The sequence below is a fragment of the Vreelandella aquamarina genome (assembly GCF_900110265.1).
GTDB classification, from domain to species: Bacteria; Pseudomonadota; Gammaproteobacteria; order Pseudomonadales; family Halomonadaceae; genus Vreelandella; species Vreelandella aquamarina.
In genome coordinates this window covers 56520-140381 of record NZ_FODB01000001.1, presented here as the reverse complement: position 1 = coordinate 140381, position 83862 = coordinate 56520, and the positions used below count along the sequence as shown (strand labels likewise).

Here is an 83862-nt window from a genome sequence, read left to right as displayed (position 1 = left end):
ACCGTGCGCACCACCGCGTTCGATGCGGTGGGCCAGGGCGGCAGCGCAGCCGTGGAAGCGGTAGCGTTCGCCGCTGACAACAGTCAATCCAGCTTTGTCAAAGAAGAGCTGGCCCAGAGCGACCGCCCGGAACTCGGCGGTGCCAAGGTCGTCATCTCCGGTGGCCGTGGCATGGGTAACGGCGAGAACTTCAAGCTGCTGGACGGCATTGCCGACAAGCTGGGCGCGGCCATTGGCGCTTCGCGTGCGGCGGTCGATGCGGGCTTTGTTCCTAACGACATGCAGGTGGGCCAGACCGGTAAGATCGTCGCGCCTGAGCTTTATATTGCGGTGGGTATTTCAGGTGCGATTCAGCACTTGGCGGGCATGAAAGACTCCAAGGTGATCGTCGCCATCAACAAAGACGACGAAGCGCCGATCTTCCAGGTGGCCGACTACGGCCTGGTAGGGGATCTGTTTGAGATTCTTCCTGAGCTGGAAAGCAAGCTGTAAGTTTAGGAGGCTGTCCGGAATAGCCCTAGGCGGGGGCGCTGTAAACCCGTCCATGGGCGCTACTTTCGCCATCCCTGGCGAAAGACCCCCGCTACGGGCTGTTCCGGCCATGCCAGCTATTTTGGCCATGCTTTAAAACCCCTTTTTTTGGGGTTTTACGCTGATGGGCTTACAAACAATGATAATGAGCCACGTATGCTAACCCAACTGACTGCCTCCATGACGCTGCCGGTTATCGGCTCTCCCATGTTTATCGTTTCTGGCCCTGAGCTGGTGATTGCCCAGTGTAAGGCGGGGATTATTGGCGCGTTTCCGGCGCTGAACGCCAGGCCTGCGGAAGTGCTTCGGGAGTGGCTGCAGCAGATTACCGATACCTTAGACGACTATAACGCTCAGAATCCGCAGCAGCCCGCCGCGCCGTTTGCGGTGAATCAGATCGTGCACCCCACCAATGACCGTCTGGATCACGATGTGGCGCTATGCGCTGAGTTCAAGGTGCCGCTGATCATTACCAGCCTGCATGCGCCCAATCGGGTGGTCGAGCAAGTGCACGCTTATGGCGGCATGGTATTTCACGACGTGACCACACTCAGGCACGCTAAAAAAGCCATCGATGCCGGGGTGGATGGGCTAATTTTGGTCTGCCATGGGGCAGGCGGCCATGCGGGGCGGCTTAACCCCTTCGCCTTTGTGGCGGAGGTCAGGCAGTTTTACGATGGCCCGCTGGTGCTGGCAGGGGCGATTACCAAAGGTGAGCAGATCGCTGCCGCTCAGGCGCTGGGCGTGGACATGGTGTATATGGGCACGCGCTTTATTGCCACCCAGCAAGCCAATGCTCAGCCCGCGTACAAGCAGATGGTATTGGAAGCCGCTGCGGGGGATATCGTCTATACCAATCTATTTACTGGCGTGCACGGTAACTACCTGCGCCAAAGCATCGAGCAGGCAGGGATGGACCCAGAGGCACTGCCTGAGGGTGACAAAAGCGCCATGCGCTATGGGTCAGGCGGCAGCAGTAAGGCAAAAGCGTGGCGGGATATTTGGGGTGCAGGGCAAGGGGTGGGGGGTATTACCACACTGAACAGCGTGGCCGATGAAATAGCCACGCTGCGTGCGGATTATCAGCAAGCACTGGATCAGTTACGACGGCGCTGACGAAAAGCAGCCACGCGAGCATGAAAATCATCGGTGGCTTTACACTCATCCTGCAGTGCGCCTTCAAGCGTTAGCGTGTCGTCAAGCGACAGGTTCGCTGACTGTCGCATGGCCCGTTTCGTTGCTCCCAGCGCTTGAGGTGACTGAGCCACCAGGGCCTGTGCCATCGCTCGTGCTTCCGCTAACACCTGATCATCTTCCACTGCCCGGTTGGCCAAGCCCAGCGCCACACAGCGCTCGGCATCCATTGGGGTAGCCAGTGCCGCCATCTCAAAAGCTTGGGCGTGGCCAAGCTTGCGTACCAAATGCCAGCAAGCGCCGCCGTCGGGAATCAAGCCAATATTGATAAAGGCCAGTTTTAGGTAAGCCGAGCGGCCCATCACCACCATATCGCTGGCCAGCACGTAGGACACACCAATCCCCGCGGCAGCGCCGCTCACCGCGGCGATCACGGGCTTTTCCATCGTCATCATGCTGCGCAGCGCAGGCAGAAAAAGCGTTGCCAGACGTTGGCTTGCGGGCTGGGTGGAGGCCTTTTCGAATTCCGCTAAATCAGCACCGGCGCAAAAAGCGCTACCTTCACCGCTGAGGATCACGCAGCGTACCTGCGGGTCAGCCGCCACGGTGGCTAATGTGTCATTGAGCGCCAGGGCCGTAGGCTCGTTGAGGGCATTGCGCACCGCAGGGCGCGCAATGGTCACTTCGGCGATACCGCCCTCGGTAGTCTCAACGCGTACAAGTGACGTTTCTTCACTGTGCATGAGCTTCTCCTTAGGCGGCGTCGAGCTTTTCGCTCACCGTCTCAAGGTGATAGTCGCTGTCGCCCAGGTAGTGATCAAACATCACCAGATGTTTGGCGTAGTGGGCCACGTAGCACTCTTCGGTCATACCCATGCCGCCATGAAGCTGAATGGCTTGTTCCGCAATAAAGCGCGCGGACTCGCCGCAGTAGGCCTTGGCAGCGGCGATTTTATAGTCCCGCTCGTCAGCAGGCAGCGAGAGGCTGGTGGCGGCGAGAATTGCCATGGAGCGCGACTGCTCCAGGTGGAGGTGCATATCCACCATGCGGTGCTGCAGTGACTGGAACGTGGCCAGCGGCAGGCCAAACTGCTTGCGCTCTTTTAAGTAGGCGAGGGTTTGGTCGCAGGCAGTTTCCATTGCACCAATGGCTTCTGCGCAAAGTGCGGCGCGGCCCAGGGCCAGCACCTCTGCCAATGCGTCACCTGCGTCTTCGCTTAGGCAGTTCTCTAGCGGCAGAGTCACGCTGTTCAACGTTAGGTCACCTGCGGGCTGGTTATCCATCGTGCGGTAGGTATGTGAGGTGACGCCTTGAGTATTGGCAGTGACGATAAACGCGCCTAGCTTGCCGTTAGGCAGTTGGGCGGTCACCAGCGTGGCGGCGGCATTGCCGAGGTTCATTACGACATCTTTGCGGCCATTAAGCTGCCACTGGCCATCGTGTTGGCTCGCTTGGGTCAAAATGTCGAACGCGTCATAGCGGGCGGTGTGTTCTTGCCAAGCCAAGGCGAGCTGGTGTTCACCTTCTAACAGCGGAGCCAGCCAGCGCTCCTGCTGTGCGGGGTTGGCGCATAGCGCAAGCAGCTGCCCGGGCATGACTAACCCAAACAGGTACGCTTCCGGCACCAAGCAGCGCCCCAACGCTTGCATAATAATCATTACATCGGTGCCGTCGCCGCCTAGCCCGCCTACGTCTTCGCTAAACGGCATATGCAGCAGACCTAATTCTGCGAACGTTCTCCAGAGTGGGCTGGCACCTTGTGCTGGCGCTTCCAGCATAGCGCGGCGCTGCTCGGGCGTTACCTGGTCGGCCACCAAGCGTGTCAGTGTCTCTTCGAGCATGCGCTGCTCATCGGTGAGTGCAAAATCCATGGTGACTCCCTTACATACCTAAAATGGTTTTAGCGACGATGCTTTTTTGAATTTCGTTGGCACCGCCATAAATCGACAGCTTGCGACGATTAAAATACTGGGCGCTGGCGGCAGCGCCTTGGGCGTATTCGTCATCTAGCGACGCATCACCATGGAGAAACTCGGGGAAGAATGGCAGGGCAGCAGGCCCAAGCGCACGGCGGGTAAGCTCACTGATCTCTTGGCGCAGCTCAGAGCCGCGTACTTTTAGCAGCGAGCTCTCTGCACCCGGCACGCCGCCATCCCGCGCTGCGGCAATCACGCGCAGGTTGGTCACTTCCAGCGCCATCAGCTCAAGCTCGGCTTTGACCACACGCTGGCGAAAGCTGGGGAGCGATAAGAGCGGATTGCCGCGATGCTGCATACGGGAGGCGAGGGACTTCAAATGTCGCAGTGCCTGCTTGGCGTGGCCAAGCCCGGCAATGCCGGTGCGCTCGTGGGTTAGCAGGAATTTGGCGCAGGTCCAGCCTTGGCCCTCTTCACCCACACGGTTTTCTACCGGCACGCGCACATTATCGAGGAACACTTCGTTGACTTCATGAGCGCCGTCGAGGGTGATAATCGGCCGTACGGTAATGCCGGGGGTCTGCATATCGATCAGCAAGAAGCTGATACCCGCCTGTTTTTTCGCGTGTGGGTCGGTGCGCACCAAACAGAACATCATGTTGGCGTGCTGGCCTAGGGTGGTCCAGGTTTTCTGCCCGTTGACGATGTAGTGGTCGCCATCGAGCACGGCGCGGGTAGATAAGCCCGCCAAATCCGAGCCAGCACCCGGCTCGGAGTAGCCCTGGCACCACCAGTCCTGGTTATTAAGAATCCGCGGCAGGTAGTGCTGTTGCTGCTCCACACTGCCAAATTTCATGATCACTGGCGCGACCATATTGACGCCAAAGGGCACCACCGTAGGGGCGTGGGCGGCGGCACACTCTTCATCGAAGATATGTCGCTGCACCGGGCCCCAGCCTGGACCGCCGTGCTCAACAGGCCAGTTGGCGGCAAGCCACCCTTGTTCGCTGAGAATATTCTGCCAGCGGATGTGGTCATCGGCGCGCAGATGCCGCCCAAGGCGCACGCGCTCACGGATGTCGCTCGGCAGTGCATCGGCTAAAAATCGGCGGACTTCCTCGCGGAATGCCTGCTCTTCGGGGCTAAACGTCAGGTTCATGAGTGTGCATCCTTGGAAGGCGTCGATAAAGTGGATTGCAGAGTGGCATGGCGATGCGGCCCGCCTAAATGGCGTGGGTAGCCCAACGCTTCCACCGCCAACAGATCAATATCGCTCTCGCGGTAGCAGGCGCCTTGCTGCACTAGCGTCAGGCTCGCCTGCTCCATGGCTGACTGGGCGTTGTGGTCGGGCGCTTGCTTTGCGGCGTTATAAAGCGTGCTCAGTAAGCTAGGCGACTTGCTCACCACCACGTTGGCCCGCAGCGCTTTGAGTGTTAAAGCCACCCGCTGCTGGTCGGTCGCGCTGGCACTGTGGTTGACCAGCTCATGGAATGGGCCGCGCTCGGTAAGTACTAGGCTTAGGAGTGTGTCTGAGGCGCTGTCGGTGAGTGGCTGCAGTGCTACGGTGACCGCTTGAGAAGGGCAGGCGCTTGCGTCTTCGCCAGGGGCGAGCAGGCACAGCTCAGTGCTATCGTTTGGGGTATCGGTTAGCACTATGTTGGCGCGCTGGGCAGCGCTTTGAAACGTCTCAAAGAGCGGGTGTTTACCGATAAGGGCGATCTGCGCAAAGGGCTCAGCATTGTCTACGCCAGGGACGACATGGGGATTTCTAGCGGCAAAAAAGAGGTGAATCAGCCCTGCGCGCTGCGGGGAATCCATACAGGCAAGAAACAGCTCACGCTCGCGGCGCAAACCCTCTTCCAGAGATGTGGCTTTGGTGCAGGCGTCAACGGCTTCCACAATGCGAAACGGAGAGAACAGTGCCGGTGCGCTGGTTTCAAGCTGTTCGCGCATGGCGATAATGGCCTGTGAGTTGGCCTCTGGGGCGGGTAACTGACCGGTGATGCGCGCCTGCTGTTGTCCCGCTAATACCTCTTTTGCCGCTGCCAAACCCGCTTCCAGCGGTGTTTGGGCATCGCTGATGGCATCGATAATGCCGATATCCTGCGCTTCAGCGGCGTCTACAAAGCGCCCGCTGGTGATGATGTCTAGGGATCTTTCCACACCTACCAAGCGGGGCAGCCGTTGGGTACCGCCTGCGCCGGGCAGTAAGCCAAGCTTCACTTCTGGTAAGCCTACGCGTGTGCCTGCCAGCGCAACACGATAGTGGCAACCCAGCGCAACTTCCAAGCCGCCGCCTAGCGCAGTGCCGTGTAGCGATGCGATAAGCGGTTTAGGGCAGGCTTCTAGCTGGGTAATGACATCCGGTAGCAGCGGTGCTTGGGGCGGCTTACCAAATTCACGTATATCGGCCCCGGCGATAAAGGTGCGCCCCTCTGCTATCACCACCAGTGCTTGGGCCTGCTGGTCGGCCAACCCCTCTTCAAGGGCGCTGAGCAAACCGCTACGCACCGCTTGGCTCAATGCGTTGACGGGCGGGTTAGCGATACTAATGACGCCGACCTCGCCATGTCGCTGGTAGTGAACACTCATAGTGGCTCCCGTATTTCGCTATATGAAATTTAAAGTTGTTATTCGGAATGAGGTGATCATGGCGAAAGACGCCGTTGGAGTCAATAATGCAAAACAACGTTCTGCATTGCGGAACGTAGTTGGCTAAACAAAAGGCCGCGCAGAGGCGGCCTTAGGTAATGATTTCCGTCGTGATTGAAGCAACATCAAAAAACGGGGTTTAACCCAGCTTCTTGTAAGGCAGCCCGCCGGGTTTCCATCCAGCCGTCGATAAACGCCGCTTCGTCTTCGGGCGCATCGGCTTGATAGGCTTCCCAGGTGTCCATTAGCAGCTGTTGCCGCTCCACCAAAGCGTTCTGGTGGGCGTCCATTTCATCGGTCCATACACCGCTTTCCTGGTAGTACGCCACCACGGCATCGTGGAAAGGCACCACCCAGGTCATGTTTTGATTCTCAAGGGCATAGCCGCTAGCCCCTGGGGCGTTATCTTTATAGTCGTCGAAGGACTCCACTAGCGTGGTGATCAAGCCGGTGACGGTTTCTGGCGCTAAATCCGCGTTGCTCACTAGAATGGGGTAAGGGTAGCTGGCGCTGGCCAGCGGCTGTTCAGCGTTAATACCCGCGCCTGACGTCACATCGTGGGGCTGGAAGTAGGGCGCCAGTTCCAGCATCTGTGCCCAGCCTGCTTCATCGTCAGTGGGCAGTTCTGGCCACTGTAAGCCACGAGGGCTAGCCGCTAACCGCTGCGCCGCCGGTGTCACGGTGGTGGTAATAGCGGCATCGGCACGGCCGCTGATAATGCCGTCGAAGGCGGCGTTGTAGCCGGGGAAGTCAACGCGCTCGACGTCATCCCAGGTCAAACCCGCGAAAGCTAGGTAGGCTTCAGCAGCTTTGTTCAGCGCGTCGTCGCCGCGCAGGTAGGCTAGACGTTTACCTTCCAGATCGGCGATGGAATCCATCTCTACGTCGCCTGCCACGGCCATACCTAACCCAAAGCTGGCCATGGAGGTAGAAATCACCCGAATGGGCTGCGGGCCCCAGTCCGGCCCGGCGAACATCATCACGCCTTCAGAGCCGTAGTAGCTGGCAATGCCGCAGGCGCACAGATCCACGCGTCCCGTTTTCAGCGGCGTCATGCGCATGGTGTCGTTTTCACCCGGAATAACCCGGGACTGAGTGCCGTGCTCCTCCTGTAGTAGCTGGCTGATGGCCATAATCTGCGCATGGCCACTGGTGCCGGTGCCATAAGCGGTCCAATTCAGCGTGCTAGGCATGGCGCTGGCACTGCCAGCCGTCAGCAGGCCCGCCGTTAAACTACCGAGTACGAGGGTGAGGGTTGTTTTTGTGCTCATAAGGCTCCTCGAGAGTGTCATTAAGCGTTTGCAGTGAGCGAACGCTGGTGATGGCGCTGGCTAAGGCGGGCAAGCACCACGGCGGGTAGCAGCGCCACGGCGGCTAAACCAATCAAATCCCACTGGCTTAGCGGTACCATGCCGCCGCCCGGTAGGGCGAGCAGTAGCCCCGCGATCAGTACCAGCGCACGAATCACGATTTCCTGCAGCGCGCCGTAACCCAAACGACCCACGCCCATCAGGTAGCCTTGCATCGCGGAGGCAAACAGGATGATGCCGATGACCGCTTGGATAAACACGGCAATGACCATCCATGGTTCGCCCTGCATGATCAGCGCGGGATTCAGTACGAACAGGAAGGGTATAAAGTAAATCACGCTGCCTAGACGCATGGCCTGCAGGCCGGTTTCCATAGGACGGGCACCGGCCACGGTGGCGGCGGCAAAGGCACCCAGTGCCACGGGCGGCGTGATAAAGCTGAGCATGCCCCAGTAGAGGATGAACATGTGCACCGCCATGGGGTCTAGACCGCCGCCTTGAATCAGCGCAGGGGCGAGCGCCACCGCCAGGAAGATATAGGCCGCGGTAACGGTCATGCCAATGCCCAACACAAAGCTGGTGACCGCGCCCATAATTAGCAGCAATGGCACGCTGCCGCCGGCGATATTGATAAAGTCGTTGGCAATGGTGCCCGATAGGCCGGTCATAGAGAGCGCGCCAACTAGCATACCCACGCCCGCCAGAATGGCGATAAGTTCGGCAAATAACTTGGCCGCCGACGAGAGCGTCTCGGTGACATCCTTCCAACCCCAGCGATTCTGCTTAGAGAGCTGGTTGAGCACTAACAGCAGGGCGGTCGCATAGAATGGGGCAACCGCTTCGCGTTGCATGATCAGCAGCATCCACACCAGCAGGCCGAAGACGAAGATAAAGTACCAGCCCTCTTTCAGCGTTTGCTTAATCGACGGCAGCTCGATGGCGGGCAGGCCTTTGATGTCATTGCGCGCGGCATAGGCATCAATTTGAATGAACAGACCAAGGAAATAGAGAATCGAGGGGATGACCGCTGCCAGCGCCACTGCTGAGTAGGGAATATCCAGGAACATGGCCATCACGAAGGCGGTGGCGCCCATCACTGGGGGCATCAATACGCCACCGGTTGAGGCGCAGGCTTCCACACCGCCCGCAAACGAGCGGCTCATGCCAATGCGGCGCATGGCCGGAATCGAGAGTACCCCGGTGGTCAGCACGTTACTGATCACGCTGCCGCTCATGGAGCCCATCAGTCCGCTGGAAAAAATCGACACCTTAGCCGGGCCGCCGCGTACATGGCCTAAAAGCGCAAAGGCTAAATTAATGAAGAATTTGCCGCCGCCGCTTTTCTGCAGCACCACGCCAAACACCAGAAAGCCAATCACCAGGCCTGCAAACGCCTGTAGCGGAACCCCCATGATGCTTTCGGTGCTCATGGTGTGGTACATCGCCGTTTCAGGCAGGCTAGAGGGGAATGCCTGGATGGGGCCAGGAACGATATCGGCTACTAAGGGGTAAAGCGAGAACACCCCGGCAATGATGGCAATCGGCAAACCGCCGGCTCGGCGGGCGGCTTCGATAATCAATAACCAGTAGGCATAGCTGAAATAAATGGCGATATCCGGAGCTGCAAACGCCCAGCCGCGCTCCAGAATGGGAACAGCGTTATACACAAAGTAGCCGCCCACAATTAGCGTGACAGCGCTAAGCAGGTAGTCATACCAGGGAATCGATTGCTCCTGCTGGCTGCTGCGCATGGGCCATAGCAGAAACACGAGCGGCAGAAGCAGTGCCACCACTGCATAGTAAAACTGAGTTTCCAGCCCGGTCACGAACGTGAGCAAGCCCCAGTTAAACAGGTAGTCCAGCGTCATCATCATCAGTAATACGGTGACGGTGGCAGGCACCCAACGAAGCGCCAGAGGCAGCTCGCGGATTTGGCTGATCTTTTCTTTAACCTGCGGCGTGCTGGCAGGTGCGGTATCGGTGGTCATAGGGCGTTCCATCAATCAGCAGGGGCGGCGAGCGCCGCCCCGTGGCGAGTTACTCGAAGATCGGCTCGAACCCAGCATCGGTGAGCGCCGTAGCGCGGGCGGCCATCCAGTCAGTAGTAAACGTATCGGCATCGCTGGGTGCGTCTTGCATAAACTGCTCCCAGGCCTGCATTAATACGTTTTGACGCTCAACGAGTTGGTCTTGGTGGGCCTGCATCTCATCGGTCCACACGTCGATCTCTTTGTAGTACTCCACCACTGCGTCGTGGAATGGGATTACCCACTGTAAATCCTGGTACTCCAGCGCGTAGCCCACTGCACCCGGCGCGTTATCTTTGTAGCCGTCGTAGTTTTCCTGCATCGCTTTGATTAAACCGTAAGCGACATTGTCTTCAAGGTCTTGATTCGCCACCACAATGGGGTAGGGATAGCTGGCGCTGGGTACCGGGTTGTCGGCGCTAATGCCGCCTGCACCGGCGGTGACTTCATGGGGGCGGAAGTAGGGTGCCACCGCCGCCATGCGTTCCCAGCCAGCTTCATCGTTAGGGTCAAGCACCGGCCAGCTAACGCCCCGTGGGCTGCTCGCGAGCTGCTGAGCGGGCGGTGTAACGGTGGTAGTGAACGAGGCGTCCACATCGCCAGCAATAATGCCGTCGAAAGAGCGGGCATAGCCGGGGTAGTCAACGCGTTCAACGTCATCCCAGGTTAGGCCGCCGAAGGCAAGGTACGCCTCAGTGCCTTTGTTCAGGGCATCATCACCGCGAATATAAGCAATGCGTTTGCCTGCTAAATCGGCGGGGGTTTCAACGTCCAAATCACCCGCCACAGCCAGCGACAGACCAAACGACGCGGTAGAGGTGGTAATCACGCGCAGCGGCTGCGGACCCCAATCGCGGTCGGCAAACATCATGACCCCTTCAGCGCCGTAGTAGCTGGCGATACCGCAAGCGCACAGGTCAACGCGACCCTGTTTAAGGGGCGTCATACGGGAAACATCGTTATCACCAGGCAGAATGCGCACAGAAGAGTCGTACTTATTCTGCAGCATATTGCCAATCGCAACGGCTTGGGCGTAACCGCTAGAGTTGGTGCCGTAGGCCGTCCAGGCCATAGTGCCAGGGAGTTCTACCTCGCTGGCATGGCTGATTGATGCACTCAATAAAGAAAGGGGAAGTGCGGCGATGAGTAGGCGGTGAGCAAACGGACGCATTGAGATGCTCCTTTATTGTGGTTGCTTCTATTGTGATTGTTACTTTTAGGTTCGTTACGTTTAGTTACTTTGTGTTTTGCTATGCGGTATTTGGTTTTGCTAAGTGGTCGAGTGATAGTAGGTAAGGCTAGAGAGGCTGTCAACGCTGTTCTGGTGGGCAGTCAAAAATAGTCCTTAGGCTCACAAAAAAGCCAGGCGGTTGCCTGGCTTTTCAGTGGTTTATGCGTTCCTAAGCTAAGAGAATTGCCGCCATGCCGCGTAGGTGCTTAAAAATACCCGCCCGGTTAACGCATCCAGGAAGTCGCTTTTTTTCAACTGGTCCATCACCGGGCCTTTCACCTCTGATAAGTGCAGTTTGACGTCGGAATCTTTCAAGCGAGCATTGATGGCATCCAGACTCTCCAAGGCCGAGGCGTCAATCAGGTTGACTGCTGAACAGATCAGCACGACATGCTCAAGCTCTGGGCGGCTGGCCACCAAGTTGTAGACGGTGTCTTCGAGATAACGGGCATTGGCGAAGTAGAGGCTCTCATCGATGCGCAGTAGGGCTGCGTTGCTCACCGTCTCCACATCATGCCGCTCTACATTACGAAAGTGCTCGGTATCCGGCACTCGGCCCACTAACGCACTGTGAGGGCGGCTGGTGCGGTATAAAAAGAGCGCAATAGAGAGCGTCACCCCGCCAATAATGCCCGCTTCAATGCCTTCCACCAGCGTTAATAGAGTCGTGACCGCCATGGCGGCAAAGTCGCTGCGCGAATAGCGCCAGGTTTGGCGCAGCATGGGGATATCCACCAGCGTTAAAATAGACACTGTGATGGTGGCCGCTAGAGTGGCAATGGGCAGATAGTAGAGCCAGCCGGTAAATGCCATGGTCACAAGTGCAATGCCGAGTGCGGCAAAGGCCCCAGCAGCAGGCGTTTGTGCGCCCGCATCGTAGTTGATGACGGTGCGAGATAAGCCGCCGGTGACAGGCATGCCACTGGTAAACCCTGCCGCTAAGTTGGCGGCCCCTAAGCCAATCAGCTCCTGGTTGGGGGAGATACGCTGGCGCCGTTTTGCTGCCAGCATTTGCCCCATAGAAACCGACTCGACAAACCCCACTAGGCTAATCAACATGGCGGGTATTAATAGTGCTCGCCATAACGGCGCATCCCCCCAGGGAAAGCTAAGTGCGGGCAGACCGCTGGGAATAGTGCCGACCACGGCTACCCCATGCTCGTAAGCCAACTGCCAGTGCCACGCCGCCACCGTAGTGACCACCACGGCAAAGACGGGCCCTGCTTTGGCCATTAAATCAGCGAGTGCTGCGGGAAGGCCTACCTTTATCAAGCTTTGTTTGCCATAGCGGCGCATTAGCACCAGAAACAGCAGCGTTCCACCGCCAATGGCAACTGTATAAGGGTTAAACGTAGGCAGGTTAGGCAGTAGCGTCATCAGGCGCTCTACCAGAGTGAAACCGCTGCTTGAAACGCCCAACAGGCTGCCTAACTGGCTAACGGCAATCAAAATTCCCGAAGCGGTCAAAAAGCCCGAAATAACCGGGTGGCTTAAAAAATTGCTGAAAAAGCCCATCTTTAGCGCGCCCATGGCCACCAAAATGGCACCTGAGAGCAGCGAGAGCACCAGCGCAGCCTGCAGGTACTCGGGGGTACCAGGCGCGGCCACCGAGGATAGCGCGGCCCCAGTCATCAGCGCGATGATGGCGACTGGCCCTACCGCCAGAGTGCGGCTGGTGCCAAGAAAGGTATACAGCAGTTGCGGCAGAATACTCGCATAGAGGCCTACCACGGCTGGCAATCCCGCAAGCAGGGCATAAGCTAGCGATTGAGGTATGACCATAACGGTCACAATCAAGCCCGCTAGAAGGTCGGCTCCAAGCAAACGCTTATGGTAGTGGGGCAGCCAGGTAAAAATAGGCAAATAGCGCTTAAACATAAGCTCCTATGGCTTAGACCGAGTGTGCATAAGGGCAGCATTGAAAATAAAGGCAATAGTTTAGCGCGTTATAACGATAATTACGGCATTTGCCGTTTCCTTGCCAGCAATACAGATCGCTCTTCCCCCAAAGTGCTACTTCTTTCATTAGCATAACCCGTTAAGATTACTGAGAAAGAGGGGTCTCCTACATCCCAGCGTTTTCCAACTCAACAACGTCAACTAAAAAAGAGTGCCTCACATGCGACTACTTCGTTGGCTGGTGCCATTGCTACTACTGATAGCCTCTATCGGGCTGGTGTCTCAACCAGGTGCTTGGAAATACCTCGCTGTGTTGTGCGCTTCATTGGGTGGTATGGGGGTGATGGCTGTCGGGTTATATAGTGTTTATAGCGCTGATCAGCACCGGTTGAAGCAATCGGTGCGCGGGCTAAAACCCCTGAGAGACTATGGCTCGCTGCGCGCTATGGCTTACCGGTTAATGAATCGTGCCAGTAGCACGGCCATTGCCTCGGCGGAAGTGTCCCATTACGCTGACTTGATGGCTCAGCGGCTGGGCAAACAGGAGACTATGGCTAGCGAAGCATCCTCCAGTATGAGCGCTATCAATGCTGCCATTATGCAGGTCAGTGCCAGTGCTACCCAGGTGGCTGCCCTTGCCGATAATGCTCAGCAAGCTAGCCATCATAATCACGATGAACTAACTGCTATCATCCATGATATGACCGATGTGGCTGAGCGCTCTAACCAAGCGCTGGATATGCTGACTGCACTCAACGATAAAATTGAGCGTGTGCGCAGCGTCACCTCAATGATTGAAGGCATTGCCGAACAGACCCATCTGCTTTCACTGAATGCCTCCATTGAAGCCGCTCGAGCAGGTGAGCATGGCAGGGGCTTTGCTGTGGTCGCAGGAGAAGTGCGTAACCTCGCTTTGAAGACTTCGACGGCGACGCAAAGCGTTGATGAGCTGGTCAAAGATATGCATCAGAGCGGTCAGAGCGTGGTGGCCACCATGGGGGATTTGATGACGCGGGTTCGCGAACGCTCCCAGGGGATGCAACGAGTAGGCAGCAGCTTAGCCACGATGACCGAAGAGTTTGATCAAGTCCAGCAGGAGATCACCAGCGTTGCCGATGCTATGGCCAGTACTAAAGAACATAGCCAAACGGTGGCCGACAGCCTGAGCCAGTTGGAGGACGATGTAGATGAAGGCAACCGCAACATGCACGAGTTGGCCCTTCAGGCGCGTGCGCTCATGGATGCCGCAGAAGGTGTTGACGGCGAACTGGCGCAGCAGCGTCTACAGGGGCGGCATCAAACCGTCTTTCTGGTTGCCCGCCAAACCGCTGACCGCATCGGTAAACTGTTTGAGAAAGCCATTGCCCGAGGGGAGCTATCAGAAAGAGCGCTGTTCCAACCAGATTATGCGGCCATTAACGGCACTCGCCCCCCGCTTTACCATACCGGGTTCGATTCTTTCACGGATCAGCAGTTGCCCAGCCTTCAGGAGCCGTTACTCAACGAATATGGCTTGAGCTACGCCATTGCTTGTGACCGTAACGGCTACGTGCCTACCCACAATGCTGCTGTAAGCCGCGCGCCAACCGGCGATTATGACCACGATCTAAAGTACTGCCGCAGTAAGCGTATTTTTGATGATCCCACCGGTAGCCGTTGCGGTGCACACGAGAAACCGCTGCTACTGCAAACCTACAAGCGTGATACTGGCGAGATCATGCACGACCTCTCAGTGCCGATTTATATTAATGGCAAGCACTGGGGCGGTTTCCGTGTTGGCTACCCGCCGGAAAAAAACACCGCAACCAGTGTGGCTCATAAAGAGCAGCCAGCGTTACCGACTGCTTCGTCAAACCGCCGCTTGACGCGGGCGTGATTGCCATGAGGACCAGGAGTAGAGCGCAAGACCGGTCCAGATCATCAAGAACGTAGCGAGTTGGATCATGCCCAGGGGCTCACCGAAAATCGTCAAGGCAATTAGGAACTGAATGCTGGGGTTGATATACATTAAGAACCCCAGCGTGGCCAAGCGTAAGCGACGCGCCGCGCCTGCAAAGGCCATCAACGGCAGGGCAGTTAAGACTCCGCTCACGACTAACAGCGCGGACATGGGCGCATCGTGGAGGAAATGTGACTCGCCCTGCCAGCTCATCCAGGTAAGCGCCATTAGCGCCAGCGGGAATAGCAGCAGCGTTTCCACGAAGAGACCTGACAGTCCATCCAGTGGCACTTGCTTACGAAACAGCCCATAGCTGCCGAAGCTAAGAGCAAGCAGCAAGCTAAGCCACGGTAATTCACCCAGCATGATAAATTGAATCGCAATGGCAAGGCTGGCGAGGCCCAGCGCCACAAGCTGTAGCTTCGCCATGACTTCCCGAAGTACTAGCATGCCCAGTGCTACATTCACCAACGGGGTGAGAAAGTAGCCTAAACTGGCTTGCAGCACCTGTTTGCTCTCCACCGCATAGATATAGATGCCCCAGTTAAAGGCGATCAGCAGCGCGCAGGCTAACACTCGGCCCAAGCGCTTAGGCTGCACCAATGCAGCCACGACCGGTGACCAGCGGCCCAACACGCTAATCAGCCCCACCAGGAATAGGCACGACCACAAAATGCGGTGAATCAAGATCTCAAAGGCCGGAACCCCGTCAAAGAGGGCAAAAAACAGCGGGAAACACCCCCACATGGTGTAGGCGGTTAAGCCAAACATGACGCCTTTGACCGCTTCAGGGTCCCGAGGAGCTGATGGAAGCATAGCAGCCTCATTAAGTAAAAATGCTAATCTAGCACACAATTGATAAAGACACCGATGCAAAGGAGACGTGGCATGAGTCAATTAAAAACTAGCCTGGTGCAGTGCGACTTACGCTGGGAAGATCCCCAAGCCAACCACGCGCATTTAGAAGCACTGCTGGGTGATTTAGATAGTCGCGACACTGACCTGATTGTACTGCCAGAGATGTTTGCCACCGGTTTCACGATGAGTTCCCGGGAAATGGCGCAGCCCATGAAAGAGAGCCAAAGCGTTGCCTGGCTGCAAACCCAGGCGAAGGCAAGGGGCTGCGTGGTGACCGGCAGCGTCGCCATTGTTGACGACGGCCAGTACTACAACCGTATGGTGTGGGCAACGCCAACGGGAGAAGTGAGCTACTACGACAAACGCCACCTGTTTCGCATGGCCGGGGAGCATGAACGCTATGGCATGGGGAAGCAGCGCCACATCGTAGAACTCAACGGTTTTAAGCTGCAGCTTAGTGTGTGTTACGACCTGCGTTTCCCCGTATGGATGCGCCAGCAGCCAGCAGAGGGCGAGCATTTCGAGTATGATGCCATCCTGTGCGTGGCTAATTGGCCCGCTCCTCGGCGGCATCCGTGGCGTACCTTGCTACAGGCGCGCGCGGTGGAAAACCTCGCCTACGTGGTGGGTGTTAACCGCGTGGGTGAAGATGCCAAGGGGCTGGCCTATAGTGGCGACTCCATGCTGGTCGATTTTAAAGGCGAACCGCTGATCGACCATCCTGCCCATACTCCGTTTATTGAAACGGGGACGCTAGATAAAACGGACCTAGATGCCTTTCGTGAAAAATTTCCTGCCTGGCAAGATGCCGACCGCTTTTCGTTGCTGCCAGGAGTGGGGCAATAATGCGCCTTGATCGTTTTTTAAGTGAGACCACACCACTAACCCGCAGCCTCGCAAAACGGGCGCTCAAAAACGGTGAAGTGACGCTCAACGGCGAGCCGATCAAGCAGGCGGCCACCCAGGTAGATACTGAAAATGACGAAGTGAAGCTCAACGGCGAACGGCTCGCCCTAGTGGGGCTTCGCTACGTGATGATGCATAAACCGGTGGATGTGGAGTGTACCGCTCGCCGGGGTCTCTACCCGCGGGTAATCGACATTATCGACTTACCTAAAGTGGAGCGGCTGCAGCCAGTAGGGCGGCTAGATGTGGATACCACGGGCCTACTGTTACTGACCGATGATGGTCAATGGTCGCACCGAGTGACCTCGCCACGCCACCGCTGTGCCAAAGTCTATATAGCGGAGTTGGCTGAGCCGATGGAAGGCGAGGCCGCCCAGCAGGCGATAGAACAGGTGGCTGAGGGTATCTTACTGGAAGGTGAGGAAACGCCTACCCAGCCCGCCACGCTGCGTTTTATCACCTCGCAACAAGCGGAACTCACCATTACCGAAGGGCGTTACCATCAGGTGAAGCGCATGTTTGCCGCTTTAGGCAACCACGTTAACGCGCTACATCGCCGCTCGATTGGTGATGTATTGCTGCCCGATGACCTTGCTCCTGGCGAATGGCGGGAGCTTACTCCGGAAGAGATCGCCAGCTTTTAAGCGACCTTTTTCCGTTGAGATACCGCAATGGACTAGATGTCCATTGCGGTATCTTGTTTTGACTAAAGGCTGCAGAACATCCGGAAAATTGCTTAAACAAAAAGTTAAGCAGGCACTAGTGCAAGTGCGCAGCTTCGATGAGTGCTTTGGTATAGGCGTGTTGAGGGGTAGCAAGTACGTCCAAGCAGTTGCCTTGTTCGACCACTTCGCCATCTTTTAGCACCATGACCCGATGCGCCATCGCCCGTACCACGGCAAGGTCGTGGCTGATAAACAGATAGCTAAGCTGGCGGCGGGCTTGCAGTTCGCGCAGCAGCACAACCAGCTGCTTTTGCACGGTGCGGTCAAGCGCTGACGTGGGTTCATCTAGCACCAGCAGTTCCGGCTCTAAAATAATCACTCGGGCTACGGCAATGCGTTGGCGCTGTCCGCCGGAAAACTCGTGAGGGTAGCGGGCCGCACAGCTTTCCGGTAAGCCGACTTCCCACAAGGTGCGGTGTACCCGTTCGGCCACTTCCGCATCGCTAAGCTTTGGATAGTGAAAGCGCAAGCCTTCACTGACAATATCGAATACCGGCATCCGCGGTGAAAGGGCGCCGTAGGGGTCTTGAAACACCATCTGCAGCCGGTGGCGTTGGCGGCGGAGCGCATCCCCCGAGAGCTGGCTGAGCGGTGTATCGCCAAGCTGCACCTCACCCTGGCTGGCGACCAAACGCATAATCGCCGAGGCGAGTGTCGTTTTACCGGACCCCGACTCTCCAACAATGCCCAGGGTTTCACCGGGGGCAATAGTCAGGTTGGTGGCCTTTAACGCCTCAAAGGCGGGAGGCTGGCGCTGAAACAGCCCCGTTTTAGGCCGCTTAAAGCTTACCCGCAGTTGCTGTGTTGTCAGCAGAGGCGTTGTGTTTGTGGGTTCTGCAGGGCGGCCTTCGGGTTCGGCGGCAATCAGTGCTTTGGTGTAATCGCTTTGTGGGTTGCTAAACACCTCGGTAACGCTGCCGGTTTCCTGCACCTTGCCCTGATACATCACGCAGACGCGGTCGGCGTGGCGGCGTACCAGGTTTAAGTCATGGCTAATCAGCAGTACGCCCATGCCGTGCTGGTCGCGCAGCTCTTTAAGCAGCGCGAGAATCTCCTGCTGCACGGTGACATCAAGTGCGGTGGTGGGCTCATCGGCAATCAGTAGGGCTGGGTTGTTGGCAATGGCCATGGCAATCATCACCCGCTGGCGCTGCCCGCCGGAGAGTTGGTGGGGCCAGGCATCCAGTAGCTCTTCAGGACGGGGTAGTTTGACTTGTTCAAGCAGTGTTTTTGCCCGGCGGCGGGCTGCTTGGCCGCTCAAGCCTTGGTGTAGCCGCAGCGTTTCGCTAATCTGTTTGCCAATGCGGTGCAGCGGGTTAAGCGAGGTCATCGGCTCCTGAAAAATGAACCCAACACGATTGCCACGAATGCCGTTCCAGTCGCGCTTGTTTAGCCGCGTCAGGTCGGTCTCTTCCAGCCAGCGCTGACCGCGCACTTCCGCATTGCTTGGCAGTAGGTCGATGGCCCCTAGTGCGGAAACCGACTTACCCGAGCCGGACTCCCCGACAATGGCCAGTGTTTCGCCAGCGTTAACCGTTAGCGAAAGAGCGTCCACGACCACATTGCCATCAAAAGATACCGTTAACTCTTTAAGACGCAGTAACGGTTTGGTAGTGGGTTCAGACATGGGGCGTTTCCTGAGCAGAATTTTCCTGGACAGAGATAGGGCGCTGTTTAACATGGCGTGGGTCGAAGGCGTCGCGTAGGCCTTCGCCAATAAATACCAGCAGGGAAAGCATGATCGCCAGGGTCATAAAGGCGGTGATCCCTAACCAAGGGGCGTGCAGGTTATTTTTGCCCTGAGCGGCTAGCTCGCCCAGCGATGGAGCGCCCGGTGGCAACCCAAAGCCGAGGAAGTCCAGTGCGGTTAACGTGCCGATGGCACCAGTGAACAGAAAGGGAATAAACGTCAGCGTGGCGACCATGGCATTAGGCAGTACGTGTCGCCACATAATCAGCCGTGAAGGAAGCCCCATGGCTTTGGCGGCGCGAACGTACTCCAGGTTGCGGGCCCGCAAAAACTCGGCACGAACAATATCCACAAGCCCCAGCCAGGAGAAAAGCAGCATGATACCCAGCAGCCACCAGAAGCCAGGCTGTACAAAGCTGGCCAAAATAATCAATAAAAACAACACCGGCAGGCCTGACCAAATCTCGGTGACTCGCTGGCCAATGAGGTCCACCTTGCCGCCGAAGTAGCCCTGTACCCCGCCAGCAAAAACGCCAATCACCAATGACCCAGCGGTGAGCACTAGCGCAAATGCTACGGATAGCCTGAACCCATAAATCACCCGCGCCAGTACGTCGCGGCCCTGGTCGTCGGTGCCCAGCCAGTGGCGGCTATCCGGCGGCGCAGGCGAGGGTTGCGTCATCTGCATATCCAGGGTTTGATAGGAGAACGGAATGATCGGCCAGAGCGCCCAGCCGTGGTCGCTGATCTGCTGCTGGATAAACGGGTCCAGGTAATCGGCACGGGTAGGGAGGAAACCTCCGAACTCGGTTTCTGGATAATCCACCAGCAGCGGCACGTACCACTGGCCGTCATACTGCATCACAATCGGTTTGTCGTTGGCGACCAGCTCGGCAAACAGGCTGATGATAAACAGGATGCCAAAGAGCCACAGCGAGATACGTGCACGGCGGTTAGCTTTAAACGCCGCCAGTCGGCGCAAGGTAATAGGCGAGAGGCGTGAGGTAAGAACGTGCATATTAAGACTCCCTCGACGCGAAATCGATACGCGGATCAACCCACACATAGGTTAAGTCCGAGATCAGTTTGAGCAGCAGCCCGATGACGGTATAGAGAAACAGCGTACCGAAGATTACCGGATAGTCACGCTGCATGACCGCTTCAAAGCCCAGCAGGCCCAGCCCATCCAGGGAGAAAATCACCTCGATCAGCAGCGCGCCGGTAAAGAAAATACCGATCATTGCCGAGGGCAGGCCCGCGATAATAATTAGCATGGCATTGCGAAAGACGTGCCCATACAGCACGCGCTGCTCATCGGCGCCTTTGGCTCGGGCAGTGAGTACATACTGCTTATGGATTTCATCCAGAAAGCTATTTTTTGTTAGCATGGTGAGGGTGGCGAAGCTGCCAATGGCCGCCGAGATAACCGGCAGGGTGATGTGCCAGAAGTAGTCTTTCACTTTGCCCCAAGCGGATAGCTCGTCAAAATCCGGCGAGGTCAGCCCGCGTAGCGGGAACCAGTCCAGGTAGGTGCCGCCAGCAAATAGTACTATTAGTAGAATGGCGAACAGAAAACCAGGAATCGCATACCCGACAATGACCAGCCCCGATGTCCATACGTCGAAGCGTGAACCGTGGCGCAGGGCTTTACGAATGCCTAACGGAATGGAAATCACATAGACCAGCAGGGTGGTCCATAAACCGAGGGAGATCGACACCGGCAGCCGCTCGATCATCAGGTCAATCACCGGCCTGTCTCTAAAAAAGCTGGTGCCGAAATCGAAGGTGAGATAGTCCGCCATCATGCCGATGAAGCGTTCATGGGCAGGCTTATCAAAGCCAAACTGCTGCTCCAACTGTTCGATAAAGCGCGGGTCGATACCGCGCGCGCCGCGGGAGTCATCGTTGACCTGTACATCGGCACCGCCCATATCTAGCCGTGTGCTGGCCATGGCGTTAGCGCCTTCAAAACGCGCCAGCATTTGGTCAATCGGCCCACCGGGGGCGGCTTGCACAATCATGAAGTTAAGCAGCATGATCCCGAACAGAGTCGGGATCATTAGTAGCAGTCGGCGTAGGGTATAACGTGCCACAGTGCACTCCACGAAATGATGTAAACAGGCTATTGTTGTGAGCGATTGTGATAAACGAAGGTCAGCCGCAACGACAAACGCTAGCGGCGACGATTACGTCGCTGCAGCGCTGCTTCACGTTCGCTATCTACCCACCAGGCATCTAAATCCATGGCGTAGGCGGGAAATGGTTCTGGGTAACCAAACTTATCCCATACTGCAATGCGTGTCTCGCCGGAGTGGTAGTGGGGGATCACATAAAAGCCCCAGCGCAGCACCCTATCAAGGGCGCGGGTAGCGGTATCCAGCGACTCGCGGTCTTCTGCCCGAATGATCTCTTCCACCAGGGCATCAACGGCGGGGTGGGCCAGTGCCATGCGGTTACGGCTTTGCGGCGCTTCGGCGGCGGCGCTGGTCCAGTAGTCCCGCTGTTCGTTACCGGGGTTATTGGATTGCGGGAAGTGGCTGATCACTATGTCGTAGTCATAATCCCGTACGCGGTTAAGGTACTGGTTGATATCGACAATGCGTAGGGAAGTCTGGATACCCAAGCGCGCCATGTTCCGCAGCATGGGCTGCACAACGCGCTCTAAGCCTGAGTCGTAAAGCAGTACCTCCAGCGAGAGTGGGCGGCCTTCGGCATTAACCAGTACGCCATCATCGACGCGGTAACCCGCTTCACGCAGAAGCTCAAGCGCTAGCCTTAAGCGTTCACGAAGCTCCACCGGATGCTCAATGGGGAGTGGATCAGTGAAAAGTCGCTCTGACTGATGAGATGCCAGCAGCTCATCACGAAACGGTTCGAGCAACGCCAGTTCAGCCTCGGAGGGTTCGCCGATGGCTTCCATTTCCGAGTTTTGGAAGAAGCTCTCCGTGCGAGCGTAGGTGTTATAGAAAATATTGGTGTTTAACCAGGGGAAGTCGAACGTCAGGCTCAAGGCTTCACGCACCCGTGGGTCTTGAAATTTCTCTTCGCGGAGGTTGAAGACAAACGCCTGCATCATCGACGGGTTTACATCAGGAACGGTGATGCGCTTAATCAGGCCATCTTGGTAGGCGGGAAAGTTGTAGCCAATGGCCCAGGTGGCTGCGCGGGCATCGATACGAAAATCTGTTAACCCGGCTTTGAACGCTTCCCAGGCGATATCCCGGTCCCGATAGTATTCGTATACCACGCGGTCGATGTTGTAACGCCCAACATTGACCGGCAGATCTTTTCCCCAATAGTTGTCGTCGCGCTCATATACAATGCGGCGTCCAGGGTCTACCTCGCTAATTCGGTAAGGGCCAGAGCCAGGATGTGCAGCAAGAGTGGGCGCGCTAAAGTCGCGGGGCTCCCAGTAGTGGCGGGGCAGAATGGGTAGCTGTGCCACAATCAGCGGCAGTTCTCGTGACTCGGTATCGTTAAATTCGAAACGTACTTGGTGTTCGTTGAGGGCGATGACTTGCTCTACACCTGCGTAATAGCTGGCATAGAAAGGGTTACCCTGTTCACGTAGCAAATCAAATGAGAACACCACATCGTAAGCGGTGACCGGTTCACCATCCTGAAAGCGGGCTTCTTCACGCAGGTCGAATTCAATCCAGCGGCGCTCAGGATCTAGGCGCACGCCTTTCGCTAGTAAGCCATAAAGGCTAAACGGCTCATTGGGGTTGCTGGCCATCAGCGTGTCATAAATTTGAGAAATGCCGGTGGCGGGCGTTCCGCGAATAATAAAAGGATTGGTGGAATCGAAGCTACCGCCTACGGCGGTGTGTGTAATGGAGCCGCCTTTGGGAGCTTGCGGATTAACGTGGGGAAAGTAGGCGAAATCTTCCGGCAATTCCGGGCTATCGTAAAGCGATAGCCCATGCACCGTTTCAACAGCAGTAGTGGTGGTGTCAACGGTCTCATCTGAAGCAGATAGCGACAAACTCAGCAGCAAGCCGCTTATTAGCAAAAGCGTTTTAGTGAACATCACACCACGTGGCATTGGCAACTTCCTGTAGTAACAAAACCTAGGTGAACACCTTGCAAAGCCTTAATTCTAAACTATTGATCTGATGCGTTAGTAGCCAGAGAGTGTTAACGACCAGAGAGCGACAGCAGCTGTCCTGGCTGCAGTGCTTCCGGGCGATCTATAGCATTCCACCTGATTAAGTCTTGCTGATCAAGATTATACTGCGCGGCGATAGCAGAAAGATTATCGCCTCTTTCAACGCGATGCACGGAAGGCGTGCTGGCTGAGGCCAGCGCAGTATCGTCTGACTGCGAAAGCTGAGCTAATACCTGAGTATCAACTTCTTCAGGCACTAGAAGCGTCTGTGCACTGCGTGGGTCGAGGCTGCCATTCAGCAGGCCAGGATTTAGCTCGGCCAGCGCGGATTGGCTGACATCTAATAGCTGGGAGGCTTGGGCTAAGCTCACCGGCTGTTCCAGTTGAACTTTCGCAAACGCGGGGTCTGGATGGATATCCGGCAGGCTGACACCGTACTTCTCGGGATCATTAATAATCGTCGCAATTGCCTTGAGCTTAGGTACGTACTGCATGGTTTCGTGGGGGAGGGAAAGATCCCAGTATTTGCCATCCAACCCTTGGCTCTGTGCTTGGCGCTGAGCCCGGTTCACGGTGCCAGCGCCAGCATTGTAAGCCGCCAGTGATAGCATCAGGTCGCCTTCGTACCACTGATCTGCCTGCATCTCTAGATAATCTAGCGCGGCTTCTGTCGAAGTCACAACATCCAAACGGCCATCATAGTTGCCGTTACGCACCAGCCCTAAGGCATCGCCGGTGCCTGGCATAAACTGCCACAGGCCAGCAGCACCTAAGTGACTGCGCGCACTGGGGTCGAACGAGCTTTCAACGAAAGGAATCAGGGCAATTTCGCCGGGCAGACCGCGGTCGCTGACCTGCTGCGCAATCCAGGCAAGCCAAGGGGTGGCGCGCTCGGTAATAGCCGCGATGTTATGCGGGCTGGAGCGGTAGTACTCAATCCACTCATCGACTCTAGCCTGAGCATCGGCAGGCAATTTTTTTTCCTGCCATTGGAAGCTTGAGCGTAGTGAACTCCAGGCATCCTGGGGTTCAAGAACAAGGGCTTCCCAGAAGTGGTGATGCAACGCAGTAGGCTGAAAACGATTGGCATTTTTCTGGTTGCCGTCGTCCATCGATGCGTCATTAGCAGTGGTATAGGTGCGGTTTGTGTCAGTGGCAGAGGCTTGAGAGTTTGCCGCTGCGGCCAGAAAAAGGCCCATTATTACGGTACTGCCAGCGCTTAACAGTAAGCGCTGGCGAATCGTTCGATAGGTCATAGTTTGGTTCGTTTCTATTCGATAGCGTTCTTAAAAACGGTTCTTCCACTCCCGTAGAGTGGTGAACGTGGCGAGGTCATCATCGTTTGCCCCCTGAGAGCCTGCCGCTTGGCGCACGCTATCGGTGCCCACGCGCAGGTAGGGGTTGATTTTCAGCTCGCGTCCTATCGTGCTGGGTAAAGTAGGCCGGTCTAACATCCGTGCCTTCTCACACTCCTGCAGTGCATGCGTAACAGCATCATTATCAGGGTCGGCAGCACGTGCAAACGTCAGGTTCGCCTGCGTGTATTCATGTGCTGCAAAGACCAGGGTATCTTCAGGTAGTTCCGCAAAGCGGTTCAATGAAGTAAACATCTGCTCTGGGGTGCCTTCAAACAAGCGTCCGCAACCGGCGCAAAATAGCGTGTCGCCGCAGAAAAGCAGGCCAGGAATACCCGGCGTAAAGTAGCTAATGTGATCAAGCGTATGGCCAGGAGTGGCCATAACTTCAAACAGGCGCCCCATAATGCGTACTTGGTCCCCTTCGCCCACTCGCTCATCAATTCCTTTGATGCTGGGGTTGTCAGGACCAATCACACGGGGTGAATAGCGCTTGGCTAGCGCATCTAGTCCGCCAGTGTGGTCCTGATGATGATGAGTAATCAGAATGGTATCCAGAGTGAGCGATTCACGCTCGAGGAACTCGATGACAGGCGCGGCTTCACCGGGGTCCACCACGCAAACACTTTGACTGGTATCCTGTCTTAATAGCCAAATATAGTTATCGCTTAGGGCAGGAATCGGTGTCACGCTCATCATGGGCGAGATCCTTTGAAATTCAAAATAAGTAATCGGTGAAATAAAGTAATAGTAGTGACCGTAACTGGATAAGTGGACACTAAAATTCAATATTTAACTGGGCGCGAGTGTACTGGCGCCAACGTCGCTAAAAGTCAGTTACTTTGGAGGGAAGCGCTGTTCATGTCAAATTCGTCGATGGCACCGATGCTCGCTCAGCGGATGGCTCAGAGCCAGGCGTACTGGCAAACAGAGGCGGGCCGAGCTTTGTGGGAAACTCAACGAGCTTGTTTAGGGCCGCTGGTAGAGGGGCGCAAAGGCGGGCATAGCTTAGAGATGAGCATGGGACCTGCGTTAATGACGATGTCAGCCATTCCTCACATGATTCGCTGGGCACCCACTCGCGCCCTTGCTGTATCTTCATCAAGCCTAGTGTGCCCGCCAGGCCAGCTGGCACTGCCAGACCGCTGCATCGACACCATGGTGTTACACCACTGGCTAGAGCATGTCCCTGATGCCCACTATACCCTTCAGGAGGCTGCGCGGGTGACGGCAGATAACGGCGTTTTGGTGCTGTTTGGCTTTAATCCTATCAGCGTTAGTGGGATTACACAGCGCTGGCGTAAGAAACAGGCTCAGTTTCCATGGAACGGGCGATGGCGAAGCGCTAACCGGCTGCGCGATTGGCTGGCGTTTGTCGACTTTGAGGTGGAGCGCGTAGACTATTACTGTTTTCGTGGCCTAGTGAACGCTAAGTGTGGCGAACCTTGGGAAGCTTGGGGGAGAAGGCACAACCTCCCTCTTGGTGAAGGCTACATGATCCAGGCGCAGCGGCGTCAACGTCACGCCCCCATTCAACGCGTTAAATTTGGCTTACGTGCGCCTGTGTCATCATCAACCCTAGGTGCGACTCGAACCGGCGCTTCGGCGCGCTACCAGTTATCAGAGCAATGTCGTCAAAAAAAGGACAGCGAGCGTGAGTAAGCAAGAAGCCGAGGGGCTGCCTCAGGTTACGGTATATACCGACGGGGCGTGTCGAGGCAATCCTGGCCCAGGTGGCTGGGGGGTAGTGTTAGAAAGCGGCCCCCATCAAAAAACGTTGAAAGGCTATGAAGCCGAGACAACCAACAATCGCATGGAGTTAATGGCGGCGATCATGGCGCTGCGCACCTTGAACAAGCCATGTTGTGTCGCGCTATGGACCGATTCGCAATATGTACGCCAGGGCATTACCCAGTGGATTCATAACTGGATTAAACGCGGTTGGAAAACGGCGGCCAAACAGCCCGTCAAAAATGCTGAGCTGTGGAAGACCCTTCACGAAGAAACCCAGCGCCACCAGGTTGAGTGGCACTGGGTAAAAGGGCACAACGGCCATCCCGGTAATGAGCGCGCAGATGAATTGGCTAACGAAGCCATCGATGAACATCAGAGGAGAGCGGCATGCGCCAAGTCATCCTAGATACGGAAACCACCGGCATTGACCCCAAAGATGGTCACCGGCTGGTAGAGATCGGTGCCGTAGAGATGATCAATCGACGGTTTACCGGGCGCACCTATCACCAATACATCAACCCAGAGCGCCACATCGACGCGGAAGTGGTCGCGGTACATGGCATTGACGATGCCAAAGTGGCTAATGAACCGGTCTTTGCCGAGATCGCAGATGATTTCTGGGCGTTTATTGAAGGGGCCGAGCTGGTTATCCATAACGCGCCTTTTGATGTCGGCTTTATTGACCATGAGCTAGGCATGCTCAATAAGCGCCGCCAGGCACCCGCGTTAGGCCCGGTGCGAGATCACTGCCGTATTCTGGATACGCTAGTCATGGCACGGGAGATGCACCCAGGCCAGCGTAATAGCCTGGATGCGCTGTGTAAGCGGTACGATATTGATAATGGTCACCGGGTACTTCACGGAGCACTGTTAGACGCCGAAATCCTGGCTGATGTCTACCTAGCAATGACGGGGGGACAAACGGCGCTTACGCTAGATGCCGACAGCGGTGGCGAAAAAAATCAGCAAAACCAGGCTAATGAAGGACTGTCGGTGCAGCGACTGTCGTTAACACCCGGCCAGTTACGGGTAGTGCGCCCAAGCGATGAAGAGCGTGCTGCCCATCAAGCTAAGTGCGAAGCGCACCAGTTGCGCTGGTTTCAAGAATCGTTAGACGGTACAGCTGCCGATGCTTAAACGTGAGATTCCCCATCATGCTAGAGAAGGGCGGGTGATCCGCGTTTCTCGTAGCCATATTGCGCCAGCGCCATTAACCGGAGAGCTAAGCCCGCTCCAGCCGTTTCAGCCCTGGAACGAACACATGCAGCCGCTGTGCTACTGGCACGATGAGCCCGTGGCGCTGCTGGTGGAGAATAAGCCGGGCGATGACTGGATTGACGGACGCCAGTGGCTAGGGGAACTGCCTGCCTCCTGGTTTGGTCTGCTCTCGACTGCATTACAGGTCGGTGCTTGGCTAGAGAACCACCGGTTTTGTGGCCGCTGTGGTGAAAAGGCCACCAAGCTTGAAGCAGAGTTTGCGATGCACTGTTATGCCTGCGGACATCGCAACTACCCGCGTATTTCGCCCTGTATCATCACCCTGGTAACCAGTGGTGAAGCAATGCTGCTTGCCCGTAGTCCGCGTTTTCCACCCGGGCGTTACTCTACGTTGGCTGGATTTATTGAGCCTGGAGAGTCAGCGGAGGAGGCCGTGCATCGCGAGATATTTGAAGAAGTAGGAGTGCACGTCGACCAGTTGCGTTACCACCACAGTCAGGCGTGGCCTTTTCCGCATTCGCTGATGTTTGGCTTTTTTGCCGAAGCCACCACGCGGCGCATCAGAATTGATGGCGTGGAAATTAGCGACGCCGCGTGGTTTTCGCCGCGGCAGTTACCGTCGCTGCCGCCGCCTTACTCTATTTCGCGAGACTTGATCGAAACTCACTTGGCCAAGTGGCGCTAATGCTGGGCTTACTGGCTGGGAAACAGGCTAGTAAGCTTGGTTGCCAGCATCACGTTACCGGTGGCTTTCAGCTTGCCGGTCATAAAGGCTGTCATGCCGTTAATGTCACCGTTCATAATCCCTTTTAGTGTGTCGGTGCTCATGCTTAGACTGACCGACGGATCATCGTGTTCGCCTTCGTGTACCCCGAGTGTGCCGTCCTGAATATCCAGATAGTGGCTACCGGCGTCAGAAAAATGAAACTGGAAAACCTCGTTCATACCTTTTGCAGCCTCTGGGTTAAAGCGGGACTGCAACTTTTCAAGCGTAGTGGATGACATAGGTAAGTTCCTAAGCGTTAATGGGAAACATCAGGTAATGCCTAAGACGAGACTATTTCAAACATTTGTTTTAATCAAGCCTCGTGTGCAACGTATGTAGAGTATGCGTGCCAGATAGTAAAAAAAGGTAATTGTTTTAAACGTTTAAACACCGTAATAGGAGAGTGACAATGGCTGAATGGCTCGCAGAAATGGGCACATTCTTACTGCAAACAACCCTGGTAATGTTGGCGGCTGGCCTGCTGGTTTTACTGGTGCCGCGTGGTAAAGAGAGCAACGAACATGGCCTAAAACTGCATGTTGAATCTCTGAATGATCAGCGCCGAGCGCGTAACCGGCGGTTACGTGTCACCACAACTGCCCAGGGGGCGCGTAAAAAACTGGTTAAAGCGTTTCGCCACGAAGAGAAAGCTCGGCAAAAGGCGGCCAAGAAAGACAAGAGCGAGGCCCAAAACGCCCAACAAAAAGTATGGGTGCTGGATTTCCATGGCGATATTAAAGCCTCGCAAGCCGAGCAATTCGCCCAAGAGGTATCGGCGGTGATTGAGGTGGCCAGCACTGATAATGAAGTCATTGTGCGTTTGGAATCAGCAGGTGGTCTGGTACACGCCTATGGCTTAGCCGCTGCTCAATTGGACCGGCTGCGAGAGGCGGGGCTCACCACCACGGTATGCATCGACAAAGTGGCCGCCAGCGGTGGATACATGATGGCCTGTACCGCCAGCCACATTAAAGCCGCCCCGTTTGCGGTGATTGGCTCTATTGGCGTGGTCGCCCAGGTGCCCAATATTCATCGCCTTCTCAAACGCAACGATATCGATGTTGAGCTACTTACTGCCGGTAAATATAAGCGCACGTTGACCGTACTTGGGGAAAACACCCAAGAAGGGCGTGAGAAATTTATCGATGACCTAGAAAACACCCACCACCTATTTAAAACTTACGTGGCTAAGCACCGGCCCGACATGGATATTGAAAAACTTGCCACCGGAGAGATTTGGTACGGCAGTGAAGCGTTAGAGCAGAAGCTGGTGGATAGCGTGGGAACCAGCGAGGCCTATTTAGTAGAGCGTATCGCCCAAGCCCAGGTGTATCGTGTGAAGCTAGAGCCGCCGAAAACCATTAGCCGCAAAGTCGGGCTAGCGATATCGGCGGGCGTGGAGCATGCCATGGTGAAGGCTCTGGGCGTGATCGACGCGGCGGGCTGGCAACGTCGTTAGATTCGCTTGAACAGCGAGTGCTAAGTAGCCAAGACTGAGTGCCCAATACTAGGCAGCATAGTGTTGCGCCAGGGTGTTAATAATTGCCTTGGCGCTTTCGCTGCTGAGTGAATAATAGATGGTTTGAGACTCCCGCCGCGTATTGACCAACTGGTCGCGACGCAAAATCGCCAAGTGCTGAGAAAGCGCCGACTGGCTCAATGAAAGCTGCTGATTAATTTGCGTTACCGACAGCTCTTTTTCTGCCAACAAACACAGGATCTGTAGGCGTTTTTCATTCGCCAACGCTTTGAGCAGGTTAGCGCCTGCCTCAATGGCATGACAGTTATGTTCCAGAAGACGTGCAGCGGCGCTAGTAGAAGCAGACATGAGGATCTCCTTGCCTACACTGTAGTGACAGCGTTGTTATAGATTATGTAGCCATCGTCGCGTCGCGAGGATTGGGTTGTTTAATGATCAGTAATTTAGCGGTTTTTGTCCAAATATGGGTTTAACGCTCTATCAATGGTAGTGAGGGCTTTTTTGTCGACAATGTCTGCGTTTGGCTACGGCTTTGGTCGCGTTTTATCCCATAGTATGAGGGTGAAATTGATGGTTACTTTATAAAGTGTCAACAATTCATCTTTGCTTCGAAGATGCTTATCAACCGACACAATAATCACAAGGTCACCATGAGCCTCTATCAGCGCACCTACCAGCACTCTATTGAGCATCCTGAGACTTTCTGGGCCGAGCAGGCCAAAAAGCTGCCTTGGTACACGCCGCCTAGCACCATCCTTACCTATGACGACCAGCAGCACGCTCGCTGGTTTGGCGATGGCGAACTGAATATTTGCTATGCCGCCATTGACTACCACGTTGAGCAAGGGCGCGGTGATCAACCCGCCATTTATTGGGACTCACCGGTTACTCAATCCAAGCAAACCATTAACTACCTTGAGCTACGCGACCGGGTGGCGCGGTTTGCTGGCGGTCTTGCCAAGCTGGGGGTAACCAAAGGCGACCGTGTCATTATTTATATGCCCATGGTGCCTGAGGCATTGATTGCCATGTACGCCTGCGCCCGTTTAGGCGCGGTGCACTCGGTAGTGTTTGGCGGCTTTGCGCCCCACGAGCTGGCAGCTCGCATTGAAGATGCCGAACCGAAAGTAGTGATTGCTGCTTCCTGTGGAGTCGAAGTTGATAAAGTGCTGCCCTATAAGCCCATTGTCGAAAAAGCTATCTCGCTGAGCAGCTTCAAGCCAGATGCTTGCGTGGTATTTCAGCGCGCAGCGCATCGTGCAGAGTTACAACCCAGCGATGTGGACTGGCACGAGCTGGTGGCGGATGCTCCCTTTGTGGATTGCGTACCCGTGAAAGCCACCGACCCGCTGTATGTGCTCTATACCTCCGGCACTACTGGCAAGCCCAAAGGCGTGGTGCGAGACACTGGCGGCTATGCGGTCGCCTTGGCCTATTCGATGGAAGTGATTTACGACCTTAATCCAGGCGATGTGATGTTTACCGCCTCGGATGTGGGTTGGGTCGTGGGGCACTCGTATATTGTTTACGCACCGCTACTGCGTGGCTGTACCACCGTGGTATACGAAGGTAAGCCCGTGAAAACACCAGACGCGGGTGCATTTTGGCGCTTGATTGAAGAGTACAAAGTGAAGAGCTTCTTTACAGCTCCCACAGCGTTCCGGGCGATGAAAAAAGAGGACCCTGACGCCAAGCAGTTGGAAAAGTACGATATCAGCAGCCTGCAGCACTTATATGTTGCTGGTGAGCGCTTAGATCCACCGACTTTTCATTGGTTGGATGACCTGCTCGATGTGCCGGTCATCGACCACTGGTGGCAAACTGAAACCGGCTGGCCGATTGCCGCCAACTTGCCGGGCATTGAAGCAGCGGCCACTAAGGCGGGCTCTGCCACTTACCCGGTGCCCGGCTTCAACGTGCAGATTCTTGACCGCGACGGCGAACAGGCGCCCGCCATGCAACAGGGCAGCGTCGTCATCAAGCAGCCGATGCCGCCGGGGTGTTTGGTGGGTGTATGGCGTGATCCGCAGCGCTTTCACAGTGCCTACATGGCCGCTTACCCTGGCTATTACCTAACCGGCGACGGCGGCTACTTTGATGAGGAGGGCTACCTGTTCATCATGGGGCGCACCGATGATGTGATTAACGTAGCGGGTCATCGCCTTTCTACCGGTGAGATGGAAGAAGTAGTGGGCGCGCATCCGGCAGTGGCGGAATGTGCGGTAATCGGTATTCATGATGAACTAAAAGGGCAGCTACCAGTGGGGCTAGTGATTCCCAAAGATGGCTTTAATGGCGACGAAGCAACCTTGGAAGCAGAACTGATTGAGCGCATGCGTGAACATATCGGCCCCATCGCCTGTTTTAAGCAGGTGCTGATAGTGAACCGGTTGCCCAAAACCCGCTCGGGCAAGATACTGCGCAAACTGCTGCGCAATATCGCCGATGGAAAATCCTTCGGCATTCCCTCTACCATTGATGACCCCACCAGTTTGGAAGATGTGCATGCAGCGATGCGTGAACGCAAGGTGGGTGCTGCCGATCAAGCAACCTCCACCGATAGCTAAGCATCTTCTCTGCCACGCTCAAACCACGCACAAAGCCGCCCAACCCCATGGGCGGCTTTGTGCGTTCAATTTTATGCTTTTTTTTATTACCGTGAGGAACGCGTATAATGCGCGCCCCAGTGGCGCTCAACGCGCTTTTTCGAGGGTTCCCTAACCCCTCTATCAACCAAAAAAAGGCCAATCTGTATGTTTGCTTTAACCGACGCTCAGCATCGCCGTTGTCTCATGGTAATGGTCGCCTTCCATATCGCCATCATTGCTGCCAGTAACTATCTGGTGCAGCTACCGTTTACGCTGTTTGGGTTTCATACCACCTGGGGCGCGTTCAGCTTTCCGTTTATCTTTCTAGCCACCGACTTAACGGTGCGCCTATTTGGTAAAGGGCCAGCCCGCACGATTATCCTACGCGTGATGTTTCCGGCGCTGTTGGTGTCTTACGTGGTGTCAGTGATCTTCCCACGCGGCAGCTTTGCCGGCATTGAGGCACTCGGCGAGTGGAACCTGTTTGTTGCCCGCATTGCAGTTGCCAGCTTCCTTGCTTACGTATTGGGGCAACTGCTCGATGTGCAGGTGTTTGACCGCCTGCGCCAGTGGGCGTGGTGGGTCGCACCTGTGTGCTCGACCATTCTGGGCAATCTTGCCGATACGTTTGCCTTCTTTGCCACCGCCTTCTATAACAGTCCTGACCCCTTTATGGCTCAGCACTGGGTAGAAATTGCTGCCGTTGACTACGCCATTAAGCTGGGCATTAGCCTGCTGTTCTTCCTGCCCCTCTATGGCCTGCTGCTCGCATGGCTAACGCGTCGTTTGGTGGTATGGACAGGGCAGGACGATGCTGCGCCGCGAACCGCTTAACCGATAAGGAAATAGCATGACCGACAATGTCCCCGTGGATCTTTACGCGATTGACCTGCCTGCTGACGCCGACACGGATAGACAGCCGCTGGTCGTGATTCATGGCTTGCTCGGCAGTGCCGATAATTGGCGCTCGCATTTGAAAGTATGGCAGCGCAAGCGCCGGGTAGTGGCGGTGGACCTGCGTAATCACGGACGCTCCCCGCACGCAGAAGGCATGAGCTATAGCGCCATGAGCCAGGATGTGCTGGCAGCGTTAGATAAGCTGGGTATTGAGCAAGCGCATATTTTAGGCCACTCCATGGGCGGCAAGGTAGCCATTACGCTGGCGCGCCAAGCGCCGCAGCGTTGCCTATCGCTCATGGTGGCTGATATTGCCCCGGTGGCCTATCAGCACGGCCATGACGATGTGTTTGCTGCCCTGGAGCAAGTACGAAAAGGCAAGCCAACCAATCGCCGCGAAGCAGACGCTTTGCTGGCAGAACACGTCGATTCTCGCCCCACACGGCTATTCTTGGCGACTAACTTGGTGCGTGACGAGAATGGCGTGATGGGCGTGCGGGTTGGTCTGGATGAAATCCAACGCGGCTACGAGGCCATTATCGGTGAGCCCGATGGTGATTCCCCGTTTGAAGGCGCGACGCTGGTACTGCGCGGTGCCAATTCCCACTACGTGAGCGACGATATGCTGCCAGCGCTGCGTGAAGTGCTGCCTCGGGCGCGGCTGGTCACCCTCAAAAACGCTGGCCACTGGCTGCATGCCGACCAGCCTGATGCGTTTCAGCAAGCGATCGACGCCTTTATAGCGGCGCAATCGTAATTACGGCGTGCGGGTTAGCGCTCCATCAGTAAGTGGGGGTTCACCGCCAGCCGCGTGACGGGAATTGAATTTTCTGTGACGCCCGCACTCTGCAAGTAGCTTTCAAACGCCGCATAGCGCCGCTCGTCTAGTGCCGCAGGGCTTAACGCAACGCGGCGGAGCAGGTCATCCCACGCCTCTTGATTGATGGGGTTATCCAGTACGGGGTGTGTTGTGACCAGCAGCGTCCAGGCTTCTTCAGGGTGCTCAATCATCCAGTTGCTGGCCTCTTCCAGAGCGATTAGCACCCGCGACCAGGTGGTGGCCTGACGAGCAACGGAGTCGCTATTGGCTAATAGAATCAGCCCATCGTGGCGCGGGATATCGATGTCGCTGTAGCGCACGGTATGAGTGACGATGCCATCGGAGGCGAGCTGCTGGGGTAGCGTATGAAAAAAACCATCCGCCACGGCGTCGACTCTGCTCGAACGTAGTGCATCGGCGGCATCAAAATGGACGCTTTCAGGCGCAACGAAGTCATCGACTTGGCGCACTGAACGGGGCAGAAGTTGTTCCACTAACACATCACGCCCCTCGCGGGTGGAATAACCGTAGTGTAAATCGGCTAGGGCGTCGGCAACCGCTGCGGGTGCTGGCGCTTCACCTGCCACGATCACTGCATTTAACGGCGTTTCTATCAGCGTGGCGATGCGTGTAATTGGCGCGCCATCGTGGGCATGTAAATGTAGCAGCGGCTGGCGGGTGAGCGCTAAATCAACTTCTCCGGCCGCCAGCAGCTTAATCGCAATGGATGGGTCGGCTGGGGTTAATAGCTCGATTTCAAGCCCTTGGGCAGCAAACAGGGCCCGCTCTTTCGCCACGATGAGGGCGGCATGCTGGGGGCTTAAGTACCAATCTAGCATCAGCGTTAGCTGTTTCAGTGGCGGCGGATCGAGAGGGGGCGGGGGAATCACCGCCATACTGGGCGCTTCTTCAGGTACTTCAGCTGCGCTGTTATCGCCTGCGGGCCACAGCCCTTCAGGAAGCGCTACATCGCTTTCTAAAGAAAGAGGGGCGTCGAGGTTTCCTGAATCACGCTCTTCGTTTGCGTAAGTTGCTGAAAATGAAAATAATAAAAAAAAGAACAATGACAGTGCTAGAAATGAACGTTCACGCCAAAAAGCGTTCAACATAACCTCAACTCCCGATGGTAGGACGGCGGAGTTTAGCTGTCAGGCAAAGCATCTGGCTAGTCCCTTGCATAAACCTAGCGAACACGCTCAGTAAATTCAGCAACGATATGCAATAATAGAACGGCATTAATGTAGAGATGGAGAGACATGGACGCAATTTATACGTTCTTCCTAGTGGGTGGTTCCCTAATGGCGCTCAGCATCCTCGCGAGTCGTCTCTCTTCCATGGTGGGCGTACCGATACTGCTGATTTTCTTGGGCCTCGGGATGTTGGCCGGAGAGGAAGGCCTGCTAGGCGTCGAGTTCGATGACTATTCCATGGCCTTTACGATCGGCCATCTAGCGCTCGCCATGATTCTGCTCGATGGTGGGTTGCGCACGCGTCTCAAAACATTCCGAGTCGGGTTTCGTCCTGCGCTCTCTCTGGCGACGTTCGGTGTCTTCATTACCAGCGCCATCGTCGGTGTCATTGCCATGTGGGTATTTGATCTCTCCTTGGTGCAAGGGCTGCTGGTAGGTGCCATCGTCGGGTCTACCGATGCTGCGGCGGTCTTCTCCATGTTAAGCGGACGGGGAGTGAACCTTAACGAACGGGTAGGGGCGACGCTGGAAATCGAATCGGGTACCAACGACCCGATGGCGATCTTTCTAACACTGATGCTGGTAGAGCTGCTGGTCGGTGACATCGGCGCTGTCAGCGAAACGTTGCTGTTCTTCGTTTCTCAGTTTGGTATTGGGTTGGCCGTCGGCATTGGGGGCGGATGGCTTAGCGCTAAACTGCTCCGCTGGCTGGACTTGGCACCTGGCCTTTATGCCATGCTGGCGCTGGCACTTGGCTTTAGCGTGTTCGGGTTGACCAGCGTGCTGGGAGGCAGCGGCTTTTTAGCGATTTATCTAGCGGGCCTGATGATTGGTAATCAGCCAGGCCGCCACCTCAATTTCATCCTGCCCGTACACGATGGTTTGGCCTGGTTGAGCCAAATTGGCTTGTTCTTGGTGCTGGGATTGCTGGTGACGCCCAGCGAGCTTTGGGACGTGGCCCTGCCCGCTGGCTTCGTTGCGTTGGCGTTGATCTTCGTTGCTCGCCCGCTGGCCGTCTTGATTAGCATTAAACCCTTTTTCAAATTCCGTTGGCGCGAAACCCTCTTCATTGCCTGGGTCGGCCTGCGCGGAGCCGTTCCGATCGTGCTCGCCATTTTTCCAGTGATTGGCGGAGTCGAAAACGCGTCGCTCTACTTTAATGTCGCCTTTGCGGTGGTGCTGATGTCGCTGCTGATTCAAGGCGGCTCTCTCACCCTCATGGCCCGCTGGCTGAAAGTAGAAGTACCCGCGGGTACCATGCCCAACCGTCGCGGTCCATTGGGCATCCTGCCGGAAAACGATTTTGAAATGTTCGTCTACACGGTAGAAAACCAGGACCTGGACGATGTGCCTATCCGGCTGCTGCGGTTTCCCTCCGGCGCCTTGATCTCGGCGTTGTTCCGCAACCATGTCATGCTCCACCCCAAAGGCAGCACCCGACTGAAACTGGGGGATGTGGTCTGCGTGATTGGTCGCAGTGAAGACCTGGTGGCCCTGAATCGCTTGTTCAATGGCGATGCCAAGCTCAAGCAAGAGCGCGCCTTCTTTGGCACCTTTACTTTGGACGGCAACGCCCAAATGCAAGACATCGCTCAAGCCTACGGCTTGACTCTGAGCCCCGGCGAGCAGGAGATGACCCTGGCCGAGTTCGTCTCTCTGCGGGTAGGCGGCCACCCAGTGGTGGGGGACGACGTGGACTGGCACGGCATTCACTGGGTCGTCAGTGACATGGAAGGTGGTGAGATAACCCGCGTCGGCTTAAGACTCTACTAATTTATTCAAAAGGCGTTGACTTACAAGGGGAAGCTGTTATTATACGCACCCATAAGCTGGAGGGATGGCAGAGCGGTTGAATGCACCGGTCTTGAAAACCGGCATAGGTTAATAGCCTATCCAGGGTTCGAATCCCTGTCCCTCCGCCATTATTTAAAAAAACCCGTAAAGTCAATGACTTACGGGTTTTGGTTTTTTGTATTCTAACCATTTTTTTGAGAGATATTCTCAGGTAGTCATGCTGGATATATTTCCAGTTTTATGGTGAAAAGTCGGTTCCCCTCCTGACCTTCTTTCTAGCCTTTCGTATGCCAGCGGGTCGCTCTTGCTGCACAGCAAGCGGGAAGCTATGAAAGAGATGGAGCGCATAGAGCAGCGAGAGCGCGCCCTAGTGGAGCGCCTTAAAACCGCTTCGCCGTTGTCTTTTGCCGGCGCTATTGAAGCCGCCGAGCGGGGTGTGGCGGGCTTGTTGGCTAAGTAGAGCGCTTGCCTACGCGCTAATCCAACAGCGATTCGCCAGAGCGAGTGAGCAGCGCTTTTAGGCTGGGGGATTCAAACCGGCGTTGAATGGTAATGGCGTAGAATTCTTCCCATACGCCGGGCAGCGCGCCGTAATCTTTTAGCGTGCCGTTGTGCAGCTCGTCACGTACTACCACGGGGGGCATAACGGCAATGTGCTGCGTGTCCCGCGCCAGTAGGCGCATCATTGCCATGTCGTCGACTTCGGCGGCAATCTTGGGCGTTAGCCGGTAGTGGCTGCACAGCTGGTCGAAGGCGTGGCGAGTGGCGTTTTCAACCCCAGGCAGAATAAACGCGTGGCCGTTTAAGCCTTTGGGAAAAGCAGGGGGCGGCGAGAGGTGGGGTGCTGCAATTAAACTTACCGGCTGGCGCGCTAACCGCTGGGAGCGCCAGGGGTGTTCACTATCGCCACGCACGGGTTGGTTAGAGAGCACCACGTCTAGCTTGTGGGCCGAAAGCCGCCTTAGCAGGTCATCCAGACCACCGCTTTGCAGTATCAAATCTAGGTCGTCTCGGCCCAGCAGCGGCCGTACAAATCCTTCCTGAAAGTTGCGCGATAGCGTGGCCACTGCCCCGACGCGCACCACTTCGCGATGGGCGTGACCGCCTTCAGCAAACAGCGCGCTCAGCTCTTCGCCTTGGGTGAAGATGGTTTCCGCGTAATCAAACGCCAGCCTGCCTGCTTCGGAAAGGTGCAGCTGCCGCCCTTCGCGAATAAACAGCGCTTGGCCCAGGCGCTCCTCTAACTGGCGAATTTGCTGGGAAAGCGACGACTGTGACACGTGCAGCGCTTCGGCCGTGCGGGTCAGGTGGCCTGATTTCGCCACTTGCCAAAAATAGTAAAGGTGATGGTAGTTGAGCTTCATGGCAGAGGGGCCTCAGGCTGCGTGTTGGCTATTCGTTCTGTTTTAAAGAACGATTATTGAAAAATAAACTATTTTTTATATGGTGGCGAGCTGGGCATAGTTTGTGGCATACGACTGAAGGGGAAAGGCTATGCCACATTTTATCAACATAACGGTGCTATCACTGCTAGCGCTGTGGTTACTGGTCCCGGTTTCGCTGTTAGTGATGGCGGGCGTCAGCGCACGGGCCAGCACGCCCGCATCGCTGAAGCGCGCTTGGCAAATAGGCCGCTGGTTAACGGCAAGCGCGCTGGTCGCGAGCCTAGCGGTGGGCGGGCTACTGGTGCTGGATGCGCTGGGTGTACCCACTGGCCTGCCCGAAGCCGCGCAGCCACTGGGCTTGTATCCGGATGGTTTGGCCGTGTGGATGGCGCTACTCATCAGCTTGTTAGGCACGGTGCTGCTGCGTTTTGCAGAGAACTACCTAAAGGGCGACCGTGGCGAGCGTCGGTTTTTGCCCTGGTGTTTGGTGGTGCTGGCAAGCGTGATGCTGCTGGTCTTTACCCATCACCTAGTCGTGATGCTGATTGCCTGGGTGGGCGTGAGTGTGGCGCTGCACCACTTATTAACGCTCTACCCTGAGCGTGTGGAAGCCCAACGGGCGGCATGGCAAAAATTTGTGGTTAGCCGTATAGGCGATGCGGCGCTGATTGTAGCGGTAGTGCTTTTATATGCACGTTTCGGTACCTTTCAGCTACCTGAGCTGTTTGCGGCCGCTGCGGCGTCCTCTGGCGGCTGGCAGGTGGAGGCTGCCTCGGTGGCGCTGGCCATCGCGGCGCTGTGCAAATGCGCCCAGGTGCCGATGCATGGCTGGTTGATCAAAGTGATGGAAGCGCCCACGCCGGTCTCCGCGCTGCTGCATGCGGGGGTGATTAACCTGGGGGGCTTTGTGTGGCTGCGTTTGTTCCCGGTGTTTGATGGCCTAATGCTAGGCCACTACCTGCTGATTACGGTGGGCGGTTTTACCGCGCTGGTCGCGGTGATGACAATGCTGACCCAAACCTCCGTGAAGCATGCCTTGGCGTGGTCTACCTGCGCGCAAATGGGCTTTATGCTGTTTGAAATTGGTGTAGGGGCGTACACCTTGGCGCTAGCCCACCTGCTGGCGCACTCGCTTTACAAAGCCCACTCCTTCTTGGCGTCTGGCCGTACCGTGAGGGCCTCGCGCTGTGAGCGCCTGCCGCTTGCACCGCTGCGTCAGCGTCTTTCTCTTGCGCTGCCTGCGGCCGCTGTCGCGGCGATGGTACTGATGCTGTGGCCCTCGCTGGTTAGCCATAATCCGCTGCTGGGTGCACTGCTTAGCTTGGCGGTGGGCAGCACGCTGTTGGGCATGCCGGTGGGCACCGCCAAACCCAAGCGTTTAGCGCTGGTAGGAATGGCGCTTGCCCTGGTGCCGCTGTATGCCTTACTACACAGCGTGTTGGCACCTGCACTGCCCAGCGCCTACACGCCCTTAACACTCACGGCAGGACTTTTAGGAACACTGATGCTGGCAAGCCTAGTGTTGGCCGCTGTAGCCGTCACGCTGTTCCCTCAGGCTGCCTGGGTAGCCCGCTGGCGCGTTCACTTTAGCCAGGGGCTTTACCTGGCACTGCCGTTTCAGCGTGCGGTGGATGCGGTAGCCCCCATTCGTGCCTGGACGGGTCCCTCATCGCTTGCCCCTGGTTTAAAAGGAGAGTGGTCATGAGTCAGCCTATTGCCGTAGACACATCCTCACACCATTCGTCAGTGCCGTCGCCAGAGCAGTATCGCGATGCGCTAAAGCGCGCGACCGATGCCATTGCCCCGGTGTGGCCGCTGGACCAGTGGATTGCGGTCAACCCCTGGTGGGGCCTGAAGCATCAGCCCATTGAGCAGGTGAGCCAAGCGCTCAGCCGCCGGGCCGGGCAGCCGATGACCATGCCTGCCGAGTTTTATCGTAACGCTTGGGAATCGGGCCGGATTACCCCGCAAGACCTACAGCAGGCGCTGCGCCAAGGCGGCTACGCTTATACCGAGCAGAGCCTAGTGAGCTACTTGGCAACACCGCCGAAGCCGGTAACGCCGCTACGCAGCGCCTGGGATTCCCTGGCAGGGCATGACGGGTTTGAACCGCTGGCGGAGAGCTGTGCGAGCTACTTCGATCACCATCAACAGCGCTGGGCAAGCCGTGCTGTGCCTTCGCTTTATCACTTCTGGAAAACGGCGGCACAGCACGATCTGCGCTGGCCTAAAGCGCAGCGCCAGGCGCTACACACTCTGCCAGATGACCCCGCCGCAGCGGTTGCGCAAATAGCCGAGGATTGGGCGCTCACCCCAGAAGCGTTTGAGGCGCTAGCCCACACGCTGCTGCTACGGGTTAACGGTTGGGCTTCCTGGTGCCAAGGCATTGGTTGGCATACTGCCCACCAGCAGGCAGAGGCGGGCATCACCCAGCTGGCTGCCATGGTACTGGCATGGGAGTGGATAGGCGTTGTGCAGCTCACTAGCACCCAACAGAGCGAGTGGTTTGCCCAGTGGCAAACCGCCGGTGCCGCCATTACTTCTCCGCATGAGGCGCTGTGGTGCTGGCAGCACGCCTATGAGTTGGGTTATCAGCGGACGCTAGCCATAACGTTAGCCGCGCCGAGTGCCGAGTTTTCCTCCGCTCCCAAGGTACAGGCTGCGTTCTGTATCGATGTACGCTCTGAGCGGTTCCGTCGCCATTTAGAGCAGGCCACCCCTACCGTTGCCACATTAGGCGTCGCGGGGTTCTTCGCTATGCCGGTGGCCGATGCGGCTACAGGGCCTGGGCGTGCCCAGCCCCGCGTGCCGGGGTTGTTAAAACCGACTTATCGGGTGGGCTCGTTGCAGCCGCAGCAGCGGGGCGTTCAGCGCTATCAAAAAGAGAGCCAGCGCCAAAGCGTGCGCCATGCGAAGTACGCGCCGCTTTCAACCTTTACCCTGGTGGAAACAACCGGCATTGCCTGGGGCTGGAAGCTGATTAAAGACAGCCTGCGTAAACAGGCAACCGTGCCCCAGTGCGAAGCGCCCGCCGGGCTTTTCCACACCTACGACGGCGAGCCAATTGCCCGCCATGAAAAAATAGCGCTGGCGAAAAACCTGCTAACGCTGTTGGGAGCCCCCACGGCGTCGCTGCTGGTACTGGTGGGCCACGACTCCCAAAGCGAAAACAACCCACATCACGCCGGGCTTACCTGCGGTGCCTGTGGCGGGCAGGGCGGTGGCATGAATGCGCGAGTAGCCGCTGCGCTGCTGAACGACTCAGAAGTACAGCAGGCCTTGCAGCACGAGGGTATGACGTTGCCCAGCCCGTTTTATGTATTGGCCGCCACCCACTGCACGCTCACCGACCGCGTGCATATCTACCGGGATGAGCAGATGCCCGAATCGCTAGAAGACGCGCTGGCCGCATTTGAAAGCGGTGTACACGTGGCGGGTGAGGCTACTCGTCTTGAGCGGGCACCTGACCTGGGGGTGGATGACGCCGACCCTATTGAGCGACTGAAAACCTTCGCTATGCGCGGTGCCGACTGGTCGCAACCACGGCCTGAGTGGGGGCTGGTAAATAATGCCGCGCTTATTTTAGCGCCACGGGCGCGTACCCACGGGAAAGCGCTAGACGGGCGCGCGTTCTTGCACGAATACCGCCCAGAGGAAGATCCGGAAGGTAAGGTGTTAGAAGGGCTGATGATGGCACCGATGCTGGTGGCCAGCTGGATCAACCTGCAGTACTACGCGTCTACCGTGGTGCCTGGGCTGTACGGTGCGGGTAATAAGCTGCTGCACTCAGTGGTGGGTGGCCATGTGGGAGTTATTGAGGGGAATTCGCCCCAACTGCGCATTGGCCTGCCGGAGCAGTCGCTGCGCGATGGCGAGAAGCTTCATCACGAGCCGCTGCGCTTAACCGTGGTAATCGACGCGCCCAGAGAGCGCATCGAAGCGATTATTGAGCGCCAGCCGGTGGTGGCGGATTTAGTCAACCACCGCTGGCTGTGGCTTACTCGTATGGGAGAAGGTGGCCTAGAGCGCTACTCGCCAGAAGGCTGGCAGCCGGTTGCCGTTTGAGGGGCGAGCTACTCAGCGCTGAGGCACGATGAGCACGCTGCCTTTAGCGTCTTCTCCAGCGGAGACCAAATAACCTTCAAAACTCTCGCCATTCAGGCCGTAAGTGATGTCTTTGCCGCTAGGGGTATAGCCATAGACCGTTGTGGAAAGTAATAAGGTGGAAAAGGTAAGGGCAGAAAGTGTAGAAATACCCGTTACTGAGAGGGGAGTGGGGATTTTAAAGCGCATTGTAGTGTCCAAGTCGATGTGGGAGTTAAAGCATGCCGAGAGGAGATGCGTAAAAACGTGCGAATTGCGTGGAAGACAAAGACTTGCGTCTGGAACTAGGTAACGGCATGCTTGTCCGTTGATAGTATGACTACTAGGGAGCATAGATACATGGCTTTTAACGATTCGAATATGGCAAGAACGCAAACACACAGTTCGGTGAGTAGTGCGAGCGCCAATAAGGTGTTACGCAACACATACGCGCTGCTGGCAATGACGCTGCTGTTCTCTGCCGTCACCGCGGGTGCCTCAGTGGCGATGGGCATCCAGCAGATGAATATCTTTGTATTCTTCATCGGTGCTTACGGCCTGATGTTCCTGGTTCACAAAACAGCTAACTCCGCAGTTGGACTGCTGTCGACCTTTGCGTTTACTGGCTTTATGGGCTTTACCCTGGGCCCAATTATTTCTACGTACCTAACGTTGCCTAATGGCGGTGCGCTGATTATGAACGCGCTGGCTATGACCGGGCTGACGTTTATCGGCCTCTCTGCGGTTGCGTTGACCACGAAGAAAGATTTCAGCTTCCTCAGCAATTTCCTGATGGCAGGTGCCATCGTGTTGATTCTGGCGATGGTTGCAGGCATCTTCTTCAACATTCCTGCGCTGTCGCTGATGGTTTCTGCTGGCTTCGTGCTGTTTGCTTCTGCCGCGATTCTCTATCAAACCAGTGAAATCGTACACCGCGCTGGCGAGACCAACTACATTCTCGCGACCGTGACGCTGTACGTTTCTATCTACAATCTGTTCGTCAGCCTGCTGTCTATTCTGGGCATCATGAGCAACGATTGATTGGGTAGTAAGAACGCGATCACTTGATCGAAGTGATATCAATGACAGACCCTACTCAGTAGGGTCTGTTTTTTTTCGTTGAATTGGCACGAGACGATGCAATGGAGTACGGCTTATTAGTCATGGGTGCCCCCTACACAAGTGCGGCACCTCATTCGGCACTGCGCTTTGCCAAAGCGGTGATCAGCCGAGGCCATCAAGTGGCGGGCGTATTCTTCTATCAAGAAGGGATTCATAACGCCTCCAGCTTAATGACACCTCCACAGGATGAGCTCAACATGCGCGACGCTTGGATAGCGTTGCATCATGGGCATGGCGTGACGCTGGACGTGTGCATTGCGGCGGCGCTGCGCCGTGGCGTAATGAGTGAAGCTGAGGCGAAACGCCATGGGCAAGCGCACTTTAATCTGGATGCGCCATTTGAGTTAACCGGGTTAGGGCAACTGCTGACGCTTCAGCAGCGCTGTGACCGTTTAATCACATTTGCCTAGAGAGAGCGCCCAATGAGTCATGAACACGAACGGCTAGTGATTATTCGCCATGCCCCCTATAGCTCCAATGCCTTGAGAGAAGGGCTAGATGTAGCGCTGGTCGCTGCGGCTTTTGGCCAAACGGTTAGTCTATTGTTTCTTGGCCAGGGAGTGCTGGCGCTTCTCAAAGAGCAGGCAGCCGGTGCGCCAGGACAAAAGGCAACGCTACCGACCATTGATATGCTGGAGATGTATGATATCGACCAGCTGCTAGTGCCTCAAAGCGCGCTGGATGCGTTGAACTTGCAAGCAGCCCAACTAGTGGATGGGGCGACGGTGGTGGCCGACGATACGTTACCCGAATTGGTACAGCGTCACTCCTATGTCATGAATTTTTAAACGGGCAGCAACATGTTACATGTTCTGAACAAGCCCCCGCACAGTGAAGCGGCCGCGCAGATGCTCTCTACCGTTGCGGAGGGCGATGGTATTTTGCTGATTGAAGATGCCGTGCAGGCGTTACTGCATGCTGATTGGCAAGGTTGGGATGCGGCGGCTGATGTGAGCGTGTGTGTGCTAAAAGAGGATGCGGCTTCTCGCGGCTTAAGCGGAGCTGCGCTCAATAGCCAAGCAATCCTGGTGGATATGGAAGGCTTTGTCGAACTGACTGAGCAGCATACTAAGATTCTATCATGGTACTAAATCAATGAGTGATGAAATTTTATACCGTTATCTTGATGCTGATGAACAAATCAAACTCGACCCTGAGGGCTATTTAGTAGAGCAGGGGGACTGGGACGAGGGGGTTGCCGATTTGTTAGCTAAGGATGAAGCGCTAACACTTACAGAGGAGCACTGGGAGCTCATTCGCGTGGTGCGGGATTTTTATGCCCGCTATGAAATGGCACCAGCGATGCGACCGCTAGTCAAAGCCACCAAGCAAGCATTAGGCGAGGAAAAAGGGCGCTCGGTCTATTTAATGAGCCTATTTCCCGGCAGCCCGCCGAAACGTTTGGCTCGTATTGCTGGGTTGCCGAAGCCGACGAACTGCTTGTAGTAAGCAACCTTAGCGCTAAACCAAATCCCCTCGGGTACACACCGATAGCACGACAGCATCGTCTTGGCTGGTAGAGACTAGGGCGTGGCCCATGTCACTATCGAAGTAGATGCTGTCGCCTTCGGCCAGTACCAGCGGCGCATAGAACTCTGTATAGAGCATGATGTCGCCGTGCAGCACCATCAAAAACTCTTCGCCATCGTGACGCACCCACTGGTGATACTCTTCGAAACTACGCGCCCGTACGATGGTTTTGAACGGGATCATGCGCTTTTGGGCGAGCTGATGGCCTAGCAGCTCATGCTCGTAGGTGGGAGTAGGGTGCAACTGCCCTTTTCCTTTCCGCGTGAGATCGCGCCTACCCATGGTGTAGCGTTCGCGCTTTGGTGGCGTAAAGAGCTGGGGCAGGTCGATATTGAGACCACTAATCAGTTTCTGCACCACGCTAAACGTCGGCGACACCTGATCGTTCTCGATTTTGGAGAGCGTGGAGCGGGCAATGCCGGTGCGCTGGCTCACATCTTCCAGCGTCCACTGATTGGCAAGGCGAATCTGCTTGAGGCGCTCGCCCAGGCGTAACGGCTCGACAAAGGGTTTGCGCCCTGACGCGATGCGCAGCGCTGCGTGCTCTTCAGAAGTGGCGGTCATAACGGTCACGTAGAATGGAGGGCAACATGGTGGCTGCATAGTACCACAGCTCCCTAACTGCGGGTGCGGCTAGGGAACATTGGTGAAAGGCAGGCCCAAGAGCGCTTTCAGGTGTGCTTCGGCACCGCTAGCCAATGACGTGGGGTTGTAGCCACCCTCCAACACAGACACGACTCGGTTATCGGCGTAGAGCGCCGCGATTTCCATAGCCAAGTGTGTTACCCAGTAGAAATCTTCATCCTCTAGGCAGATGTCGCCCATAGGGTCATCTTTATGGGCATCAAAACCTGCCGATAGCATCACCAGGTCGGGTTTGAATGCGTGCAGCGCGGGCAGCCACTGATGCTCTATCACGCGACGGTACTCCTGACTTGCCGTGCCTACTTCTAGCGGCGTGTTCACTACGTTCTGCGATTCGCTGCGCAGGTAACGCCACGGGTAGAAGGGGTATTGAAAGCTAGTGCAAATCAGTACTTCGGGATCATTTTTAAAAATATCGATAGTGCCGTTACATTGATGCACATCAAAATCGAGAATGGCGATGCGCTTAGCACCGTATTTGGCCTTTGCGTGAGCGGCTCCCACGGCAATGTTGTTGTAAAAGCAGAAGCCCATCGCATCCGCAGCTTCTGCATGGTGCCCAGGCGGACGAACGGCGCAAAAAACGTTATCTGCTTGACGCTTGAAAACCTGATCTACACCACGAACGACTGCGCCAGCGGCCACCCGGGCGGCTTTTAGGCTATCTGGGTTCATCATGGTGTCGCTGTCCAGCGTGACAATCCCCTCTTTGGGAAGGCACTTTTCCAGCGCATTTAGGTGGCGAAGGGGGTGTACTCTTGCCAAGGCCTCATCGCAGGCTTCTTTCGCATCGGCTTGCATGGTTTGCTGCAATAGCCCAGAGAGTGATAGGCGCGCACGAATTGCCTCCAGCCGCAGTGGGCTTTCAGGGTGCTCTGGCCCCATGTGGTGCAATGCGCAGTCGGGGTGGGTAAGGTAGGCAGTGATCATGCAAGCGCTCCGATAACAATAAAGCTACCTTAATCGCCACGAGGACTTGCGCGACAGTGTCAATAAGTCGTACACAGTAGTCATTCACTCCAGGGGAGGTACATTCGTGAGCACACGTTTTTTGCATCATTTTTTCGAACCTCGTTCGGCAGCCGTGTTCGGTGCCTCTGAAAAGCCTGAGTCCTTGGGTGGTTTGGTTTTGGGCAACCTTCAAGAGGGTGGTTTTAGAGGTAAGCTCTGGGCCGTTAACCTGAGGGGCTACGAGACGGTGTTTGGCGTTGACTGTGTGCGTACGGTTGATGAGCTGCCCGAAGTGCCAGACCTTGCAGTAGTGTGTTCGCCTATTGAAGGCGTCCCCAAACTGATTAAAAAGCTCGGAAAGTTTGGCGTAAAAGCAGCTTTGGTGCTCTCTGGTGGAGTCTACCTTGACCGTGATGAGGACAATAAAGGCTCTATTCGCCAACGCATGCTGCAAGCTGCCCGGGAGTCAGGCATTCGTGTGCTTGGTCCGGAGTGTATGGGGCTGATTGTGCCCGGCAAAAAGCTCAATGCCTCCTACGCCAGCCAGCCGGTTAAAGCCGGCAGGGTCGCCTACCTAGGCCAGTCAGGGATGCTGGCCAACGCGATGATCGACTGGGCAGCGGGTCGCGATGTTGGCTTCTCCCATTTGATTACCGTAGGGGACAGCGTTGATGTCCTGCTGCCTGATTTGATCGACTATGTGAACCAGTTTTCCCCTGCTCAGGCCATCTTATTGCATCTGGAGCGGGTAACGGATGCCCAGCACTTTATGACCTCCGTACGGGATGCTTCCCGTAACCGTTTGGTGGTGGCGATCAAAAGTGGCCGCACGCCGCAGTCGGATATTTCCAGCATGCCCCCTACACCGGGAATCGCCAATCGCGACGTGGTGTTCGATGCTGCTTTCGCCCGTGCAGGCGTGGTTCGGGTAAACGATTCGGATGAAATGCTCGATGCGCTGGAGACGCTATCACGCATGAAGCCACTACACGGCGACCGTTTGGCGATTGTTTCCAACGGGCTTGGGCCTGCCATGCTGGCCATCGATAAGCTGATTAGCGCGGGTGGCAAGCTCGCTGAGTTCAGCCCAGACACCCAGGCGGCGCTGCATAAAAGCCAAGTGGATATGAGTAAGCCGGGTGAAAACCCTGTGGACTTAGGCGGTAACGCGACGCCAGAGCGCTTTGTGGAGGCGCTGCAAATCGTCACCGCTGACCCTAATGTGGATGCCGTGCTGGTAGTGCATGCCCCCACGAGGTTAGCGCCTTCCCAGGTCACCGCCCAAGCGCTGATCGATCACCGTAAAACCTTTAAGCGTAATTTACTCACTAGCTGGATGGGCTTGAAAGAAGCGCTAAATGCTCGCCATGTCTGCAACCTGGCAGGGATTCCTACCTATACCTCGCCTGAAAAGGCAGTGAAGGCGTTTATGCACATGGTGGATTACCAGCGTGTGCAGGCGCTGCTGCATGAAATTCCCCCCAGCCTGCCGTTTTCTACCAGCCCGGAAATACGTGCAGAATGCCGGGCACTGATCAAGCAAGCAAAAGAGCAGGGCAGGCAGACACTCACCCACTCTGAAACCGCACAAGTGTTGGAGGCTTACGGCATTCCTACCGCCACCAGCGCCTATGTGCACTCGCCAGAAGAGGCTTTGGTGGTCGCCGAGCGCTTTCCGGGACCCAAGGCGCTGAAAGTGGTTCATGAGGGTAACTGCCGGCCTTATCGCTATCGCAAGCACCCGCATAAAATTTCCGCTGGGCTGCTGCAAGACTTGGAAACGCCGGAGCAAGTCGCTGAGGGCGTGCGGCGGTTAGGCGATAAAGTACAAGAGAAATTTCCCGAACACGCCATTCGTGAGTACTGCTTACAGCCCATGCAGCGTGGCAAACACTCTATGCAAATTTGTGCAGGCATCACGCGAGACCCCGTGTTTGGGCCGCTGATCGTCTTCGGTATTGGCGGTTACAAGGTTAACGTACTTGCCGACCGCCAAGTGGCGCTGCCGCCGCTCAATATGAGCCTCGCCTCAGATGTAGTGGGCCGCACTCATGCGGCGTCATTGATTCGTGAGCACTCTGCCGACCCCGAGCGAGATATTCAGCACCTTTGCCAACTGCTGGTTAAGCTGTCACAAATGGCCTCTGACCTGACGGATCTGCGTGGTTTGGAGCTCAACCCGCTGCTGCTAAACCGTGACGGCATGCTGGCAGTCGATTTTGCGATGGATTTGGGGCACCCCGCACGCTTTGCGATCATGCCTTACCCGGAAGAGCTCAGGGAGTGGGTCACACTCAATAACGGCTGGCAGGTGGAGGTGCGGCCTATTCGCGCCGAGGATGCTCCGCTCATTACTACCTTCCACCGCCAGCTATCGGAAGAGAGCATTCGTTTTCGCTACTTCCACAACAAGTCGAACCTTACCCAGCGGGACCTCTCCATCCTGTCGCATATCAACTATGACCGGCAAATGGCATTTATTGCCGAGCATCAGCACGATGATGGCAGTAAGGAGATGCTGGGAGTGGTGAGGGTTTGGAATGATCCAGACAATATCCGCACTGAGTTCTCTATTATCATTCGGGATGATCTTCAGGGGCTGGGCATTGGCAGCCTGCTGATGAAGAAGATGATCGACTACTGCACCAGCATCGGCACGCTCGAAATGATCGGCAAGATCATGGTGGATAACCACCCGATGCGGGCACTGATGAAGCACCTTGGCTTCCGCTGTCGGTACAACATGGAAGAGCAGGTGATTGATGCAGTGTTACGGCTAAACGAACCCGACAGCGAGTGGCAACGGCACCGCTTGGAGAGCCAGCCGGATTAAGCCTAAGCCACACTCAAACAAATGGTCTGCTGGAATACCGGCAGGCCATTTGTTGAATGACATGTCGCGCTAGATGATTAGGGCGCTAAACGGAACCGGCTCCACTCACCGCCATCACGGCGCTCATAGCGCAGGCGGTCGTGCAAACGGCTGGGTTGCCCTTGCCAAAACTCGATCATTTCAGGATTTACTCGGTAGCCGCCCCAATGGATAGGGCGCGGAATATCCTGGCCTTCGTAAGCCTGTTCAAAGCGCTTTTGACGCTCCTCAATCCAGTTGCGATCTGGAATGACCACGCTTTGGGTTGCGATCCAAGCCCCTAACTGGCTGCCGCGCGGGCGGCTGGCAAAATACTCGTCTGACTCTTCTGCAGACACTTGCTCCACTGGGCCTTCGATGCGTACTTGGCGTGATAAGGAGGGCCACCAGAACGTCAAGGCAGCATAAGGCACGTTGTTTAACTCGCTACCTTTATAGCTATGGTAGTTGGTGAAAAACACCATGCCCTGCTCATCGAATCCCTTAAGCAGCACAACGCGTGCATGAGGACGACCCTGGCTGTCCACCGTGGCGAGGGTCATGGCATTGCCATCCTTGCCTTCGCTTTCCAGCGCTAAGCTGAACCACTCATCAAACATGACAAACGGGTTATCTGGGGTTTGCGCTTCTTCTAAACGCCCACCCTCATAGTCACGCCTGACGTCGGCAATTTTTCGTGTCATCGGTGAAGCTCCCTTGCAGTGATAAGTTGCATTATTGTCATGTTCGCTGGTCTACCGATAAAGCTCAAGTGTTGTTCGGTTTGTGGTTGCAAACGATAAGAGCAGTAGCAAAGCGTTAGCAGGCGCGCTGAATCGTTCTATGAGAAAACAGCAATAAATGAGAAACTCTACCAGTATAACGTTAGAGGATAGCTTGATGCAGAGTCGCACGACACGCATAGCCGTATGGGATAAGTTAATTCGTTTGTTTCACTGGTCCCTGTTGGCGGCGGTGGTAATTTCGTTTTACACCACCAAAACCACGGGGCAACCGTTTTTATTTCCTATCGAAGTGCATGCTCAGTCAGGCTACATCATTATTGGCCTGTTGGTATTTCGTTTTATTTGGGGGTTGGTAGGCTCGCCCTACGCTCGGTTTAGCACTTTTTTATACGGCCCGAAGAAGACGGCCGGGTACGCCAAAGCGCTGATGACACGGCGTGCATCGCACTATGCAAGCCATAACCCGGTAGGCGGGTGGATGGTGGTGCTACTACTAGTGTCACTGGGTTTTCAAGCGCTCAGCGGACTATTTCTGAGCGACGATATTTTCTTTCAGGCGCCGCTTTATGGGCTTTTGGGCCCTGCAGTAGGTGATGTGCTAGCCCGGCTGCATTCGTTGAATAGCGACCTGTTGCTGATATTGATTGGTTTACATCTGGTGGGTTTGGTTTGGCATACACTGCAGGGCGAGCGCTTAGTGCCCGCTATGCTGACGGGTGTGAAGCGTTTTTCAAACGTGCCAGCCGATGAAAAGCCTGCCGCTTACCGTGCACAAAAGCGCTATGCGATTGGCGCGTTGCTGGTAGCAGCAGGCGTGAGTGGCTGGCTCTGGTTTTATTAGCAGTGGCTAGCCGTTAAGGCGCTGCTGGCGGCTGCGAAAGCGCGCATAGCCCATGCAGCCCGTAAACAGCGCCAGGGCTACTAAGGCCTCCAGCACGCCGCGCATGCCTTGCCCCGGCAGCGTGGCTAACATAACGCCTTGGGTAAAGTAGAGTAGGCTAACGAACGCAAGCCAGGCGTGCCCACGAGCCCGCTGGCCAATAATAGACGGCAAGAACAGTACCAGTGGAAGCACAAACGCCACGACTGGCCGCCAGTTAAACGTATCGCCCTGTACAAAGAAGCCTCGATAAATCACTAGCACTAGTAGCAGCACAAAGCTGATGATTACTAACTGTCGTGCTTGTCGGGTTAATTTATCGAGCCCGTGTTTCTCCTCAAGCCCCTCTAACCACTGCCTCATGGTGCTTCCTCCAGGCGCATCTTGTGCATTGCCAGCGCTAGTTTCGCGAGCCGTTTACCTTGTGCCTTGCACAGAACCCGTTCGCGCTCGTCTACCGGGCGATCACTGCGCGCCCCTGCCACATGGCTAGCCCCGTAAGGCGTGCCGCCGTGCTGAGTGTTCAGCAGCTCGGTTTCACTGTAGGGAATGCCCGCATACACCATGCCGTGATGGAGTAGCGGTACCAGCATCGTCAATAGCGTGCTTTCTTGGCCGCCATGCAAGCTGGACGTGGAGGTGAAGGCGCTGGCGGGTTTATCAATTAACGCACCGTTCATCCAGAGGCTACTGGTGGTGTCGAGAAAATACTTTAACGGTGCTGCCATATTGCCAAACCGCGTCGGACTACCTAACGCTAGCGCGCTGCAGTGGCGCAAGTCATCCAGGTCTGCATAAACAGCCCCTTCCTCTGGGATCTCTGGATCCACCGCTTCACAGGTTGGCGACACTGCTGGCACGGTGCGCAAGCGTGCCTCAATACCAGGGATGCTTTCAACGCCCGCAGCTAGTTGGCGTGCCATGTCTGCAGTGGCTCCTGAACGGGAGTAATACAGAATTAATACGTACGGCGTGGCTTCACTCATGGCGTGTCCTAAACAGTAGGGGTGGCGACCGTCGGTGGGACTCTACGGCCACAAAAAACTAGTCGTATGTTACCAGAGCTATCCGGTGGGCAGGAGGGTGGATGTCGAGCTCACTTACCATGGGGAGTCGCACGTATACCCAGGCAGTACTACCATCCGCGAGTGTCTGTTCAACGCGTTCATAGCGAATGCCCAGCCGCTCGTAGCGGTCCAGCCGCTGCAAGGCCTCGGGTGAAACGGTCAGCAGTAGGCCATCGACATGACTGTCTGCGTTGCGGGAAAGATCCAGCCCTTGGCGTTCAAATCCGTCTAGGCGGGCAGGCTTAGGCGAGCCTGAGGTGCCCATCACCACCCATCGAATGGGCAAGTAACGTAGCGTGCCATAAACAAAGACTTGTTGCGTGCGCTGTTCGATGTCCGGCAGCTCTTCCGGGCGTTCGTAGAACCATGGGCTAAGCATGGTCAACCATAGCCAAGTGGCCACTCCCATTAGGCAGAGTAGCGAGACTACCACTAACCGCTTTAACCAAATCATGCTGATGTCCTAGGCAACGAATGGCTATCTAGGGTGAAGAACTGACCGCCGTAAGACAAGTCTTAAGCAGTGTCGGTGATTTTGCTACGATAAGCATCGTCGCTTAGGCATCAGACTAAGCATCGGACCCTATCGGAGGAGCCTGTTATGAGCCAGTCACTTCGTGATGAGATGGATTTCCGCGCACTCGTTGGCGATGTGAAGCCACTTCCCCAGCGTAACCGTGCAGACACAGGCCCCCAACGTCAACGGCCCTCAGAAGCCCAGCTGGCCAGACGTGAAAGCGCTGCAGAGCGCTTAGATGAGCGTAATTTTTTATCCGACGACTTTGTTGATCTGCTGCCCCCGTTTGATCCTATTGAGTTTCGCCGAGAGGGCATTCAACAAGGGGTCGTCGATAAATTAAAGCACGGTGGCTACAGTGTGCAGGCGCAACTGCACATGCTACGGCGCCCGCTGGCAGAGTGCCGGCGAATGCTGTTTCCCTTCATCCAAGAGGCCTATGCGCACGACCTGCGCTCGGTATTAATCGTTCACGGCCGTGGGCGGGAGCTGGATAGCCCGGCCAACGTACTACGCTCTTATATTGCCAAGTGGCTCACTCAGTTTGATGAGGTGCAAGCCTATGTATCGGCTCAGCCCTCGGAAGGGGGATTAGGCGCAACCTGGGTGATGCTGCGTAAAAGTGATCGCGCCAAAGCCAATAATCGCGAGCGCCAGCAGAAACGGCGTGGTTAAACCAAAAACACCGACAAGGGCTGGCCCCTGTCGGCGTTTGTAGTGCAGTAGAGCGGTTTAATGGCTAGCCGTTAAACGCTTTTCAAATAGCGCTTGGCGCTCTTCAACGTCGGTTTGGTAACGTACGCTAAAGGCGTTCAGAGCGCGAAGGGCATCCTCTGGATGCTGGTCATCACGCAGTGCCATGGCGGAGAAACCACAGCGGCGCATGTAATCCAACTGATCCACTAGCACATCGCCAACCGCACGAATTTCGCCTGTATAGCCATAACGCTCGCGCAGCAGGCGAGCGATGGTGTAGCCGCGACCATCGGTGAATGCCGGAAAGTCTACAGCAATGGCAGAAGCGCCTTTCAACGTGCTGCCAAGCTCGGTAGTGAGTTCAGTGTCACTCGTGAGCAGAGGGGCGAGTTCGTTATCGTCCTGGTTCGCCTGCCATAGCGCCAGTGGAACAAACGCAGGGCGCTGCTCGGGTAGCGCCTCGGCATCGTATGAGACACACCAGGCGTTTTCAGCGGCCAGCTTACCGTTTTCAATTAAATGATCTACATGAACCGGGGTTTGTTCAACCACTTCGGTTTGGGTGTCATTGCTGGGCATAAACACGCTCCTTAAAGGGTTTTAGGCCAATGCGGCGATAAGTATCCAAGAAACGCTCATCTTCGTGACGCTCGGCCACGTAGACTTCCAGCACTTTCTCAACCACGCCCGGCACGTCTTCACGGAAGAAAGAGGGGCCCAAGATTTTACCCAGCGAGGCATCATCGGTGGAGTTACCGCCAATCGAGATTTGGTAGTACTCTTCGCCTTTCTTATCGACCCCCAAAATACCAATGTGGCCGACGTGGTGGTGACCACAGGCGTTCATGCAACCTGAAATGTTCAGGTCCAGCGGGCCAAGGTCATAGAGGAAATCTAAGTCTTCAAACCGCTCTTGAAGCGCCTGGGCAATTGGAATAGAGACCGCATTGGCAAGGGCGCAGTAGTCGCCACCGGGGCAGCAGATGATGTCGTTCAGCGTGCCAACAGTGGGGTTGGCCATGCCGAGCGCATCCAGCTCTTTCCACAGCGCTTCTAGCTCGTCAACCGGCACATCTGATAGCACCAAGTTCTGCTCGTGAGTAACACGCACTTCACCAAAGCTGTAGCGGTCAGCCAAATCAGCAACGGCTTCCATCTGGTCAGCGGTGACATCCCCCGGTGCGTGCTCACGGCGCTTCAGCGACAGCGTGACGGCTTTGTAGCCCGGCACTTTGTGGTCGGTCACGTTATTGGTCACAAAGCGCGCAAAGCTGCGGTTTTCACTGCGTAGCTTGTCGAAAGCTTCCGTGGCGCTCGCTGCTACCGGGCGACGGTCGGGTTCAGGGAAGTGTACCTTGGCTGCCTCGACCGCTGCTTGGTTAAGGGTCTGCGGGCCATCTTTCAGGTAGGCCCACTCTTCATCAACCCGGCGGCGGAATTCTTCAATGCCTAGCGCTTTCACCAATATCTTAATGCGCGCCTTGAACTTGTTGTCCCGGCGGCCGAACTGGTTGTAAACCCGTACGCAGGCTTCAAGATACGTCAGCAGGTGCTGCCAGGGCAGGTCTTCGCGCACCACATCGCCAATCATGGGCGTGCGGCCCAGACCACCACCGGCCAGCACTTTAATGCGCAGCTCGCCGTCATCGTTGCGCCACAGGCGCAGGCCAATATCGTGCACTTGAATAGCCGCGCGATCTTGGGCAGCACCGCTCACGGCAATTTTGAATTTGCGTGGCAGATAGGCGAATTCCGGATGCAGGGTAGACCACTGACGAATAAGCTCGCACCAGGGGCGTGGGTCTTCCACTTCATCGTTGGCAATACCAGCAAACTGGTCGCTAGTGGTGTTACGAATGCAGTTGCCGCTGGTTTGAATAGCGTGCATCTGTACTTTGGCCAGCTCAGCTAAGATATCTGGCACGTCTTCCAGCGCAGGCCAGTTGAGCTGCAGGTTTTGGCGCGTCGTAAAATGACCGTAGCCGCGGTCGTAGCGGCGGGTGATATCGGCCAGTGCACGCAGTTGGGCGCCTGCTAGCATCCCGTATGGGATGGCAATGCGCAGCATCGGCGCGTGCTTTTGAATATACAGGCCGTTTTGCAGCCGTAGCGGGCGAAACTCTTCTTCTCCCAAACGTCCAGCTTGGTAGCGTTCCATCTGATCGCGGAACTGAGCTACGCGCTCGTCAACCAGCGTTTGGTCGTGAATATCATAACGGTACATGGGGCACGATCCTGCTAAAAGCGAAATGGTCACGTCGAGACGGACGGTAATGTACCGTCACCTTAACGCGGGCGTCATATTCTACAAAAGAATATATAATTATCTTTTTATCGTTAAATGCTATTTAGAAGCGTCAATTTTAAAGCCGTGGGCTAGCCAGCGGCGTCGCTGCCATACCCACAAAAAGCTGCTGGAGTTGAGTAGCCGGTAAAAGAGCTGCGACAACCATACACCGACAAGGCCATAGCCAAGCCAAATGCCCACCCACCAGGCCAGCGGCAAAAAGAGTAGCCACTGCATGCCCAGCGTCAGCAGCATGACGGTACGCTGCGCACCTGCGCCCATCAATGCCTGCGCCAGCACCAGCGCGGCAGCATCAAGCACAATCATCAAGCCGGTGATTTGCAGCGGCAGTCTCCCCAACTGCACCAGCGACTCATCGGTAAAGAAGATGCTTAAAATGGGCTCGGGCATAACAAGCATGGGTAACGCTAAAACAGTCAGCAGCATACCGGCAACACTTAACGCGTCAATGCCCCAGCGGTGGGCGGCCTGTTGATCGTCGCGGCCTAGGGCCTCGCCTACAAGGCTCATGGCGGCCACGCCAACGCCGACTCCCGGCAAAATCAGTAAGAGAGATAAATTCACCAGCACATGGCCCACGGCCACGCTGGATGTACCTAACTGGCCCAGCAGCCAAAACAGCACCACGTAGCCTGCGGCAAACCATAGCTGCTGTAGCGAGTGGGGAAGCGCGAGCTTCAGAGCAACCTTCACGCCATGCCATGGAGGCAAGAGGCGAGTTAGCGGAGGGCATTGTCGCCACGTAATGACAGCCCAGATGAATAACCCGAGCAGAAGCGACAGAGTGGTGCCGATAGCGGCGCCGTTCACGCCTAATGCTGGTAACCATCCAACACCGTAAATCAGCGCCGCGCTGAGGGCGACGTTCACAACATGCACGAACACGATAATACGCAGATAAAGGTGCGTCTGCTGCAATCCATTCCAGTAGCCGCGCAGGCAAAGAGTCAGCGCAATCACCGTGAGCGCTACAACGCGCCAGCGGAAGTACTCAAGGGCAATCTGCGTTACCTCCTTCGAGGGCGCGATCAGTTGGATGAGGGCTGGTGCTTGCCACCAAGCAAGGCATGAGAGCGGCAGGCCAATGGCTAAGCTAATCATTAATCCAGCTCGAAGCGGCTGGGTAGTGAATGGCTGGTCAGTGCAAGCTTTTTCAACACCTGAAGCATGGGCGGTTTGCGACTGCACGCTGGAGGAGAGCCCAAAGACCAGTGCCGTCATCATAAACATGGCATAACCGCCGATGCCTACGCCCGCCAGAGCCTCTTGGCCTAGATGGCCGATCAGCGCAGCATCAATCAGGTTGAGCACGCTCTGGGAGAGCATGCCCAACATAATAGGGAAGGCCAAACGCATGACCTTTCCCTGGCGATGAACCACTGGCGACATTCGTTAGAACGGTTTAGCTGGGGTCGTAAGAGAGTACCGGCGACAGCCAGCGTTCCATCTCTTCCAGCGGCATCTGCTTACGCTCGGCAAGCACTTCAACTTGGTCGCGGGTGATTTTGCCGGTAGAGAAGTACTTGGATTGCGGATGCGAAAAGTACCAGCCCGACACGGCCGCTGCCGGCCACATGGCGAAGTTTTCAGTCAGCGTAAGACCTGTATTTTCCGAAGCGTTAAGCAGGCGGAATAGCGTTGCCTTTTCGGTATGGTCAGGGCAGGCCGGGTAGCCAGGCGCTGGCCGAATGCCTTGGTACTTCTCCGCAATCAGCGCGTCGTTATCCAGCGTTTCTTCGGGCGCATAGCCCCAGAACTCTTTACGCACCCGCTCGTGCATCCGCTCGGCAAAGGCTTCTGCCAAGCGGTCGGTAAGCGCCTGCACCATAATGGCGTTGTAGTCATCGCCGGCCGCTTCATAGGCTTTGGATAGCTCATCGACACCGTGGCCAGTGGTGACCGCGAAGCCGCCAATCCAGTCCGCTTTACCGCTCTCTTTAGGAGCAATAAAGTCGGCTAGGCTGTAGCAGATGCCATCTCGACCTTTAGTGGTTTGCTGGCGAATATGGTGTAAGCGCTCGACTACCTCGGTGCGGCTTTCGTCAGCGTAAACTTCGATGACATCGTCATCCACGCTGTTAGCGGGCCATAAACCAATCACGCCGCGCGCTTGCACGCGCTTTTCGTCAATCAGTTTGCGTAGCATCACTTGGGCGTCGGCAAATAGGTTCTGTGCGGCTTCACCTACTACTTCGTCATTGAGGATTTTTGGATACTTCCCGGTGAGCTGCCAGCTCATAAAGAAAGGCGTCCAGTCAATGCGTTCTACCAGCTCTTCAAGGTCATAATCGTCAAACGTCATCAGGCCAAGTGTGTTCGGCTTCGTCGGCGTGTGGCTATTCCAGTCGGTGCGAAAGCGCCGTTTACGTGCCTGGGTGTAATCCAGGTCGGCGGCTTTCGGGCGGCGCTTGGCATTACGCTCGCGTACTTTTTCGTACTCTTCGCGAATCTCGGCCACGTAAGCAGATTTCAAATTGGGGGCCAGCAACTTACCGGCCACGCCTACCGCACGGGAAGCATCCGTCACGTAAATAACGGGGTGCTCGTACTGCGGTTCGATTTTAACTGCCGTGTGCGCTTTTGAGGTGGTGGCACCGCCAATCAGCAGCGGCAGGTTCATACCGCGGCGCTGCATCTCTTTGGCCACGTGCACCATCTCATCCAGCGACGGGGTGATCAGCCCGGAAAGGCCGATGATGTCGGCTTTGTGTTCAATGGCTGCCTGGAGGATTTTTTCGGTGGGCACCATCACGCCAAGGTCAATCACTTCGTAGTTATTACACTGCAGCACGACACCGACGATATTTTTACCGATGTCGTGTACATCACCCTTGACGGTAGCCATGACAATTTTGCCTTTGGCCTGGGTGTCTTCGCTCTTTTCCGCTTCGATATAGGGAATCAGGTAGGCCACGGCCTGTTTCATAACGCGAGCCGACTTGACCACCTGGGGCAGAAACATTTTGCCAGCGCCAAACAGGTCGCCCACCACGTTCATGCCGTCCATCAGCGGGCCTTCGATCACCTCGATGGGGCGGGCTGCCTGGGCACGTGCTTCTTCCGTATCCTCTTCGATGTAGGCGGTGATGCCTTTGACCAGTGCGTGCTCAATCCGCTTGTTAACCGGCCAGTTGCGCCACTCCAGATCCTCCTTCTTGGCGGCACCGCTGCCATCGCCTTTATACTTGTCGGCAATATCGAGAAGGCGTTCGGTGCCATCGCTGCGGCGGTTGAGCACGACGTCTTCTACCGCTTCACGCAGCTCGGCGGGCAGGTCGTCGTAGACCGCGAGCTGGCCCGCATTGACGATACCCATGGTGAGTCCGGCACGAATGGCGTGGTAGAGGAACACCGAATGGATCGCTTCGCGAACAGGGTTGTTACCCCGGAACGAGAACGACACGTTGGAAACACCGCCGGAAATCATGGCATGGGGCAGGTGCTCACGAATCCACTGGGTGGCTTCGATAAAATCGACGGCGTAGTTGTTGTGCTCTTCGATACCCGTGGCGATGGCGAAAATATTCGGGTCGAAGATGATGTCTTCCGGCGGGAAGCCAATTTCGTCCACTAACAGCCGGTAAGCGCGCTCGCAGATTTCAGTTTTGCGGGCAAAGGTATCGGCCTGGCCCTCTTCGTCAAAGGCCATAACAACAATGGCGGCACCGAAGCGGCGACATTTCGTGGCCTGTTCGCGGAAGGCGGCTTCACCCTCTTTCAGAGAGATAGAGTTAACAACGGCCTTGCCCTGAACACACTTTAATCCTGCTTCAATGATGTCCCACTTCGAGGAGTCGATCATGATCGGCACTCGGGCAATGTCCGGCTCGCCCGCAATCAAGTTCAGGAAGCGTACCATGGCTTCCTTCGACTCCAACATGCCCTCATCCATGTTGATGTCGATAATTTGCGCGCCGTTCTCAACCTGCTCTAGGGCCACTTCCAGCGCCGTGGTGAAATCTTCTTCAACGATCAAGCGCTTAAAACGTGCCGACCCAGTCACGTTGGTACGTTCACCAACGTTAACAAACAGGGAGTCGGCTTCGATATTAAACGGCTCAAGACCTGACAGGCGGCACGCTTTGCTGCGCTCGGGTATTTTGCGGGGCGCCATAGAGCGCACGGCATCGGCAATGGCACGGATATGTTCAGGCGTTGACCCGCAGCAGCCACCAATAATGTTGACTAAACCACTCTGGGCAAACTCGCTGACGATGGCGGCCATCTCTTCAGGCGTTTGGTCGTACTCACCAAACTCATTAGGCAAGCCCGCATTGGGGTGAGCAGACACAAACGTATCGGCTTTGGTGGAGAGCTCTTCTAAATAGGGGCGGAGTTCTTCAGCACCCAGCGCGCAGTTCAAGCCCACGGAGAGCGGGTTGGCATGACGCACGGAGTTCCAGAAGGCTTCTGTGGTTTGCCCGGAAAGCGTGCGCCCGGAGGCATCGGTAATCGTGCCGGAGATCATCACCGGCAGGCGGCGGCCAAGATCCTCAAACAGCTCTTCAAGCGCATAGATAGCGGCTTTAGCGTTAAGCGTATCAAAGATCGTTTCGATCATGATCAGGTCAGCGCCGCCTTCGATCAGGGCACTGGCCGCTTCGTAGTAGTTTTCGCGCAGCGCATCAAACGTCACGTTACGTTTTGCAGGGTCGTTAACGTCTGGAGAGAGTGATGCCGTGCGTGACGTTGGGCCTAGCACCCCGGCCACGTAACGTGGGATATCGGTCTCGGCGGCAACCGCATCGCACACTTCGCGTGCCAAGCGTGCCGATTCACGGTTAAGCTCGGGCACCAAGTCTTCCATGCCATAGTCGGCCTGGGATAACCGGGTGCTGTTAAACGTGTTGGTTTCCAGGATATCCGCGCCAGCTTCCAAATAATCGCGGTGAATACGAGCGACGACATCCGGGCAGGTCAGCGCTAGTAGGTCATTATTACCTTTTAAATCCGACGGCCAATCGCGGAAGCGTTCACCGCGGAAATCATCCTCGCTGAGCTGGGCATTCTGCAGCATGGTGCCCATGCCGCCATCCAGAATCAGGATGCGTTGGGCAAGGCGTTGGGTGAGGGAAGCAGTCAAATCACTAGCAGCCATGGCAGGGGGAAATCTCCAGCGTCTCAGTCAGAAAGGATATTTTTATCGTCGTCGTCATTAGTTGAGCGGCGGCTATCATACCAAAGGGCGCCCCATAGGGCAGCAAGCGTGGCCGTGAAGTTATTGCAGCATCCTTATTAGCCGCACTCATAGGCGAGAGCAATAGCCGACTAAAACACTCGGGATTGTGTCGGCACGCGGTTTTGCTTACCATAGGCATAAATGACATGTGAAGTGGCACTGCCACTACCACGGGAGGATAACATCCCTTATGACCACGACTATCGAAGCGCCCGGCATTAACATTACCGACAGCGCACAAGACTACTTAGCGGAACTGCTGGAAAAGCAGAACGTTGAAGGCATCGCTGTCCGTATCTTCATTACTCAGCCCGGTACGCCCTATGCAGAAACCTGCTTAGCCTATTGCCGTCCTGGGGAAGAAGAGCCCACCGACGTTAAGCTTGAGCTTGAGAAAATTGGTGTATTTCTCGACAAAAACAGCTTGGCGTTTTTAGAGGAAGCGGTTGTCGACTTTAATGCCGACCGTATGGGTGGACAGCTGACGATTAAAGCACCCAACGCTAAAATGCCCAAGGTGAATGCAGACAGCCCGCTGGAAGACCGTATCAACTATACGCTCTACAGTGAAATCAATCCTGGGCTGGCGGCTCACGGTGGCGAGATTAAGCTCGTCGAGCTGACAGAAGACCGCGTGGCGATTCTAGCGTTCGGCGGCGGTTGTCAGGGGTGCGCAGCGGTGGATCTCACGCTTAAAGATGGCGTAGAGAAGACGCTAATGGACCGCATCCCCGAACTGGCAGGCATCCGTGACGTGACTGACCATACCGACACGACAAACGCTTATTACCGCTAAAGCATCATTCAGATACTTTAAGCTAGCGTCGCAAAAGCCCTGCAGATAACTCTGCTGGGCTTTTTTGTGTTGCGCTTTTATATGCAAAAACGATCGACGATAGAAGCCGCTTCTGGCAGTCAACGTTTATTCCATGTAACACTATTGTAAAGCTATTCTCTAAGCCGTTATGGCGAGAGAATTCCCAACAAAGTGCCATGGAGAGACGGCCATTAAACGCTCATCTGTGTTTTCTAATATCCATAAACCTATCTTTTTTGGGTCTTTGGGCCTGCTACTTGCAGTGACGCTTCCGCTCATACTGTTTCCAGAGATGGGGCGCGTCTGGGTGATGGCAGCGCAAAGCTTCGTGACCACTAACTTTGGCGTGCTCTATCTCGCCATGGGCGTCGCTTCGCTGGGCTTTATGTTCTACATCGTGTTTAGCGATATAGGACAAATCAAACTGGGCGATGTAGACGCCGAGCCGGAGTTTTCGCTGCTCTCCTGGGGCGCGATGTTGTTCGCAGCAGGCATCGGCGGGGCGGTTGTGTTCTGGGGTATGGTCGAGTGGATGTACTACCTGCAGAATCCTCCCTTTCATATTGAGCCTTTCTCTGAAGAGGCAACCGCATGGGCAGCGACTTACGGTATGTTCCACTGGGGCCCTATTGCTTGGTCGATCTACCTTGTACCCGCACTGCCCATGGCTTACTTCCTGCACGTGCGTAAACATAAAGTGCTACGCATCAGTGAAGCCATTCGCCCCGTGCTAGGAGAGAAACTGGCTAGAAGCTGGCTGGGCAACATTATTGATATTCTATTTGTTTTTGGCATGCTGGGCGGCGGCGCAACGTCGCTAGGTATTCTGGTACCGCTGATCAATGAAGGGCTGGGTGGTCTGTTCTCCTTCACCCCTAATGCCACCAGCCAAATTGCGGTACTGGTAGGCACTACGGCGATCTTTGCGGTAAGTGCATGGCGCGGTTTGAAGGGCGGCATCGAGATGCTGTCTGACATCAATATGTGGCTTGGTTTAGCCGTGCTGCTGTTTGTCTTGGTGATGGGGCCTACCGTCTTTATTTTGGATACTGGCCTAAACTCCATCGGCTTAATGCTCAGCAACCTGGTTCAAATGGCGACGTGGACAGAGCCTTTCGGTGATCTGAATGGCTTCGAAGACACCGGTTTCCATCAATCCTGGACGATTTTTTATTGGGCTTGGTGGTTGGTATTTGCGCCAACCGTGGGTCTGTTTATTGCGCGCATTTCGAAAGGGCGCCGCATCAAAACCATGGTGGCCGGATCGATTTTCTTTGGCTCACTGGGCTGTGCGCTGTTTTTCATCATCCTGGGCAACTATGGCCTTTACCTACAGCTTTCAGGCACGCTGGACGTTATCCAGGTGATGAACGATCAGTCAGCTAATGCGGCCTTTTATGCGGTGCTGAGCCAACTGCCGCTCTCTTGGCTGGTGACGTTAGCAGTGGTGATTCTGCTGTCTATTTTCACTGCCACTACCTTTGATTCGATTGCCTACATTCTCTCTTCTGCCGCAGAAAAGAAGCTCGATAAAGAGCCATCGCGGTGGCACCGCCTGTTTTGGGCCTTCACGCTGTCCCTGCTACCAATGTCTCTGCTGTTCTTAGGAGGGCTGCAAACACTACAGACCGCTAGCATTGTGAGCGGTGTGCCGCTGCTGTTGATTTCCATGCTGCTGATGGTTTCTATGGTTAGGGCGGCGCACTACGATTTGCGCTTCCAGCCCGACTACGATGAGCCAGAAATCAATATCGAAGAGTTTCCGGAAAACGATCCATGGACCGAAAAGGGCACTTGGGAGTTACCCGATGAGCAGAGCGGTGAGCCCAGTAAGTCTTAACCGACTGGACGGCTACTCCTAATCTTTTAATGCCCTAACCACTATTGGCCATCCCGTTATCGGGATGGCTTTTTTGTCTCTGGTGTGTCGTCACTGCTACTGGCGAGCGTGCTGGGCAGGTCTGCCAGCTGCGCTTGCAAGGAAGCCATGCGCTGCCATAGCTGCTCTTGCCAGTGCTCACTGTCTCGCGTTTGCTGCCGCTGAGTTTCCAGTGCTTTGTGCGCTTTCTCTAGCGACTCTTCGAGCGTGCTGCGATGGGTATGCAGCTCACCGTTTTGGCGCTCAAGCTCGGTGATGCGCTGCTTGAGCAAGCTACACTCTTGCTGATAACCCTGAAGAGCGTCATTTTTTTGCTTCAGCTCATGGCTCAGCGCATCTGCTCGTTGCTCCCACTGCTGTAGGCGCTTCTGCAGCGCTCTCTCTTCCTGGGCGCGTTCTTGTCGTAACGTATCCAATAGCGCCATCAACTTTCCTTCTGATGCCTCGTTGCGCTGCTCTTCTTGGGCTAAGCGCTGCTCCCAACTCCTCTGCTGCTCTTCGAGCTTTTCACTGTAATGCGTTTGCGCTTCTTTTAACGCTTGCTGGGTTTGGTCTAGCTGATGGCGGTGTTGGGCAGCTTCCTGGTGGAGCTTTTCTGCTTGTTGCTGCCAGTGGCGCTCATTGGCTTGGCTCTCTGCCAGCTCTCGATTAAGTGTTTCAAGGCGCTCTTCGGTCTGGCGAAAGTGAGCAGCCAGTGCGCTTTCACGCTGCTCGGCGTTTGCCGCCTGCTGTCGAGCCTCGGCAGCTGCCTGTTGAGCGCTTTCTACTTGGCGATTGGCATCTTCACGGTAGTGAACCAGTGCTTGGTTAGCGACGTCTTGGGCCTCGCGCCATAGCTCGCTGGCGACATTAACGACTACTTCAGGCACGCCTTTGGGGGGCGGTACATCCCGGTTCTGCTCACGCTCGGTACGCCATAAGCGGAAATGCTCACTGATGGTCGTAAAACTACCGGTGCCGAGCACTTCTCGGATGCGCTGCACGCTGGGTGTGTCCCCGCGGGCCAGCAGCGTATCAATCGCGTGCTGGACGTCACTGTACTGAATTCCGCTGCGTGCCATGGTCGTCATCCTTTGCAGTTAGAGAGCGCTATTGTCGTGGTTGTGTCTAAAAAACACAATAATTACGTAATACATAAAACGTAATATTATTTATCTTATAGTGTATTAATTCAAGATTACGCCCATTATCTTGAATTTTATAAGGCGTAGCGCCACACTTAACCCATTGAATAACGACGAAGAGAGCGCTGAAATGCCAAGCCTGATAGAGGAGGAGCACTGGCCAACAAGCCAATCTGTCCTCGCGTCTACTCAGTACCCGCGAATCGAGGCGGAAAATGACTACCAAGCCGTGTGGCTATGGCTGGCGGAGTACCGTGACAGCCCGCAAACGCTAAAAAGCTACCGCCGAGAAGCGGAGAGACTGCTGCTTTGGCTTGCCAGCCAAGGGAAAGGCTTATGTGATATGAACCGCGAGGCGCTGCGCCAGTTTGAAGCTTTTCTAGAAGACCCTCAGCCGCGGGCAGCGTGGGTGGGGCCTTCAAAACCAAGGGAGCATCCTGAGTGGCGGCCATTTAGAAACGGACTGTCGCCCACTAGTCGCCGGCAGAGCTTGATTATTCTTCAGGGCTTATTTAGCTGGCTGGTAGAGGCAGGGTGGGTTGGGCATAACCCCTTTGTGCTGATGCGCGACAAAGCACGACGGATGAATAATCAGTCGCAGGCCGTAGAGCGCTATCTGGAGCAACCGCTGTGGGCCTGGTTTTGGCAGTGGTTAAACCAGCCTTTGAGCAGTAACGATGCTCGCCTCATGTACGAGGATGCGCGTCGACGTTTCATCTTTAGCTTTGCCTATTTATTGGCTCCACGTATTAGTGAGATGGCCAGCGCCCAAATGGATGACTTTCATGAGGTGGAGGGGCGCTGGTGGTGGAGTGTGATAGGCAAGGGTAGTAAACAGGCTCGTATACCGGTGCCTGATGACATGCTGGAGAGTTTGAAAACATGGCGGGCAGCGCTAGGGCTAAAGGCACTGCCAAGCTACCACGAGCCAGCGCCAATCATTCGTGCGCTGGATAAACGCCGAGGCATTAGCGATAACCAGCTTTACCGATTGATTAAGGAAACCTTTGCCAAGGCCGCTGATGTGCTAGAAGAGGAGGGCGGTAAGCCTGCGTATGTGAATGCGCTTCGCCGAGCAACGCCTCACTGGCTGAGGCATACGGCGATCACTCATCAAGCCCAATCCGGCGTTAGCCTGCGTTACTTAGCGGAAAGCGCTCGCCATGCCAAGCTAGATACCACCAGCCGTTATTTGCACACCGAAGCCGATGAGTGGCATCAAGAGCAGCAGCGCCACCGCTTGAAAACGCCCCCAAAAGCAGGGGCTGAAACGTTATAATAGCCGCGACTGTGATTCATCAACGCAAAGGATACGCCATGGCAACTTCAGGCGCAGAGCTAGCCCAACAGGAGCTGGTCGAAGAGTTTGAGATGTTTGATAACTGGATGGACCGTTATCAGTACATTATTGATATGGGAAAGCAGCTGCCTGACTTTCCGGAGGAGCGTCGCACGGAAGAATATAAAATCCAAGGCTGCCAATCCAACGTGTGGATGTGCCATGAACAGGCAGGCGACAAACTGGTGTTCAAGGCTACATCGGATGCTGCCATCGTATCAGGGCTAATTGCCGTGTTGCTGCGTATCTACAGTGAGCGCACAGCCGAAGAGATCAATCAGACCGAGCCGCATTTTTTGAAAGATCTCGGGCTTGATAAGCACCTTTCACCCACGCGCAGTAACGGCCTGCACGCCATGTTAGAGCGTATCTATCAGGTGGCTAAGCAAGGATAAACGTTAGTGGCGGCAGGAGGTTGAGCGGCAACGCTCAGCAGGGCGGTCGTCATCTTCACGGCAGAGCGCTTCGCTGCGCCCACCGGGCACCGGATCCATGCCGCCTGGGCTACCTGGATGGCATTTCACGATGCGTTTGGCAGCCATCCAGCCGCCTTTGAAAGGACCGTGCACCTGGATGGCCTCGATGGTATAGGAAGAGCAGCTTGGCCAGAAACGGCAGCGAGGGCCAAGCAGTGGGCTGATGGTGTATTGGTATACACGAATACAGCCTACCATCACTGCTGTTAGCAGCTTTAGAAAAAACTGTTTAATGGCGAACAGCCAATTTTTCACGGCGCTTTTTTGCCGTATAGCGTGGCCGGGTCAATCAATGGCTCGCTGGTAATCTTGGCGCTGTCTGCACCGAGCGACACATAAAAGCAGCTGCGACGGCCGGTATGGCACGCGGGACCAGTTTGCTCCACCTTAACCAGCAGCGTATCCCCATCGCAATCTAGCGCTGCGCTTTTAAGGTGCTGTTGCTGGCCAGATGTCTCACCTTTGCGCCATAGCTTTTGGCGCGAGCGTGAGAAGTAGCAAACTCGCTGCGTTGTTAGCGTCTCTTCCAGGGCTTCTCGGTTCATCCACGCCATCATCAGTACTTCGCCCGTATCATGTTGCTGGGCAATGGCGGGAATCAGGCCGTCTTCATTAAAGCGAACGGCATCTAGTAGCGTTGCAAGCTTGGGCAGGGAGGTTGTTGTGGTCGCTGACTCTAACGCCTTAAAAAGCTGTTGAGGGGCGAGTTCATCAAATTGGGACATTAGGCATTACTCACGGATCGGCATGCTTGACATAAGCCCTGAAGCTCAATCGTTTGGCGCTCAACGTTGAAGCCTTGGCGCTGGGCAAGGGCGGCAAGCTGATCGCTAATTTCATCAAGGTGCAGCTCTTCGACGTAGCCGCACTGGCGACAGATAAGTAGCTGGAAGCCATGGGCGTGCTCTGGGCATGCGCAAGCCACATAGGCATTTTGTGATTCAATGCGATGCACCAGCCCCTGTTCGATCAGAAATTCCAGCGCGCGATAGACAGTAGGCGGGCGGGCAGCGGCATGCTCAGTGGAGAGCTGATCCAGCAGATCATATGCTTTGAGGCCGCCACCGTTTTCTGCGATAAGCTCAAGTACCCGGCGGCGTATCGGGGTAAACCGAACGCCCCGCGTGTGACACTGAGATTCTGCTTGCTGCAATAGCGTATTCGCTTCAGTCATTAGATAACTCGTTGAACGTCTCGCGTGTAGTCTACGCCGTTGCCGAGGGTGTGTCAGGGTTATCGACCAGCTCGCTTTTACGCGCAAAATGGTGCTGGGCGAACGCTACGCGCTTAGCCACCGGCACGTTATCAGGCTGACGCTCAATCAAGTCCAGCCGGCGACGTAGTCCCTCACCGTTGGTCATTTGAATTGCCAAGCCGGGGCGGGCGTTGAGCTCCAGTAGCATTGGCCCGTGTTTACGGTCCAACACCATATCGGTCCCCAGGTAGCCAAGGCCGGTCATCTCGTAGCAGCCTGCCGCCAGGTGAAGGAGAGTTTCCCACTGGGGCACGACAAGGCTTGCCAGGTCATGCCCCGTATCGGGGTGGCTATAGCAAGGGCGGTCAAACTGCACACCCCGTAGCGCTGCTCCAGTGGCGATATTCAAGCCAACCCCGACAGCCCCTTGGTGAAGGTTAGCTTTGCCATCGGATGCCGCCGTGGAGAGGCGCATCATGGCCATCACCGGATAGCCTTTAAAGACAATCACGCGAATGTCAGGAACACCCTCGTAGGTGTACTCAAGTAGGCTTTCATCAAAGTTAATCAGCGTTTCAATGACCGCTACATCGGGCGAGCCGCCTAATGAATAAAGGCCCGAGAGAAGGTTTGAGACGTGTCGCTCAATGTCTTCCATCGTCAGGCTGGTACCACTGGGTTTGTAGAAAAGGCCATTTTCTACCTTTTCAATAACAAGAATACCCTTACCACCACTCCCTTTGGCCGGCTTGACAACAAAGCCCTGATGGCCGTCAAGCATGTCCCTCATATGCTTAACGCCAAACTGTGTCGTCACCGTACCGATGAGTTCGGGCGTGGTAATGCCATACTGCTGAGCCAGTAGCTTTGTTTTGAGCTTGTCATCCACTAGAGGATATAACCGGCGCGCATTGTACCGGCCAATATAACGAATATTACGCCGGTTCATACCCACAATGCCTTTATCCCGAAGGCGGGTCGGCCACGTCCAGTTTTTTAGCCAGCTCATGAAGGCTTCTCATCTTCGGTAATGGGTTTGAAACGACGAAGTTCCAGCAGGCGATAGCCCGTGTAATTACCCAATAGCAGAATAAAGGCCATCAAGATGAGCTGCACACCCAGGAAGTTGAAGGTGATGTGGCGTACCCACGGGTTATTCATTGCAAGGAATGCCAGCACCGCTGTTAGCAGGCTGCCCCCGCCCTGTACCAATACCTGTTTGGGACCTTCTTCTTCCCAAAGGATCGACATCCGCTCAATGGTCCACGCCAAGATGATCATCGGGAAGAACGTCACCGTTAACCCGGCGCTCAAGCCCATGCGGTACGCCAGCACGGTAAAGATCGAGATGATGGCAATGACCGTAATAATGACCGCCGAGACCCTCGCGACTAAGAGCAAATTGAGGTACGAGAGATAGTTACGGATAATTAAGCCAACCGCCACGATGAGCAGGAAACCAATCAAACCGGTCAGTAGGCTGGTTTGAATAAACGCCAGAGCAATCAGTACAGGCATAAAGGTCCCTGACGTTTTCACACCCACAAGTACGCGCAGGAATACAACCACTAGCGCACCGATCGGGATCAACAGGATCGTCTGGAATAGCGCCTGCTCTTCCAGCGGCAGGCTGTGAATCGAGAAGTTTAGCAGCGTGTCGTCGGAGTAGTGGTTACGCACCGCCGCCGAAGCAGGCTGGTAGTGGGTTAGCATTGAGAAGGAAACACGGGAATTCGTGCCACCTTGAACCTCAAGCACCGCACGACCGCCAGTTTCCCATAATAGCAAGTTCTCGGGTTGACCCTGTTCGCCGGTCGCTGGGTTAAACAGCGTCCACTCTTCGGCAGTTTGGTCAAACACCTGAATCCAACTACTGAGGGTTTGACGGCGACGACCATCTTCCAGCAGTAAGCCGCTTACTTCTCTGGCCTGCACGCCTGCTTGATTCAGCAAGCGCACAATCAGAGCTGACGGTTGCATTTGGGTTAGCAGCAGGCGCGCATTTTCTCCCTGACGCTCTCCATTAATATCGAGAATTAACTCGCGGGCAAACGTAGCGTTATTGGCGCTACGATCCCAAGCACGATCAATTAGCTGGCTAGCGGCCGTATCGTAGGGGCTTTCCCAGGGAGTAACAGCAGGGATGCCGGGCGGCGTTTGTATGGGAGCGCGAGAGTCAGGTGATACCAGCATCTGAACGGAGTAATAGAGCTGCTGGCTGCCCACCGCTTCACGGATGGTCCACTGCGCCCGCCGACCCAGCTCATCTGCCAGGTAAGCCAGCCCATAGCCAGAAGATGCCGTGTTTTCGGTCAATACACGGAATCCTGCCTGGTGGGATGGCAGCGCTAGATCGACCTGTACCGGGCCATTTTGAGCGTTGAAGTTAATAACCGCTTCAATCTCCCATACTTGACGCTGCTCGCCTGGAAACCAGGGAATCTCAAACTGCAAATGGCGATGCACGCTGGCGACGATACCAACCAGCAGCAGCAATCCAACGATAAAATAAAATGGCAACCGTGACATGGTGATTCCTTTCAGCGTAAAGCGGCGGGGGAGTGTGATTACTCTTCAGTATCGTCTTGATCGGCCGCTTCATCATCAGCCGCTTCTTCAGAGGGTTCGCCACCCGGGAATTCGGGGCGGTCATGCAGATAGGTTTCAGCAACGTCGATCGTTGCTATATCCATCATGAAACGACGCCCAAGCAGTACCGGATAATCCAGATGCGAGCGGTCGTTCAGAGTGAACTCGACGTTTTCACGAATTGGCCCTAAAGTCATCAACAGTGAAATTACCGGGCGGGACTCTTCGCCAGATGCTTGGATGATTTTAACGCGGCGTTCAATAGGCGCCTCAATCCACTCGTCGCGAATCTGCTCTACAACCACGTCATCTTCATTCAGTGCCAGCTTAAAGCGCACCCAGTCTTCACCATCACGCTCAAAGCGAGTGATTTCGGAAGCAGATAAGGATGACGTATTGGCTCCTGAATCGACCCGCGCCTTTAAATAGGTGCCAATGCTAGGCAGGCCCACCCATTCGCTGCGGCCAAGCAGTGTTTTATTATCTTCGGGTTCTTCAACACGGCACTCTTCGCGAATAATGACGGGATCTTCGCTACGCGCTTCCAAACTGGCAACTTCTTGACGTAAATGGCGCAGCAGGCTGCCCACCTCACGAACATCTGCCGTCAGTACCTGCTGCTGGCTGAGCTGCTGCTCAATGAACGCGGTAGAGGCGTCGCACTGCTGGGCCAGTGATGTCTCAAGCTCAAGGATGCGGGTATTAAAAGACGCCTCGCTTAACGGCGGCGGCTCATTTGACTCTGGCTGTGTCACTGCGCAGCCTGCAAACGACATCGACAAACCGGCCATTAGCCATAAAACACCTGAGCGCATAACGAGGGATATCCTTGGACAATAAGAGCACGAATGATAAGGAGAAGGGTGACCGCTTGTCCAACATGGCTGCGGTTTTTCATTCGTCTAGTTTAGCTGATTTAACATAATATATATTATGCGAACTCTGCTGATCAGTTGCTTGAGCAAATAAAGCCCATTACCTGGCAAACCATATGCGCTACCCGATCGATATTGATGTAGCTGGGCGTCTATTAAGTTTCACCATGGATGACTGGATGTACCTGCAGCCGGATGGTCGGCTGATCAATACTTAGCAAAAAAAGCAGCCTAGCATTTTGCTAGGCTGCTTTCATACGGACTATACAGTAGTACTTAGCATACAGTAGTGCTTAGTCGTCTGCCGCTGCGTAGGAGCCGTCTTCACGATGGACTTCGTTACCAGTGATTGGCGGAGTAAAGACACAAGCTACGGTCATGCCCTTTTCCTTGCCGCGCAGCAGGTGCTCATCGTGCTGGTCCAGCAGGTAGATGTCGCCCGCCTTGATCGGCCAGATTTTGCCGTCGGCCAGGGTCTCTACCTCGCCTTCACCTTCATAACAAAATACCGCTTCATAGTGATTTTTGTAATGAATGTGCGTCTCAGTGCCAGGAAAAATGCGGGTGATATGGAAAGAGAAACCTGCATTATCGTTGGCCAGAACAAGGCGCGTGCTGTCCCAATTACCGTTTTCAGCAGTGACCAGGCGATCTGTTTTACGTGCTTCTTCGAGATTACGAACGATCATAAACGTGCTCCGTTGCGTGGCAGCCAGCTGTTGGCTGCCTATTCCTGTAAGGGACGTAATGGCGTGTGACGATTTAGCGTAACGCTACACTATGCCTTAATAACAGACTTAACTGACGCTTCAAGGATATCTAAGGCTTTCAGCAGATCTTCATCCGGAATAGTTAGCGGACAAAGGCACTTAACCACTTCACCATCCTGACCACTGGTTTCGATGATGAGACCGTGCTCAAACGCATGGCTGGTGATCTTATCGGCGATATCGCCAGATACCACGTCAATACCGCGCATCAGACCACGACCACGCTCGGTCGCCGGCATTCCACTTTCTGTCAGCATAGCGGCCAGTTTTTGGAAGCGCTCTTCAACGATACGCGCTTTACGCTGAACATCACGCGCAAAGGTGTCGTTAGACCAATACTTTTTCATCGCTGCGGTCGCCGTCACCATCGCCAAGTTAAAGCCACGGAACGTACCGTTGTACTGGCCAGGCTTCCACTTATCGAGCTCAGGACGCATCAACACATGTGCGAACGGTAAACCGAAGCCTGAGAGCGATTTCGAATTAGTGACAATGTCTGGCGTAATGCCTGCATGCTCGAAACTGAAGAATTTACCCGTGCGACCGCAGCCTGCCTGGATATCATCCACAATGAGAAGGATGTCATGCGCATGACAGATACTTTCTAGGCGCTTGAGCCAATCCAGGCCTGCGACGTTGATACCGCCCTCGCCTTGCACAGTTTCAACAATCACGCCCGCTGGGATATCTAAGCCGCCTGACTTATCGTTTAAGAGCTTTTCAAAGTAGTCCAGCGTGTCGGCATGCTCACCCATGTAGCCATCAAATGGCAGGAAGCTTGCGCCTTGCGTGGGGATGCCCCCCGTCGCCTCGCGGAACTTACGGTTACCGGTGGTTGCCAGGGCGCCCATGGTCACACCGTGGAAGCCGTTGGTGAAGGTCACAATGTTATGGCGACCTTTAGCAACACGGGCCAGACGGATGGCCGCTTCCACTGCGTTAGTACCGGTTGGTCCCGGCAGGTGGACTTTATAATCGAGTCCACGAGGTTTCAGAATGACGTTCTCAAGGGTTTCCAGGTAGTCACGCTTAGCGCTTGTCCACATATCTAAGCCATGAACCACTCCATCACTGGAGAGATAATCAATCATGGCTTGTTTAAGGTGGGGATTATTGTGACCGTAATTCAGCGTGCCAGCGCCGGCGAGAAAATCAATGTATTCACGGCCATTCTCATCGGTCAGCCGCGCATTCTGTGCCTTGGTAAAGACAACAGGAAACGAACGTGAATAGGTACGAACATTGGATTCCATGCGTTCGAGTGTTTGGGTCTGCATTAGCGACCTCCTTATCAAGTATGTGAGCTAAGCGAGTTAAAACAGCTAGGGCAACACGAGCGGGAAAACGATCTATCGAGACGGCCTTTAGATGTGGTCCGTCTGGAATGGCCCGATACGTACTAGGTTTTCCGGGTCGTGCTCTCCCCCAAGCTGTTCGGTAGAAAAGTATTCACGGCTGTTCAAAGGTGCCTGCCATCGTGCAGCTAGGCGACGGAACAACCCCCACGATGCTTGGTTGTCAGGGGTGATCGTGGTTTCTAAGTGGTGAACGTCGTCAAGTTCAGGGCGCGACATAATCGCTTCCACCAGACGGCGTGCCAGACCTGTGCCCCGAGCTTTTTCACCTACGGCGATTTGCCATAAAAAATAGGTGTCAGGGGCATTATCTTTGACATAACCGGATACAAAACCAACTACTTCACCCTCTTCGTTGGTAGCCACAGCACAGGTATCGCGGAACTGCGTTGCTAGCAGCAGATAAGCGTAGGCTGAATTAACATCAAGCGGCGGGCACGCTTTGATGAGTTCGTAAATCCCCCAACCATCATCAGCATTGGGCTTACGAATAAAAAGCGGCATTTCGGCATGGCCTACCACGGCATCAGCAACGGTTGGGCGAGCCAGCTCGGCAGAAGGTGTAAAAGGCTTAATAGGCGTACTCATGGTTATGCTTCGCTGTAGCGAATTTGAGAATCATTATAACAGCTGATTATGAGCAATTCAAAAACCATATTATTCATCCCTGTATTTTCTATAATTTTTGGTTATCAAACGAGCGTTACGTACTCTAGCATCAAGTTTCTGGCTACCATCAGAGTTTAGATCAGTGATACCGATGCGCGAGACAAAAAAGGCGAGCCGAAGCTCGCCTTTAGTCGTTGATCAATAAGGTTAATAGCGCGCGGGGGTTCGCATGGTGACGAACTCTTCGGCCCCAGTGGGGTGAATGCCTACCGTACGGTCGAAATCTTCTTTGGTAAGGCCTGCTCGAACGGCGATGGCAATACCCTGAATCAGCTCGCCTGCTTCTTCACCTACCATGTGAGCACCGACAACAACATCGCTGGCGTCATCGACAATCAGCTTCATCAACATGCGCTCCTGGCTACCGGAAAGCGTGTGCTTCATGGCTCTGAAATCAGTGCGGTAGACCCGTATTTTGGAAAACTTCTCCCTAGCCGCCTCTTCAGATAAGCCTACCGTACCGATATTGGGATGACAGAAAACGGCTGTAGGAATGGTGTCATAGTCCAATGGCCTAGGCGTTTTTTTATGGAAGTGAATATCCACCAGTTGCATCGCCTCTGCCAGAGCGACGGGCGTTAATTCAGGCCCAGCGATTAGGTCACCCAAAGCTAGTATTGAAGGAATCTGCGTCTCATAACGCTCATTCACGGACAGCTTGCCTTCGCTGTTTAGCTCAATCCCCAGTACATCGATACCCAGGCCGCTTGTATTCGCCTTGCGCCCAGTTGCGGCAAGCACCGCATCCACTTCTAAGGTTTCCCCAGTGGTTAGCTCAACCTGCAGAGCACCCTCTGTCCGTTCAATGCGCGCAATGTTGGCAGAAAAATGGAGGTTAACGCCCTTTTTGGCCATTTCATCACACGTGAACTCGCGGACTTCCTGGTCAAACCCTTTTAAAAGCAGGTCTCCTCGATAAATCAAATGTGTCTCGCTGCCCAATCCGTTAAAAATACTGGCGAACTCGACGGCAATATAGCCACCACCCAGTACTAAAAACCTTTCAGGAAAGCTATCTAAGTCAAATACTTGGTTAGAGGTTAAGGTAAGATCGCTCCCTGGAAACTCGGGTACCCAGGGCCAGCCGCCTGTCGCGAGTAAGATTTTTTCGGCGCTGACGCTCACTTCGCCATCTGCATTGGTTAGTGTCACTGTGTGCGGATCAACAACGCGGGCCCGAGCGTTAAACAGTGTTACCCCTGCGCCTTCTAGCATGCGCTGGTAGATGCCGTTAAGCCGTTTGATTTCGCTGGTTTTATTATCTCTTAACGTAGGCCAATCGAAGGTTGCTGGTGAGGCCAGCCGCCAGCCAAAACCTGCCGCATCATCAAAGCTGTCATGAAAATGAGCAGCATACGAGTATAGCTTTTTGGGTACACAGCCCACGTTGACACAAGTACCGCCTAAATAGCGATCTTCCGCAACAGCAACGCGTGCGCCGGTAGCTGCTGCCATACGTGCCGCGCGAACCCCACCTGAGCCCGCTCCAATTACAAATAAATCGAAGTCATATGCAGCATCCGCTGACATGGTTATCTCCTATCCACTGCCGTGCTTACCCTCTGCTAAGGTAAGCGCTAAGATTGACCTTCTGTGCAAGGGGGGGTTAAAACGCCCTACCTTGTAACAAAAATGCTGCTGCGCTACGCATGGACTCCCTCAACCCCTGAATAATGTTATCTCACGGAGATTCGATGTCTGATCAAATTGCTACGCTGCTGGATAATAATCGCGTTTGGGCTGAACGGATGTGTGAAGAGGATCCGGACTATTTCAAACGCCTTTCTAGCCAGCAAAACCCCGACTATCTATGGATTGGCTGTTCGGACAGCCGTGTACCGGCTAACCAGATTATCGCCCTGCCACCAGGCGAAGTATTTGTGCATCGCAATGTCGCTAACCTTCTCCACCACACCGATATGAATGCGCTGTCGGTTGTTCAATATGCGGTGGATGTCCTCAATGTAAGCCATATCATGATTGTTGGGCATTATGGCTGTGGTGGTATTAAAGCAGCTGTCACGGGTGGTGAATGTGGCGTGGTAGATTATTGGCTTCACTCAGTCCGTGAACAGTACAACCGCCATCGAGACACACTCGATCACTTGCCCATTGAAGATCAAATTGATCGCATGTGTGAGTTGAATGTGAAGGCCCAGGTCAACAGTTTGTGCCGCACTAAAATCCTTCAGCGCGCTTGGCAGCGCGGCCAATCCATCTCGGTACATGGCTGGGTATACGGCCTGAGCGACGGTCGCGTGAAGGATTTAAACTGCACTATCAGTGGTCTTGAGCAGGTTGAAACGCTTTATCGCATTGATCGCGTTCAATCCAGCGACTAAACGCTGATGCCTACCGCTTCGTTAATCGTAGCGGTAGGCACGGTGACAACTTCGACAGCTAAGACCCACCTCAGAAAAAGCCCGTGTAGCTGCTCGATAATCTTCCTGTTCCGCAGCGTCTATTAAGACACCTACTTTCTCTTCCAAATCGACAAACCCAGCGGAAAAGTCATCCCATTCTTCCCATATTTCTGGTTTCGCATCAGAGCCTCGCCCATGGGTTCCAGCAATAAATGCGGGTAATAAGTGGGCTTGAGTAGCCTTCTCCTGCAGCTCCGCTAGGCGCGGGGCTGCACCACGAGCGTCTTGATTATTGACTAAGTCAAAGCGCAGCTGACGAAGCAGGCGTTCTAGATCTTTTAGCTCATCCTGTCGCCAGATAACTGCTTCACGCTCACTACCAAAAGGTGTGTCATCAACCGATTGTGGCATTGCGGGCGCTTGTTCAGCGTGAGCCCCAAGGCTAAATAAACCGAACACCACGAAGGTTCCGGCAGAACGGGCAACCTGACTTTGAAGGGGGCGATGAAGCAGCATATTTTTGGACCTCAACCAATGGGACACGTAACACCAGTACCTTTTAAACCGCAGTAACCGCCAGGATTTTTATCTAAATACTGCTGGTGATACGCTTCGGCGTAATAGAACACGTCGAGTGGCTTGATCTCTGTGGTGATACGCCCTTTGCCTGCGCGTTGCAATGCTGCTTGGAACGCCTCTGCGCTTTGCTTAGCAGCCGCCAGCTGGGCCTCGGTAGTGGTGAAAATAGCAGAGCGATACTGGCTACCAATATCATTACCTTGACGGTTACCTTGCGTAGGATCGTGCTGTTCCCAGAAGATGTTCAGCAGTGTGGTCAGACTTACCCGTTGTGGATCATACACCACTTTGACAACTTCGGCGTGCCCTGTTAAGCCTGTACAAGTCTCTTTGTACGTTGGATTGGGCGTGATGCCCCCAGCATAGCCCGCTGCCGTCACATACACCCCCGGCTGCTGCCAAAACAGCCGTTCTACCCCCCAGAAGCATCCCATACCCAACACAATTTCCTCATAACCTTCAGCAAACGGTGGGTGTATAGAGTGTCCGGTAATGGTATGAAGGTCGCTGGTCTCAATGGGTGTATCGCGCCCTTCTGGTGCTTGATGTTTCGTAAATAGCGTCATAACACCCTCTTCTATTCTATTGCTGCGGATAAATATAAGGATCGCCTGAGCGCGTGAACGTGTAAATTAGGTCAACGGCTTGGTTAGCACCAGACACCGCCTGTAGATACAGGTTCCGCCATAGCGTATAGCGTAAGGTTAGTTCTGCAATTGGAGAGAAAATACCTACGCCATAGCTAATGCGAAGATCATCAGACAGTTGGCCACTCACCGCTACCTGACTGTCGTCACCCGCCCCAGTGGTATCAAGTGTCAGGTCATCAATCCCAAACGCTTCCCCGATAGAGCCAACGGCCCCACCGGTGCGGCCAAGGGACATACCAATGAGCGCAGTGGTTAGTGCGCTATCAACACCACCGCCTGAAGCATCCGGCGCGCGGCCGCGTAGCAAATACGATAGCGCACGGGTCTCGTCCATCGCGGGCTCTGAAAAGATCATCACATTGGGCTGTTCGGCATTGCCTGTTACGCGCAGCCCTGCAATCACATCATCTTCGGTGACATCCGGGTTGCGGATGGCCTCAAAATCTAGCACCGGCAAGCCCGGAGGACCACTAAAGATCAGTTGACCACGACGAATCAATAGATCTTGCCCGAATGCCTGGAAACGACCATTTACTAAGTTGACGTCGCCAAACAGCTGAAGCGCTCCGCTATCCTGACGAATCTCCAGGCTACCGCCCAATCCTGACTCCAGGCCATAGGCGGCAATTTGCATATCGCGCCCAAGATTCAGTGTAATCAGCACATCCAGAGCCATGCCGGTGTCTGCCAGTTCATCAGCTGCACTGGGATCATTCCCAGCCTCTGCCGCAAGACGTGCTTGCCGTTCAGCCTCACGATCATCGCGCTCGGTAATGATAATTTCATCCGGGCTTGGCGATGTTGCTGACGAAGGTAGATCACCCACCTCTAAGCGAGCCCAGGGAAGATCCACATTGCCCCGTACCTGCAGACGCTTTGGGGTAATACGAATGCGAATATCTGGCGCGGCTTCCAGGCGACCGAACTGCGGTAATACCACCAACAAAGGCTCTTGAGTTGCGTTTAGGTCTATGCCAATACGCCACGCTTCATCGGTAGGCCAATAAGCGTTACCGCTAATCGAAAGCCGGCCTCGCTCGGCAGCGAGAAAACCGTCTATATTTCCCTCTTCGCCATCAAAGGCTACCGCCAGCTCGCCATCCACAATAGTAATGGGAATATCGGGCCCGCTAATACGCAGGCTGCGTAAGGCTAGTTCACCCTGTAAATCAGGCTGGCTTGTGGTGCCACCAATTTGCACGTTGCCATTTAAGCCGCCTTCAAGCTCATCCATACCCACCAACATAGGGCGATAGGGGGCTAACGTGATGTTATTTGCCCGTAGCTGACCATCAAGCGCTCCCTGACCCAATGGGTCGTTTACCGCTAGATTAAGCGTAAGCTCACCTACTTCCGACAGAGCAAGCAGTACATCCGCTTGGGCCTGTGCTTGATTGGCTTCAATTTTCGCATCCAGATTAATAGTGGGAAGCTCTACTGGCTGACCATAATCATTGACTGCCGTGATGGCTAACTCACTGAGCAGCTGAAGATTGGCTTGCCACTGGGCGCCTCCCTGCCCCCAGTTGGCTACTAGATCCGCCGTGGTATCACCTTCAAAGCTCCACTCCTCTGGCAAGAAAGGTTCCAGCATCTCCATGGGTACTTCGCGAACACTCAGCACTGCACGCCCTTGGTCGGCTGACGCGGTAATGGGCTCTTCAGAGCATACGAGGCCACCCTGCAACCGACGTAGGCAGAAAGGTGTTAAGCGCGCCTGGCCGTTAGCAAGGTTGTAAGTGATATCCAGCGGCGCTTCCAAGCGAATGTCCCCCGCTTCTGAATCAACTTCCAGCGGGGTTAATCGCGCCTGATACTGTTGAGCCTGCTGGTTAAAGCGCCCGTCTAAGGCCAAATTAGCTTGGCTCAGAACGTTATCGGCTTCGCCTGTGGTGCTGAGTTGCAAGGCATGCTCGGAAAGTCGCCCGGTGAGGTCAAGGGCGACCGACGCTAGCGCTTGCCCACCTGCATTAACGCCTTGCAGATCCAGTTCGATATTGAGATCGGGGTCGTCAAGACCCTCGACATTACCCGATAGAGAGAGCGTAGTTAGCCTATTTTCAGCAAAGCGTAAACTGCGACCATTCAGCTCTACTACCACTTCTGGCCGGGAGAAACTGCCTTGGGCTTGAATATCACCGGTTAATGTCCCTGCTAGATCAGGATGTAAGCTTTGGAGCTGATTCAGCGCGATATTGGCCTCAAGAGACATCGCCTCTTGGCTGAGTTGTCCTGATGCCGTTAGACGGTTATCACCTTGGGTAAAGAGCAGCTCTTCAATATCAACTTCCAGTTCGCTGTTAGCCTCAAGAGAAGCTTTGAGTGTGAGTGGGTACTCCTGTAGCTGCCCCTGGATATCTAGCTCCGGCAGGCTAATGTCCCAGCGCTCGCCGCGCTGGCGTACGCTGGCGACGATATCGCCACTTAGATTGCCAGCTAGCTGCGGAACAAACAGCGATGGATCTACATTTTCCAAGCGCACGTTGGTATCGACCTCAATCGCCTCTTCCCAGCTTACCCGGCCCTCGCTGCTAAGCGCACTATCATTAATAGTGAGGGTGAGAGGTGACCAATGGAAAGAGGCTAAATCGCCCTCTCCACTCAAACGGATGGCGGTGGCAGGCACTTGTGGGCCTTCGGCATTCGTTTCAAGCGTTACTTGATAGGCCTCCAGGCTGCCGTTGACACCAAGGCTAAGGTTTTCCAGCACGTAGCTCTCAGCTGTAGTGGCAGGTTCTTCCGATGACGCCTCTGGAATCTCGCTGTTGTCAAATAGCGGCCACTGCAAACGGTCGCTCTCTAGTTGCGCTTCAAATGGGAGCGTGGGAGCTAACGCATCTACTTGCGCAGTCAATGACGCATTAACGGGCCCGGTTGCGTTGAGATTCGCGGTCAGGTCAGCAAGGCTACCAGAAAGATTCAGTGCCACCTGCTCACCGCTAAGTGCTGGGAATAACTCGGGTAGCCATAGTTCTGCACGAATCGCAGCATCCAGTGGGTAGTCGCCGCTTAGAGTGACATTGACAGATAAGGTGGCGTCAGCATCAGGTGTGGCAAGCTCCAGAGTGCTTAGCGTTATGTCGCTGCCCTCGGCCCGAGCTTCTACAAGCAGTCGCTCAATCTGATACTCAGCAGCGCCACTTATTGTTATGTCAGTGACTAACAGTGATGCCAGCTCTACGTTAATCGGCAGCTGAATCTCGGGAAGCGTAAGCCGCTCACGCTCGCTAAGGGCAATAGCCTCATTGTCAGCCGCAGGCTTCGCCGGCTGAGCTAGCTGAATAGCGCCGTCTATACCGGCGGCGTTTAGCGATGTATCTATCTTTTGCGTCAACAGCACGCCGGGAGATGGCGGCAAGTAGAGAGAAAGCTCTTCCAGTGTGGTAGGTGCGATAGTGACTTGCTGCTGCTCGGCGGTTATGGAAGTAGCAAATGCTTCCCAGCCCACTTGTGTACCGTCGGCCAGCGTCAGCTGTACGTTATTGAGAGCGATATCGCGCAGTTCAATCGGAAACGGCAGATAAATGCTGAACGGTGGACTGCTTTCCTGTGGCGGCTCCTCGGTTGCTGAGCTTTCAGCTAAGCGAATATCTGCACCTTCAACGCGTAGCGTGTCTAAGCATAACTGACCGGATAGCAAGCAATCTTCTGCCCAGGCAAGCTCAAAATCCGCTAGCGTAATTTGAGTGCCACCAACAGCCATTTGAAAGCCTTGCAGTCGAAAGCTGTCCAGTAGCGCGCCCTCTTGCTGCTCGTAGGTGAAAAAACCACGCTGTTCACCTTGGGAAAACAGCTGCCCGGTTCCCCAGGGGGAGAGCGCTACCCCGGCAACTAAGGCAATTAACCCAAACAGCCATAACGGCAATACGATGATAAGGCGTAACAGGCTCCAGAATGCTAACCAAGTACGGCGCTTAGGTGAGAGCATCTGACGGTTTTGGGGCGCTTTTGAATCAACCTTAGCCAAAGAGCTCTCCTAGAATTCTGGACCAATCGAAAAGTGCACGCGGAAAGCGTCGTCGATATCAAAGGGATGTGCGATGTCGAAACGTATCGGGCCAACGGGAGACACCCAGCGCACGCCCACGCCCGCACCTGTTTTAAGGCCAGTCGGGCCCCAATTATCGAACGCATCCCCTGTATCAATAAAGGTGGCACCCCACCAGTCTCCCGTAACACGACGCTGATACTCTAATGTGGAGGTCAGCATTTGTTGGCCGCCACGTAAGCGACCTTCTTCATTACGCGGTGACAAGCTCTCGTAGGAGTAACCGCGTACGCTGCGATCACCGCCTGCGAAGAAACGCAGCGATGGCGGAAGCTTGTCAAAGTCACCGGTCTCGATAGCGCCAATGCTTAATCGAGCTAAAAAGCGGTTGTCATTGCCGATGGTGCGAATCCATTCGGTATCGCCGGTTAGCCGGGTGAATTTGGCGTCAGACCCCCAGGCTCTGTCAGAGTACTCAATCGATAACTGCTGACGATCGCCCCACAGAGGAAAACGTTGAGGCCGAGTGCGGGTTCGCGACCACTGAATCCCTGGATAAAACAGCCAAACCTCATCAGCTTGGCCGCCCTGGGTAAAGTCTTCATACGTTGTGCGGAAGTAGAGCGTTTGTACCCAACGGTTCTCAAATTCCCAACGCCGAGCCACTTCTACGGTGCCTTCCAAGGATTTTGTGTCGCCATCGTCAATATTGCGCACGCCATACTGCAGGCGGTAGTTATCCCGTATCGGGTCCTCTAGCGGAATATTGTATACCCCCGTAAAACGCTGTTCAGGGGCGGAAAGATAGAGATCATGATCCAGACTGTGACCAAACCGGTTGATCCATGGCTGCTGCCAGCCAAAACGCAGGCGTGGGCCTACATCTGTGGCATAACCTATACCTACCTCAAACTGGTGGCGATCTGCCGGCTCGACACTGACATCGATGGGCAAGCGGGTATCGTCACGGCTGTTAATACTGAGAGCACTGGCAAGCGCTGCGCTACTTACTCTAGAGCGTTCAGGCTGTGATGCAGTGGCTTCGTTCCACCAGGGCGACCCTCCGCTCGGCGGAGCGATTGTCAATTCTTGAGCTGTCTCCAGCCGGGGCCGTACGGAGACAGAACTAAACCATCCTGTTTCAGCTAAACGCTGATTATAGCGGGCCAGGGATTCCGCTAGGTAAGGCTCACCAGCACGAAACGTCTGCATTTGTCGCAGCCGCTCAGGTTCAATATGGCTGCCCGTAATAAATGTATCGCCAAAGTGATAGCGTGGCCCGCTATCAAAGGCCATATAGAGGCGAGCGCTTTCCAAGTAAGGGCGCACTTCCATCCGTCGATCAGAAAAGCCCCAGTCGAAGTAGCCCCGCTCAATAGCTAGACCGGCAAACTGGCTACGTAGACTGTCCCAGGGGGCATGACGCAGCGGTTCCCCCTGCTTTAAAGGAAAATCATCAAGCGCGTCTTGGAAAGGGGGGTCATTGTTCGCATCCCCTGTAATACTGATGTCGAGTACTTCAATCACTACCTGAGGCCCTGATTCAATACGCACGGCGATGGGCGGCTGATCTAGCTCGACAGTAATATCAGGTTCGTAATAGCCATATACTCGCATGGCTTCTTGCGTGCGCTGGCGTATTTCACCTTCCAAGCGGGCATCGGTGTACTGGTCGGCCTCAATATTTTCTAAATAGGCCTCAATATTAACTAGCACACGCCCATCAACACCGCTGATGTCTGCTTCAAGGGCCCAAGAGACCGATGAAGCAGACATCAGCGGCAGCACCAGTAAATACGCCACTTGTTTGGCCGTAGGCCACCGCCGTTGTCTTCCCATACCGTTATATCCCTAACCCTATCACCGGCTTAGTGGCTTGTTTATTCCACATCGTGATGCTGCTATTTAATTGCGCAGCATTTCCATCTGCGCACTAAAGGCTAGCTGCGCCTGCCGGACCTGCCGTAAGTCGCTCTCAAGCGTGTTTAAGCGCTGGGTCCACTGCGCTTCCAGCGCTGTTAATTCAGCTTGGCTAGCAGGCTCTTCTTGAGTATTAACTTCAGCGACAGTAGAAGAGAGCTGCGTTAACTGCTGCTCGACATTTTCCCGCCAGATACTCAACTGCTCTTCAGTAGCGGTTCGGTCGCTGGCTACCTGGCGCTCCATGGTATCGAGCCGCTGGTTGATGACCCCCTCTAAATGAGTAACCTCCTCCACTAAATTTTGCCTACCAGAGGTACCCGCTTGCTCTAAGGCATCTAGCGATGTCCGAATAGCGGCTAGCTGGCTATCACGAAGGGCTGCTTGCTCCTGAAATTGCTCGAATCGTTGTGAAAATGTCTCAAGCGCCTCATTTGATACAAGCTCTTCATTTTCTGTGAGAAGCCCATAGAGCTCTTCACGCGTATTAGTCAATGCCACAGCCAGCTGCTCCTGCTCTTGGAACAGAGTGGATATCTGAGCTT

General features: G+C 55.2%; 77 protein-coding genes and 1 tRNA gene (1 of these 78 cut by a window edge). 32 read left to right on the top strand and 46 right to left on the bottom strand.

Annotated features, from left to right (window positions below; translation table 11 throughout):
- Window positions 1–492 (top strand): electron transfer flavoprotein subunit alpha/FixB family protein (locus BMY49_RS00680; RefSeq protein WP_208596160.1); only part of this gene is annotated, 492 nt, incomplete at its 5' end.
- Between the two features lie 195 nt (window positions 493–687).
- A complete protein-coding gene (locus tag BMY49_RS00675) occupies window positions 688–1647 on the top strand; it encodes an NAD(P)H-dependent flavin oxidoreductase (RefSeq protein ID WP_044629168.1) in 960 nt (319 codons plus the stop codon).
- Here BMY49_RS00675 and BMY49_RS00670 read toward each other — a convergent pair.
- From BMY49_RS00670 to BMY49_RS00635, 8 genes are all read right to left on the bottom strand, one after another.
- Window positions 1629–2408: an enoyl-CoA hydratase/isomerase family protein gene (locus tag BMY49_RS00670; RefSeq protein WP_089674496.1), complete on the bottom strand. Its 780-nt coding sequence runs from the start codon at window positions 2406–2408 to the stop codon at window positions 1629–1631. The genes BMY49_RS00675 and BMY49_RS00670 overlap by 19 nt on opposite strands.
- A 10-nt stretch (window positions 2409–2418) precedes the next feature.
- On the bottom strand, window positions 2419–3537 hold the full coding sequence (locus BMY49_RS00665; RefSeq protein WP_089674494.1) for an acyl-CoA dehydrogenase family protein: 1119 nt from the start codon (window positions 3535–3537) through the stop codon (window positions 2419–2421).
- Between the two features lie 10 nt (window positions 3538–3547).
- On the bottom strand, window positions 3548–4741 hold the full coding sequence (locus tag BMY49_RS00660; RefSeq protein WP_089674492.1) for an acyl-CoA dehydrogenase family protein: 1194 nt from the start codon (window positions 4739–4741) through the stop codon (window positions 3548–3550).
- A complete protein-coding gene (locus BMY49_RS00655; protein ID WP_089674490.1) occupies window positions 4738–6174 on the bottom strand; it encodes an enoyl-CoA hydratase/isomerase family protein in 1437 nt (478 codons plus the stop codon). Before BMY49_RS00655 ends, BMY49_RS00660 begins: the two co-directional genes overlap by 4 nt.
- Window positions 6175–6359: 185 nt before the next feature.
- A complete protein-coding gene (locus BMY49_RS00650; protein WP_044629163.1) occupies window positions 6360–7505 on the bottom strand; it encodes a TAXI family TRAP transporter solute-binding subunit in 1146 nt (381 codons plus the stop codon).
- Between the two features lie 20 nt (window positions 7506–7525).
- Window positions 7526–9532 carry a TRAP transporter permease gene (locus BMY49_RS00645; RefSeq protein WP_044629162.1) on the bottom strand — a complete coding sequence of 669 codons (2007 nt, stop codon included), beginning with the start codon at window positions 9530–9532 and terminating at the stop codon, window positions 7526–7528.
- Between the two features lie 49 nt (window positions 9533–9581).
- On the bottom strand, window positions 9582–10742 hold the full coding sequence (locus BMY49_RS00640) for a TAXI family TRAP transporter solute-binding subunit (RefSeq protein ID WP_044629161.1): 1161 nt from the start codon (window positions 10740–10742) through the stop codon (window positions 9582–9584).
- A 234-nt stretch (window positions 10743–10976) separates the two neighbouring features.
- Entirely contained in the window at window positions 10977–12680 is a 1704-nt protein-coding gene (locus tag BMY49_RS00635) for a SulP family inorganic anion transporter (RefSeq protein WP_089674488.1), read from the bottom strand.
- A 241-nt stretch (window positions 12681–12921) separates the two neighbouring features.
- Here BMY49_RS00635 and BMY49_RS00630 point away from each other — a divergent pair, with 241 nt between their 5' ends.
- Window positions 12922–14577, top strand: a complete 1656-nt coding sequence (locus tag BMY49_RS00630) for a methyl-accepting chemotaxis protein (protein ID WP_089674487.1) — start codon at window positions 12922–12924, stop codon at window positions 14575–14577.
- On the opposite strand, the gene rarD is transcribed toward BMY49_RS00630, so the two are convergent.
- Window positions 14551–15456: an EamA family transporter RarD gene (gene rarD / locus BMY49_RS00625; protein WP_054645079.1), complete on the bottom strand. Its 906-nt coding sequence runs from the start codon at window positions 15454–15456 to the stop codon at window positions 14551–14553. The two genes, BMY49_RS00630 and rarD, sit on opposite strands and share 27 nt — an antisense overlap.
- A 72-nt stretch (window positions 15457–15528) precedes the next feature.
- Here rarD and BMY49_RS00620 point away from each other — a divergent pair, with 72 nt between their 5' ends.
- Both BMY49_RS00620 and BMY49_RS00615 read left to right on the top strand, forming a co-directional pair.
- Window positions 15529–16344 (top strand): amidohydrolase, encoded by an 816-nt coding sequence (locus BMY49_RS00620; protein ID WP_058577907.1) that lies wholly within the window; start codon window positions 15529–15531, stop codon window positions 16342–16344.
- Entirely contained in the window at window positions 16344–17048 is a 705-nt protein-coding gene (locus tag BMY49_RS00615) for a pseudouridine synthase (RefSeq protein WP_062361152.1), read from the top strand. Before BMY49_RS00620 ends, BMY49_RS00615 begins: the two co-directional genes overlap by 1 nt.
- Window positions 17049–17163: 115 nt before the next feature.
- Here the strand turns inward: BMY49_RS00615 and BMY49_RS00610 are convergent, their stop codons facing one another.
- From BMY49_RS00610 to gloB, 6 genes are all read right to left on the bottom strand, one after another.
- A complete protein-coding gene (locus tag BMY49_RS00610; protein ID WP_062361154.1) occupies window positions 17164–18756 on the bottom strand; it encodes an ABC transporter ATP-binding protein in 1593 nt (530 codons plus the stop codon).
- Window positions 18749–19837, bottom strand: a complete 1089-nt coding sequence (locus tag BMY49_RS00605; protein WP_044629154.1) for an ABC transporter permease — start codon at window positions 19835–19837, stop codon at window positions 18749–18751. Before BMY49_RS00605 ends, BMY49_RS00610 begins: the two co-directional genes overlap by 8 nt.
- A gap of 1 nt (window position 19838) precedes the next feature.
- The gene (locus tag BMY49_RS00600) at window positions 19839–20912 is read right to left on the bottom strand and encodes a microcin C ABC transporter permease YejB (protein WP_062361156.1); all 1074 of its coding nucleotides are present in this window, start codon (window positions 20910–20912) and stop codon (window positions 19839–19841) included.
- A gap of 80 nt (window positions 20913–20992) precedes the next feature.
- A complete protein-coding gene (locus BMY49_RS00595) occupies window positions 20993–22864 on the bottom strand; it encodes an extracellular solute-binding protein (RefSeq protein ID WP_062361158.1) in 1872 nt (623 codons plus the stop codon).
- Window positions 22865–22956: 92 nt separating this feature from the next.
- A complete protein-coding gene (locus tag BMY49_RS00590; RefSeq protein WP_054641121.1) occupies window positions 22957–24183 on the bottom strand; it encodes a transglycosylase SLT domain-containing protein in 1227 nt (408 codons plus the stop codon).
- Window positions 24184–24213: 30 nt separating this feature from the next.
- Window positions 24214–24981 carry a hydroxyacylglutathione hydrolase gene (gene gloB, locus BMY49_RS00585; protein ID WP_089674484.1) on the bottom strand — a complete coding sequence of 256 codons (768 nt, stop codon included), beginning with the start codon at window positions 24979–24981 and terminating at the stop codon, window positions 24214–24216.
- Between the two features lie 162 nt (window positions 24982–25143).
- Between gloB and BMY49_RS00580 the strand changes: the two genes are divergently transcribed.
- The 4 genes from BMY49_RS00580 to nudC are packed head-to-tail and all read left to right on the top strand — an operon-like array spanning window position 25144 to window position 27919.
- Window positions 25144–25944, top strand: a complete 801-nt coding sequence (locus tag BMY49_RS00580) for a class I SAM-dependent methyltransferase (protein ID WP_044629149.1) — start codon at window positions 25144–25146, stop codon at window positions 25942–25944.
- Window positions 25937–26422, top strand: a complete 486-nt coding sequence (rnhA, locus tag BMY49_RS00575; RefSeq protein WP_044629148.1) for a ribonuclease HI — start codon at window positions 25937–25939, stop codon at window positions 26420–26422. The genes BMY49_RS00580 and rnhA overlap by 8 nt, the downstream gene beginning before the upstream one ends.
- Window positions 26404–27153, top strand: coding sequence for a DNA polymerase III subunit epsilon (gene dnaQ, locus BMY49_RS00570; RefSeq protein WP_089674482.1), 750 nt, complete (start codon window positions 26404–26406; stop codon window positions 27151–27153). Before rnhA ends, dnaQ begins: the two co-directional genes overlap by 19 nt.
- Window positions 27146–27919 (top strand): NAD(+) diphosphatase, encoded by a 774-nt coding sequence (nudC, locus tag BMY49_RS00565; RefSeq protein WP_054645081.1) that lies wholly within the window; start codon window positions 27146–27148, stop codon window positions 27917–27919. The genes dnaQ and nudC overlap by 8 nt, the downstream gene beginning before the upstream one ends.
- A gap of 8 nt (window positions 27920–27927) precedes the next feature.
- On the opposite strand, the gene BMY49_RS00560 is transcribed toward nudC, so the two are convergent.
- Entirely contained in the window at window positions 27928–28239 is a 312-nt protein-coding gene (locus tag BMY49_RS00560) for an SCP2 sterol-binding domain-containing protein (protein ID WP_054641124.1), read from the bottom strand.
- Window positions 28240–28409: 170 nt separating this feature from the next.
- Between BMY49_RS00560 and sohB the strand changes: the two genes are divergently transcribed.
- A complete protein-coding gene (sohB, locus tag BMY49_RS00555) occupies window positions 28410–29459 on the top strand; it encodes a protease SohB (RefSeq protein WP_074210568.1) in 1050 nt (349 codons plus the stop codon).
- Window positions 29460–29507: 48 nt separating this feature from the next.
- On the opposite strand, the gene BMY49_RS00550 is transcribed toward sohB, so the two are convergent.
- Entirely contained in the window at window positions 29508–29828 is a 321-nt protein-coding gene (locus BMY49_RS00550; protein WP_089674480.1) for an ArsR/SmtB family transcription factor, read from the bottom strand.
- A gap of 266 nt (window positions 29829–30094) precedes the next feature.
- Between BMY49_RS00550 and BMY49_RS00545 the strand changes: the two genes are divergently transcribed.
- From BMY49_RS00545 to BMY49_RS00535, 3 genes are all read left to right on the top strand, one after another.
- Window positions 30095–32047, top strand: coding sequence for a propionyl-CoA synthetase (locus BMY49_RS00545; RefSeq protein ID WP_089674479.1), 1953 nt, complete (start codon window positions 30095–30097; stop codon window positions 32045–32047).
- 186 nt (window positions 32048–32233) lie between these two features.
- Complete coding sequence (locus BMY49_RS00540) at window positions 32234–32902, top strand: 7-cyano-7-deazaguanine/7-aminomethyl-7-deazaguanine transporter (protein WP_044629142.1); 669 nt, start codon at window positions 32234–32236, stop codon at window positions 32900–32902.
- Between the two features lie 16 nt (window positions 32903–32918).
- Window positions 32919–33722, top strand: a complete 804-nt coding sequence (locus BMY49_RS00535; RefSeq protein WP_089674477.1) for an alpha/beta fold hydrolase — start codon at window positions 32919–32921, stop codon at window positions 33720–33722.
- Window positions 33723–33736: 14 nt separating this feature from the next.
- Here the strand turns inward: BMY49_RS00535 and BMY49_RS00530 are convergent, their stop codons facing one another.
- The gene (locus BMY49_RS00530) at window positions 33737–34894 is read right to left on the bottom strand and encodes an ABC transporter substrate-binding protein (RefSeq protein WP_074210573.1); all 1158 of its coding nucleotides are present in this window, start codon (window positions 34892–34894) and stop codon (window positions 33737–33739) included.
- 147 nt (window positions 34895–35041) lie between these two features.
- Here BMY49_RS00530 and BMY49_RS00525 point away from each other — a divergent pair, with 147 nt between their 5' ends.
- From BMY49_RS00525 to BMY49_RS17965, 3 genes are all read left to right on the top strand, one after another.
- The gene (locus tag BMY49_RS00525; RefSeq protein ID WP_089674475.1) at window positions 35042–36748 is read left to right on the top strand and encodes a potassium/proton antiporter; all 1707 of its coding nucleotides are present in this window, start codon (window positions 35042–35044) and stop codon (window positions 36746–36748) included.
- A gap of 58 nt (window positions 36749–36806) precedes the next feature.
- A tRNA-Ser gene (locus BMY49_RS00520) sits at window positions 36807–36897 on the top strand.
- Between the two features lie 200 nt (window positions 36898–37097).
- Window positions 37098–37229, top strand: coding sequence for a hypothetical protein (locus BMY49_RS17965; RefSeq protein WP_255319071.1), 132 nt, complete (start codon window positions 37098–37100; stop codon window positions 37227–37229).
- 16 nt (window positions 37230–37245) lie between these two features.
- Here the strand turns inward: BMY49_RS17965 and BMY49_RS00515 are convergent, their stop codons facing one another.
- Window positions 37246–38133: a LysR family transcriptional regulator gene (locus BMY49_RS00515; RefSeq protein WP_044629136.1), complete on the bottom strand. Its 888-nt coding sequence runs from the start codon at window positions 38131–38133 to the stop codon at window positions 37246–37248.
- Between the two features lie 130 nt (window positions 38134–38263).
- On the opposite strand from BMY49_RS00515, the gene BMY49_RS00510 reads away from it, so the two are divergent.
- Entirely contained in the window at window positions 38264–39859 is a 1596-nt protein-coding gene (locus BMY49_RS00510; protein WP_232068243.1) for an NADH-quinone oxidoreductase subunit L, read from the top strand.
- The gene (locus tag BMY49_RS00505) at window positions 39856–42219 is read left to right on the top strand and encodes a putative inorganic carbon transporter subunit DabA (RefSeq protein ID WP_089674472.1); all 2364 of its coding nucleotides are present in this window, start codon (window positions 39856–39858) and stop codon (window positions 42217–42219) included. The genes BMY49_RS00510 and BMY49_RS00505 overlap by 4 nt, the downstream gene beginning before the upstream one ends.
- A 12-nt stretch (window positions 42220–42231) precedes the next feature.
- Here the strand turns inward: BMY49_RS00505 and BMY49_RS00500 are convergent, their stop codons facing one another.
- On the bottom strand, window positions 42232–42447 hold the full coding sequence (locus tag BMY49_RS00500) for a hypothetical protein (protein ID WP_044629133.1): 216 nt from the start codon (window positions 42445–42447) through the stop codon (window positions 42232–42234).
- A 150-nt stretch (window positions 42448–42597) separates the two neighbouring features.
- Between BMY49_RS00500 and BMY49_RS00495 the strand changes: the two genes are divergently transcribed.
- The 5 genes from BMY49_RS00495 (at window position 42598) to BMY49_RS00475 (ending at window position 44805) form a co-directional block, all read left to right on the top strand.
- Entirely contained in the window at window positions 42598–43278 is a 681-nt protein-coding gene (locus tag BMY49_RS00495; protein WP_062361173.1) for a Bax inhibitor-1/YccA family protein, read from the top strand.
- A 101-nt stretch (window positions 43279–43379) separates the two neighbouring features.
- Window positions 43380–43769, top strand: a complete 390-nt coding sequence (gene tusD / locus BMY49_RS00490; RefSeq protein WP_089674470.1) for a sulfurtransferase complex subunit TusD — start codon at window positions 43380–43382, stop codon at window positions 43767–43769.
- Window positions 43770–43781: 12 nt separating this feature from the next.
- Window positions 43782–44147 (top strand): sulfurtransferase complex subunit TusC, encoded by a 366-nt coding sequence (gene tusC / locus BMY49_RS00485; protein ID WP_062361175.1) that lies wholly within the window; start codon window positions 43782–43784, stop codon window positions 44145–44147.
- Between the two features lie 12 nt (window positions 44148–44159).
- Window positions 44160–44450 carry a sulfurtransferase complex subunit TusB gene (tusB, locus tag BMY49_RS00480; protein WP_089674468.1) on the top strand — a complete coding sequence of 97 codons (291 nt, stop codon included), beginning with the start codon at window positions 44160–44162 and terminating at the stop codon, window positions 44448–44450.
- A gap of 4 nt (window positions 44451–44454) precedes the next feature.
- On the top strand, window positions 44455–44805 hold the full coding sequence (locus BMY49_RS00475; protein ID WP_089674467.1) for a TusE/DsrC/DsvC family sulfur relay protein: 351 nt from the start codon (window positions 44455–44457) through the stop codon (window positions 44803–44805).
- 15 nt (window positions 44806–44820) lie between these two features.
- Here BMY49_RS00475 and BMY49_RS00470 read toward each other — a convergent pair whose 3' ends face one another.
- Both BMY49_RS00470 and BMY49_RS00465 read right to left on the bottom strand, forming a co-directional pair.
- Window positions 44821–45453 (bottom strand): helix-turn-helix domain-containing protein, encoded by a 633-nt coding sequence (locus tag BMY49_RS00470; protein ID WP_044629172.1) that lies wholly within the window; start codon window positions 45451–45453, stop codon window positions 44821–44823.
- A gap of 69 nt (window positions 45454–45522) precedes the next feature.
- The gene (locus BMY49_RS00465) at window positions 45523–46464 is read right to left on the bottom strand and encodes a histone deacetylase family protein (RefSeq protein ID WP_089674465.1); all 942 of its coding nucleotides are present in this window, start codon (window positions 46462–46464) and stop codon (window positions 45523–45525) included.
- A gap of 106 nt (window positions 46465–46570) precedes the next feature.
- On the opposite strand from BMY49_RS00465, the gene BMY49_RS00460 reads away from it, so the two are divergent.
- The gene (locus BMY49_RS00460) at window positions 46571–49318 is read left to right on the top strand and encodes a bifunctional acetate--CoA ligase family protein/GNAT family N-acetyltransferase (RefSeq protein WP_089674463.1); all 2748 of its coding nucleotides are present in this window, start codon (window positions 46571–46573) and stop codon (window positions 49316–49318) included.
- Between the two features lie 77 nt (window positions 49319–49395).
- Here BMY49_RS00460 and pdxH read toward each other — a convergent pair whose 3' ends face one another.
- A complete protein-coding gene (gene pdxH, locus BMY49_RS00455) occupies window positions 49396–50040 on the bottom strand; it encodes a pyridoxamine 5'-phosphate oxidase (protein WP_044629125.1) in 645 nt (214 codons plus the stop codon).
- Between the two features lie 196 nt (window positions 50041–50236).
- Here pdxH and BMY49_RS00450 point away from each other — a divergent pair, with 196 nt between their 5' ends.
- Window positions 50237–50923, top strand: coding sequence for a cytochrome b/b6 domain-containing protein (locus BMY49_RS00450; protein WP_058577927.1), 687 nt, complete (start codon window positions 50237–50239; stop codon window positions 50921–50923).
- A 6-nt stretch (window positions 50924–50929) separates the two neighbouring features.
- Here the strand turns inward: BMY49_RS00450 and BMY49_RS00445 are convergent, their stop codons facing one another.
- From BMY49_RS00445 to BMY49_RS00435, 3 genes are read right to left on the bottom strand one after another with little or no spacing between them, the layout of a single operon-like run.
- Window positions 50930–51325: a DUF2069 domain-containing protein gene (locus tag BMY49_RS00445; RefSeq protein WP_058577928.1), complete on the bottom strand. Its 396-nt coding sequence runs from the start codon at window positions 51323–51325 to the stop codon at window positions 50930–50932.
- Window positions 51322–51948 carry an NAD(P)H:quinone oxidoreductase gene (wrbA, locus tag BMY49_RS00440; RefSeq protein ID WP_058577929.1) on the bottom strand — a complete coding sequence of 209 codons (627 nt, stop codon included), beginning with the start codon at window positions 51946–51948 and terminating at the stop codon, window positions 51322–51324. The genes BMY49_RS00445 and wrbA overlap by 4 nt, the downstream gene beginning before the upstream one ends.
- A gap of 58 nt (window positions 51949–52006) precedes the next feature.
- Window positions 52007–52483: a gamma-glutamylcyclotransferase family protein gene (locus tag BMY49_RS00435; protein WP_058577930.1), complete on the bottom strand. Its 477-nt coding sequence runs from the start codon at window positions 52481–52483 to the stop codon at window positions 52007–52009.
- A 147-nt stretch (window positions 52484–52630) separates the two neighbouring features.
- Between BMY49_RS00435 and smrA the strand changes: the two genes are divergently transcribed.
- Complete coding sequence (smrA, locus tag BMY49_RS00430) at window positions 52631–53221, top strand: DNA endonuclease SmrA (protein ID WP_044629121.1); 591 nt, start codon at window positions 52631–52633, stop codon at window positions 53219–53221.
- A gap of 57 nt (window positions 53222–53278) precedes the next feature.
- Here smrA and BMY49_RS00425 read toward each other — a convergent pair whose 3' ends face one another.
- The 4 genes from BMY49_RS00425 to metH all read right to left on the bottom strand — a co-directional run bounded on the left by BMY49_RS00425 (window position 53279) and on the right by metH (window position 60648).
- Window positions 53279–53821, bottom strand: a complete 543-nt coding sequence (locus BMY49_RS00425) for a DUF934 domain-containing protein (RefSeq protein ID WP_089674461.1) — start codon at window positions 53819–53821, stop codon at window positions 53279–53281.
- The gene (locus tag BMY49_RS00420; protein WP_058577932.1) at window positions 53808–55466 is read right to left on the bottom strand and encodes a nitrite/sulfite reductase; all 1659 of its coding nucleotides are present in this window, start codon (window positions 55464–55466) and stop codon (window positions 53808–53810) included. Before BMY49_RS00420 ends, BMY49_RS00425 begins: the two co-directional genes overlap by 14 nt.
- Window positions 55467–55586: 120 nt before the next feature.
- Window positions 55587–56939 carry an MATE family efflux transporter gene (locus BMY49_RS00415; protein WP_062373771.1) on the bottom strand — a complete coding sequence of 451 codons (1353 nt, stop codon included), beginning with the start codon at window positions 56937–56939 and terminating at the stop codon, window positions 55587–55589.
- A 13-nt stretch (window positions 56940–56952) separates the two neighbouring features.
- Window positions 56953–60648 carry a methionine synthase gene (gene metH, locus BMY49_RS00410; RefSeq protein ID WP_089674459.1) on the bottom strand — a complete coding sequence of 1232 codons (3696 nt, stop codon included), beginning with the start codon at window positions 60646–60648 and terminating at the stop codon, window positions 56953–56955.
- 271 nt (window positions 60649–60919) lie between these two features.
- Between metH and nfuA the strand changes: the two genes are divergently transcribed.
- Complete coding sequence (gene nfuA, locus BMY49_RS00405) at window positions 60920–61525, top strand: Fe-S biogenesis protein NfuA (protein WP_054645091.1); 606 nt, start codon at window positions 60920–60922, stop codon at window positions 61523–61525.
- Between the two features lie 169 nt (window positions 61526–61694).
- Window positions 61695–63386 (top strand): BCCT family transporter, encoded by a 1692-nt coding sequence (locus BMY49_RS00400; RefSeq protein ID WP_276325963.1) that lies wholly within the window; start codon window positions 61695–61697, stop codon window positions 63384–63386.
- Window positions 63387–63442: 56 nt separating this feature from the next.
- On the opposite strand, the gene BMY49_RS00395 is transcribed toward BMY49_RS00400, so the two are convergent.
- Window positions 63443–64486, bottom strand: a complete 1044-nt coding sequence (locus BMY49_RS00395) for a DNA-binding protein (protein ID WP_089674456.1) — start codon at window positions 64484–64486, stop codon at window positions 63443–63445.
- Window positions 64487–64616: 130 nt separating this feature from the next.
- Between BMY49_RS00395 and BMY49_RS00390 the strand changes: the two genes are divergently transcribed.
- Window positions 64617–65828: a tyrosine-type recombinase/integrase gene (locus BMY49_RS00390; protein WP_244154864.1), complete on the top strand. Its 1212-nt coding sequence runs from the start codon at window positions 64617–64619 to the stop codon at window positions 65826–65828.
- 38 nt (window positions 65829–65866) lie between these two features.
- A complete protein-coding gene (locus BMY49_RS00385; RefSeq protein ID WP_044629113.1) occupies window positions 65867–66283 on the top strand; it encodes a SufE family protein in 417 nt (138 codons plus the stop codon).
- Between the two features lie 3 nt (window positions 66284–66286).
- Here the strand turns inward: BMY49_RS00385 and yidD are convergent, their stop codons facing one another.
- From yidD to BMY49_RS00355, 6 genes are read right to left on the bottom strand one after another with little or no spacing between them, the layout of a single operon-like run.
- The gene (gene yidD / locus BMY49_RS00380) at window positions 66287–66562 is read right to left on the bottom strand and encodes a membrane protein insertion efficiency factor YidD (protein WP_044629169.1); all 276 of its coding nucleotides are present in this window, start codon (window positions 66560–66562) and stop codon (window positions 66287–66289) included.
- 53 nt (window positions 66563–66615) lie between these two features.
- Window positions 66616–67089: a phosphoribosyl-AMP cyclohydrolase gene (gene hisI, locus BMY49_RS00375; RefSeq protein WP_044629112.1), complete on the bottom strand. Its 474-nt coding sequence runs from the start codon at window positions 67087–67089 to the stop codon at window positions 66616–66618.
- Entirely contained in the window at window positions 67089–67538 is a 450-nt protein-coding gene (locus BMY49_RS00370) for a transcriptional repressor (RefSeq protein WP_044629111.1), read from the bottom strand. The genes hisI and BMY49_RS00370 overlap by 1 nt, the downstream gene beginning before the upstream one ends.
- 31 nt (window positions 67539–67569) lie before the next feature.
- Entirely contained in the window at window positions 67570–68568 is a 999-nt protein-coding gene (locus BMY49_RS00365; protein ID WP_044629110.1) for an alpha-L-glutamate ligase-like protein, read from the bottom strand.
- Window positions 68565–70088 carry an inactive transglutaminase family protein gene (locus tag BMY49_RS00360; protein ID WP_044629109.1) on the bottom strand — a complete coding sequence of 508 codons (1524 nt, stop codon included), beginning with the start codon at window positions 70086–70088 and terminating at the stop codon, window positions 68565–68567. The genes BMY49_RS00365 and BMY49_RS00360 overlap by 4 nt, the downstream gene beginning before the upstream one ends.
- A gap of 38 nt (window positions 70089–70126) precedes the next feature.
- A complete protein-coding gene (locus tag BMY49_RS00355) occupies window positions 70127–70963 on the bottom strand; it encodes an ATP-dependent zinc protease family protein (RefSeq protein WP_044629108.1) in 837 nt (278 codons plus the stop codon).
- A 176-nt stretch (window positions 70964–71139) separates the two neighbouring features.
- On the opposite strand from BMY49_RS00355, the gene BMY49_RS00350 reads away from it, so the two are divergent.
- Window positions 71140–71241: a DUF3833 family protein gene (locus BMY49_RS00350; RefSeq protein WP_143058104.1), complete on the top strand. Its 102-nt coding sequence runs from the start codon at window positions 71140–71142 to the stop codon at window positions 71239–71241.
- A 75-nt stretch (window positions 71242–71316) separates the two neighbouring features.
- Here the strand turns inward: BMY49_RS00350 and BMY49_RS00345 are convergent, their stop codons facing one another.
- From BMY49_RS00345 to gorA, 4 genes are all read right to left on the bottom strand, one after another.
- Entirely contained in the window at window positions 71317–71712 is a 396-nt protein-coding gene (locus tag BMY49_RS00345) for an ectoine synthase (RefSeq protein WP_044629107.1), read from the bottom strand.
- Between the two features lie 89 nt (window positions 71713–71801).
- Window positions 71802–73070: a diaminobutyrate--2-oxoglutarate transaminase gene (gene ectB / locus BMY49_RS00340; protein ID WP_089674455.1), complete on the bottom strand. Its 1269-nt coding sequence runs from the start codon at window positions 73068–73070 to the stop codon at window positions 71802–71804.
- Between the two features lie 87 nt (window positions 73071–73157).
- On the bottom strand, window positions 73158–73736 hold the full coding sequence (ectA, locus tag BMY49_RS00335; RefSeq protein ID WP_044629105.1) for a diaminobutyrate acetyltransferase: 579 nt from the start codon (window positions 73734–73736) through the stop codon (window positions 73158–73160).
- Window positions 73737–73964: 228 nt separating this feature from the next.
- Window positions 73965–75347: a glutathione-disulfide reductase gene (gorA, locus tag BMY49_RS00330; protein WP_058577946.1), complete on the bottom strand. Its 1383-nt coding sequence runs from the start codon at window positions 75345–75347 to the stop codon at window positions 73965–73967.
- Between the two features lie 164 nt (window positions 75348–75511).
- Between gorA and can the strand changes: the two genes are divergently transcribed.
- The gene (gene can, locus BMY49_RS00325) at window positions 75512–76159 is read left to right on the top strand and encodes a carbonate dehydratase (RefSeq protein ID WP_074210590.1); all 648 of its coding nucleotides are present in this window, start codon (window positions 75512–75514) and stop codon (window positions 76157–76159) included.
- A 21-nt stretch (window positions 76160–76180) separates the two neighbouring features.
- Here can and BMY49_RS00320 read toward each other — a convergent pair whose 3' ends face one another.
- The 5 genes from BMY49_RS00320 to BMY49_RS00300 all read right to left on the bottom strand — a co-directional run.
- Window positions 76181–76696 (bottom strand): c-type cytochrome, encoded by a 516-nt coding sequence (locus tag BMY49_RS00320; protein WP_083602206.1) that lies wholly within the window; start codon window positions 76694–76696, stop codon window positions 76181–76183.
- A gap of 11 nt (window positions 76697–76707) precedes the next feature.
- Window positions 76708–77325 carry a peptide-methionine (S)-S-oxide reductase MsrA gene (gene msrA, locus BMY49_RS00315; RefSeq protein WP_089674453.1) on the bottom strand — a complete coding sequence of 206 codons (618 nt, stop codon included), beginning with the start codon at window positions 77323–77325 and terminating at the stop codon, window positions 76708–76710.
- 16 nt (window positions 77326–77341) lie between these two features.
- A complete protein-coding gene (gene tamB, locus BMY49_RS00310) occupies window positions 77342–81376 on the bottom strand; it encodes an autotransporter assembly complex protein TamB (protein ID WP_457853250.1) in 4035 nt (1344 codons plus the stop codon).
- A 9-nt stretch (window positions 81377–81385) separates the two neighbouring features.
- A complete protein-coding gene (tamA, locus tag BMY49_RS00305; protein ID WP_089674451.1) occupies window positions 81386–83236 on the bottom strand; it encodes an autotransporter assembly complex protein TamA in 1851 nt (616 codons plus the stop codon).
- Window positions 83237–83302: 66 nt separating this feature from the next.
- Window positions 83303–83862 carry the 3' portion of a coiled-coil domain-containing protein gene (locus BMY49_RS00300; protein WP_089674449.1) on the bottom strand. The gene runs 274 nt beyond the window's last position, so 560 of the gene's 834 nt are visible here — the last part of the coding sequence; its start codon lies beyond the right edge, outside the window; its stop codon occupies window positions 83303–83305.

Bases quoted from the DNA above. Each gene is read 5' to 3' on its own strand.
- BMY49_RS00400 (WP_276325963.1), top strand. From the start codon at position 61,695: ATGGCGAGAGAATTCCCAACAAAGTGCCATGGAGAGACGGCCATTAAA.
- tusD (WP_089674470.1), top strand. From the start codon at position 43,380: ATGGAGTACGGCTTATTAGTCATGGGTGCCCCCTACACAAGTGCGGCA.
- BMY49_RS00355 (WP_044629108.1), bottom strand. From the start codon at position 70,963: ATGCGCTCAGGTGTTTTATGGCTAATGGCCGGTTTGTCGATGTCGTTT.
- BMY49_RS00500 (WP_044629133.1), bottom strand. From the start codon at position 42,447: ATGCGCTTTAAAATCCCCACTCCCCTCTCAGTAACGGGTATTTCTACA.
- BMY49_RS00510 (WP_232068243.1), top strand. From the start codon at position 38,264: ATGCCACATTTTATCAACATAACGGTGCTATCACTGCTAGCGCTGTGG.
- nudC (WP_054645081.1), top strand. From the start codon at position 27,146: ATGCTTAAACGTGAGATTCCCCATCATGCTAGAGAAGGGCGGGTGATC.
- BMY49_RS00445 (WP_058577928.1), bottom strand. From the start codon at position 51,325: ATGAGGCAGTGGTTAGAGGGGCTTGAGGAGAAACACGGGCTCGATAAA.
- BMY49_RS00595 (WP_062361158.1), bottom strand. From the start codon at position 22,864: ATGCCACGTGGTGTGATGTTCACTAAAACGCTTTTGCTAATAAGCGGC.
- BMY49_RS00365 (WP_044629110.1), bottom strand. From the start codon at position 68,568: ATGAGCTGGCTAAAAAACTGGACGTGGCCGACCCGCCTTCGGGATAAA.
- hisI (WP_044629112.1), bottom strand. From the start codon at position 67,089: ATGTCCCAATTTGATGAACTCGCCCCTCAACAGCTTTTTAAGGCGTTA.
- BMY49_RS00415 (WP_062373771.1), bottom strand. From the start codon at position 56,939: ATGTCGCCAGTGGTTCATCGCCAGGGAAAGGTCATGCGTTTGGCCTTC.
- pdxH (WP_044629125.1), bottom strand. From the start codon at position 50,040: ATGACACGAAAAATTGCCGACGTCAGGCGTGACTATGAGGGTGGGCGT.
- BMY49_RS00665 (WP_089674494.1), bottom strand. From the start codon at position 3,537: ATGGATTTTGCACTCACCGATGAGCAGCGCATGCTCGAAGAGACACTG.
- BMY49_RS00580 (WP_044629149.1), top strand. From the start codon at position 25,144: ATGTCAAATTCGTCGATGGCACCGATGCTCGCTCAGCGGATGGCTCAG.
- BMY49_RS00360 (WP_044629109.1), bottom strand. From the start codon at position 70,088: ATGTCACGGTTGCCATTTTATTTTATCGTTGGATTGCTGCTGCTGGTT.
- sohB (WP_074210568.1), top strand. From the start codon at position 28,410: ATGGCTGAATGGCTCGCAGAAATGGGCACATTCTTACTGCAAACAACC.
- yidD (WP_044629169.1), bottom strand. From the start codon at position 66,562: ATGGTAGGCTGTATTCGTGTATACCAATACACCATCAGCCCACTGCTT.
- dnaQ (WP_089674482.1), top strand. From the start codon at position 26,404: ATGCGCCAAGTCATCCTAGATACGGAAACCACCGGCATTGACCCCAAA.
- BMY49_RS00475 (WP_089674467.1), top strand. From the start codon at position 44,455: ATGAGTGATGAAATTTTATACCGTTATCTTGATGCTGATGAACAAATC.
- BMY49_RS00525 (WP_089674475.1), top strand. From the start codon at position 35,042: ATGGACGCAATTTATACGTTCTTCCTAGTGGGTGGTTCCCTAATGGCG.
- BMY49_RS00515 (WP_044629136.1), bottom strand. From the start codon at position 38,133: ATGAAGCTCAACTACCATCACCTTTACTATTTTTGGCAAGTGGCGAAA.
- BMY49_RS00425 (WP_089674461.1), bottom strand. From the start codon at position 53,821: ATGCCCAGCAATGACACCCAAACCGAAGTGGTTGAACAAACCCCGGTT.
- metH (WP_089674459.1), bottom strand. From the start codon at position 60,648: ATGGCTGCTAGTGATTTGACTGCTTCCCTCACCCAACGCCTTGCCCAA.
- wrbA (WP_058577929.1), bottom strand. From the start codon at position 51,948: ATGAGTGAAGCCACGCCGTACGTATTAATTCTGTATTACTCCCGTTCA.
- BMY49_RS00560 (WP_054641124.1), bottom strand. From the start codon at position 28,239: ATGTCATCCACTACGCTTGAAAAGTTGCAGTCCCGCTTTAACCCAGAG.
- BMY49_RS00650 (WP_044629163.1), bottom strand. From the start codon at position 7,505: ATGAGCACAAAAACAACCCTCACCCTCGTACTCGGTAGTTTAACGGCG.
- BMY49_RS00610 (WP_062361154.1), bottom strand. From the start codon at position 18,756: ATGTCTGAACCCACTACCAAACCGTTACTGCGTCTTAAAGAGTTAACG.
- BMY49_RS00655 (WP_089674490.1), bottom strand. From the start codon at position 6,174: ATGAGTGTTCACTACCAGCGACATGGCGAGGTCGGCGTCATTAGTATC.
- ectB (WP_089674455.1), bottom strand. From the start codon at position 73,070: ATGCAGACCCAAACACTCGAACGCATGGAATCCAATGTTCGTACCTAT.
- BMY49_RS00645 (WP_044629162.1), bottom strand. From the start codon at position 9,532: ATGACCACCGATACCGCACCTGCCAGCACGCCGCAGGTTAAAGAAAAG.
- BMY49_RS00635 (WP_089674488.1), bottom strand. From the start codon at position 12,680: ATGTTTAAGCGCTATTTGCCTATTTTTACCTGGCTGCCCCACTACCAT.
- BMY49_RS00450 (WP_058577927.1), top strand. From the start codon at position 50,237: ATGCAGAGTCGCACGACACGCATAGCCGTATGGGATAAGTTAATTCGT.
- ectA (WP_044629105.1), bottom strand. From the start codon at position 73,736: ATGAGTACGCCTATTAAGCCTTTTACACCTTCTGCCGAGCTGGCTCGC.
- BMY49_RS00615 (WP_062361152.1), top strand. From the start codon at position 16,344: ATGCGCCTTGATCGTTTTTTAAGTGAGACCACACCACTAACCCGCAGC.
- BMY49_RS00620 (WP_058577907.1), top strand. From the start codon at position 15,529: ATGAGTCAATTAAAAACTAGCCTGGTGCAGTGCGACTTACGCTGGGAA.
- BMY49_RS00545 (WP_089674479.1), top strand. From the start codon at position 30,095: ATGCTTATCAACCGACACAATAATCACAAGGTCACCATGAGCCTCTAT.
- BMY49_RS00345 (WP_044629107.1), bottom strand. From the start codon at position 71,712: ATGATCGTTCGTAATCTCGAAGAAGCACGTAAAACAGATCGCCTGGTC.
- BMY49_RS00675 (WP_044629168.1), top strand. From the start codon at position 688: ATGCTAACCCAACTGACTGCCTCCATGACGCTGCCGGTTATCGGCTCT.
- tusC (WP_062361175.1), top strand. From the start codon at position 43,782: ATGAGTCATGAACACGAACGGCTAGTGATTATTCGCCATGCCCCCTAT.
- nfuA (WP_054645091.1), top strand. From the start codon at position 60,920: ATGACCACGACTATCGAAGCGCCCGGCATTAACATTACCGACAGCGCA.
- BMY49_RS00435 (WP_058577930.1), bottom strand. From the start codon at position 52,483: ATGATTTGGTTAAAGCGGTTAGTGGTAGTCTCGCTACTCTGCCTAATG.
- BMY49_RS00630 (WP_089674487.1), top strand. From the start codon at position 12,922: ATGCGACTACTTCGTTGGCTGGTGCCATTGCTACTACTGATAGCCTCT.
- BMY49_RS00605 (WP_044629154.1), bottom strand. From the start codon at position 19,837: ATGCACGTTCTTACCTCACGCCTCTCGCCTATTACCTTGCGCCGACTG.
- tamA (WP_089674451.1), bottom strand. From the start codon at position 83,236: ATGGGAAGACAACGGCGGTGGCCTACGGCCAAACAAGTGGCGTATTTA.
- can (WP_074210590.1), top strand. From the start codon at position 75,512: ATGTCTGATCAAATTGCTACGCTGCTGGATAATAATCGCGTTTGGGCT.
- BMY49_RS00540 (WP_044629142.1), top strand. From the start codon at position 32,234: ATGTTTGCTTTAACCGACGCTCAGCATCGCCGTTGTCTCATGGTAATG.
- BMY49_RS17965 (WP_255319071.1), top strand. From the start codon at position 37,098: ATGAAAGAGATGGAGCGCATAGAGCAGCGAGAGCGCGCCCTAGTGGAG.
- BMY49_RS00320 (WP_083602206.1), bottom strand. From the start codon at position 76,696: ATGCTGCTTCATCGCCCCCTTCAAAGTCAGGTTGCCCGTTCTGCCGGA.
- BMY49_RS00495 (WP_062361173.1), top strand. From the start codon at position 42,598: ATGGCTTTTAACGATTCGAATATGGCAAGAACGCAAACACACAGTTCG.
- rarD (WP_054645079.1), bottom strand. From the start codon at position 15,456: ATGCTTCCATCAGCTCCTCGGGACCCTGAAGCGGTCAAAGGCGTCATG.
- BMY49_RS00350 (WP_143058104.1), top strand. From the start codon at position 71,140: ATGCGCTACCCGATCGATATTGATGTAGCTGGGCGTCTATTAAGTTTC.
- BMY49_RS00535 (WP_089674477.1), top strand. From the start codon at position 32,919: ATGACCGACAATGTCCCCGTGGATCTTTACGCGATTGACCTGCCTGCT.
- BMY49_RS00420 (WP_058577932.1), bottom strand. From the start codon at position 55,466: ATGTACCGTTATGATATTCACGACCAAACGCTGGTTGACGAGCGCGTA.
- BMY49_RS00670 (WP_089674496.1), bottom strand. From the start codon at position 2,408: ATGCACAGTGAAGAAACGTCACTTGTACGCGTTGAGACTACCGAGGGC.
- BMY49_RS00590 (WP_054641121.1), bottom strand. From the start codon at position 24,183: ATGACCTATCGAACGATTCGCCAGCGCTTACTGTTAAGCGCTGGCAGT.
- BMY49_RS00395 (WP_089674456.1), bottom strand. From the start codon at position 64,486: ATGGCACGCAGCGGAATTCAGTACAGTGACGTCCAGCACGCGATTGAT.
- BMY49_RS00505 (WP_089674472.1), top strand. From the start codon at position 39,856: ATGAGTCAGCCTATTGCCGTAGACACATCCTCACACCATTCGTCAGTG.
- BMY49_RS00385 (WP_044629113.1), top strand. From the start codon at position 65,867: ATGGCAACTTCAGGCGCAGAGCTAGCCCAACAGGAGCTGGTCGAAGAG.
- gloB (WP_089674484.1), bottom strand. From the start codon at position 24,981: ATGATGAGCGTGACACCGATTCCTGCCCTAAGCGATAACTATATTTGG.
- BMY49_RS00550 (WP_089674480.1), bottom strand. From the start codon at position 29,828: ATGTCTGCTTCTACTAGCGCCGCTGCACGTCTTCTGGAACATAACTGT.
- BMY49_RS00640 (WP_044629161.1), bottom strand. From the start codon at position 10,742: ATGCGTCCGTTTGCTCACCGCCTACTCATCGCCGCACTTCCCCTTTCT.
- BMY49_RS00530 (WP_074210573.1), bottom strand. From the start codon at position 34,894: ATGTTGAACGCTTTTTGGCGTGAACGTTCATTTCTAGCACTGTCATTG.
- gorA (WP_058577946.1), bottom strand. From the start codon at position 75,347: ATGTCAGCGGATGCTGCATATGACTTCGATTTATTTGTAATTGGAGCG.
- tusB (WP_089674468.1), top strand. From the start codon at position 44,160: ATGTTACATGTTCTGAACAAGCCCCCGCACAGTGAAGCGGCCGCGCAG.
- smrA (WP_044629121.1), top strand. From the start codon at position 52,631: ATGAGCCAGTCACTTCGTGATGAGATGGATTTCCGCGCACTCGTTGGC.
- BMY49_RS00660 (WP_089674492.1), bottom strand. From the start codon at position 4,741: ATGAACCTGACGTTTAGCCCCGAAGAGCAGGCATTCCGCGAGGAAGTC.
- BMY49_RS00370 (WP_044629111.1), bottom strand. From the start codon at position 67,538: ATGACTGAAGCGAATACGCTATTGCAGCAAGCAGAATCTCAGTGTCAC.
- msrA (WP_089674453.1), bottom strand. From the start codon at position 77,325: ATGACGCTATTTACGAAACATCAAGCACCAGAAGGGCGCGATACACCC.
- BMY49_RS00470 (WP_044629172.1), bottom strand. From the start codon at position 45,453: ATGACCGCCACTTCTGAAGAGCACGCAGCGCTGCGCATCGCGTCAGGG.
- BMY49_RS00465 (WP_089674465.1), bottom strand. From the start codon at position 46,464: ATGATCACTGCCTACCTTACCCACCCCGACTGCGCATTGCACCACATG.